The organism is Streptomyces sp. NPDC005533 (genome assembly GCF_042871845.1).
GTDB lineage: Bacteria > Actinomycetota > Actinomycetes > Streptomycetales > Streptomycetaceae > Streptomyces.
The window spans coordinates 57,672-155,831 of sequence record NZ_JBIAJH010000008.1; the positions used below are offsets into that span (position 1 = coordinate 57,672).

Genomic DNA, 98,160 nt, shown 5'->3' on the forward strand with positions numbered 1-98,160 from the left:
CCGGCTGCGCGTGGTGGCCTTCGGCCGCCGCCAGGAGCTGGAAGCGGACGAGCTGAACCGGATCCGGCAGAACGTGCTCAGCGGCACCGCCCCGGTCAACCTGCTGCGCCCGCGCGCCCGCAAGCTGCTGCTCGACGCCCTGTACGCGAAGTCCGGCGGCGCCGGCCGGCACAGCGACCCGGAGCTGGCCGCCGAGCTGCGCTCCGCCTTCGACGAGGACATCTCCACCGAGGACGCCTTCATCGGCTTCCTGAACGCCTGGTGGCCCGAGCTGACCCCGCGCGCCGTCCTCGCCGCGCTGGCCGACGAGCGCCACCTGGCCCGCTGGTCACGGCGGGACCTGAACCCGCGCGAGACCCGCCAGCTGGCGCGTTCGCTGCGCCGGGTGGGCCCGGACGGCAAGGGCCCCCTGTCGGTGCACGACGTGGCGCTCCTCGACGAGCTCCAGCAGCTGCTCGGCGCCCCGGCACGGCCGAAGCGGAGGCGGGAGATGGACCCGCTCGACCAGCTCAGCGGGTTGGAGGAGCTGATGCCGGTCCGCGAGGAGACCCAGTGGGAGCGGGCCGAGCGGCTCGCGGCGGAGCGCACCGAGTACGCGCACGTCATCGTGGACGAGGCACAGGACCTGACGCCGATGCAGTGGCGGATGGTGGGCCGCCGGGGCCGGATGGGCACCTGGACGGTGGTCGGCGACCCGGCGCAGTCCTCCTGGACCGATCCGGAGGAGGCGGCCGCGGCCCGCGACGAGGCGCTGGGCAGCCGGCCCCGCCGCCGGTTCACGCTGACGGTCAACTACCGCAACCCCGCGGAGGTCGCCGAGGTGGCCTCCCGGGTGCTGCGGCTGGCGATGCCCGGCATGGAGCCGCCCTCGGCGGTCCGCTCCACGGGCCTGCAGCCCCGGTTCACGGCGGCCCAGGGCGATCTGGGGGCCGCGGTCCGCGAGGAGACCCGGCGGCTGCTGGAGCAGGTGGACGGCACCGTCGGCGTGGTCGTGGCCATGGACCGGCGCGCGGAGGCCGCGGGCTGGCTCGCCGACCTGGGCGCGCGGGCGGTGGCGCTGGGCAGCCTGGAGGCCAAGGGCCTGGAGTACGACGCCACGGTGGTCGTCTCCCCGGCGGAGATCGCGGACGAGTCCCCGGCGGGCCTGCGCGTGCTGTACGTGGCGCTGACGCGGGCGACGCAGCAGCTGACGGTGGTCTCGGCCGACCGGGACAAGCCGGGCGCGGACGGCGTGCCGGAGCTGCTGCTGCCGTAGGGGGCCGCCCCGCGGGGGCGGTTCACGGCGTGGCCGAGGCCCTGCTCAGGGCCTCGTACATCCGTATGGTCCGCGGCCAGGAGCGTGGTGGCGCGAACCGACTGCGAGCAGGGGGATCACATTCGGCGATCCTTTGTTAGCCTGGGTACGGCACCGACTCGATCCAAGCCCCCGGGCCCAACCTTCGTCGCTTAGAGCGACCACTTGCCGCGAGGCGAGCATGGCGGGTCGGTGTCATAGACGTGTGAATCACCAGGTCCGCGCCCTCCACCAGTGGAGGGCGCGGACCTGTTTTGTATGGACCCACCATTCCGAACCCCCCTGCTATCTCGTATGGTGGAAGAGTCTTTCCGAAATTTGTAGCTGGTTACCTTGTACTGGCTGGTAGGTGGGACGATCGGACAACAGGGCCTGCCGCACCTGCCGTGTAGCGGGGCCCTGTGTCAAGCGAACCAGGGACAGAAGAGGAAACACGGTCATGGCAACGGCGCCCAGCGTCTCGTATTCGATGACGGTCCGCCTGGAAGTGCCCGCGAGCGGAACCGCGGTCTCCCAGCTCACCACCGCCGTGGAGTCCTCCGGCGGTTCCGTCACCGGCCTCGACGTGACCGCATCCGGCCACGAGAAGCTCCGGATCGACGTCACCATCGCCGCGACCTCCACCGCCCACGCGGACGAGATCGTCGAGAAACTGCGCGGGATCGAGGGCGTCAGCCTCGGCAAGGTCTCCGACCGAACCTTCCTGATGCACCTCGGCGGCAAGATCGAGATGGCGTCCAAGCACCCCATCCGCAACCGCGACGACCTCTCCATGATCTACACCCCGGGCGTGGCCCGCGTGTGCATGGCGATCGCCGAGAACCCCGAGGACGCGCGCCGCCTCACCATCAAGCGCAACACCGTCGCAGTCGTGACGGACGGCTCCGCCGTGCTCGGCCTCGGCAACATCGGCCCGATGGCCGCCATGCCGGTCATGGAGGGCAAGGCGGCCCTCTTCAAGCGCTTCGCCGACATCGACGCGTGGCCGATCTGCCTGGACACCCAGGACCCCGACGAGATCGTGGCGGCCGTCAAGGCCATCGCCCCCGGCTTCGCGGGCATCAACCTGGAGGACATCTCCGCGCCGCGCTGCTTCGAGATCGAGGCCCGGCTGCGCGAGGCCCTCGACATCCCCGTCTTCCACGACGACCAGCACGGCACCGCCATCGTGGTGCTCGCCGCCCTCACCAACGCACTGCGCGTGGTGGGCAAGGCAGTTGGCGACGTCAAGGTCGTCATGTCGGGCGCCGGCGCGGCCGGCACGGCCATCCTCAAGCTGCTCCTCGCGGCGGGCGTCAAGAACGCGGTGAGCGCCGACATCCACGGCGTCGTGCACGCGGGCCGCCCCGACCTCGTCGACGCCGCCCTCGACTCCCCGCTGCGCTGGATCGCCGACAACACCAACCCCGAGGGCTACACGGGCACTCTGAAGGAGGCCGTGGTCGGCGCCGACATCTTCATCGGCGTCTCGGCCCCGAACGTGCTGTCCGGCGAGGACGTCGCCGCGATGGCGGAAGGCGCCATCGTGTTCGCGCTCGCGAACCCGGACCCCGAGGTGGACCCGGCCGTCGCCCGCCAGACCGCCGCCGTCGTCGCCACCGGCCGCTCCGACTTCCCGAACCAGATCAACAACGTGCTGGTCTTCCCGGGTGTCTTCCGCGGTCTGCTGGACGCCCAGTCCCGCACCGTGAACACGGAGATGATGCTGGCCGCCGCGAGCGCGCTCGCGGACGTGGTCGGCGAGGACGAGCTGAACGCGAACTACATCATCCCGTCGGTGTTCAACGACAAGGTCGCCGGCGCGGTCGCGGGCGCCGTCCGCAAGGCGGCGTCGGGCGCCTGAGGCCCGCTGTGAGAGCGCTCACGGCGGGTCGCCACCGGCGCGTCGCGAGATGCGGGCCCGGTGGGGCGCCTCTAGGGTTGCGGGGATGCCCGCGGGGTCCGCGGTCCGCAGCGGCGTGCGAGCGATGGCATGGACGGAGCGTCACCGCGGCGTGACTGTGGCGCTTTTCGTGTGACCCCGACGGGTGCCGGATTGGCTTTCCCGCCGCTGGTGGGGGCAGGATGCGTAACCGGGCGAGAGGGTCTGACGTTCAGACCCGGGTCCGGGGACTGTCCTAGGGCCCTGGCAGCATCGGCTTCGATCTCACGCCTCTAAGGCAAGTTGAACACGGGAGTACAACATGAACCGCAGTGAGCTGGTGGCCGCTCTGTCCGAGCGCGCCGAGGTGACCCGCAAGGACGCCGACGCCGTTCTGGCCGCGCTCGCCGAGACCGTCGGCGAGATTGTCGCCAAGGGCGACGAGAAGGTCACCATCCCCGGCTTCCTGACCTTCGAGCGCACCCACCGTGCCGCTCGCACCGCGCGCAACCCGCAGACCGGCGACCCCATCCAGATCCCGGCCGGCTACAGCGTGAAGGTCTCCGCGGGCTCCAAGCTCAAGGAAGCCGCCAAGGGCAAGTAAGTCCCGCCCCGGCGCCGAGGGCCCCACAGGCTTTTGGAACGGCAGTGGTACGCAGAACGACGATGGGCGGTCACCCCCGGGCGGGGTGACCGCCCTTCGGCCTGTCCGGGACCGGACGGGACGCGGACGGTACGCGGCGGTACGGGCGACGGGCGGCATGCGGCACGCGGGTGGGCGGGTTGGGCGCGGGGCCCGGGGGAGCCGCGCCGGACCCGGTCCGACCCCGGGGGGTCCGGGGCGGCCCGGCAGGCCCTGTGAGGGCCCGTCAGGGCCCTTGGCGGGCCGCCCCGCCAGACCCGCGGCGTGCCCCGCCCGGCCGCGGGGGCCACGAGCAAGCCCCCCGGCCCTGTGCGGGGGCCGGGGGGCTTGCTGCGTGCGCGAGGCGCGCGGTGCGGATCAGACGAGGTCGCCGCCGGGCAGCTCGACCTTCGCGCCGAGCTCCACGAGCTTCTCCATGAAGTTCTCGTAGCCGCGGTTGATCAGGTCGATGCCGTGCACGCGCGAGGTGCCCTCGGCGGCCAGCGCCGCGATCAGGTACGAGAACCCGCCGCGCAGGTCGGGGATGACCAGGTCGGCGCCCTGCAGCTTGGTCGGGCCGGAGACGACCGCCGAGTGCAGGAAGTTGCGCTGGCCGAAGCGGCAGGCCGAGCCGCCCAGGCACTCGCGGTACAGCTGGATGTGAGCACCCATCTGGTTGAGCGCCGAGGTGAAGCCGAGCCGGGACTCGTAGACCGTCTCGTGGACGATCGACAGGCCGGACGCCTGGGTGAGGGCCACGACGAGCGGCTGCTGCCAGTCGGTCTGGAAACCGGGGTGGACGTCCGTCTCCAGCGCGATGGCGTTCAGCGGACCGCCCGGGTGCCAGAAGCGGATGCCGTCGTCGTCGATCTCGAACGCCCCGCCGACCCGGCGGAAGGTGTTCAGGAACGTCATCATCGAACGCTGCTGGGCACCGCGCACGTAGATGTTGCCGCCGGTGGCCAGGGCCGCGGAAGCCCAGGACGCGGCCTCCAGACGGTCCGGCAGCGCCTTGTGGTTGTAGCCGCCGAGCCGGTCGACACCCGTGATGCGGATGGTCCGGTCGGTGTCGAGGGAGATGATCGCGCCCATCTTCTGCAGGACGCAGATGAGGTCCTCGATCTCCGGCTCGACCGCGGCGTTGCTGAGCTCGGTGACGCCCTCGGCCAGGACGGCCGTCAACAGCACCTGCTCGGTCGAGCCGACGGACGGGTACGGGAGGCGGATCTTGCAGCCGCGCAGGCGCTGCGGGGCTTCCAGGTACTGGCCGCCTTCGCGCTTCTCGATGGTCGCGCCGAACTGGCGGAGCACGTCGAAGTGGAAGTCGATCGGCCGGCCGCCGATGTCGCAGCCGCCGAGGCCCGGGATGAAGGCGTGGCCGAGACGGTGCAGCAGGGGGCCGCAGAACAGGATCGGGATGCGCGACGAACCCGCGTGGGCGTCGATGTCGGCGACGTTGGCGCTCTCGACGTGGGTGGGGTCGAGCACCAGCTCGCCCGGCTCCTCGCCGGGGCGGACCGTCACCCCGTGCAGCTGGAGCAGCCCGCGTACGACACGGACGTCACGGATGTCGGGAACGTTGCGCAGCCGGCTGGGTTCGCTGCCGAGCAGAGCGGCGACCATGGCCTTGGGCACGAGGTTCTTCGCGCCGCGGACACGGATCTCGCCCTCAAGCGGGGTGCCGCCGTGGACAAGCAGGACATCGTCGGTGACGGTCATGAATCTCGCGTTCCGAAGAGGGGGTGGGCAGGGGGGCCAGGGAAAAGGGTAAGGGCCATCACCCCCTTGTTCGTAAGGCCGACGTGGCCGTAGGACTGTCATGAATTCGGTACAACACCCTGCGTATCCACCACATGGCGGAGCGTTGCATTCCGTCTGCTCCGTCCGTGCGCGCTCCTCACTGCTGCGGTGCGCCCTGAGCTGCGGACGATCCGATCGCTCCGCCGGGGCTCCGCAAAGCGCGAATGTGCGGGATCATGGCGGCATGACCGAGGTGTCCTCCCTCACAGGGCGGCTGCTCGTGGCCACCCCCGCCCTCGCGGACCCGAACTTCGACCGCGCGGTGGTGCTGCTGCTCGACCACGACGAGCAGGGCTCCCTCGGCGTGGTCCTCAACCGGCCCACGCCCGTCGGCGTCGGCGACGTGCTGCTCGCGTGGGCGCCCCTGGCCGGCGCGCCCGGCGTGGTCTTCCAGGGCGGGCCGGTGGCGCTGGACTCGGCCCTCGGGCTGGCGGTCATCCCGGGCGAGGAGGGCCCGCTCGGCTGGCGCCGGGTGCACGGGGCCATCGGTCTCGTCGACCTGGAGGCGCCGCCGGAGCTGCTGGCCGCGGCCCTCGGCGGCCTGCGGATCTTCGCCGGGTACTCCGGCTGGGGGCCGGGCCAGCTGGAGGAGGAGCTCGGCGAGGGCGCCTGGTACGTCGTGGAGTCGGAGCCCGGTGACGTGTCCTTCCCCGACCCCGAGCAGCTGTGGCGGGCGGTGCTGCGCCGCCAGCGCAGCGAACTCGCGATGGTCGCCACCTATCCGGACGACCCGTCGCTCAACTGACGGGCGCGGGGTTAAGTACCCTGGTTGCATGAGCACTCTTGAGCCCGAGCGCGGGACTGGCACGGGGACCCTCGTAGAGCCGACGCCGCAGGTGTCGCACGGTGACGGCGACCACGAGCGCTTCGCCCACTACGTCCAGAAGGACAAGATCATGGCGAGCGCGCTCGACGGCACCCCCGTCGTCGCGCTCTGCGGCAAGGTCTGGGTGCCGGGCCGGGACCCGAAGAAGTACCCGGTCTGCCCCATGTGCAAGGAGATCTACGAGTCCATGGGCCCCGGCGGGGACAAGGACAAGGGCGGGAAGGACAAGTAGTCCCACCCCCCTTCCTCCCTCCTTCGCGGGACCGAGGCCCCCGGCGTGCCACAGCGCGCTCGGGGGCCTTTGCCGTGCCCGTGCGGCGCGTTAGGGTCGGCGCCACGAGCACTCTGCGGAACGTGCGTTGCGCAGGGCGCAACACGCTGACGCGAAGGGCCGACGCATGGACCTGCTCCGCACGGACCTCATCCCCGCACCCCGGGTCGCCGACCTCCACCCGGACGGGCGGCGCTTCGCCTTCGGCCCCGAGCCGCTCCTCGACGCCGGGCCCGGGGCCGGGACGGTCGCGCGGTGGCTGCGGCGGGAGCTCGGCGCGGCCACCGGCTGGGAGCTGCCCGCCGCCGGGGCCGGCCGCAGCGCCCAGCTGCGGCTGCGCGTCGACCCCGAGGCCGTCGGGGAGCCCGGGCCGGAGGCGTACCGCATCGACGTCGGCCCGGACGGCGCCGCACTGACGGGGGCGACGGCCGCCGGGCTGTTCTGGGCCGCCCAGACACTGCGTCAGCTCCTCGGCCCCGACGCCTACCGCAAAGCACCGCCGATCGGGCCGGCGCGGGTGTGGAGCCTGCCGCACGGGACGGTCGTGGACGGCCCGCGGTTCGGCTGGCGCGGGATGCTGCTGGACGTGGCCCGGCACTTCACGCCCAAGGAGGGGGTGCTGCGGTACGTCGACCTGCTCGCCGCCCACAAGCTCAACGTGCTGCACCTGCACCTGACGGACGACCAGGGCTGGCGGGTCGAGATCAAGCGGTACCCGCGCCTCACCGAGGTCGGCGGGTGGCGGGCGCGCAGCCGGTGGGGGCACCGGGCGTCGCCGCTGTGGAACGAGACCCCGCACGGCGGCTTCTACACGCAGGACGACATCCGCGAGATCGTCGCGTACGCCGCCGAGCGGCACGTACGGGTGGTCCCGGAGATCGACGTGCCGGGGCATTCGCAGGCCGCGATCGCCGCGTACCCGGAGCTCGGCAACACCGACGTGGTCGACACGGCGGCGCTGCGGGTGTGGGACGACTGGGGGATCAGCGAGCACGTGCTCGCGCCGACCGAGGCCGTGCTGCGGTTCTACGAGGGGGTCTTCGAGGAACTGCTGGAACTGTTCCCGGCGGAGGTCTCGCCCTTCGTGCACGTGGGCGGCGACGAGTGCCCGAAGGCGCAGTGGAAGGCCTCCGGCACCGCGCAGGAGCGGATCCGCGAGCTGGGGGTGGACGGGGAGGACGGCCTGCAGTCCTGGTTCGTCCGGCACTTCGACGGCTGGCTCGCGGAGCGCGGGCGACGGCTGATCGGGTGGGACGAGATCCTGGAGGGCGGCCTCGCGCCGGGGGCGGCCGTGTCCTCGTGGCGCGGCTACGCGGGCGGCATCGCCGCAGCCGAGGCCGGGCACGACGTGGTCATGTGCCCCGAGCAGCAGGTGTACCTGGACCACCGTCAGGCGGGCGGCGGGGACGAGCCGATGCCCATCGGGTACGTGCGCACGCTGGAGGACGTGTACCGCTTCGAACCGGTGCCGCCGAAGCTGTCGGCGCGGGCGGCCGCGCACGTGCTGGGCGCGCAGGCCAACGTGTGGACCGAGGTGACGGAGAACCAGGACCGCGTCGACTACCAGGCGTTCCCGCGGCTGGCTGCCTTCGCGGAGGTGGTGTGGTCGCGGCTGCCGGAGCCGGCGGAGCGGGACTACCCGGACTTCGAGGCGCGGATGGCGGCGCACTACGCGCGACTGGACGTGCTCGGGGTCGGTTACCGGCCACCGGGCGGCCCGTTGCCGTGGCAGCGGCGGCCCGGGGTGCGGGGACGCCCGATCGAGGGCGCGCCCCCGAACGTGTGACACGGGCGCCGGGCGGCGGACCTGAACGGAATGGGAACGGGTCCGGAACTCTGGCTGGATTTCCCGCTATACGGGGAAAACCGGACGTTCTGGGAGGAGCTCCGGCGAAGGCGGCACCGCGGGCGTACGGGACGTCGGGCACCGGCCGGGCCCGGGCCCGGTCCGGCGCGGGCCGCGGGGCGTGCGGCAGCCGGGCACGGGGGCGCACGGGGGGTCGCACGGGGGCGGTGGCACGGGGTGGACCCTCGCGCGGGGCGGGCCGGAAGATGTGCCAGAGTTGCCACGTCCCGGCGGTGAGCACGTACCGTACGGCGGACAGGCGTGAGCGCCGGGACCGGGACATCGGGAAGGGGCAGCTGGGTTGACCACGCACGCACCGCACGCACTGCACGCACCGGATTCACCTCAGGGTCCCCAGGGGCCCCAGGTGGCGCAGTCCGTGACACTGCCGGCCTCGCTCGACGAGGCCGTGGCGGCGCTCACCGCCATGCCCGCGGCCGTGCCCGTCGCGGGCGGCACCGACCTCATGGCCGCCGTCAACGCCGGGCTGCTGCGGCCCGCCGCTCTGGTGGGCCTGGGCCGGATCAACGAGATCCGGGGCTGGCAGTACCAGGACGGCCACGCGCTGCTCGGCGCGGGCCTCACGCACGCGCGGATGGGACGGCCGGATTTCGCCGCTCTGATCCCGGCGCTGGCCGCCGCCGCGCGCGCCGCCGGGCCCCCGCAGATCCGCAACGCGGGCACCCTCGGCGGGAACATCGCCACCGCCGCGCCCACGGGTGACGCACTGCCCGTGCTGGCCGCGCTGGAGGCCGTCCTCGTCATCGTCGGCCCGGGCGGGCAGCGGGAGATCCCGGTGTCGTACCTGCTGGCCGGCCGCGAGATGCTGCGGCCGGGCGAGCTGATCGGTTTCGTCCGGGTGCCGCTGCTGCACGCGCCGCAGGTCTTCCTGAAGGCCACGGGGCGTACCGGGCCGGGGCGGGCGGTGGCGTCCGTGGGTCTCGTACTGGATCCCGCGCGCCGGGGTGTGCGCTGTGCGATCGGTGCGGTGGCCCCGATGCCGCTGCGGCCGCTGGAGGCCGAGCAGTGGGTGGCCTCGTTGATCGACTGGGACGGCGAGCGGAGCCTGGCCCCCGAGGCCCTGGAGGCCTTCGGCGAATACGTCGCGGCCGCCTGTGTGCCCGACCAGGGGGAGCCGGTGGCTCCCGGTGTACTGCATCTGCGGCGGACGGTGGCCGTGCTGGCACGCAGGGCCCTGGGGAGGGCACTGACCTCATGAGCGAGAACGAGAACGAGAACGCGAACGTGACCCAGGGGAACGGCACGGCGGGCTGGGGCTGGGAACCGGTCCCGCAGGGCGGCGAGTACGACTCGGACGCCACGGCCTTCGTGAAACTGCCGCAGGACATGCTGGACGCGCTCGGCACCGGGGAGCCCCTCGCGGCGCCCGGGCACGGCTACGTGCCGCCGCCGATGATCGTGCCGCTCGGCTCGGCCACCACCGACCCGGCGGCCACCGGTACGTGGACGATCCCGGTGCAGTGGCCGGAGGCGGGAGGTTCGGCTCCGGCCGGGCCGGCGCCCGCGGCCGGCTCGGGTCCGGGGGCCGGGTCCGGGTCGATGGGCGGGTCCGGGTCGGTGGGCGGGCCGATCCCCGCGTCGATCCCGATCCCGGCGTCGGTCGCGGCGGCCTTCGCCGAGGCGGAGCCGGAGCAGCAGGCGGATCCGGGTGCGACGGCGGAGTGGCGCTTCCCCGAGGCGGCGCAGGAGCCCGAGACCGCGGCCTCGACGACCGGCCAGTGGGCCGTCCCCGAGTTCTCCGAATTCCCGGGACAGCAGAACGACTTCCGCCAGGGCGGACTGGACGCCGACTGGAGCCAGGCCCCGGCGACGCTGCCGGGCGGCGCCCCGGCGCCCTGGGCGTACCTGACGCAGCAGCCGGCCGCGGACCCGGACGGGCACCTGGACGGGAGCCTGGACGCGGGCGTCCTGCCGGGCACGGACGAGGCCGCGGCCTCGGTCGCCACCGCGACGCCGCACGGCGCCGGGCGGCTGCTCGGCGGGCCCGGGGTGGGCGCCGCCGGGCGCGGGCCGCGCGTGCTGGGCGGCCCGGGCGTGGGCACCCCGCTCCCGGAGGGCGAGCCGGTGCACCCGGCCCCGCACGACATCGACGCCGCCCACGGCCCGGCGGCGGAGCACTCCGAGGGCTCCCGGACCGCGGAACACGCCGAACACGTCGGGTACGCCGAACACGTCGGGTACGCCGGGCACACGGCTCCCGTGGAACCGGGCGAGCACACCGGGCACGGCGGGCCGACGCCGCACGCGGGCACCGACGGGCGCGGTTTCACCGCCTTCGGCGAAGCGCCGGAGCCGGGCGGGGCCGCCGAACCCGCGGCCGCGCCGGCGGTGGCCGCCGGCGGCCTGGACCTCTTCGGCGGAGTACGGGCCGAAGCGCCGGCGGGGGCCGGGCCCGCGCAGTCCGCCGAGCCGGCGCAGCCCGGGGGCACCGACGGGCACGGCTTCGCGGCCTTCGGCCATGCGTCGCCGCCGGAGCCCGAGCCGGCGCCGGAGCCCGAGGCCGAGGCTGTCGCGCCCGAGGCCGTCGCGCACGAGGCCGTGCCCGGGGCGGAGCCCGGCCTGCCGGAGTCCGGCGCCGCGGCCGCCGACCCCGGGTCCCGGGACGAGCCGGCCGCGCCGCAGACACCGGCCGACCACACGCCGGGTGCGGACACCGCCGACAGCGGCGTGGCACTCCCGGACGCGGGGACCGCCCAGGGGATCCCGGGCGAGGTGCCGACGTACGAAGAAGGAACGGCCGACGAGGCCGTCGCCCATCACGAACACCCGCAGGCCTCGTACGTGCTGCGCGTCAACGGCGCCGACCGGCCCGTCACCGGCGCCTGGATCGGCGAGTCCCTGCTGTACGTGCTGCGCGAGCGCCTCGGCCTCGCCGGCGCCAAGGACGGCTGCTCGCAGGGCGAGTGCGGCGCCTGCGCCGTGCAGGTCGACGGCCGGCTGGTCGCCTCCTGCCTGGTCCCGGCCGCGACGGCCGCCGGCAGCGAGGTGCGTACCGTCGAGGGGCTCGCGACCAACGGGGAACTCTCGGACGTGCAGCAGGCGTTGTGCAGGTCGGGTGCGGTGCAGTGCGGGTTCTGCGTGCCCGGCATGGCCATGACCATCCACGACCTGCTGGAGGGCAATCACGCCCCCAGCGAGCTGGAGACCCGTCAGGCGCTGTGCGGCAACCTCTGCCGCTGCTCCGGCTACGCGGGGGTCGTCGACGCCGTGCGCGAGGTCGTGGCCGAGCGCGAGGCGGCCGCGGCGGACCCCACGGGCCAGGGCCAGACCCCGGCGGCGGCGGGCCAGGCTCCGGGCCAGGCTCCGGAAGCGCGCATCCCGCACCAGGCAGCGCCCGGCGAGGGCGGCATCCACCACGGAGGCACGGCGTGAGCGGGCAGGACGCGGCGACCGCGACGACAACGGTGAACACCACGGTGACGGCCCTGGCCGCCCCGTCGGCGGAGGCCTCGGAGCAGCAGGTGCCGCGCGGCATCGGCGCGTCCGTGCCCGCCACCGACGCCCGCGCCAAGACCGAGGGCACCTTCCCCTACGCCGCCGACCTGTGGGCCGAGGGCCTCCTGTGGGCCGCCGTGCTGCGCTCCCCGCACGCCCACGCCCGGATCCTCTCCATCGACACCACGGCCGCCGCCGAGATGCCCGGCGTGCGCGCCGTCGTTACCCACGCCGACGTGCCCGGCGCCACGACGCACGGCCGCCGCATCGCCGACCGGCCCGTGTTCGCCCACGACGTCGTACGCCACCACGGCGAGCCCATCGCCGCCGTCGCCGCCGACCACCCGGACACCGCGCGGCTCGCCGCGGCGGCCATCGCCGTCGAGTACGAGCTGCTCGACCCGGTCACCGACCCCGAGCAGTCGTTCGGCGCGCCCCCCCTGCACCCCGACGGCAACCTGATCCGGCACATCCCGCTGCGCTACGGCGATCCGGAGGTGACCGGCGACGTGGTCGTCGAGGGCCTGTACCGGATCGGCCGCCAGGACCCCGCCCCCATCGGCGCCGAGGCCGGACTGGCCGTGCCGCGCCCCGACGGCGGCGTGGAGCTCTACACCGCCTCCACCGACCCGCACAGCGACCGCGCGCTGGCCGCCGCCTGCTTCGGACTGGAACCCGACCGCGTACGGGTGGTCGTCACGGGGGTGCCGGGCGCCACGGCGGACCGCGAGGACGCCGCCTTCCAGCTCCCGCTCGGCTTGCTCGCCCTGCGCACGGGCTGCCCCGTGAAACTGGCCGCCACCCGCGAGGAGTCCTTCCTCGGCCACACGCACCGACACCCGACCCTGCTGCGCTACCGCCACCACGCGGACGCGGAGGGCCGCCTGGTCAAGGTCGAGGCGCAGATCCTGATGGACGCCGGCGCGTACGCCGACGCCTCCGCGGAATCCCTGGCGGCGGCGGTGGCCTTCGCCTGCGGCCCGTACGTCGTCCCGCACGCCTTCGTGGAGGGCTGGGCGGTCCGCACCAACAACCCGCCCTCCGGCCACGTCCGCGGCGAGGGCGCCATGCAGGTGTGCGCGGCGTACGAGGGCCAGATGGACAAGCTCGCGGCCGCGCTCGGCATGGACGGCGCGGAGCTGCGCATGCGCAACGTCCTGGCGACGGGAGACCTCCTCCCCACCGGCCAGACGGTGACCTGCCCGGCCCCGGTGGCGGAACTGCTGCGCGCGGTCCGCGACTTCGAGCTGCCCGGCCTCCCGAAGGACACCCCGGAGGACGAGTGGCTGCTGCCCGGCGGCCCGGAGGGCGCGGGCGAGCCGGGCGCGGTGCGCCGCGGCGTCGGCTACGGCGTCGGCATGGTGCACATGCTCGGCGCGGAGGGCACCGACGAGGTCTCGACGGCCACCGTCAAGGTCGTGGGCGGCGTGGCCACGGTCATCTGCGCGGCGGTCGACACCGGCCAGGGCTTCGGCACGCTGGCCCGCCAGATCGTCCAGGAGGTGCTGGGCGTCGACGAGGTGGCGGTCGCCCCCGTGGACACCGACCAGCCGCCGGCCGGCCCGTCGGCGCACGGCCGCCACACGTGGGTGTCGGGCGGCGCGGTGGAACGCGCGGCCAAGATGGTCCGCACCCAACTCCTGCAGCCCATGGCCCACAAGCTGGGCATGTCGACGGAGCTCCTGCAGATCGCGGACGGCCGGATCACGTCGTACGACGGCGCCTTCTCGATGAGCGTCACCGAGGCGATGGAGGGCAAGGAACTCTGGGCGACGGCCCAGTGCCGCCCCCACCCGACGGAACCCCTGGACGGGGACGGTCAGGGCGACGCCTTCGTGGGCCTCGCCTTCTGCGCGATCCGCGCGGTGGTGGACGTGGACATCGAACTCGGTTCGGTACGGGTCGTGGAACTCGCGGTCGCCCAGGACGTCGGCCGCGTCCTCAACCCCCGCCAGCTGGAAGCCCGTATCGAAGCGGGCGTCACGCAGGGCGTCGGCGCGGCCCTGACGGAGAACCTCCGCACGGTCGCCGGACTGGTCCGCCACCCCGACCTGACGGGCTACGCGCTGCCGACGTCGCTGGACGCCCCGGCCGTGCGCATCGTCAAACTGGTCGAGGAACGCGACGTGGTGGCCCCGTTCGGCGCCAAGGCGGCGAGCGCCGTCCCGGTGGTCACGACCCCGGCGGCGATCGCCTCGGCGGTGCGGGCGGCCACGGGCCGTCCGGTCAACAGGCTCCCGATCAGGCCATCGGCTGCGGTGGCCACGTCCAACTCGTGACCGTGTGACCCACATTGCACGTGCAACCCCGGACTTGGGGCTGTCGGTGCCTGTCGCTAGAGTGATCGGTACACGTGTGCACGTGTGCGTGGACACGGGTGCGAACGGGGACGGGGAGCGGCGCCGGCGCCACTCCCACGGGGAGACGGGGAGGCCAACGTGGCAGACGACAACGGGGCAGGCGCGGTCCAAGCCGCCCTCAGTCTGGGGTTTTTGGGCCCGCTGGGCGTGGCCGCAGGTGTGGCTTACGGGGCGACGGCTGCGGCGCTGCAGATCCAGTACGACGAGTTGAAGGACTATCAGAAGCTGGTTGACGACCTTCTGAAGACGCTCAAGGAGTCCCCGGCCGATCACGGGAAGCTGGAAGACGGCACCCTGCCGGCGGGAGCTCTGGGCAAGAACTTCACTCAGGCCGAGAAGCTCTACAAGGCGTACAACACGGTCCACTCGGAGCTGAAGAACCTGTCGAAGGGGCTGGCGGTCCAGATCGAGGCTCTCGGCATCGCCATCCAGACCGCGGGCAAGGGCTACGCCGACGTCGACGAGGAGACGAAGCGGCGCATGGCCCTCCTCGCCAAGCAGGCCCATGACCAGTACGACGCGAAGCGCGACCCGTATGCGGGCAAGACGGCCGACGGCGGTCAGGCTGCGACGCCGACGAAGAAGGGCGGTGCTCTCGGATGAGCGAGTTTGAGGGCTACACGCACGCACAGCTGTACGCCATGGTCGCGGCGATGAACCCGGACAAGGCGTATGACTGCGCGAATCAGCTCACGACTGCCGCGGTCACGATCAGGAAAATCGGGGAGCTGCTCAAGAAGCACCAGGTCAAGGGCTGGGAGGGCGAAGCGGCCACCAAGTTCCAGAACTGGGTGAACCAGACGGGCAGCGCCACGCTGGTACTGGCCGACTACAGCGCCGACGGCGGCACGTACATGGCCGAGGCCGTCCAGATCATGCGCGAGGTCATGCCGACCGACTACGGCGCGGGTGACATGCCCAAGTACAACGCGACCGCGGAGGCGACCCTCAAGGAGAACCTCGCGACGTCCCGCGAGTACCACAACGACCCCGACGCGGTGAAGATGGGCCAGGAGGCCTGGTCGAAGCTGAGCGGGGACCACGCGCGGGCCGTGGACGCGATGACCAAGTTGGCCGGGGCGTACGACAAGACGGCCACCAACATGGAGAACGCGACGATCCCGACGTTCCCGCCGCCGCCGGACGTGTTCGTGCCGCCGGCTCGCGATGGCGAATACGACGTCGCGCGGTCTAGTAGCGGAACTGGCGGCGGGAACGGCTCGACGGGCTCCGGATACACCACCTCGAGCTCGTCGCACAGCACGTCCTCGGACGATCCCGGATCGGTCACCAGCCGTCCGCAGCAGCCGGACAGCACGGTTCCATCGGTGCCCGTGCCGACGACTCCGGACCACGAGGTGGACGTCGACCTCGACAACGTCGCCACGCTTCCGGACCGGACCGTGCCGCCGGTGACGACGACGCCCGGCCCGCTGCCCACGGGCCCCGTGAGCCCCACCCCCGGCCCCGTTCTCCCGCCCATGGGCTTCCCGCCTGTCAGAGGCGTGAAGACGCCCGGCCTCACCGGTCCTCCGGGCCTCGGCCCGTACCCGGGATTGGGCGGTCCCACGACTCCCCCTCCCAGAGGCAAGTCCCTCGGCATGCCGGGAATGCCCCCGCGTGACAGCGGTATCACGGGCGGCCGACAGGTGACGTCCACCGGCCCCAACTCGGGCATCCCGCGTGGCAACGTCATCGGCGAAGGCAATCACGCCGGCCGTGGCATGGGTGGCGGAATGGGTCCCGGCGGTGGCCACGGAGGCGGGCAGAACGGATTCGCGGCAGGTCGGCGACTTGCCTCGGAGCCGGGAGGCATCGTCGGAGGTAAGCCCGGTGCGGGCGCTCGCCCGATCGCGAGCGGTCAGCCGTTCACCCAGGGCGGTTCGGGCCTCGTGCGCAATGGCGCGGGTGGCGCGAGCGCGGGTGCCAGGGGGCAAGCGGGTGCCCGTGCGCAGACTCCGGGCAAGCGGCGGGACGACCAGAAGGGCGAGCGTCCCGACTACCTGGCCGAGGACGAAGAGACCTGGCAGGCCAACCGCCGTGTTGTCCCGCCCGTGGTCGACTGAGCAGAACGGACGTTGCACGGGATGCGCATGCGTAAGGCGACCTCGGCCCTGGTGGGTCTGCTGCTGGCCGGGGTCGCCGCGACCCCGGCCCACGCGGCCACTATTCGATCGCAGCAATGGCATCTCGACGCCATGAAGGCGGACGAGATCTGGAAAATCAGTACGGGGAAGGGCGTCACCGTCGCGGTAATCGACGACGGGGTCAGGGAGATTCCCGAACTGCAAGGCCAGCTCCTCCCCGGCAAGCGATTCACCCCGGACGGCGCCGACGGACCCACCGACCAGGGCGGCCATGGCACGACCATGGCCGCCTTGATCGCCGGAACGGGAAAGCACCCGAGCGGCGACGGCGGCTACGGTCTTGCTCCCGGCGCCAAGATTCTTCCCATCCTCGTTGCGGATACTGAAAGCGCGACGCCCACCTGGGTTGCGGCGATTCGGTACGCGGCAGACTCGGACGCCAAGATCATCAATATGTCCCTGGGGATGGGCGGCACGCCGGAAGATGATCTGGCGCGGGCCGACGCGGTGAAGTATGCCCTTGCGAAGGGAAAGCTGATCTTCGCCGCTGTCGGTAACACTGGCGATTCGACGAACCGGATTGAGTACCCGGGTGCGACCCCTGGGGTGGTCGGCGTGGGCGCGGTAGACACCGGTGGTGAGCCGACCAAGGAATCGCAGCACGGTCCCCAAGTAGAGCTGGCCGCACCTGGCATGGACATCTTTACGGCATGCTCGGGCAAGACGGGGGTCTGTAAGAACCACGGCACCAGTGACGCGACCGCCCTCGCCTCCGCCTCAGCCGCCCTTCTCTGGTCCGCGCACCCCGACTGGACCAACAACCAAGTCCTCCGTGTTCTGTTGAACAACGCCGGCAAGCCCGTCGACGGCTCCGGGCGCAACGACTACGTCGGCTACGGCGTGGTCCGGCCCAGTGTCGCGCTGAAGAATCCCGGCGACCCCGGTCCCGCCGACGTGTACCCGCTGCCCGACCTGGCGGCGGCCGCAGCCGCGGGTAAGTCCGCCGCGCCCTCCGCGCCCGCCGAGGGCAAGGCGCCCGCCGCCGCGTCGAAGGCCGAGGAGAAGAAGAGCGGCAGCTCGCTGCCCTGGATCGCGCTCGGTCTGGGAGCCTGCGTGCTCATCGGTGGCGCCGTGACCGTGGTCGTCGTACGCCGCAACCGCTGAGCTCTGAAGCAACCTGACCCTGATCTACCGGCTCTGACTCGGGAGTTCGCTCGATGTCGTTCGACAAGGAATGGTCGGCGGCTCGTGCCACCGCCACCGCCAACGTGTCCATGCGGCTCAACCAGGTGCCCGCCGATCCAGGCGGTGGCGGTGGTGGCGGTGGTGGTGGTGACCTGGAGCTCAACCAGGACCACATCGGTGCCGTCGGCTCCGACGCGTACAAGCTGCACAACCGTCTCCAGACGGACGGCAAGCACGCCGCCACCGCCACCACCGAGGCCGCCGGGGCCCTCACCAAAGAGGGCTTCGCGAGCGGGGCGGCGCTGCTCAAGGCCCACGGCCTCTGGGAGGGCCAGGTCAAGACGCTCGTGGCCGCCTGCGCCACCATCTCCAACGGCCTGAACTACTCGCTCGCCTCCCACGCCAAGGACGAGCAGCAGCTCCACGCAGACTTCACGGCGTCCGCGATCGACAAATTCCTGAAGTAGAAGAAGCAGAAGGGGACGGGGCGCCTGCATGCTGACGTACGAGAACGTGATGAGCACACCGCTGGACAAGCTCCAGACGGCGGTCACCGACTGGACCGCGATGGCCGGCAAGCTGGACGAGATGGCCGAGGCCGCGCGTACGGGCATGAAGGCGAAGGCCGACAAGGCCGACTGGAGCGGGGTCACCGCCGGGGTGGCGCGGGGGTTCGTCGACAAGACGGCCAAGGAGTTCGAGGACGCGGCCAAGGCCGCCAAGGGCATGCACCGGGTCCTCGCCGACGCGCACGCGACCTTCAAGGCCGCCCAGGACGAACTGAAGAAGCTCGCCGCCGAGGCCCCCGCGGCCGGTTTCCGGATCGACGCCACCGGGCGGGTCTCGGCGATCCCGCTGCCCACCGAGGCGGAGCGGAACGCGGCCCGCCACGACCCCGACTACCAGCAGACCCTGAACACGAACCGCAACGCCTGGCAGTCCCGCGTCAACCGCGCGGTGGAGGACGCCCAGGACGCCGACGACTCCCTGGTCCGCGCCCTCCAGGCGAACGTCACCGACGAACACGACTTCAGCGGGCCGACGTTCGAGACCCTCGACGCCGAACAGGCGGCCCGGGCCGCCGACCTGCTGAAGAGGGTCACCGGCGAGGGTGGCACGGCGCGCAACGTCGAGGCGCTGCGCGAGCTGGAGGAACTGCTCGACGACAACCGCGAGGACCCCGAGTTCTCGACGGGCTTCTACCGGACGCTCGGCGCCGAGGGCACCCTGGACATGTACTCCAAGCTCTCCCTCGACGCGACGAGCCTCGGGGCGCCGGGCAAGGACCGCGCGCTGATGGTCGCGAACATCCAGAGCGACATGGGCGCCATGCTCGGCCTCGCCACGCACAAGGACGTCCCCCACCACCTCGACGCCGCCTGGACGACCCAACTGATGAAGGCGGGCCGCAAGGAGATGGACGTCTTCGGCGGCGTCCGGCAGATCTACGGCTACCAGGCTCTCGGCGCGCTGCTTCGTGAGGGCCGGTACGACACGGAGTTCCTGACGTCGGTCGGCCGGGACATGGTCGCCATGGACCGCAAGGATCCGAACGCGTGGGAGTTCCACACCCCGTACGGCATGGAGTCGGTGCTCAGCCAGGGCGGGGACGGTCGCGGGTTCTACCCGCTGACCGGACTCATGGAGGCACTGGGCAACAACCCGGACGCGGCGACGGCCTTCTTCAACGAGCCGGTCCGCGAGGACAGCAACAAGGACGGCATCGTCACGAAGGACGACAAGCCGGTCGGCGGCCAGCACGGCAAGGACCGAGGCATGGTCGACTACATGCTCGACAAGAAGCCGTACATGGACAGCTTCGACATCACGCGGACCGGCGAACTCCACCCGGCGCAGCAGGCGCTCGGCGACGCCCTCATGGCGGCGGTCTCCCACCGGAGCCCGGGCGACGAGGACTCCCCGCCCGTCGCCCACACCAAGGAGATGGCGGCCGTCATGGAACGCGTCGTCGAGAAGATCGGCGGTGACCCGGACCTCGTCGTCAAGGCGCCCGACAGCGAGACCGACGCTTCGCTGGCGGCCCTGTCCGGGCACTTCGGCCAGATGGCCGCCGAGTACATTCCCGACTTGCAGGCCTCCGCCGAGAACGGCGGCGGTCAGATCAAGGTGTCCGGTGAGATGGCCGAGTTCAACAAGTCGGACATGGCCCGCTTCCTGGGCGCCGTGGGCCAGGATCCGGAGGCCTACGGCGCGATCACCAATGCCAACCAGGCCTTCACCGGGGTCCTCGTCAGCGACCTCATCGTGCATCGCGGCGACAACGGGCTCGTGGACGCGGCGATCGGCAACGCCGTCCATCCGGGCGGCGAGATCGCCGGAATGCTCACGGAGGCCAGAGCCCAGAACATGCACTCCGAAGCCGCCCACAAGGCGGAGGAGTACGTCAAGGGCGTCGAGGACAACGCCAAGTGGATCAACCGCGGCATCACCGCGGCCGGCGGCAAATACCTCGAGCTGGTGCCGCTGGCCGGCGACATCGTCGAGTGGGTGCAGGAGGACGTCACCGAGCACTTCGTCGACGAGGCCAAGAAGGACGGCCAGAAGCTGACGGGTGACATGGAGAACGACGTGTCCAGGATGTACGCCGACGCCCAGACGAGGGCGAGTGATGCCGCGAGAAGCGCTGTGATCAACGCGGCGACCGGGACGGGTATGTCGCGGACGGACGTCGACGTACTGGCCGGAGCCGCCTCCCGGGAGACCACCAACGGCCATTCGGCCGGACGCGACCAGGTGGCATCGGCGGCCGGGACGTCGTGAACGGCGCGGCAGCCCGACACATCGGAGCGGAGAAGGGGCGACGAATGGCTTGGACGAGGACACGGGCGATGCGGCTCTCGGGGCTCGTGGCGGGTGCGCTCCTGCTCGCGGGATGCGGCTCCGACACCGAGGCGAAGCAGCCTCCCGTGAAGGACCCCGTCGCGGCGACGGGCGACGCCTGTCCCGGGCTGCTCGACGCGGCGGCCGGGGATGCGTTGCAGCGCGTGCTCCAGGCCCAGTACCTGGTGCCGGACGACGACCAGGCCGTGAGCGCGGCGGTCATGGCCAAGGCTGTGGAGGACGCACGCCCCGTACCGGTGTGTCTGGCGACCGGGCAGGTCGGATCGGGCAGCCGGGTCGGGGAGATCCGGCTGCGGCCGGGCCCCCAGGGGGAGCGGGGCACGGGCGTGCGCGTGATGAGCAGGGAGAACGCGCGGGCGATCGCCTTCGACTGCCAGAGCTCCCGGGTCGGGACCGTGGGGACCCTGAGAGTCACCGCCACCTTCGAGAACCAGTGGGAACAGGGCACCTGGAAGGCGGAGCTGGGGAACGACTACCTGGTCATCGCACACTCCGCCGCCCGCGCCCTGGCCAAGGAGCTGGGCTGCCGGGACGGCGGTGATCTGCCCGAGCAGGCTTCGGGGCTGCCTGCCGCGGCGGCGTGATCGGCATGAGTGCCACGTCCCGTACGCGCGCCACGCCGGCGGTGGTGGCGGCTGCCCTCGCAGTCGGCGTCGCCCTGCTTTCCGGCTGCGCGGAGGCGGAGAAGCCGTCGGCTGCCTCGAAGGTGCGGCCCGAGACGTGCTTCGGGGTCTTCACGCCGGACGAGTTGGCGCCCCTGCTGGGCAGGGGAGACGAGGTCACGGTCGACTCCCCCTACGAGCTCGAACTGAACGCCCGACGCCGCGGGGTGACCTGCAACATCTACGTCGACGGCAAGAGTGGACTGCTCGCCACCGCGACCTGGCAGCCTCTCGGGCGCGGCTTCCAGCCGCTACCGGAGACGGCGAAGGCCGATTCGATTCCCGCCGTGGAGAACGGCAAGGTGTGGGACGCGGGGGCCGTCGCCGGGATCTCCTGCAAGAGGGCAAGGACTCCTTCGAGCTGGCCCTGGGGCTGTCCGGGAGCGTCGACGGCAAGGCCGAGGAGACGCGCCGGTTGCTCGCCGAGCTGATGAAGAAGTACGTCGACCGGGCGAAGCAGCAGAACCAGTGCGCCGGCTAGAGCCGGAAAAGGCGAAAGCCGCTCGGGGGTGCGCCTGCCCCCGAGCGGCTCGCCGCGAAGCCGTGACCGGAATCGAACCGGCGTAACTCGCTTTGCAGGCGAGTCCCTCAACCACTCGGGCACACGGCTGTGAGGTGGTGATGTGCACGACCGTACGGGGGCCGCGGGGGAGCGGGAAGGGTTCCGGGGCGGCCGCAACACGACTGCCATGCCGCGTTCACAGTGACCCGGCGGCCTAGGTCTCCGGGAGGAGGCGGGATCCGTCGAATAGACAGGGTCGAGATGGGGCTACGCACCTTACGCTGGGGCGATGAGTGCCCTTGAGCCCCGCGTGCCCCAGCGAACCGTACCGATCCCGCCCCTGCCACAGGGCGGGGTCCTCGGGCCCGCGTACCGGACGCTCAGCATCGGCATCATCTCCGTCGTCTTCCTGATCGCCTTCGAGGCCACCGCCGTGGGGACGGCCATGCCCGTCGCCGCGCGCGAGCTGGAGGGGATCGCGCTCTACGCCTTCGCCTTCTCCGCCTACTTCACGACCAGCCTCTTCGGCATGGTCCTGTCCGGGCAGTGGGCCGACCGGCAGGGACCGCTGCGGCCGCTGACCATCGGCATCGCCTCGTTCGCCTCCGGGCTCGTGGTGTCCGGTACCGCCGGGGCCATGTGGGTGTTCGTGCTCGGCCGTGCCGTGCAGGGCTTCGGCGGCGGGCTGGTCATCGTCGCCCTGTACGTGGTGGTCAGCCGGGCCTACGAGGAGCGGCTGCGGCCCGCCATCATGGCCGCCTTCGCCGCGAGCTGGGTGGTCCCCTCGATCGTCGGGCCGCTGGCCTCGGGGACGGTCACCGAGCACCTCGGCTGGCGGTGGGTGTTCCTCGGGATACCGGCCCTCGTCGTCGTGCCGCTGGCGGTGGCCCTGCCGGCGATACGCCGGACCGCGTCCGGGCCCGTCGACCCGGACGCGCCGCCCGTGGCCTTCGACCGGCGGCGGATCCGGCTGGCCCTCGGGATCTCGCTGGGCGCGGGGCTGCTCCAGTACGCCGCCCAGGACCTGCGGTGGCTGTCGCTGCTGCCGGGCCTCGCCGGCGCGGCGCTGCTCGTGCCCGCCGTGCTCGGGCTGCTGCCGCGCGGGACGTACCTGGCGCGGCGCGGACTGCCGTCCGTGGTGCTGCTGCGCGGGGTGGCCGCGGGATCGTTCATCGCGGCGGAGAGCTTCGTACCGCTGATGCTGGTGACGCAGCGGGGGCTGAGCCCGACCCTGGCCGGGTTCTCGCTCGCGCTGGGCGGCGTGACCTGGGCGGGCGGCTCGTGGGTGCAGTCGAAGGGGCGGATGGACCCGTACCGGGAGCGGCTGATGGTGGCCGGCATGGTCATGGTGGCCCTGGCCATCGCGGCGGCGCCCGCCGTGCTCATCGAGTCCGTGCCGGTGTGGACGCTGGCGCTGGCCTGGGCGGTCGGCTGCCTGGGCATGGGGCTGGTGATCGGCTCCACGAGCGTGCTGCTGCTGAAGCTGTCGGCGCCGGAGGAGGCGGGGGCGAACTCCGCCGCGCTGCAGATCTCGGACGCGCTGGCCAACGTGGTGCTGCTGGCGGGCGGCGGCGCCGCCTTCGCCGCGCTGGGCGGCGGAACCGTCGGCGCCTCCCACGCCCTGGCGGACGGGGCGTCGGCCTCGCACCCCGCCGCCTTCGTGGTGGTGTTCCTGCCGATGGCCTGCGTGGCCCTGGTGGGCGCCTGGGTCGCGACCCGCCTGGACGGCCCGCCGGGAAAGTAGTACCACAGTGGCCCCATCGGGGTGGTACCGTTTTGGTATGGCGATGAACCTGCGTCTCCGCGACGACCAGCAAGAAGCCCTGAAGCTCCGCGCCGAGGAGGAGGGCCGCAGCATGCACGCCATAGTGCTCCAGGCGATCGACCGCTACCTCGAACAGGAGGCGGACCGCGATACGGTGCGCCGACTGGGTGCGAAGTACGCGAAGAGCCACGCCGACCTGCTGCGCCGCCTGGGGGAGTAAGTGAAGTACCTGACCGTCCAGGAAGCCTTGGACCTGGCGGAGTTCGCCATGGGGGGACAGCAGGTCGCGGTACGCGATCTCGGCCTGCTCAGCTCCGCCGTGCACCGGCCGCAGTCCCAGATGTTCGGGATCGAGGCGTACACGGACCTGTTCGAGAAGGCCGGTGCGCTGCTCCAGTCCCTCGCGGTGAACCATCCGCTGGTGGACGGCAACAAGCGCATGGCCTGGATGTGCACGGTCGTGTTCCTCGACTTCAACGGGACCGAAATGGTCGACGTCGATCAGGACGAGTCGTACAAGCTGGTGATCGAGGTGGCCACCGGCACCCTGGAAGACGTGGCGCAGATCGCCCGGAGGCTGCGGGCGTTGCACGAAGCGATGTGACGCTCGCCGCACCGCGCGAGGTCACGGGCCTGTCCCTCCGCGAGGGGCGGGCCCGTCCCGGTAGGGTGGCCCGGTTGTCCTACGTACGACTGCCGAGAGCGACGAACCGGAGACCGTGACTACTACCGCCTCCCACCACCTCTCACCCGCCTTCCCCGGCCGCGCCCCTTGGGGTACGGCGGGCAAACTGCGTGCCTGGCAGCAGGGAGCGCTGGACCGGTACATCGAGAAGCAGCCGCGGGACTTCCTCGCGGTCGCCACCCCCGGCGCAGGCAAGACCACCTTCGCGCTGACCCTCGCCTCCTGGCTGCTGCACCACCACGTGGTCCAGCAGGTGACCGTGGTCGCGCCGACCGAGCACCTGAAGAAGCAGTGGGCGGAAGCCGCGGCGCGGATAGGCATCCGGCTGGACCCCGAGTACTCCGCCGGACCGCTCAGCAAGGACTACCACGGGGTCGCCGTCACCTACGCCGGTGTCGGCGTGCGCCCGATGCTGCACCGCAACCGCTGCGAGCAGCGCAAGACCCTCGTCATCCTCGACGAGATCCACCACGCCGGTGACTCGAAGTCCTGGGGCGAGGCCTGCCTGGAGGCCTTCGACCCGGCGACCCGGCGCCTGGCCCTGACCGGTACGCCCTTCCGGTCCGACACGAACCCGATCCCCTTCGTCTCGTACGAAGAGGGCAACGACGGGATCCGCCGCTCGTCCGCCGACTACACCTACGGCTACGGGAACGCGCTCGGCGACGGCGTCGTCCGCCCCGTCATCTTCCTCTCCTACAGCGGCAACATGCGCTGGCGCACCAAGGCGGGCGACGAGATCGCCGCCAAGCTCGGCGAGCCGATGACGAAGGACGCCATCTCGCAGGCCTGGCGCACCGCGCTGGACCCGCGCGGCGACTGGATGCCGAACGTGCTGCGCGCTGCCGACCAGCGGCTCACGGAGGTCAGGAAGGGCATCCCCGACGCGGGCGGCCTCGTCATCGCCTCCGACCAGGACTCGGCGCGCGCCTACGCCAAGCTGCTGCGGGAGATCACGGGCAGCAAGGCGACCGTGGTGCTCTCCGACGACACCGGCGCGTCGAAGCGGATCGACGAGTTCAGCGAGGACGGCAGCCGCTGGATGGTCGCGGTCCGGATGGTGTCCGAGGGCGTCGACGTACCGCGCCTCGCGGTGGGCGTGTACGCGACGACGATCTCGACCCCGCTGTTCTTCGCCCAGGCCGTCGGACGCTTCGTGCGCTCGCGCAGGCGCGGCGAGACCGCGTCCGTGTTCCTGCCGACCATTCCCTACCTCCTCGGCTTCGCCAACGAGATGGAGGTCGAGCGCGACCACGTCCTCGACAAGCCGAAGAAGCAGGGCGAGGAAGACCCGTACGCCGAGTCCGAGAAGGAGATGGACGAGGCGAACAAGCAGGAGGACGAGGACACCGGCGAGGACGAGCAGATGTCCTTCGAGGCGCTGGAGTCCGACGCGGTCTTCGACCGGGTGCTGTACGACGGCGCCGAGTTCGGCATGCAGGCGCACCCGGGCAGCGAGGAGGAGCAGGACTACCTCGGCATCCCCGGACTGCTGGAGCCGGACCAGGTGCAGATGCTGCTGCAGAAGCGGCAGTCGCGGCAGATCGCGCACAGCCGCCGCAAGCCGGACTCCGAGGCGGACCTGCTGGAGCTGCCGGCGGAGCGGCGGCCGGTGGTCTCGCACAAGGAGCTGCTGGAACTGCGGAAGTCGCTGAACACGATGGTCGGCGCGTACGTCCACCAGAGCGGCAAGCCCCATGGGGTGATCCACACCGAGCTGCGCCGGGTGTGCGGCGGGCCGCCGAGCGCGGAGGCGACGGCGGGGCAGCTGCGCGAGCGGATCAAGAAGGTGCAGGAGTGGGCCACCCGCATGCGGTGAGTCCACGGGAACGGTTCACACAGAACAGGGGACGGGGTCCGTGCGGAGCATCGCACGGACCCCGTCCGCCGTTGACCGCCCCGGACCGGTACGGGACACGGTCCGCGGTGCCGCCGTTGGCGCTCGTGGGGCGGTGAGGGTCTCCTGTGCAAAACGAGGTTACGAAACGACACCGTTGGCGATCAGGAATCGGCATAAACGGGTAGTGTGCGCCCGGATTCTGGACGAGCCCTTCCGCTGAGCGGACCTGCTCGCTACTGTCCCCGCATCGAACGCACCGTGGCAGCGCCGCCGCGGGAGCGCAGCCGGTGCCATGGCCGCTACCGGCGGCCTCTCCGTGCGCCGCCGCGGGACCGGCGGCGTTCCACCCCGAGAGTCACCGCCGCTCACCGAAAGAGGGAGAGGCGTCGTGACCGCGGAAACCTCCCAGACTCTCGACAGAGGGCTCAGAGTCCTCAAACTGCTCGCCGACACCGACCACGGTCTGACCGTCACCGAGCTCTCCAACCGCCTCGGTGTGAACCGCACCGTGGTCTACCGACTCCTCGCCACGCTCGAACAGCACGCCCTGGTCCGCCGCGACCTCGGCGGGCGGGCCCGCGTCGGTCTCGGGGTGCTGCGGCTGGGTCGCCAGGTGCATCCCCTCGTACGCGAGGCGGCGCTGCCCGCGCTGCGCTCCCTCGCCGAGGACATAGGGGCCACCGCCCACCTGACCCTCGTCGACGGCACCGAGGCGCTCGCCGTCGCCGTCGTGGAGCCGACCTGGACGGACTACCACGTGGCCTACCGGGCCGGCTTCCGCCACCCGCTGGACCGCGGGGCCGCCGGGCGGGCCATCCTGGCCGCCCGTCAGGGCTCCCTGATCGAACCCGGGTACACGCTGACGCACGGCGAGCTCGAAGCGGGCGCGAGTGGCGCCGCCGCGCCGCTCGTGGGGATCACCGGGCTGGAGGGCAGCGTCGGCGTCGTCATGCTCGCGGACGCGGTGCCGGAGCGGGTGGGGCCGCGGGTGGTGGACGCGGCGCGCGAGGTCGCCGACGCGCTGCGCTGACGCTGCGCCGTCGCTGCGCCGTCGCTGCGCCGTCGCTGCGCTGGGCTCGACTGGTTTGCGCCGGGTGCGGTGCGGGGGCGGGTGCGGCGCCGTTGCCGGGGGCGCTGCCCCCGGACCCCCGCGCCTCAAACGCCGGCGGGGCTGAGGGGGTGCCTCAAACGCCGGCGGGGCTGAAGGGTGCTGGCGGGGCTGGAGTGGTGTGGGGCCGGATAGATTGGGCGGGTGCTCTCAGCCCTCTCCCGTTTGTCGCGTCCCGTTGCCCTGGCCGTCTGTGCCGTGCCCGTGGTCGGGTTGTTCGTCGCCGCGGCCTTCGCGCCGCTGCCCTACGTGGTCGCCGTGCCCGGGCCGACGGCCGACGTGCTCGGATCCGACCAGGGCAAGCCGGTCATCACCGTCACCGGGGCGCCCGTCCGGGACACCGAGGGCCAGCTGCGGATGACCACCATTCGGGCCACCGGGCCGTCCTCGACCATGCGGCTGCACGAGCTCGTCGACCACTGGTTCAAGACCGATCAGGCGGTCATGCCCAGGGAGGCCGTCTACTCCTCGGGCGGAAGCGACGAGGAGATCGAGAAGCACAACCTGGAGGAAATGGCCAAGTCGCAGTCGGCCGCCGCCGAGGCCGCGCTCGGCTACCTCCACAAGGACCCCAAGAACGTGAAGGTCGACCTCAACCTCGCCGACGTCGGGGGCCCCAGCGCCGGCCTCCTCTTCTCCCTCGGCGTCGTCGACAAGCTCGACGGTGACGGCAGCGGCGGCGACCTCACCGGTGGACGCAGCATCGCCGGTACGGGAACCATCACCGCCGACGGCACGGTCGGCGCCGTCGGCGGCGTGGCCCTGAAGACCCAGGCCGCGCGCCGCGACGGGGCGAGCGTGTTCCTCGTACCGAAGGCCGAGTGCGCGGACGCGCGGTCGGAACTCCCCGAGGGGCTGCGACTGGTCCCCGTCACCTCGCTCACGGACGCGGTGAACTCCCTGCGTGCGCTGAAGCGGGGAGAGGACGTTCCGTCCTGCTGACGGCCGGCTTGCGCTCCAGGCCGCGCCAGGCGGGGAAGACCAGCGGCGCGAGCGTCGTCAGCAGGTAGGTGCCGCCGAACAGCAGCAGCGCCCGGCCGACCCCGAACCCGTCGACCAGCAGACCCGCCGCCAGCCCGCCCAGCGGCATGGTCAGCTCACAGCCCGCCATGGTCACCCCCGAGACGCGGCTGCGCAGCTCCTCCGGCACCTGCTCGTACATGACCGTCGTCAGGATCGGGTTGAGCACGCCCGCGCCCAGGCCGGCCAGGGCCATCGTCACCGCGAGCGGCAGCGGCGTGTCGGTGACGGCGGCCACCACGTACCGGGTCGCCCCGGACAGCAGGAAGGCCCCCGCGAACACCGCCCGGCGCGGGAACCGCTCGCCCCACATCCCGTAGAGCAGGGCGCCCAGCAGCGCGAAGCCGCCGAAGAGGGAGATCATCAGGCCGAGCGTGGTGGCGCCGCCGAGGTCGTCCCGGCCGTGCACGGGCAGCAGGACCGCCGACCAGCCCTGGTCCAGGCCGTTGGTCATCATGACCATCACCGTGATGCCCGTCAGCAGCCGGGAGCGGGTCAGGAAGGCCCAGCCCTCGGCCAGTTCGGTGCGGTACGCCGCGAAGGACGCCTTCCCGGCGGCCCGTTGCGGCTCGGCGGCCGGGACCCCGCGCAGGAACGCGGCGACCAGCAGCGCCGACGCGCCGTACGTCGCCGCGTCCAGCAGCAGGACGGTCTCGGCGCCGAACGCCGCGATCAGTACGCCGGCTACGGCGGCCCCGATCATCCGGGCGCCGCGCGAGACCGCGTCGTAGAGGCCGGCCGCCCGGCTGACGGTGGTGCCGGCGTGCTGGGCCAGGTTCGGCAGGAGCACGCCCCGGGCGGTCAGGCCCGGGGTGTGCACGAGGCCGCCGACGGCCATCAGCGCGCACAGCATCCAGAACTCCAGCACGCCCGAGTAGTGCAGCAGCGGGATCGCGCCGACCGCCAGACCGCTGATCAGGTCGGAGGCGACGGAGACCCGGCGGCGGCCGATCCGGTCGATGACCGGGCCGCCGACCAGGGCCGCCACGACCACGGGCAGGGTGGCGCAGAAGGCGACGACCCCGGCCCGGCCGGCGCTGCCGGTGGTCTGCAGCACGAACCACGGGACGCCGATGAGGGTCAGCGAACTCCCGGCTATGGAAATGGTGTTGGCGGCCAAGACGGCGATCAGCGGGCGCTTGTCCGTACGGCGCTCCGCGCGCGGCGACCCGTCGGGGAGTAAGGCGTGCACGGCAGGACTCCTGGGTGAGTGGGGGAGGGGTTGGGGGGCTCCCGGGGCTCCCGGGGGCTCCTGGGGGTGACGGGGGCGGCGAGCCGCTAGTCGGCCGTCTCGCGCGGGAAGGCGTGCGTGTGGAAGCGGACCGCCTTCGTGCCCTCCGAGGCCGGCAGGTCGCGATAGCTGTTGATCAGGTCGTGCATCTTGTGGATCAGCTCGTGGCTCTGCTCGGGAGTCAGGTGCAGGGTGAAGTCGCTCATGTCCGCGCCGCGCCGCCACTCCGTGGGCCAGTCGCCCGCGTTGCCGAGCCAGGTGCTCAGCTCCTGCGTGTGGATCGTCGCGATCTCGTGCAGGAAGAGGTTCGCCGCGCCGCGCACGGCCGGGTCCTCGTCGAGCGTCAGCGTCTCGTCGAAGGCCGTGCCGTCGTACGCGGCCCGCCACCAGCGTTCGCGGCCCTTGCCGCGCTCGGGCGCGTCCTCGACGAACCCGTGCGCCGCGAGCTGGCGCAGGTGGTAGCTGGTGGCGCCGCTCGACTCCCCGAGCCGGTCGGCCAGCTGGGAGGCGGTCGCGGGGCCGTCGTGGCGCAGGGCGCCCAGCAGACGGATGCGCAGGGGATGGGCGAGGCCGCGCAGTGAACGGGCGTCGAGCGTACGGATGTCGGGCTGTGCGGGTGCCGCAGGCGCTGCGGGTTCCACCGGCTTCTCGGGCATGACGCGACGATAGAGTTGCAAAGAGTCCTGTGCAAGGATTTCTTTGCAACGTCTTCTTTGGATGTCAGGCCCGGGTGTCGTCCTCGGCCGCCTGCTCGACCAGCGGGATGATCCGCAGGGGCACCGGGTTCTCCATCACGATCGCCGTAGAGGCCCGGACGATCCCCTCGAACCCGACGACGCGGTCGATCACCCGTTGCAGGTCGGCGTTGGACCGCGCCACCAGCCGGCACAGCATGTCACCGTGCCCGGTGGTGGTGTGCAGCTCCAGCACCTCCGGCACCCCGTCCAGGTGGGCCCGTACGTCGGCCCCCTGCCCCTGCTTGATCTCCAGCGTCGCGAAGGCGGTCACCGGATACCCGAGGGCCGTCGGATCGACCTGCGGGCCGAACCCGCGGATGACCCCGTTCGACTGGAGCCGGTCGAGGCGGGCCTGCACCGTCCCGCGGGCCACGCCGAGGCGGCGCGAGGCCTCCAGGACCCCGATCCGGGGCTCGCGGGCGAGCAGGACGATGAGCCGGCCGTCGAGTTCGTCGATGCCCATGGACGCCTCCGGATGCCCACGCGTGCCCGCGGGTGGTCATAGTGCACAGATGTTTCAGCCATCCTCCGCCCAGACTGGTCAGTTTGTACAGCCAAACAGGAAACTATTGCGCAGCTTGTGGATCGGCGGGACTCTGCGCTCATGACTGAGTCTCTGGCGAACCTCGAAACCACCCCGCACACCGCGCGTGAGGCAGATCCCTTCCCGGTGAAGGGCATGGACGCGGTCGTCTTCGCCGTCGGCAACGCCAAGCAGGCCGCGCACTACTACTCGACCGCCTTCGGCATGAAGCTCGTGGCCTACTCCGGACCGGAGAACGGCAGCCGCGAGACGGCCAGCTACGTCCTGACCAACGGCTCCGCGCGCTTCGTGCTGACCTCGGTCATCAAGCCGGCGACCGACCACGGCCGCTTCCTCGCCGAGCACGTCGCCGAGCACGGCGACGGCGTCATCGACCTCGCCATCGAGGTCCCGGACGTCCGCGCGGCCTACGCGTACGCCGTCGAGCAGGGCGCCCGCGGCCTGGACGAGCCCTACGAGGTCAAGGACGAGCACGGCACCGTCGTCCTCGCCGCGATCGCGACGTACGGCCAGACCCGCCACACGCTGGTCGAGCGCGCCGACTACACCGGCCCGTACCTCCCCGGCTACGTGGCCGTCGACCCGATGGTCGCGCCCCCGGCCAAGCGGACCTTCCAGGCCATCGACCACTGCGTCGGCAACGTCGAGCTCGGCCGGATGAACGAGTGGGTCGCCTTCTACAACAAGGTCATGGGCTTCACGAACATGAAGGAGTTCGTGGGCGACGACATCGCGACCGAGTACTCGGCGCTGATGTCCAAGGTCGTCGCGGACGGCACCAAGAAGGTCAAGTTCCCGATCAACGAGCCGGCGATCGCGAAGAAGAAGTCGCAGATCGACGAGTACCTGGAGTTCTACGGCGGCCCCGGCGTCCAGCACATCGCGCTGGCCTCGAACGACATCGTCGCGACGGTCCGCACGATGCGCGCGGCCGGCGTCCAGTTCCTCTCCGTCCCGGACAGCTACTACGACACGCTCGGCGAGTGGGTCGGCGACACCCGGGTGCCGATCGACGAGCTGCGCGAGCTGAAGATCCTCGCCGACCGCGACGAGGACGGCTACCTGCTGCAGATCTTCACCAAGCCGGTGCAGGACCGCCCGACCGTCTTCTTCGAGATCATCGAGCGCCACGGCTCCATGGGCTTCGGCAAGGGCAACTTCAAGGCCCTGTTCGAGGCGATCGAGCGCGAGCAGGAGAAGCGCGGCAACCTCTAGCCGTTCCCACGGCTTCGGGCCCCCCGGCCGGCGCCGGGGGGCCCGCCCGTGTCCCGGCCGACGGCGTCGCGACCCCGTGAGGGGAGGGCCGCGGCGCCGTCGGCCGGTCAGCCGGGCGGCCGGTGGGCCGGTGGGCCGGTCAGCGGCCGGACGAAGAGGGAGCCGCCTTCGGCTCCTGGGACCCCTTCGGCTTCGGCTTGGGATTCGGCTTGGGCAGCTCCGGCTCCACCCACGGAGTGGCCGGCTGGAGGTGCTCCGGGCCGCCCGGCGGCGGCTGGCCGATCGCCGTCAGGGCCTCCTTGGCCACCGGCCCGCGCAGCGGCGAGAAGTGCGGGTTCGTCCGCGCGGTCTCCTGGAGGTGGCGGCGGGCCGCCGCCACATCGCCGAGGCCGCGCTCGATCATCGCCCGATGGTACGAGAAGTCGGCGCTGCGCAGGCCCTGTTCCGTCGCCTTCTTCGCGTACTCCAACGCCGCCGCGTCCTCGCCCGCCTGGTGCAGGGCCCACCCCAGCGCGTCCGCCACCTGCACGCTCCGGTGCCGCAACCACTCCTCCGACAGCCGTCGCACCGCCGCCGCCGGATCGCCGTGGTCCGCCTCGTACAGGCCGAGGACCACGTCGTCGTCGACGCCGTTGCGCGCGTCCCGCGCCGCCAGCGAGCCGATCATGTCGTAGGCGACGCGCGCCTCTTCCGTCCGGCCCAGCGACTCCAACAGCTCGCCCAGTTCCCTGGCCAGCTGCGGCACCGGGGTCCGCCCCAGCGCCAGCCGGTAGTCCCGCACCGCCTCCCCGGAGCGGTCCAGCGCGGCCAGCGCACGCGCCCGGCCGCCCAGGGCCTCCGCCTGCGCCGGATCCGTCCGCAGCGCACCCTCGTACTGCCGCAGCGCCTCCGCCGCGTCGCCCCGCTCCCACGCCAGCTCCCCGAGCCGGAACAGCGCGTACGCCTTCTCCGCCGGGGCCTTCGCCGCGCCGGCCGCCTCCTCCATCGACACCACCGCGTCCTCGCGCCAGCCGCGGTCCCGGTAGACCTGCGAGGCCCGCACGTACGCCGCCAGGCCCGGCCGCAGCTCCAGCAGCAGCTCCATCGCCTTCTGCGCGCCCTTGTAGTCGCCGAGCCCCGTGTACGCGTCCACGAGGACCGGGTACGCCGTCCACCGCTTCGGCGCCTGCGCCCGTACGAGCTCACCCCACTTCCGGGCGGTCCCGAAGTCCCGGCGGGCATTGGCCAGCGCGCCCATGCCCGTCATCGCGTCGAAGTTGCCCTTCTCCGCCGGGCGGACCTCCAGCGAGCGCTTCAGCGCCTTCTCCGCCTTCGGGAACCAGCCCGAGTCCGCGGTGCGCCGGGCCTGTTCGATGTACGCGGAGCCGAGAACCGCCCACGAGGCGTCGTCGTCCGCGTGCCGCGCGACCCACTTCTCCCGGTCCGCCACCAGCGCCGTCACGTCCACCGCCGCCGCGGGAGCACCCATGCCCACCGCCGACGCGGCGCGTTCGCTCGGCCCCGGCGGGCGGGCGTCGTCACCGGTCCGGGCGGGGCGGATCAGCAGGGCCCCGGCGATCAGGACCACGGCGACCGCGGCGGGGACGAGCGTCTTGCGGCCGGTGAAGGTCACGGGCGGCGCCGGCGTCTGTGATTCCTCGTCGATACGGTCCATGGGGTCACTGTGCGTCAATATGAAGAGTTCACGGAGGTGCCCGAAGAGGGGCGCGGGCGTGTTCACACCGATGGTCCCGCGACGACCTCTGGGAGGGGCCCCACCGGGGTGCCACGCTGGTCCCATGGATGACGATCTCTCCGCACGTCTGCGAGCGAACCTCCTCGAAGGGCTCCCGGCCGACGCCCTGCTCACCGACCCCCAGGTGACGGCCTCCTACGCCACCGACATGGCCGGCTTCTGCGCCGCCGGGACCCCGGCCGTCGTCGTACTGCCCCGGACCGTGGAGCAGGTCCGGCACGTCATGCGCACCGCCACCGCCCTACGGATCCCCGTCGTCCCCCAAGGCGCCCGTACGGGCCTGTCGGGCGGCGCCAACGCCTCCGACGACTGCATCGTGCTGTCCCTGGTGAAGATGGACCGCATCCTGGAGATCAGCGCCGTCGACCGGATCGCCGTCGTCGAACCGGGCGTGGTGAACGCCGTGCTCTCGCGGGCCGTCGCCGAACAGGGCCTGTACTACCCGCCCGACCCCTCCAGCTGGGAGCAGTGCACCATCGGCGGCAACATCGGCACCGCCTCGGGAGGCCTGTGCTGCGTCAAGTACGGGGTCACCGCCGAGTACGTGCTCGGCCTCGACGTGGTCCTGGCCGACGGACGGCTGCTGCGCACGGGCCGGCGCACCGCCAAGGGCGTCGCCGGGTACGACCTCACCCGGCTCTTCGTCGGCTCCGAGGGCAGCCTCGGCGTCGTCGTCCAGGCCGTCCTCGCCCTCAAGCCCGCGCCGCCCCGGCAGCTCGCGCTGGCCGCCGAGTTCCCCTCCGTCGCGGCGGCCTGCGAAGCCGTCTGCGCCGTCATGGAGGCGGGCCTGACCCCCTCGCTGCTGGAACTGATGGACCGTACGACCGTCCGCGCCGTCAACGCCCTCGGCAGGATGGGTCTGCCGGAGGCCACCGAGGCCCTGCTCCTGGCCGCCTTCGACACCCCGCACGCCCCCGACGACCTCGCGGCCGTGGGGGAGCTGTGCACCGCCGCCGGGGCCACCGCCGTCGTGCCCGCCGAGGACCAGGCGGAGTCGGAACTGCTGCTGCAGGCCCGCCGGATGGCCTTCCCCGCGCTGGAGACCCTGCGGCCCGCGACGATGATCGACGACGTCTGCGTACCGCGCTCGCGGCTCGCCGAGATGCTCGACGGGACGGCCGCCATCGCCCGCGCCCACGACCTGCTCATCGGGGTCTGCGCGCACGCCGGAGACGGCAACACCCACCCGATCGTCTGCTTCGACCCCGCCGACGAGGACGAGACGCGGCGGGCCCGCGAGTCCTTCGGCGCGATCATGGCGCTGGGGCTGGAACTGGGCGGGACCATCACCGGCGAACACGGGGTCGGCATCCTGAAGAAGGAGTGGCTGGCCCGCGAACTCGGTCCGGTGGGGCTGGAGATGCAGCGCGCCGTCAAGCAGGCCTTCGACCCGCTCGGGCTGCTCAACCCGGGCAAGCTCTTCTGACACCTGCTCCCCGGCCGGCCGGCCGGCCTCACAGGTCCCCGTCCGCCGACTCGTCCGACGGCCACGGGTCGCGCAGCCACAGGTCGTCGGCGGGGGTCGGCGTGAGCAGCACGGCCAGGGCCGCCTCCAGGCCGAGCCGCTCGGCCTCGGTGCCGGGCGGCACCGCGCGCAGGGTGCGCTCCAGCCAGGCCGACACGGCACCGGCGGGGGCCTCCAGGAGGGCGTCGCCGTCGGGGGAACTGAGGGCCATGCAGAGCACGGACTTGTTGTCGACCTTGGTGGGCCAGATCCGGACGTCGCCGTGGCCGCAGGGGCGGAACACCCCCTCAACGAGCAGCTCGCGGGCGAAGGTCCAGTTGACGGGGGTGCTGGAGCCCGTGTGGAAGGTGATGTGGACGGCGTACGGGTCCTCGGTGAGGTAGAGGAGCCGCGCCGGGACGGGGATGCTGCGCTCGGGGGACAGGACCAGCTTCAGTTCCAGCTCGCGCTCGATGACGGGGTGGTGCATGACGGCCTCACTTCGGTTCGGTGCGCAGGGCCTGATGGCGCCCCACATCCCGAGAGAGCGCCGATGCGTCCGGGTATGACGCGAGTTCCGGCGACGAACCGCAGATTGGCCGAATTCTGTCAGCTGACCGAAATCCGCCGTGGGGGGTGAGGTTCGCTCAATGGCTTGGATTCTCCCGTTACCGGACCTGTCGGGCCGAGGTTCTTGGCTATGGTCCTCCCTTGCACAAGCCTCAAGCCACGATCGGAGTTGGGGACATGACGGCCTCCCCTGGTGACGGCGAGCACGCGGCCCGCGAGGGCTACTACCCCGATCCGTCCATCCCCGGGTACATCCGGTACTGGAACGGCGCGGCCTGGGTACCGGGCACGAGCCGCCCCGCCCCCGCCCAGGAGACGGGCCCGGTGTTCCTGGACGAGACCTCCGTGACCGAGGCACTGCCCGAGCCCGAACCGGAACGCGCACGCGAGCCGGAGCCGGTGGTGTGGCAGGCCGACCCCGTGCACCAGGCCGGCTTCGGCGGGCCCCGCGACCACCGGGTCTCGTGGGGCAGCCCGGCCGAACCCGAACCCGTCGCCGAGGCCGGCCCGGGCGCCGGGCGGCCGGCGGGCATCTCCCTGGCCCGTACGCCGGCCGCGGCGGCGGCGCCCGCGGCGCCCGCGGCCTCCCTGGGCATCCTGTCGGCGCGCTCCCCGGCCGCGCAGGCCCCGGCGCCCGCCCCGGCCCCGGCATGGCCCGACGCACCCGCAGCCGGCGTGTCCGGAGCCACCACCTCCTGGCCCGGAGCCGCCGCCGCGCCGGCCCCCGCACCCGCGCCCTCCTGTCCGGCCGCACCGGCCGACCCCGGCCCGGAAGCCGGGCTCCCCGCCGCGCCCCGCCCCGGCACCGCGCAGCCCGCCGAGGCGCCCCGGCCCGAGGTGTGGGCGCCCCGGCCCGCGGGCGTCCGCCCGAGGGTGCCGGCTCCCGAGGCGGCGGCCCCGGCGGAGCCCAGCGCCAAGGGCTGGGAGCCGCGCGGGTCCGAGGGGGACCGCCCGGCCGATTCCGGCCGCCCGGCGGCCGCCGGTACGCCCCGGGCGGTCTTCGAGCGGATGGCCGAACGGGCCGTGCGCCCCGCCGGGCTGCCCCGCAGGATCGTGGCCCGCGCGCTGGACTCCCTCGTCCTCACCGTCGTCGCGGCCGCCGTCGCCCGGCCGCTCCTCCCCGAGGCCACCGCCCACGTGCAGGCCAAGGTGGACGCCGCCCGCGCGAGCGGACGCACCACCACCGTCTGGCTGTTCGACACCACCATCGCCGGACACGTAGGCCTGGTCCTCGGCGCGGTCCTCCTCTTCGGGGTGCTGTACGAGGCGCTGCCCACCGCCGTCTGGGGCCGCACCGCGGGCAAGAAGCTGCTCGGCGTGCGGGTGCTGGCCGTCGCCACCCTCCGCCCGCCCACCTTCGGCGCGGCCCTGCGCCGCTGGCTCGTCTACGCCCTCCTCGGCCTCCCCGGCAGCCTCTGGTGCCTGGTGGACCGCCCCCGCCGCCAGGCCTGGCACGACAAGGCCGCCAGGACCTACGTAGCCCGCTAGCCCCCCAAGGCGGGCCCCGCGCCTCAAACGCCGGCGGGGCTGGATTTGTGCGGCGGAGCCGGATGGTGCGGCGCACCTGGAGGGTGCGGCTTACAGATCGGGGCTCCGCCCCGCACCCCGCGCCTCAAACGCCGGCGGGGCTGAGTTTGTGCGGCGTAGCCGGATGGGTGGGGCTGGGCTGGATGGTGTGTCGGGGCTGGGGAGCAGGCGGGTCGGTTGGGGTGGGGGTGGGTGTGTGTCGGGGTGATCCCCGCAGGGTGCCGAACGCACTGCCGCCGAGGTGTCCGACCTCCCGTCACGTTCGGCGCCCGAGGAGACGCCCCGGCGCGCGGCCCCGCCCCCCCCCCCCCCCCCCCCCCCCCCCCCCCCCCCCCCCCCCCCCACCCCGCCGACCCCGCCCGAGCGGCGCAGCCAACGGGCGCCCGCCCCCACCCCAACCGGCCCCCACCCCGACCCCGCAAGCGCGGCGCAGCCAACGGGCGCCCGCCCCCACCCCGACCCCGCCCAAGCGGCGCAGCCGACCCGCCCGCTCCCCCGAACGGACGCCGTCCCGTTGCGGGGGTGACGGTGGCGGGGTCGACTCGGGCCATGAGTACCGACCAGCCGCCGCCGGGCGAGTCGCCCGAGGACGACCCGTTCCTCAAGAAGCCCCAGGAACCGACGCCTCCGTCGGGCGGTTCGCCGTACGGCTCGCCGCCACCGCCCCCCGGCAGCGGCGGCCCCCCGCCACCCCCGGGAGGACCGGGCGGCGGATACCCGCCCCCGCCGCCCCCGTACGGCGGCGGTGACCCCTACGGCGGCGGCCACGGCATGCCCGATCCGCTCGCCGGGATGCCTCCGCTCGCCGACTTCGGCCGGCGGCTCGCCGCCCGCATCATCGACGTGCTGATCGTCGCCGTGCCGCTGTTCCTCATCCAGCTGGCCTTCGGCACGAACCGCTACACGGTCCAGACCGACCAGGGCGAGGACGTCAGCGAGGTCATCACCAAGTCGTACAGCGGCAGCGGTCTGGTGATGACACTGATCTCGATCGTCGCGTACGTCGGCTACGACTGGTGGTTCACCAGGAAGAGCGGCCAGACGGTCGGCAAGAAGGCCCTGGGCCTGCGCGTCGCGATGCTCAACGACGGCAGCGTGCCGAGCTCCAACGCGGCCCTGAGTCGCGCCGCGGTGCTCTGGCTGCCGACGCTGATCTGCTGCTTCTGCCTGTGGCCGATCGCCCTGGTGGTCTCGGTCCTCGTCGACAAGCCGTACAAGCAGGGCCTGCACGACAAGGTCGCCAAGACGGTCGTGGTCCAGGCCACCACCTAGCGCGGGCAGTACGACACAGCGGGCGGTCTCCCTCCGGGAGGCCGCCCGCGCCGCGTCGTGAAGTCTCAGTGGTGGACGGAGTGTTCGGCCTCGACGGTCCGGGGGTCGGGCACCCGGGCGGCCGGGGTCGCTCCGTCGTGCGTGGCGGGCTCCGCGGCGCGCGCCGGGGCCGCGGAGGCCCCCGTACGGGCCGCGTGACGGCCGCGGCGCCGTGGCACGGGGACGGTGAGGGCGACGAGCAGACCCAGGGCGAGCGCGGCTGCGGAAATGACCGCGACCCCGAGCCCGGTACTCGTCTGCGACAGCAACAGCATGGCGATCGTCGACACGATGACCGTGGCGGACCCGTAGGCGAGCTGTGCGGCAGTCGGACGCGGCATGGCGGTATCCGTCCTCGGGAGGGGAGGGGGAGTCGGCTCAACTCGGTCGCGCGTCAAGTGACTCTACGACGGGAGATGCCCGAGAGGAACCGCCGGTAAGCGTGACCTAACACACGGTGCCGGAGCACGGGGGGCGCACGGCATCATTTTCCGTGCCACGCCGGAGGGGGAAATGGGGACGGGACGGACCTTCGACGGGGTCGGGAAGGGCCCTTCGCCCCGTATGGCAGGGGAACGTCCGGATAGCGGAACTGCCTGACCGCATAGTGCAGTTGTAAGGCTCAAGTCAAGGTCTGTCTTTTCTTGCTTCTCTCCGGTCAAATGTCGTCACTTGAGACGCGCGCCGCGCGGAACCCCCCGCTCCTATGGAGAAGTTCCGACCTACGTCGCGGCCGCGGGAGGGGAACGACATCAAGTGACCAGCAATTCCGCCAGACGGCGTGCAATCCGTGCTGCCGCCGTCACCGTGACCATGGCTGCTTGTGCGACAAGCGCCACCTTCTTCACCGTTACCGCGGCCCAGGCCGACATCAAGGGGCCGGGCGCCCCCGCGGTCGACCGGCAGGACCCGACCGCTCCCGCCAAGGTCGTCGAGCACGACCTGAAGGGCCCCTTCAGCGAGCAGCAGGCCCAGCAGCGCAAGGCCGCTCTGGACCAGGTGCTCCAGGGCAAGAAGGACATCGAGCAGCGCGGCGCCTCGAAGGTCGTCAAGCTCGACGACAAGAAGTACGTCGAGCTCGGCCGCGAGCGGACCGACAAGATCTTCACGATCCTCGTCGAGTTCGGCGACCAGGTCGACAACACGACCATGTACGACCCGGACGGCCCCGGCCCGCAGCCGGCGGTCCCGAAGTACGGCGGCACCCCCGGTCCGCTGCACAACACGATCGCCCAGCCGGACCGTGCGAAGGACAACAGCACCGCCTGGCGCAAGGACTTCAGCCGCGAGTACTTCCAGGACCTGTACTTCGCGTCGGGTGAGGGCAAGGACTCGCTGAAGACCTACTACGAGAAGACCTCCTCGGGCCGTTACTCGGTCGAGGGCGAGGTCGCCGACTGGGTCAAGGTCCCGTACAACGAGGGGCGTTACGGCTCCAACTACTGCGGCCAGACCAACTGCTCCAACGTGTGGGACACCGTCAAGGACGGCGTCACCGCGTGGACGGCGGCCCAGAAGAAGGCCGGGAAGACCGACGCGCAGATCAAGGCGCAGCTGGCCCAGTACGACCAGTGGGACCGCTACGACTTCGACGGCGACGGCAACTTCAACGAGCCCGACGGCTACATCGACCACTTCCAGATCGTCCACGCGGGCGAGGACGAGTCGGCCGGCGGCGGCGTGCAGGGCACGACCGCGCTGTGGGCGCACCGCTGGTACGCCTACGGCACCGCGGCGGGCAAGACCGGCCCGGAGAACAACAAGGCCGGCGGCACCCAGATCGGCGACACCGGCATCTGGGTCGGCGACTACACGATGCAGCCGGAGAACGGCGGCCTCGGCGTCTTCGCGCACGAGTACGGCCACGACCTCGGCCTGCCCGACCTCTACGACACCACCGGTGGCGGCGAGAACAGCGTCGGCTTCTGGTCCCTGATGTCGGCCGGCTCCTGGCTCGGCACCGGCAAGGACTCCATAGGCGACCTCCCGGGCGACATGAACGCCTGGGACAAGCTCCAGCTGGGCTGGCTGAACTACGACACGGCGAAGGCCGCGACGAAGTCCACCCACAAGCTGGGCGTGGCGGAGTTCAACACCAAGGACAAGCAGGCCCTGGTCGTCGAGCTGCCGAAGAAGAAGGTCCAGACGGACGTCGTCGCGCCCGCCGAGGGCTCCGCCCAGTGGTGGAGCGGCATGGGTGACGACCTCAAGAACACCCTCACCCGCTCCGTGGACCTGACCGGCAAGAAGTCCGCCGCGCTGTCCCTCAAGGGCTGGTGGGACATCGAGGCCGACTACGACTACCTCTACACCGAGGTGTCCACGGACGGCGGCGCCACCTGGACCGCCCTCGCCGGCACCGCCGACGGCACGGCCATCCCGGCCGACGCCTCCGGCAGCCCGTCGCTCACCGGTGTCTCGGGCGCCTGGAAGAACCTGAACTTCCCGCTCGACGCCTACGCGGGCAAGAAGGTCGACCTCCGCTTCCGCTACCAGACGGACGGCGGCGCGGGCGGCAAGGGCTTCACCGCCGACGCCGTGACCCTCACCGCGGACGGCTCCGCGCTGTTCACCGACGGCGCCGAGAACGGCGACAACGGCTGGACCGGCAAGGGCTTCTCGCGCATCGGCGCCAACTTCACCAAGGAGTACGCGCAGTACTACCTGGCCGAGAACCGCCGCTACGTCTCGTACGACAAGACCCTCAAGGTCGGCCCGTACAACTTCGGCTTCGGCAACACCAAGCCCGACTGGGTCGAGCACTACCCGTACCAGGACGGCCTGCTCATCTGGCAGTGGGACACCAGCCAGAAGGACAACAACACCAGCGTCCACCCGGGCCAGGGTCTGATCCTGCCGATCGACGCCAACGCCAAGCCCATGAAGTGGGCCGACGGCACCCTGCTGCGGAACAAGATCCAGCCGTACGACGCGACCTTCAGCGCCTACTCGACGGACGCGTTCACGCTGCACAAGAACGGCGAGTCGCTCTTCCTGAAGCCCAAGCCCGCGAACCTCGTCTTCGACGACCACAAGGGCAAGTACTTCTACGACGAGAACCCGACCGGATCGGTGAAGGTCACTGACACCAACACCAAGATCAAGATCCTGAAGGAGACCTACGACGGTGAGGTCATGACCGTCGAGGTGGGTCCCTCCTCCAAGTAATTCGTTAAAACCGCAGGTCAAAGCATGATCGGCCGTCGCCCTCTAGCGGGCGGCGGCCGATCGCGTTTAGATGCCCGGTACGAGTTTCTTATTGACGGGGGAGATGACAGCCATGCCCGGTGGAGGTTTCGTCAGATTGCCAGGCGGCAGCGTGGTCGTTGCGCTCACGCTGCCGAGGCCCTGCGGTGAAGGTGGAAATGTCCGCGTGCTGGTGCACGCCGCGAACCGGGCCCGCGCCCTGACCAGGCTGCGGAACCTCGGGATGCGTGCGGTGTACCTGCGGGGCAACGCGCACCCGCCGACGCCGGACGAGGTCACGGCCGTCCTGCACCACCCGGACGGCCTGCTGTGGCGCGGCGCCCCCGACCGCGCACAGGAGCTCTGGCACCCCATCCGGGCCCTGCTGGGGACCTAGGGCAGCTCCTGGCCGGCCTCGGAGTCCTCCCGGCCGTCCCGGTCCGGCTTGTGGCTCACCAGGGTCACGCCCGCCGCACGGAGCTCCTCCAGGGCCCGTGCGGTGGTGTGCGGGGCGACGGCGGCCGTCAGGTCCAGCAGGACCCGGGTGTCGAAGCCCGCGCGGGCGGCGTCGAGGGCGGTCGCCCGGACGCAGTGATCGGTGGCGATCCCGACCACGTCCACCTCGGTGACGTGCCGGTCCCGCAGCCACTGGTCGAGCGTCGCCCCGTTCTCGTCGGCGCCCTCGAAACCGCTGTAGGCGGCCTCGTACGCGCCCTTGTCGAAGACGGCCGCGACCGCGCCGGAGGCGACGGCGGGAGCGAAGTTCGGGTGGAAGCCCACCCCCTCGGTCCCCGCGACGCAGTGGACGGGCCAGGAGTCCTCGAAGTCCGGCTCGGCGGGCGGGTGCGCGAAGTGCGACCCGGGGTCGATGTGGTGGTCGCGGGTGGCGACCACGTGCCGGTACGCGGGCGTGGCCTGGCCGATGTACTCGGTGACGGCGGCGGCGACGTCGGCTCCGCCGGTGACCGCGAGGCTGCCGCCTTCGCAGAAGTCGTTCTGTACGTCGACGACGATCAGTGCGCGGTGCATGACGTTGTCCTTCGGCTCGATGTCTCTGTGCGGCGGCGGCGCCCTGCGGGGGCTCTTCCCCCACCCCGCCCCTACCCGAAACGGGGACGGCGCCCCAGACCCCACGGCGCTTCCGCGCCCGCGCCCCAAACCCCGGCGGGGCCGAAAAGATCCGGCCCCGCCGGTGTCCGGGCCACGGCTACGCGTACTCCGTCGGGAGCACGGCCTCGCCGCGCGACAGCTGCGTCGCGGACAGCGGCAGCCGCGCGAGGGCGGCGCGGTGGCGCTCGCGCGCGGCCTCCAGCGGCTCGCGGGCGACCACCTCACCCGCCTTGACCAGCTGGGTGAGGAGCTGGTGGTCGGCGAGGGCCGAGGGGACCGGCCCGGTCCCGACGACCTCCGCCTCGGCGATCCCGTCCGCGTCCACCCGCCGCGCCGCCCACTTGCGGCCGCCGATGGAGGTCTTGCCGCCCGAGGACTTCTTCGCCACCGGCGCCAGCGGCGCCTTCGGGTCGGCCGAGGTGGCCCGCGCCACCAGCTTGTAGACCATGGAGCACGTCGGGTGCCCGCTGCCCGTCACCAGCTGGGTGCCCACCCCGTACGCGTCCACCGGCGCCGCCGCCAGCGAGGCGATGGCGTACTCGTCCAGGTCCGAGGTGACCACGATCTTCGTGGCCGTCGCCCCCAGCTCGTCCAGCTGCTGCCGCACCCGGTGGGCGACCAGCAGCAGGTCACCGGAGTCGATGCGGACCGCGCCCAGGTCGGTGCCCGCCACCTCGACGGCGGTGCGGACGGCCTCGGCCACGTCGTACGTGTCCACCAGGAGGGTGGTGCCCCGGCCCAGCGAGGCCACCTGCGCGGTGAAGGCGTCCCGCTCGCTGTCGTGGACCAGCGTGAAGGCGTGCGCGCTCGTGCCGACCGTCGGGATCCCGTACCGGAAGCCGGCCGCCAGGTCCGAGGTGGAGGCGAAGCCGCCCACGTACGCGGCCCGCGACGCGGCCACCGCCGCCAGCTCGTGCGTGCGCCGCGCGCCCATCTCGATCAGCGGGCGGTCGCCCGCCGCCGAGGACATCCGGGAGGCGGCCGCGGCGATCGCGGAGTCGTGGTTCAGGATCGACAGGATCACCGTCTCCAGCAGCACGCACTCGGCGAAGCTGCCCTCGACGCGCAGGACCGGCGAGCCGGGGAAGTAGACCTCGCCCTCCGGGTAGCCCCAGATGTCGCCGGAGAAGCGGTACGAGGCCAGCCAGTCCAGGGTGCGCATGTCGACGACGGCCCGCTCGCGCAGGAACTCCAGCACCGCGCCGTCGAAGCGGAAGTTCTCCACCGCGTCCAGCACCCGCCCGGTTCCCGCGACCACCCCGTAGCGGCGCCCCTCGGGCAGCCGTCGCGTGAAGACCTCGAAGACCGAGCGGCGGTCGGCGGTGCCGTTGGCCAGCGCGGCCTGCAGCATCGTGAGCTCGTAATGGTCCGTGAAGAGCGCTGTCGACGGCACGTCCACCGGCAGGCCCAGGTCCGCAGGGTTCATGTCACGGATGCTAGCGCACATCTCGTCAAAGTGACGAGATGTAGGACCCGTTTGTGCGACGGGCCCTTCGCGGTGGCAGCATGGGACAAGTGAGTGTTGCTCCTGTAGAGATCGAACGCACCGAATCGGCCGAAGAGACCTTCGCGGTCCCCGAACCCGACGTCCCCTGGGTGACCCTGGTGCACAACGACCCGGTCAACCTCATGAGCTACGTGGCGTACGTGTTCCAGGCGTACTTCGGCTATTCCAAGGACGTGGCGCACAAGCTGATGCTCGACGTCCACCACAAGGGGCGGGCGGTCGTGTCCAGCGGCACCCGCGAGGAAATGGAGCGCGACGTGCAGGCCATGCACGGCTACGGCCTGTGGGCGACCCTCTCCCAGGACCGCAACTGATGGGCGGCACGTTCCAGCCCCTGCAGAGCGGCGGCGCCGCCATCGCGCTCGACGAGATCGAGATCTCCATCCTGCGCTCCCTGGCCGTCCAGATGCTCGAACTGATCGGCCCCGGCGAGCCCGAGCCCGCCGAGGACGCCGACCCGCTCGCCGCGCTGTTCGCCGAGGGCCCCTCCGAGCCCCCGTCCGACCCGGCGCTGGCCCGGCTCTTCCCCGACGCCTACGGCGGCCCGGACGGGCCGGGGCCGAAGGAGGACCCGGAGGAGCTGCGCGCCCACTCGGCGGAGTTCCGCCGCTTCACCGAGAACGACCTGCGCACCCGCAAGCGGGAGGACGCGCTGGCCGTCGTACGCAGCCTGGACGGGCTCACGCCGGCCGGCGACGGGGCGGCGGTGCTGGAGCTGACCGGGGAGCTGCCCCTGCGCTGGCTCGGCGCGCTCAACGACCTGCGGCTGACCCTCGCGGCCCGCCTCGACATCACCGAGGACGACGAGAGCGCGGCGCTGTTCCGACTGCCGGACGACGACCCGCGCAAGCCGATGGTGATGGCGTACCTCTGGCTCGGCGGTCTCCAGGAAACCTTGATCGAAACCCTCTGAGAATCCTCAAGAGGGAACAGCGTTCGCTCAGCGGACGCTCAAATCCGGATAACGATCAGATCACCGCCATGCGGTGATCTGATCCTTTCTTTTGCCTTTGTCCAGATTTTTTAGCGCCCTCCGCCACATTTCTCCCCCTCCGGCAGTCGTAAGCCCGTGATAAATCTTCACGACTGCCGAAGGGACGCCACCCATGTCCCCCGGCTCGCTTGGACCGGCGGACCGCCGGCGTGCAACTCCATCCGTATCCGGGGGGATCGAGGACCCGATCCGCAGCCAGTCGAGGCGCGGGTCGGCGTGGAGAAAGGCGCACCAGACATGACCTCTGTGCAGGTCGAGCAGCACGGCAACACGCCCGGCGAGGGCACTCAGGGCGAGGGCGGCGAGGGTTACCACCGCACGCTCGGCGCCCGCCAGATCCAGATGATCGCGATCGGCGGAGCCATCGGCACCGGCCTGTTCCTGGGCGCCGGCAAGGCGATCTCCAAGGCCGGACCGAGCCTGATCCTGGCCTACGCGATCGCGGGCCTGGTCATCTTCTTCATCATGCGGGCCCTGGGCGAGCTGCTCATGTACCGCCCCGTCTCCGGCTCCTTCTCGGACTACGCCCGCGAGTTCCTGGGCCCGTTCTGGGGATACGTCACCGGCTGGACGTACTGGCTGTTCTGGGTGGTCACCGGCATCACCGAGGTGACGGCCGCCGCGCAGTACATGGCGTACTGGACCCACGACAGCTTCCCGCAATGGGCCTACGCGCTGATCTTCACGGTCGTCCTCTACGCCGCCAACCTGATCTCCGTGAAGCTCTTCGGCGAGCTGGAGTTCTGGTTCTCCATGGTCAAGGTCACCGCCATCGTCGGCATGATCCTGATCTGCGCCGGCATCCTCACCATCGGCTTCTCCGACGCGGCCGACACCGCCACCGTCACCAACCTGTGGAACGACGGCGGCTTCTTCCCCAAGGGCATCGGCGGCACGCTGATGACCCTGCAGATCGTCATGTTCGCCTTCCTCGCGGTCGAGCTGGTCGGCGTCACCGCCGGCGAGTCCAAGGACCCCGAGAAGACCCTGCCCAAGGCCATCAACACCGTGCCGTGGCGCATCGCCGTCTTCTACGTCGGCGCACTGATCATGATCCTGTCGGTCGTCCCGTGGACGCACTTCCAGCCGGGCGTCTCGCCCTTCGTCGCCGCCTTCGAGCGCATGGGCCTCGGCATCGGCGCGGCCATCGTCAACTTCGTCGTGCTGACCGCCGCCCTGTCCTCCTGCAACTCGGGCATGTACTCCACCGGCCGCATGCTGCGCGACCTCGCGCTCAACGGCCAGGGCCCTAAGTTCTTCGCCACGCTCACCAAGAGCGGCACCCCGCTGGTCGGCACCACCTTCTCCGCCGCGCTGATGCTGGTGGGCGTCTGGATCAACTACGTCGCCCCGGGCAAGGCCTTCGACTACGTCGTCTCCTTCGCCACCATCTCCGGCATGTGGGCCTGGATCATGATCCTCGTCTGCCAGATCCGCTACCGCGCCAAGTCGGACCGCGGCGAGCTGCCCGCCTCCCCGTTCAAGGCGCCGGGCGCCCCCTACACGAGCTGGTTCGCCCTGCTCTTCATCGGCATGGTCATCGTGATGATGGGCGCCGACAAGGACTCCCGCGTCTCGCTGTACTGCGCCCCGCTGTGGGGCCTGATCCTGGGCGTCTCCTACCTGGTGATGAAGTCCCGCGACCCGCGCGGCGCCGCCTTCACCAAGGCCTCGTAGCACCCGAAGACCGTGAGTCCCGGCCGCCTGCCACGGCCGGGAACCGCGCTCCCACGGACCTTGTGTCCACCATGCGGGCCCTTCCGTACCACTCCTCGGTACGGAAGGGCCCGTCTGCTTATCCTGTCGCTCATGCTGACCCTCACCCAGGCCCTGTACGACCAGATCGTCGAGCACGCCCGCCAGGACCACCCCGACGAGGCGTGCGGCGTCGTGGCCGGCCCGGCGGGCACCGGCCGCCCCGAGCGGTTCATCCCGATGCTCAACGCGGCCCGCTCGCCCACCTTCTACGAGTTCGACTCGAAGGACCTGCTCAAGCTCTACCGCGAGCTGGACGACCGGGACGAGGAGCCGGTGATCGTCTACCACTCGCACACCGCCACCGAGGCCTACCCCTCGCGCACCGACGTCACGTACGCGAACGAGCCGGGCGCGCACTACGTCCTCGTCTCGACCGCGGACAAGGACGGCCTCGGAGAGTTCCAGTTCCGCTCGTACCGGATCGTCGACGGCGTGATCACCGAGGAAGAAGTGCAGGTCGTCGAGGCCTACTGACCACCATGTGAGCGCTTGGCGTCCACGATGCGGGATCACACTCCAAACCGGGGACCGGGAATCGTTAACATGACCGCATGGTTTCCCACGACGTGAGCATCGAGACGCCCGGCAGGCTGCTGCTCGTGGCGCGGCTGCACGTCGACCTGTGCCGCCTCGCCAGTGCCATCTGTCCTGCCGTCTGAGCACCAGAGCCCCTCTGCGCGGGGGGCCGACGAACCGCGCGCCGCACGTTCCTCACGCCCCTGCTTACGCCCTGACGACTGGAGACAGCCATGGCCATCGAGGTCCGCATCCCCACCATCCTCCGCACCTACACCGAAGGCGAGAAGGCCGTCTCCGGTGAGGGCGCGACCCTCGCCGACCTCTTCGCCGACCTGGAGACCCGTCACAAGGGCATCCAGGAGCGCATCGTCGACGAGTCCAAGGGCGGCGAGCTGCGCCGCTTCGTGAACGTCTACCTCAACGACGAGGACGTCCGCTTCCTCGCCGGCATCTCCACCGAGCTCAAGGACGGCGACAGCGTCACCATCCTCCCGGCCGTGGCCGGCGGATCGAAGTAATGCGCTACGACTCCCCGCTGGCCGCGGTCGGCAACACGCCGCTGGTCCGGCTGCCCCGGCTGTCGCCCTCGGACGACGTCCGCATCTGGGCCAAGCTGGAGGACCGCAACCCGACCGGCTCGATCAAGGACCGCCCCGCGCTCCACATGGTCGAGCAGGCCGAGAAGGACGGCCGGCTGTACCCCGGCTGCACGATCCTGGAGCCGACCTCGGGCAACACCGGCATCTCCCTGGCGATGGCGGCCAAGCTCAAGGGCTACCGCATCGTGTGCGTGATGCCGGAGAACACCAGTCAGGAGCGGCGCGACCTGCTGGCCATGTGGGGAGCCGAGATCATCTCGTCGCCGGCCGCCGGCGGCTCGAACACCGCGGTCCGCGTGGCCAAGGAACTCGCCGCGGAGCACCCGGACTGGGTGATGCTCTACCAGTACGGCAACCCGGACAACGCCGGCGCGCACTACGCCACCACGGGCCCGGAGATCCTCGCCGACCTCCCGTCGATCACCCACTTCGTGGCGGGCCTCGGCACCACGGGCACCCTGATGGGCGTCGGCCGCTACCTGCGAGAGAACGTGCCCGGAGTGAAGATCGTCGCGGCGGAGCCGAGGTACGACGACCTCGTCTACGGGCTGCGCAACCTCGACGAGGGCTTCGTCCCCGAGCTGTACGACGCCTCCGTGCTCACCACCCGCTTCTCGGTGGGCTCGGCGGACGCGGTCACCCGCACGCGGGAGCTGCTGCAGCAGGAGGGGATCTTCGCGGGCGTCTCCACGGGAGCCGCCCTGCACGCGGCGATCGGCGTCGGCCGCAAGGCGGTGGCCGCGGGCGAGACCGCCGACATCGTCTTCGTCGTGGCCGACGGCGGCTGGAAGTACCTCTCGACCGGCGTCTACACGGCCGCGACCACCGAAGAGGCCATCGAGGTCCTCCAGGGCCAGCTCTGGGCGTAGCCCTTACGGGGTGGCCGGCCGTCTCGGCTGCGCCACCGCTTCCCGGGGCTCCGCTCCGGACCCCGCGCCTCGAACTCCACCGTTCGAGGCGCGGGCGCGACGCGCCGTGCAGTGACCGGTCCGGGCGGGCCCGGCCAGGTCGTCTCTTCCGGATCTTGCCTCGCCCGCGAGAGACGACCTAGGCGGACAGCAGGTCGGCGAGCACCGCCGCGTGGCTCGTGGCCGGGTCCTTGACCGCGGTCAGCAGGGTGAGCGGCCCGGCCTCGGCGAGCAGCCGCAGACGGTCCAGTTCCGCCACCGCCCCCGGTCCCGCCAGCTCCGCCTCGTACCGTTCCCGGAACTCCCCGGCGGAGCCACCCGCGTGGAACCACTTGCGCAGCTCCGCCGACGGCGTGACCGCCCTCGGCCACTCGTCGACCGCCGCCGCCTCCTTCGCCAGGCCCCGCGGCCACAGCCGGTCCACCAGGACCCGCACCCCGTCCGCGCCCGGCTCCGGCGGGTCGTACACGCGCCGCAAGCGGATCACCGGCTTCACCGGCCGCCTCCCAGTCCCTTGACCTCGTCCCACACCGCCGGATCCAGCATCCCCATCCGCGTCCGGAACTCCCACAGCGACACCTCCGCCGGCCGGTCCGCCTCCAGGAAGCCCGCCCGGCCCTGCGCCCCCACCGTCCCCGGGGGCAGCGGGATCACCCCGGCCCGCCGGTCGTCGTACTTCCCGGTGATCCACGCGACCCGCGCGCGGTGACCCCGTACCGTCCCGACCGCGAGGACCAGACACCTACGGCCGTCCACCAGGGACCACAGCTCGCCCGCGTGCGGATGCGGCGGCGGACCGGACCCGTGCGCGGGCGGGGCCCGGCGGGGGAGACCCGGCCGCGCCCCGACCACCAGCGCCACCAGCGCCACGGCCACGACCGCAGCCACGGCGGGCCACCAGGACGTGTCCATGTTTCGACCGTAGCCGCGCCACCCGCACCCGGCACCCGGCGCGCCCGCACGGCGGGATGGGCACGGCGCATCTAGGCCCGTACACCTGACCGCTTGCCATTACTGGGTATGAGTGGTGCAGGCGGTGACTTCCCCCACAACGGCCCGCCGCGGAGGAGCGACCGGCCGTTTCGCGCCTTACGCTCGACGCACGCACGGCCCGCATTCCGTCCACGGACCGTCCACGGAGGTTCACGCTCCATGAAGCTCACCGTCGTCGGCTGTTCGGGGTCGTTCCCGTCCGCGGAATCGGCCTGTTCGAGCTACCTCGTCGAGGCCGACGGCTTCCGGCTGCTCCTCGACATGGGCAACGGCGCCCTCGGGGACCTCCAGCGCCACTGCGGTCTCTACGACCTCGACGCGATCTTCCTGAGCCATCTGCACGCCGACCACTGCATCGACATGTGCGCGTACTTCGTCGCCCGTTTCTACCGGCACGAGGGCGGCCGCTGCGGCACCATCCCCGTCTACGGACCCGAGGGCACCGAGCGCCGTCTGACCACCGCCTACGACGACGTCCCCGACGAGCGCTCGATGAGCGAGGTCTTCGACTTCCGCACCCTGAAGTCCGGAAGCTTCGAGATCGGGCCGTTCCAGATCCGCACCGAGCGCGTCGCCCACCCCGTCGAGTCCTACGGCATCCGCATCGAGCACGGCGGCCGCTCGCTCGCGTACTCCGGGGACACCGGTGCCTGCCCCGAGCTGGGGCTGCTCGCCGACGGCGCCGACCTCTTCCTCTGCGAGGCCTCCTTCACGCACGGCAAGGAGGACATCCCGGACCTCCACCTCAACGGCCGCGAGGCCGGCGAGTACGCGCGCGGCGGTGACGTCGGCCGGCTCGTCCTCACGCACATCCCGCCGTGGACGGACGCGGCGCAGAACCTCGCCGACGCCCGCGCGGTCTACGCGGGCCGGGTCGACCTGGCGTACGCGGGCGCGGTCTACGAGATCTGAGCACGGCCCTCGGCCGTACGCACGAGGAAGCCCCCGCCCTCCCTTCCGGGAGAGCGGGGGCTTCGACGTGCGGGCGAGCGGGCTTACTTGGCCTCGGCCTTCAGCAGCTCGGCGAGCTCCTCGTCGGACTCGCGGCCCGGCGTCGGGAGGTTCCACTTGACGATCGCGAAGCGGAAGACGACGTAGTAGACCGCCGCGAAGCAGAGGCCGACCAGCGCCAGGCCGAACGGGTTCGTCGCCTTGCCGAGGTTCAGCAGGTAGTCGATGGCGCCGGCGGAGAAGCCGAACCCGTCCTTCATGCCGAGGGACCAGGTCAGGGCCATGGACACACCGGTCAGGACCGCGTGGACCGCGTACAGCACCGGGGCGATGAACATGAAGGTGAACTCGATCGGCTCGGTCACACCGGTGACGAAGGAGGTGAGCGCGAGGGAGAACATCATGCCGCCGACGACCTTGCGGCGCTCGGGGCGGGCGCAGTGCACGATCGCGAGGCAGGCCGCCGGGAGGGCGAACATCATGATCGGGAAGAAGCCGGTCATGAACTGTCCGGCGGTCGGGTCACCGGCGAGGAAGCGGGAGATGTCGCCGCTCTTGCCCTGGTACTCGCCGGCCTGGAACCACGGGAAGGAGTTGAGCAGGTGGTGCATGCCGACGGGGATCAGAGCGCGGTTGGCGACACCGAAGATGCCCGCACCGACCGCGCCGGAGCCGACCAGCCACTCGCCCAGGTTGTGCAGACCGGTGCCGAGCACCGGCCAGATCAGACCGAAGGCGATGCCGATCACCAGGCCGGCGAAGGCCGAGAGGATCGGGACCAGGCGGCGGCCGCCGAAGAAGCCCGCCCACTCGGGCAGCTTGGTCCGGTAGAACTTCTGGTACAGCAGGGCGACCACGATGCCCATGACGACACCGCCGAGGACCTTGGCGTCGACAGGGGCGTCCACGAGGGCGACCTTGTGGTCGACGACGACCTCGACCTGCGGCAGGCTCGGGTCCGTGAAGGTCGCGAGGACCTTGGAGAAGACCAGGTAGCCGGTCACGGCCGCGAGCGCGGTCGAACCGTCGGACTTCTTGGCGAAGCCGATCGCGATGCCGACGGCGAACAGCAGCGCCATGTTGGCGAGGATCGCGCCGCCACCGGCGGCCATGTAGCCGGCGATCTTGTTGATGAACTCCGGCATCGACGCCGAGCCCAGCATGTCCTTGTCGCCGAGGCGAACCAGGAGTGCGGCTGCAGGCAGCACGGCCACGGGGAGCATGAGGCTCCGGCCGATGCGCTGCATGACGGCCATCACGCCAGCGCCCTTCTTCTTCTCCGCCGCGGGAGCGGCAGCCGTGGTCACAAGGTCCTCCAGTGGGCAAGGCGCCGCCAGGGGAAACGGGGACGGCGGCGTCTTCGAAAGGGGGGATACACGGGGGCTCGAACGCGCCTCGTGGTCTACACCAATTGTGGTGTAGACCAGTTGTAACACGGTGAGGGATAGATAAGGAACCTTCGATTTCCTGTGGCCTGGATCACATGGTCCGGGGTATGCCGAAGGGCCCCCGGATCGTGATCCGAGGGCCCTTGACGGACCGGTTCCCACTCCTGCCGGGAGGCTCAGGCCTTGATGGTCTCCGCCTGCATCGCCTCGATCTCCTCGTCCGACTCGCGCCCCGGAGTCGGGATGTCGAACCTGGTGATCGCGAAACGGAACACGACGTAGTACACCACCGCGAAACACAGGCCGATCGGGATGATCAGCAACGGCTTCGTCGCCAGGCCGAAGTTGATGAGGTAGTCGATCAGACCCGCCGAGAAGCTGAAGCCGTCGTGGACGCCCAGCGCCCAGGTCACCGCCATGGAGACACCCGTCAGCACCGCGTGCACCGCGTACAGGACGGGCGCGACGAACAGGAAGGAGTACTCCAGCGGCTCCGTGATCCCGGTGACGAACGAGGTCAAGGCCACCGACAGCATCAGGCCGCCGACCTCCTTGCGCCGCTGCGGCTTCGCGCAGTGCGTGATCGCCAGCGCCGCCGCCGGAAGCGCGAACATCATGATCGGGAAGAAGCCGGTCAGGAACAGCCCCGCGTTCGGGTCGCCCGCCAGGAACATGTTGATGTCGCCGTGCACCGTCTGTCCGTCCGGCTTGGTGTAGCTGCCGAACTGGAACCACACCGGAACGTTCAGGAACTGGTGCAGGCCGATCACCAGCAGCGCGCGGTTGGCGACGCCGAAGATCCCGGCACCCCAGGAGCCCAGCCCCACCAGCCAGTCGGAGAAGCTCTCCAGCGCGCTGCCCACGGGCGGCCAGATCCACAGGCAGAGCGCCGCGAACCCGATCGCCACGAACGACATGATGATCGGGACCAGCCGGCGGCCGTTGAAGAAGCCCAGCCAGTCGACCAGCTTGACCCGGTGGAAGCGCTGCCAGAACCAGGCGGCGAGCAGGCCCATGACGATGCCGCCGAACACTCCGGGGTTCTGGTACGTGAACTCCACGAAGGTGTTGTTCGGCCCCAGGCAGCCTCCGCCGATGTCCGTGGTGCCGACCGGGCACGTCTTGGGGAAGGCGTGCAGCACGCCCCGGTAGACGAGGAAGCCCGCCACCGCCGCGAGGGCCGTCGAGCCGTCGGCCTTCTTGGCCATGCCGATCGCGACGCCGATGCAGAAGAGCAGTGGTAGGCCGAGGTCCGCGTTCAGCAGGGCGCCGCCCGCCGCCACCATCACCCTGGACACGATGGTCCAGTTCAGGCCCTCCTCGCCGAAGACGCCGGGCTGCCCGAGCCCGTTGAGGAGTCCGGCCGCGGGCAGCACCGCGATCGGCAGCTGCAGGCTCCGCCCCATCTTCTGCAGCCCCGGGTACAAGCCGCTCCACCACTTCTGCTGCCGCGGTGCTGCCGCGGCGCTGCTCGCACTCATCGGAGTCCCTCCTGAACGGCCCGTTTTGGCAGCGGCAGCACGTGCGGCACACTGGTGTAGACCAGTCACGGGGCAGGCTGCTGCTGATCGTCATGATTCGGCAGACCCGGGTCATGCGCTCGCGTAGATGGGCCAACCGTGCGTTACCGTGACAAAGCGGATCGTGCAGGTCGTTCTTCGTAGAACTCAGGGAGAAACACATGGCCACCAAGGCTGAGAAGATCGTCGCCGGGCTCGGCGGCATCGAGAACATCGAAGAGGTCGAGGGCTGCATCACCCGCCTGCGCACCGAGGTCGTCAACCCCGACCTCGTCGACGAGGCCGCGCTCAAGGCCGCCGGCGCCCACGGCGTCGTCCGGATGGGCACCGCCGTCCAGGTCGTCATCGGCACCGACGCCGACCCGATCGCCGCCGACATCGAGGACATGATGTGATCCGGACCCCCTAGGGCCCTTCACACAGCGGACCCCGTCCCGGAACCACCCGGACGGGGTCCTTGCGTTCCCCCGCAGGGACTAGGCTCGGAGCCATGTCTCGCATCGACGGCCGTACGCCCGAACAGCTCCGCCCGGTCACCATCGAACGCGGATGGAGCAAGCACGCCGAGGGCTCCGTCCTCATCTCCTTCGGAGACACCAAGGTCTTCTGCACCGCCTCCTTCACCGAAGGCGTCCCGCGCTGGCGCAAGGGCAGCGGCGAAGGCTGGGTCACCTCCGAGTACTCGATGCTGCCCCGCTCCACCAACACCCGCGGCGACCGCGAATCCGTACGCGGCAAGATCGGCGGCCGCACCCACGAGATCTCCCGCCTCATCGGCCGCTCGCTGCGCGCCGTCATCGACTACAAGGCCCTCGGCGAGAACACCATCGTCCTGGACTGCGACGTCCTCCAGGCCGACGGCGGCACCCGCACCGCCGCCATCACCGGCGCCTACGTCGCCCTCGCCGACGCCGTCGCGTGGGGCCAGCAGAAGAAGCTCATCAAGGCCGGCCGCAAGCCGCTCACCGGCACCGTCGCCGCCGTCAGCGTCGGCATCGTCGACGGCGTCCCGCTCCTCGACCTCTGCTACGAGGAGGACGTGCGCGCCGAGACCGACATGAACGTGGTCTGCACCGGCGACGGCCGCTTCGTCGAGGTCCAGGGCACCGCCGAGGGCGAGCCCTTCGACCGCAAGGAGCTCAACGCCCTCCTCGACCTCGCCGCCGGCGGCTGCGCGGACCTGGAGGCCATCCAGCTGGGCGCGCTCGCACTGTAGGCGGGCGTCCGCTCCCCGGGGCGGCAACCGCCGGGCCCGGCCCGGCGTCTAGCACCACACGGGCGCACGGTGTCACAGCCGTGCGCCCGTCCACGCATCCGAACACTGCTCCCGGGGGAGAACCGCATGAAGCTCCGCATCGCGGCCATAGCCGTGGCCGCCGTACTGACCGTCCCGGCCCTGTCCGCCTGCGACGCGATCTCCACGGCCATGGACTGCGCGAACACGGCGGTGGCCATCACCGACGGCGCCAACGACCTCCAGCAGGCGGTCTCCCAGGCGGGCAACAGCCCCCAGGACGCCCAGAACGCGCTCAACCAGATCGAGGCGAACCTCAAGAAGATCGGCGACCAGACGGACAACGCCGACCTGGGCAAGGCCATCGACTCGATGAGCACGGCGGTCAAGAACGTCCGCGCCTCCATCGAGAGCGGCAACACCGTCCCGGACATCCAGCCCGTCGCGGACGCGGCCGGCGAGATCTCCAAGGTCTGCACCCCGGGATAATGGACGCATGACCTCGACGCCCAGCCGCCTGATCCTGGCCACCCGCAACGCGGGCAAAGTCTCCGAACTCCGCGCCATCCTGTCCGACGCCGGCCTGCCGCACGAGCTGGTCGGCGCGGACGCGTACCCGGAGATCCCGGACGTCAAGGAGACCGGGGTCACCTTCGCCGAGAACGCCCTCCTCAAGGCCCACGCCCTCGCGCAGGCCACCGGGCTCCCGGCCGTCGCCGACGACTCCGGCCTCTGCGTGGACGTCCTGAACGGCGCCCCCGGCATCTTCTCCGCCCGCTGGGCCGGCACGCACGGCGACGACAAGGCCAACCTCGACCTGCTGCTGGCCCAGCTCGGCGACATCGCCGACGAGCACCGCGGCGCCCACTTCTTCTGCGCGGCCGCCCTCGCCCTGCCCGACGGCACGGAGCGCGTGGTCGAGGGCCGCCTGCTCGGCACCCTCCGCCACACCCCGTCCGGCACGGGCGGCTTCGGCTACGACCCGGTTCTCCAGCCCCTGGGGGAGACGCGGACGTGCGCGGAGATGACGGCCGCGGAGAAGAACGCCATCTCCCACCGGGGACAGGCGTTCCGCGCCCTGGTCCCCTTCGTCCGCGCCCTCCTGAGCTGAGCCCGGGTACGAGAACGGCCTGCGAATCAATCCTTCGATTCGCAGGCCGTTTGTGTGCGGCGGAAGGGATTCGAACCCTCAAGCCGTTTCACGGGCCACAGATCCTAAGTCTGCTGCGTCGCCGTTGCGCCACCGCCGCTAGCCGCCTGCCATGATAGCCGCAGGCGGCCAGGGCGGTTGATGAAGATCGGTTATGTCGAGGGGCGGCTGCCTCCTCGACACCAGGTGCCGGTGATGGCATGGCAGTTGGGGCAGAGCAGTCGCAGGTTCTCCCGACGGTCGTCGCTCCGGTCGCCGTTGATGTGGTCCACTTCCAGCGTCATGGGACGCCCCCGCCACTCGGGAGGTGTGCCGCATCGTGCGCAGCGGTCCGGGGTGCCGATGTCCCGAAGGGCTCGCCGCAGGAGGTCGGTGCGTGTTCGCTGTTTTCCGTTTCGGGTGACGAGGATTTCCTCTGCGGCCTTGAGCGGCCTGGTCCCGGCCTTACCGCGTTGATGCCCTTGGCCGAGGAAGTGCGACGTGTCGTGTCCCTCCTCTGCGATCCATTTGCGCAAGTGGGCACGCTGCCCGCCGTGGTCGGGGAATCCCAGTGCCCGGAGCGTTCCGGCGATACCGGCCGACTTGGTGATGGCCTGCGCCAGTTCTTCTCGTGAGGGCCGATCGTGGCGGTGGCTTTTCATACCCGCCCCTTGCCCCGGCCGCGGTACGAGTCTGTCGTGGAGTGGCAGTTGGGGCACAGCAGCCGCAGGTTTTCCCGACGGTTGTCGCGCCAGTCGCCGTTGATGTGGTCGACCTCCAAGGGGAGGGGTTCAGCCATCCAGACTGCGGAGATACCGCAATCGGCGCAACGCTCCTCGATGCCGAGCTCAAGCAGAGAGCGCCGGAGCATCGTGTTCGGAGTGCGCCTGGCATGCGGAGTGTGGTCCTCACGGAGGATCTCGTCGGCTGCGCGCCGTCGGTTGTTGTCTCGCATCCGGTCCGTTCGGGACGGGCCGGTGAAATGCGACGTGTCGATGCCCAGCGCGCGGACCCGGCGGCTGATGTGGGCATGGTGCCCTCCCACCGCGTCGAGTCCTAGGCGTCGCAGCACCTCGTACATGTTGCTGGAGGCGTTGACCGCCTCCTCCAGAACGGCGCGTGTCCAGCGGTTTCCGTCCCGCTCGAAGTGAGAGACGTCCACTCCGAGCTGGTTCATGCGCCTGCGTATGTATGCGCGCGAGCTGCTCTTCGGATCGACTCCCAGTTGCTTCAGCGCCTCCTCCAGCGTCCGTGACGTACGTGCCGCCTCCGCCAGGCGTTCCCGCGTGTACGGGCTGATCGGCATCCCGGCCCCTCCGTTCCAGGTCGCACGTGCGACCCTCGTACGGAGTAACGGACCGATAGTCGGACGGTTACGAGCAGTCTCGTCCGATAGGCACTCCGGCCCGCACCCGAGCGGGTGCGGGCCGGTGCGGCAGGGGCCGGGTCAGATGCCCAGGTCCTTGATGATCTTGGCTACGTGGCCCGTGGCCTTGACGTTGTAGAAGGCGTGCTCGACCTTGCCCTCCTCGTCGACGACCACCGTGGAGCGGATGACCCCGGTGACCGTCTTGCCGTACAGCTTCTTCTCGCCGTACGCGCCGTACGCCGTCAGGGTCTCCTTCTCCGGGTCGCCGACCAGGGTGACCTTCAGGTGCTCCTTCTCGCGGAACTTCGCCAGCTTCTCCGGCTTGTCCGGGGAGACCCCGATGACGTCGTAGCCCGCCGTCGCCAGGACGTCCAGATTGTCCGTGAAGTCGCAGGCCTGCTTGGTGCAGCCCGGGGTCAGGGCGGCCGGGTAGAAGTAGACGATCACCTTGCGGCCCTTGTGCTCGGCGAGCGAGACCTCGTTGCCGTCCGCGTCGGGCAGGGTGAAGGCGGGGGCGGTGTCGCCCGGCTGAAGTCGCTCGCTCATCTGGACAGTCTCCTCAAGAGGGGATCGGTACGTCCCGAGACTAAGCTGACAGACTGTTCACCGGGGACTACCCCCACCGGACCACGACGACGGAGGCAGCGCGGTGCCCGAAGCCAGGACCCCCGCACAGATCGAGGCGGACATCGTCCGCCGCCGCGAGCAGCTCGCCGAGACGCTCGACGAGATCGGCGTGCGCGTGCACCCGAAGACGATCATCGGGGATGCGCGGGCCAAGGTCGTCTCGACCGTCGACCACACGGCCGGGCGGGCCTTCGCCGCGGTGAACCGTGTCGTGACGGACCTGCGGGACGGCCTGCGCCACGAAGACGGGACTCCGCGTCCCGAGCGGATCGTGCCGGTCGCCCTCCTCGCGGTCGGCGTGGTCGGTGTGGTTGTCCTGTCGGGACGACGCAGGCGCGCGTGACCCTGAGCGGCACGGGGCGGGCGCGGACAGGTAGGTTCGGGGCGTGAGCGAGAACACCACCCACGACAAGCTGCCCATCCGCATGCTGCACGACCGCGTGCTCGTGAAGTCCGACCTGCCGGAGGGCGAGCGGCGCTCGGGCGGCGGCATCCTGATTCCGGCGACGGCCGCGGTGGGCAAGCGGCTGGCCTGGGCCGAGGTGGTCGCGGTCGGGCAGAACGTACGGACGGTCGAGCCCGGGGACCGGGTCCTGTACGACCCCGAGGACCGCGCCGAGGTCGAGGTGCGGGGCGCGACGTACGTGCTGATGCGCGAGCGGGACCTGCACGCGGTGGCCGCGGAGCGGCTGGAGGGGTCGGAGGACTCCACCGGTCTGTACCTGTGAGCGCGCCTCACTGAGCCGAAAGGGCTGGTGGCCTTGGTCACCGGCCCTTTTCGCCGCCCTTTGCTACGGTGGAGGAGAACCCGACGAGACGCGCCGTACCGGGTACGACAAGACGACGCACCCCGTATCGCTCGATGTCTCGGAGGTGCCGTCATGGCCTGGGTTCTTCTCGTTGTCGCCGGTGTGGTCGAAGTCGGCTGGTCGATCGGCATGAAGTTCACCGACGGCTTCACCCGGCTCTGGCCGAGCGTGTTCACGGGCGCCGGCATCGTCACCAGCATGGTGCTGCTGTCCTACGCCGCGCGGACCCTGCCCATCGGTACCGCGTACGGGGTGTGGGTGGGCATCGGCGCCGCCGGTGCGGCCGTGCTCGGCATGGCGGTGCTGGGCGAGCCCGTCACCGCCTCCCGGATCTTCTTCATCGGTCTGCTGCTGGTCGCCGTGGTCGGGCTGAAGGTGACCTCCGGTCACTGACCGCCCGCGCCGGCCGTCATTCCAGGAACGCCGACGGTGGCGGGCGCAGGCCCTCGGCCGGGCCGCCGTCGGCGCCCTGGGTGCCCGTCGTCCCCTGGGTTCCCTGGGTTCCCTGGGTGGCGCCGCCGTTGTCCTGCCCGCCCTGCGTCCGGCCGCCGTTGTCCTGACCCCCGTTGTCCTGCCCGCCCTGGGCCTGGCCTCCGTTGTTCTGGCCCCCGTTGTTCTGTCCTCCCTGGTCCTGGCCGCCCTGCGTCCGGCCGCCGTTGTCCTGACCCCCTTGGTTCTGGCCGCCGTTGTCCCGTCCGCCCGTCGGCGGTGACGGCCGGCGCGGAGGCGTGGGCGTGAGTTCGTCGTCCGGCGTCTCCTGCGGGGGGTTGGACTCCGGGGAGGGCGGCGGCGGGGGCTGCGCCGCGCCCGGCTGAAGGTCCAGGTCGAAGTCGACGGGGTCGGTGCCCTCCAGCGCGGTCTTCGTGTACGCGGCCCAGATCCGGGCCGGGTAGCCGCCACCGCCGATCCGGGGTTCGCCCAGGGCTCCGTAGAGCGACTGCAGGGTTCCGGTGTCGGGGTCCTGGCCCATCATCGAGACGACCGTGACCAGGTTCGGGGTGTAGGCCGCGAACCAGGCCGAGCGGTCCAGTTCGCCGGTGCCGGTCTTGCCGGCGGCCGGGTGTCCGGCGGCGAGGGCCGCCGTACCGGTGCCGTTGTCCACGACGCTGACCAGCATGGAGGTGGTGGTGTCGGCGGCCTCGCGGCTGATGGCCTGCGTGGGGGTGCGCTCGGGCAGGCCGATCGTGTCGCCGCCCTTGGTGATCTTCTCCAGGAAGGTGTACGGGGTGCGTCGGCCGTGGTCGGCGAGGGTCGCGTAGGCCTGGGTCATGTCCAGGACGCTGGCCTGCATCGTGCCGAGTGCCATGGCGGGGCCCGTGACGAAGTTCGGGGTGTCCTCGGGGATGCCGAGGTCGATGGCGGTCTTCTTGACCTTGCCGGTGCCGACGTCGACGACCATCTGTGCGTACACGGCGTTGACGGAGAGGTCGGTGGCGGTGTTGACGGTGATGTTCCCGTACGAGACCTGGCCCTCGTTCTCGGGGTTGAAGCGGATCCGGCCGCCGATGACGGGGCGCCTGTTGTCGCCGTTGTAGACGGTGTTCGGGGTGATCCGGCGGCCGTCCTGGGTGCGGGAGCCGTTCTCGACGGCGGACGCGAAGACGAACGGTTTGAAGGTGGAGGCGACCTGGTAGTCGTGCCGGGTCGCGTTGTTGACGTACTGCTTGGTGTAGTCGATGCCGCCGTACATGGCGACGACCTTGCCGGTGGCCGGGTCGATGGAGACCCCGCCGGCCCGCACCAGCCGGTCCGCCTTGCGCGTCTCCGGATCGAGTTTGCCGATCATCTGGTCGTCGACGGCCTCGACGAAGGCGCTCTGGCGGCGCTTGTCGATGGTGGAGGTGATCCGGTAGCCGCCCTCGGCGAGGGTCTTGTCGTCGAGGATCTTGTTCTCGACGATGTAGTCCTTGATCGCTTCCACGAGGTAGCCGCGCTGGCCGGACAGGCCCGCGGCCGCGCGGACCTTGCCGGGCTCGGGGAACTGCGTCGTGGCGCGTTCGGTCTCGGACAGCCAGCCCTTCTTGACCATGCCGTCGAGTACGTAGTTCCAGCGGGCGAGGGCGCGGGCGCGGCTCTGGGGGTGGGCGACCACGTCGAAGGCGCTGGGGGAGTTGAGCAGGGTGGCGAGGTAGGCGCCCTCGGCGGTGGTGAGGTTGCTGACGTCCTTGCCGTAGTAGGCCTGGGCGGCGGCCTGGATGCCGTAGGCGTTGCGGCCGAAGTAGCTGGTGTTCAGGTAGCCCTCGAGGATGTAGTCCTTCGACTTCTCGCGGCCGAGTTTGATCGCGATGAAGAACTCTTTGACCTTGCGTTTGATCGTCTGTTCCTGGCCCAGGTAGTAGTTCTTGACGTACTGCTGGGTGATGGTGGAGCCGGACTGGGTGCCCTTGCCGGTCGCGGTGTTCCAGGCGGCGCGGAGCATCGCCTTGGGGTCCACCGCCCGTTCGGAGTAGAAGTCCCGGTCCTCGGCGGCCAGTACGGCTTCCTGCACGGTCCGCGGGATCTGGGAGAGCGGCACGTTGACGCGGTTGACCTCGCCGTCGCGGGCGATCTGCGAGCCGTCGGAATAGAGGTAGACGTTGGACTGGGCGGTGGCGGCGGCGTTGGCCGGCGGGATGTCGACCAGCAGGTAGCCGGCCACGAGGGCGCCGCCGATCAGCAGGGCCAGCAGCAGGACGGCGCCCAGGACCATGCGCCAGGTGGGGATGAGGCGGCGCCAGCCGGTGCGCTGACGGTGGCGCTTCTTCCCCGGTGCGGGCGGCCCGGGTTGCGGCCCGGGCTGCGGCTGGGGCTGCGGTTGGGCCTGGGGCGGCGTGGCCCCCGCTTGCCGGTCCGCCGGTTGCTGCCGGGGCCGCTGGTTCGCCCGGGGTCGGCGTGCTTCGGGCGGGGTGTCCGGGTCACGAGGGGTCCAGCCCGGGGGTGGTGACTGGTCGCTCATCTCCAGGACTCCTCGACGCCGTTCGAAATATCCACTTCTGTACCTCATGGTGTCTACCCGATGGCCGGTGATTCCGCTCCGGACGGGCGTAAATCGGTCGCGTGGATCGCCCCTCCGCACTAAGCTCGCGCGCTTTGGCCGACGTAGGAACGACGTGGAAAACGGAGGGATACGGTGCGCCGGAGAGTGCGTCTCTACCTGGCGGTCGCGGCAGGCGGATTCAGGCGGTACGCCACCTACGGAACGGCGACGGCGGCCGGGGTCTTCACCAACACCACCTTCGGTTTCATCGTGGCGTACACGTACATCGCGCTGTGGGACGAGCGCCCCGGGCTCGGCGGCTACGACCAGGCGCAGGCCCTCACCTTCGTGTGGGTGAGCCAGTCGCTGCTCGCCGCAGGGGCGTTGATCGGGGGCGGCTTCCAGGAGGAGATCCAGGAGCGGGTGCGCACGGGCGACATCGCCGTCGACCTGTACCGGCCGGCGGACCTCCAGATGTGGTGGCTCGCCGCCGACATGGGGCGGGCCGCCTTCCAGCTGCTGGGGCGCGGGCTGGTCCCGTTGGCGGCGGGGGCGCTGGTGTTCCGGCTGGCGCTGCCCACCGATCCGCTGCGCTGGCTGCTGTTCCTGGTCTCGGTCGCGCTCGGGCTCGTGGTGAGCTTCGCGCTGCGCTACCTGCTGGGGCTGCTGGCCTTCTGGCTGATGGACGGGTCCGGCATCAACATGATGGCGACCGTCGTCTCGATCTTCTTCTCCGGGATGCTGCTGCCGCTGACCGTCTTCCCGGGCGGCTTCGGCGAGTTCGTGCGCGCCCTGCCGTGGTCGGCGATGCTCCAGGTGCCCCTGGACGTCCTGCTCGACAAGCACGCGGGGGCCGGGGGCGCGGCCGGGGCGCTGGGGTTCCAGGCCGGGTGGGCGCTCGTACTGCTGGGGGCGGGGCGGCTGCTGCAGTCGGCCGCGACGCGGAAGGTGGTGGTCCAGGGTGGCTGAGGCGGAGGCAGTGGGTGCCGGAGCCGGAGCCGGAGCCGGAGCCGGGGTCGGGACCGGGACCGGTGAGGCCGTGAAAGCCGTGAAGGCCGTCGAGGCCTCGCCGGCGCCGGAGTTGACGGCCCCGGGGACCGTGCCGGGGGCGGCGTCCGGGGTGGGCCCGCTCGGCGGGTCCGCCCGCGTACGGCAGGTCCGCGAGGGGCTGCGCGGCTACGGCCTGATCGTGGCGATGTGGATCCGCTCGACGATGACGTACCGGGCGTCCTTCGCGCTGTCCGCCTTCGGGAACGCCGCGATCACCCTCCTCGACTTCGTCACGATCTTCATCATGTTCTCCCACGTGGACGTCCTCGGCGGCTTCACGCTGCCCGAGACCGCCCTCCTGTACGGATCCTGCTCGGCCTCCCTGGGCCTCGCGGACCTGCTGATGGGGAACACCGACCGGATCGGCGCCCGGATCCGGGACGGCTCGCTGGACACGATGCTGGTGCGTCCCGTCCCGGTGCTCGCGCAGGTGGCGGCGGACCGGTTCGCGCTGCGCCGGCTGGGCCGGGTCGTGCAGGGGCTCGGGGTGCTGGGCTGGGCGCTCTGGTCCCTGGACGTGGACTGGACGGCCGGGAGGGCGCTGATGGTGCCTGTGATGGTGGTGGCCGGGGCGGCGATCTTCGCGGCGGTGATGGTGACGGGGGCGGCCTTCCAGTTCATCGCCGGGGACGCGGCCGAGGTGCAGAACTCCTTCACCTACGGCGGCTGCACGATGCTCCAGTACCCGCCGACGATCTTCGCCAAGGACCTGCTGCGCGGGGTCACCTTCATCGTGCCGCTCGCCTTCGTCAACTGGCTGCCCGCGCTGTACGTGCTGGGGCGGCCGGATCCGCTGGGACTGCCCGGGTGGGTCGCGTACCTGAGCCCGCTGGTGGCCTTCGTGGTGTTCCTGCCCGCGTCGCTGGCGTGGCGCGCGGGAGTCCGTTCGTACCGAAGCACGGGGAGCTAGTCGTGGCTGACACGGATGCGCTGATCTCGCTGGACGGGGTCGAGAAGGTCTTCGACGTACGGCGCCGGGTGGGCCTGATGCGCCGGGAGAAACGCCGGGTGCGGGCGGTGGACGGGATCAGCTTCGAGGTCGCGCGGGGCGAGATGGTCGGCTACATCGGGCCCAACGGCGCCGGGAAGTCGACCACCATCAAGATGCTGACGGGCATCCTGACCCCGAGCGGCGGCCGGCTGCGGGTCGCGGGCATCGACCCGTCGCGGGAGCGGATGCGCCTCGCGCACCGGATCGGGGTGGTCTTCGGGCAGCGCACCACGCTGTGGTGGGACCTGCCGCTGAAGGACTCGTACGGGCTGATGCGGCGGATGTACCGGATCCCGGCGGCGCGGTTCGCGGAGAACCTGGAACGCTGCGTGGACCGGCTGGACCTGGCCGAGCTGCTCGACGTACCGGTACGGCAGCTGTCGCTCGGGCAGCGGATGCGCGGGGACATCGCGGCGGCGCTGCTGCACGATCCGGAGGTGCTGTACCTGGACGAGCCGACGATCGGGCTCGACGTGGTGAGCAAGGCGAAGGTACGGGGCTTCCTGCGGCAGTTGAACGAGGAGCTCGGGACGACGGTGCTGCTGACCACGCACGACCTCCAGGACATCGAGCAGTTGTGCGAGCGGGTGATGGTGATCGACCACGGGCGGCTGATGTACGACGGGGTGCTGGACGGTCTGCACGCGGCGGGTTCGGAGGGCTCGGAGGGCTCGGCGGGGGCGAGCGAGCGGACGTTGGTGGTGGACCTGGAGCGGGAGCTCGCGCCGATCGAGGTGGCGGGTGCGCGGGTGGTGAAGGTGGAGGGGCCGCGGCAGTGGCTGGCGTTCCCGGCGGGGACGTCGGCGGCCCCGCTGGTGGCGGCGGTGGCGGCGGAGTACCCGCTGGTGGACCTGTCGGTGCGGGAGCCGGACATCGAGGACGTGATCGCGCGCATGTACGCGGGCCGCGGCTGAGCCCCCGCCCGGAGCGGGCCGGTCGACCGACCGGGTCAGGGGAAAACCGGGGTCGATCTCAGGGACGTGCCCAGGTCCTGCCCGTACAACTCCCGGGAAACCGTGCATAGTCTGGTCCGCATGAGTGACGATCGGCCGGAGAAGCCGTTGCCGGAGCTGAGGGCGTCGGATGCGGACCGGGACCGGGTGGCGGAGCGTCTGCGGGACGCCGTCGCCGAGGGCCGGCTCGACATGGAGGAATTCGAGGAGCGGCTGGAGGCGGCGTACAAGTCCCGGACGTACGCGGAACTGGAACCGCTGACGCGTGACCTGCCGGCGGCGGCGGGGCCGACCGCGCAGCCGGTCCCGGCTGCCGGGTCGGCGGCAGCGCCGTGGCCGGGGCGGATCGGCGGGGCGGGGACCTCCACGCTCGCAGTCGCGGTCATGTCGGGGTTCCAGCGCAAGGGCCGGTGGACGGTGCCCGCGCGGTTCGACGCGGTGGCGTTCTGGGGCGGCGGCGAGCTGGACCTGCGCGAGGCGGACTTCGCACAGCGCGAGGTGGTGATCAACTGCGTCGCGATCATGGGCGGCATCGAGATCACGGTGCCGCCGGGGGTGGAGCTCGACGTACGGGGCTTCGGCTTCATGGGCGCCTTCGATCAGCGCCACAGCCCGGGCCCGTCCGTGCCGGGCGCCCCACGGGTCGTCGTCACGGGCTTCGCCTTCTGGGGCGGCGTGGAGATCAAGGTCAAGCCCCCCAAAACCCCGGTAACGGGCCCACCCCTCCGCAAGGAGCTGTAACGCCGGTCCGACGACTGCCTGCGGTGCGCGGGGGCCGGCCCTGCTGCCGTGCGGGGTGGTGCCGGGCCCGCTGCCTGGGCCCGCTGCCTACGCCTGCTGCCCGGGCGCGTTGCCCGGGCCGGCTGTCGGGCGCGGTGACGGACCGGCTGCCCAGGCCCGCTGCCGGGCGTGTTGCGGTGCGCGGTGCCGGGCCCGTGCCCGGGCCTGCTGCGGGGCGTGCTGCCCGGGCCTGTTGCCGGGGCCGGCTGTCGGGCGCGGTGTGCCAGGGCGTGCTGCCCGGGCCCTGCCCGGATCGGGCAGGGCTCGGCCCGTCGACCGGGGCGCTTCGCAGCGGGCCGGGCGGTGCGCGGGACCGGGTGGGCGGGTCGTCGCGCCGCCGCCAGGGCCTGCGGCCGGCCGTTGCTCCGGGCCCGACAGCGGGCCCGGACCATGGCTTTGGCCCGCCGACGGGGCGCCCTGCCGCTGGCCAGCTGCCGTCGCCATGGGGGGAGCCCAAGCCCCCGGGCTTCAGGCGCCGGCTGGCCGGCGGTTCGGCGCTCCGGCTCGCGGCAGCGGCACGTGCCGCTGCCGGGTGTTGCCCTTGCCGGGCAGGGAACGGATCGGTCGGCCCACGCCGCGCGGGCGGCGGTACGAGCGGCTCATGCCGCTGATGCGACGGGCCGACACCCTCGCTCGGCCCACAGACCGACACGGTGCGGGAGCGAGTCGGCGGCGGCCGCCGTACGGGCCCCCGCGGAGCGGCATGCCGGGCGCGGGTCGCCCGTGCGACGGCCCGCGCGGGAGCGAGACGGCGCGGGAGCGAGAGGTACGGCCCCCCCCCGCGGAGCGGCATGCTGGGCGCGGGCCCTCCGTACCGCGGCCCGCGCGGGAGCGAGACGGCGCGGGGTCTCGCGTACGGGCCCGCGCGGGAGCGAGACGAACGGCCCCCGCGGAGCGGCAGGCCAGGCGTGGGTCTCCCGTACGGCGGCCCGCGCGGGACCGAGACGGCGCGGGGTCTCGCGTACGGGCCCGCGCGGGAGCGAGACGAACGGCCCCCGCGGAGCGGCAGGCCAGGCGTGGGTCTCCCGTACGGCGGCCCGCGCGGGACCGAGACGGCGCGGAAGCGTGACGTACGGCCCCCCCGCGGAGCGGCATGCTGGGTGCGGGCCCTTCGTACGGCGGCCCGCGCGGGAGCCAGACGGCGCGGGGGCGTCCACACCGCAGCCCCCGCGGGAGCGAAAGGGTGTGGCGGGAACTCCTCGGGCCTCCCAGGAGTCGGATGCTATGCAGACAAAACCGGCGCCCCCGGGGGAAGGCAGGAGCACGTGGAGAACCGCAGCACAGCCGGAGGCACCGCCCCGCCGCCGGAGCCCCGACCCGTCGCGCCCCCCGCCCGCGGAGCGTTCGTGTTCAACGCGGCGGACGAGGAGCGCCGGCGCGGTGTCCGGCGGATGAAGACCATCGCGACGGGCCTGCTTCTCCTGGTCGCGCTGGTCTACGTACTGGCCACGTACGCCCAGCACGCGTGGGGCGCCGGCGGCTGGGCCGCGTACGTGGCCGCCGCGGCCGAGGCCGGCATGGTCGGCGCGCTCGCGGACTGGTTCGCCGTCACCGCCCTCTTCAAGCGGCCCCTCGGCCTGCCCATCCCGCACACCGCGATCATCCCGACCAAGAAGGACCAGCTCGGCGTCACCCTCGGTGAGTTCGTCGGCGAGAACTTCCTCTCGTCCGACGTGGTCCGCGCCCGCCTCCACGCCCTCGGCATCGGCGGCCGCCTCGGTGCCTGGCTGGCCGATCCCGCCCACGCGGACCGGGTCACGGCCGAGCTGGCGGCAGCCCTGCGCGGGGCGCTGACCGTCCTGCGCGACTCCGACGTGCAGGCCGTCGTCGGCGAGGCGATCACCCGGCGCGCGGAGGCCGTCGAGATCGCGCCGGGCCTCGGCAAGACCCTGGAGCGGGTCGTCGCGGACGGCGGCCACCGCCGGGCCGTCGACCTGATCTGCGCCAAGGCCTACGACTGGCTGGTCACGCACGGGGACTCGATCACGGACGCGGTCCAGGGCGGTGCCCCCGGCTGGACCCCGCGGTTCGTGGACCGCAAGGTGGGCGAGCGCGTCTACAAGGAGCTGCTCCGGTTCGTCACGGAGATGCGGGACATGCCCGAGCACCCGGCGCGCGGGGCGGTGGACCGCTTCCTGCGGGACTTCGCCGCCGACCTCCAGGCGGACTCGGAGACGCGTGCGAGGGTGGAGCGCCTCAAGTCCGAGATCCTGGCCCGCGACGAGGTCCAGGACGTCATCGCCTCGGCCTGGTCGGCGATCCGCTCGATGATCATCTCGACGGCGGAGGACGAGCAGAGCGAGCTGCGCCTGCGGGTCCGTGCCTCGCTGATCTCGCTGGGCGCGCGGCTGGCCACCGACGGCCGGCTGCAGGCGAAGCTGGAGGGCTGGATCGAGGGCGCGGTCGTCTACGTCGTCACCACTTACCGGACCGAGATCACCTCGCTGATCACGGACACGGTGGCGGGCTGGGACGCCGAGCACACCTCCCGCAAGATCGAGGCGCACATCGGCCGTGACCTGCAGTTCATCCGGATCAACGGCACGGTGGTCGGCGCCTTGGCGGGCCTGCTGATCTACGCGGTGTCCCGCGCCTTCGGGGCGTAGCCGGGCCCGGGCCCCCTGCCCCGGCCCCCAGCCCCCGGCCCCGGCTACGGCCTCGGGAGCGGCAGCTCCAGCTGGGCGTGCCCGCGGGCGGTGACGCCCGGCGGCGCGGGGCGGGCCGCCCCCAGGGCGAGGAGGGAGCGCAGGGCGCCGATCACGTCCGCCGGCCGGTCCCGGAGGATCGCCGGGGTCGTACTGGCGACCAGGACGCCGTGGGCCTCCAGGCGCAGCCGGCGGTGCAGCGTGGCCTGCCAGGCGTCGCGCGTGTAGTGGTACTCCGCGGAGTCGACCTCCAGTGCCACGCCCTCCTCGGGCCAGTACGCGTCCGGTGTGGCGAGGAAGGCGCCGTCGGGCGCGTAGAGGCGGGCGTTCCACAGGGGTGCGGGCAGGTCGGTGGCCGACAGGGTGTCGCGGGCGCGGCCCTCGGCGATCGAGCGGACCCCGGCGAGCAGTTCCGCGGCGGCGGCGCGGACGGCGGGGCGGTGCCGGACGCGGCCGGCGCGCAGTTCGGCGTGCAGGTCGTGCGGGTGGCACCAGCCGCCCTGGACGACGTTGGCGAGGACGGAGCGCACCAGGTCGGGGTCGTCCGTGCGGGCCGCGAAGTCGGCGGCGGCCCGGACCGGGCGGGCGCTGGGGACGCCGTGGATGTGGATGGTCGCGGGCCAGCGGGCGGTCGCGGCGGGCCGGACGCGGCCGGTGGCCGTCACCGTGCGCGGGGAGCGTACGAGGACGTGGAGCGGGTCGGGCGGCGCGCCGCGGATGCCGAGGAGCGCGAGGGCGGCGCCGCCGGTGAGGGCGGCGCTCGCCCCGGACATCGGGTCGGCGGCGGGCTCGGCGGCGTACAGGACAGCCGACAGCGCGTGCTGCCGGGCGTCCGGCGGGCCGGTCTGCAGGAGGTACACGCGGGGCAGGAGCCGTTGCCAGGGTCCGGCGCGGCGGCTGCGGCCGCTGATGGTGGCGGCCGGGATGCCGGCCTGCCTGAGCTGGTGGTGGGTGGCCAGGTTGAGCTGGCGCTGGGCGACGGCGACGCGTGTGATCATGCCCGGGATATGCCCGGTGGGGTGCGGGCGATGCTCAGGCCGAGGGGTGGTTCGGGGCGAGGAAGACGACGACGCCGTTCTCCGTGCCGGGCAGCGGGGCGACCTCGTGCCAGCCGAGCCGGCGGTAGGTGGCGACGGTGTCGGTGGCCATGCGTGCGGTGAGGAGCCAGGCGCGGGCGTCCGGGGCGTCGGCGGTGATCTCGGCGAGGAGGGCGCGGCCGGTGCCGTGGCCGCGCGCGTGCGGGCGTACGGCGAGCTCGTCGATCTCCAGGGCGCCGATGAGGAGTTCCCGTACGCGCGAGCGGCCGAGCTGCGCGGTGACCTGTCCGTAGGCCCGGTCGGTGGGGAAGGCCTTGGGGGTCAGCCAGGCGGTGGCGAATCCGTCGATGCCGACCGCCGACTGGGCGAAGGCGGTACGGAATCCCGTGCGGCGGCTGTCGGCCTGGAGCCGGGCGGCGAACTGGCGAATGGTTTCTTCGTCCTCGTTCCACGGCGGAGCGGAGAAGACCTCGCTGTAGGTGTCGGCGAGTTCGTCCGACAGGTCCAGCACGGCTGGTCCATAACAGATCACGTTTGCAGCTCCTAGGGCCGACTTGGGCGGCTTCGGTCGTATCGCCCCTCTCGGAGAGTGAATCTACGCCGGGAAGGTTCCCTGGCGGGCAGGTGCACGGATCCGGAGGGTGTGCGACAAATCCGACTTCCGTACGGTGTCGCGGACGGCCCGTATCGGCGGCGTACGGGCGGACGTTGAACGGGTGGAGCGCGAAGCCGAACGCATCGCACGACGCGCAGGAACCACAGAAGCCAAAGAAGCCACAGGACACCCCGGAGCCCAGCGTGCCGACCAACACCCTCATCACCCGCGTCCTGGTCGCTCTCGGGGGCTGCGCCGTGGCGTTCTTCATCATCCTGGGCGTGATGGCGGTGCTTCCCCGCGCCGTTCAGGACTCCCTCCCGCCCGGTGTCCTCGGCGGAGCCGTCGTGGTGCTGGGGGTGGTGGCCGCGCGCCGCTTCACCCGGCGGGCGCGTTAGCCTCGACCGATGACGTCCGAACGGCCGGAGGCCCCCACCATGGCGCAGCTCCCCACCTCACTCGTGGCCGCAGCCGGCCTCGTCGGCGGCTACGCCGCCGCCCGCTGGACCGGCAAGCGCCCCCTCGGCGGCGTGGTCCTCGCGGCCGCCGGCGCCGTCGCGGCCCGCGAATGGCACCGCCGCACGACCCCGACGACGACGGCCCTCCTCGGCGCGGCCTACATCGCCGCCTTCGCGGCCTCCCACCCCCTGGCCAAGAAGATCGGCCCCTGGCCCGCGGTCTTCACGGCCGCCACCACGATGGCCGCAGCCGCCCACACCACGGCCGACCGCTAACCACCAACCGCTAGCCCACCTTTGATCCTTTGGCATGATGCGCGCATGACTGCGCCTTCGAGATCCGTTGCGTTCGGTACCCCTGACGGTGTGGCTGAGGGGGACTGGTTTAAGGGGCACGCAGAGCTCCACGCCCACGGCGTCCATCGCTTCAGCGGCCGCGGAATTGCCGGCACCGAGAAGACGGGCGCCGACTCCATCGTGCTCTCCGGTGGGTACGTAGACGATCGCGATGAAGGCGACGTGATCATCTATACCGGTGAAGGGGGCCGCGACCGGGACTCGGGGCGGATGGTCGCCGATCAGTCCCTCGGGGAGCGGGGCAACGCTGCGCTGGTCGTCTCGCAGGCCATGGGACATCCCGTGCGAGTGATCGAAGGCCTCGGGGTCACCCGTGGCAAGCGCCGTCGAGCGACCAAGGGATACCGCTATCGCGGGCTCTTCAGGGTGGCCGACCATTGGTTGACGGTCGGACAGGAGGGCTTTGGCATCTGCCAGTTCCAGCTGCTCAAGATCGAGCCCGGGCAGCTGGTGACCCCTCAACCAGTGGACCCGTTGGCCGGCGCTGAGACGCCTTTCGAGGAGCAGGCTCGGCGCTACATCTCGCAGGACCGCTTGGTGCGGGACTCCGCGGTCGTGCGTGCGGTGAAGAAGATGTACGACAACACCTGCCAGATATGTCGCGCGCGGCTGATCGTTTCCCTGGAGGGTGCGGCGTATAGCGAAGCAGCGCACATACAGGCCGTTGGCAAGCCTCACTTGGGCCAGGACCGGATCGAAAACGTGCTGTGCCTGTGCCCCAACTGCCACGCCTTGTTCGACCGAGGCGCACTGCAGCTGACGGACGAACTCGACGTGATCGACGGAATCACCGGTCGGTTCCGTGCGGCGCTTGCGCAAGCCAAGGGGCACAACCTGGGCGTCGAGTTTGCGCGCAAGCACCGCGAGCGGTGGGCGACCCGGCTCCCCTAGGGGGTGGCAGCGTGGTGGCTACCACCCCCTGGGGCCTTCAGCCCCCGTGGCATTCCGCGTACGGCTTGCCCGAGGTGCACCAGCAGGGGTTGGTGGGGGTGGGGGGCCAGGGGGTGGCTTTGCCGCGGGCGGCGAGGGTGGTGGCGTATTCGGCCAGGAGGGACGGGGAGGCCGGGGAGGTCTTCTCGGAGGCCGCGAAGGCCTCGTAGGAGGGGACGCTCGCGGTGACGATGCCGAGGTTCGTGGTGCCCGAGGCGGCCAGGGCGCGCAGCGAGGTCTCGATCTCCCTCAGGTGGGCCTCGTGCGAGGCGTACTCCGTGGCCAGGGTGGGGTACGAGGTGAGCAGCTCGGCCAGTTCCCGTGCGGGCCAGTGGAGGATCGCCACCGGGAACGGGCGGGAGAGGGCCGCGCGACGGTCGCCCAGTTCCGCGCGCAGGCGGGCGATCTCCGCGCGCAGTTCCGCCGGGTCGTCGGAGCCGAGCGCCCAGATGCGCTTCGGGTCGTGGAGCTCGTCCAGGGGGATCGGGCCGACGTGACGGGTGTCGGCGACCATGTCCCAGTCGTCGTGCGGGCGCCCGAGGAGGCGGCGTACCCGGTGGCGGCCCGTCAGGAGGGCGGTGGTGGCCCGGGTGAGCGGGTCGTCCTCCGTGATGAGGAGGGTCGCCGCTTCGGTGAAGCACTCGTGCGAGGCCTCCAACTCGTCGTGTGCCTCCAGGGCTTCCGCGATGACCTCCCACGGCGCCGGGTCCTTGGGCGAGGCGGCGCGGATGCCCGAGATGAGGGCGCGGGCCTCCGGCTCGTGGCCGTACTCCCAGAGGTTCGCCGCCTGCAGGGCCTTGATCAGGTAGGGGTCGGAAGGTGAGGAGGACAGGAGTTGGTCGTAGAGGGCGCTCGCCCGGTCGCGTGCGTCGGCCAGTTCGAGGTGGGCCGCGGCCTGGAGGAGCAAGGGCTCCTGGTCCTCGGGGTAGCGGGTCGCCGTGCGGATGAGGCGCTCGGCTTCGGCGATGTGCTCGGCAGGCGTGTCGGGGCGCATGGTTCACACCGTACTGCCGCTGGTCAGTTGACGGGGGAGGACTTAAGGTGCCGCCCGTGCGGGATCACATACCTGTGGTGGTTCAGGGGAGTGGCCGGCGGATGCGCCGGGCCGGTCTCGCGGGGGTGCTGTGGGCGGCCGCCGAGCTGACCGTCACCGTGGGCGTGGTGGTGTTGTTGCTGGTGGTGCACCAGGTGTGGTGGACCAACCGGCAGGCCGCGGCCGTCGCGCAGGACCGGGTCCAGGCCCTGGAGCGGGCCTGGGGGCAGGATCCCGCACCTGACCCATCTGACCCACCTGACCCATCTGCCCCAGCTGATCTTCCGGAGCCGGCCGCGACCGCATCCGCACCCGCCACCGTTCCCGCACCCGTGGCCGCACCCGGCCGCCCCGCCCGTCCGGCGACGGCGGCGCAGCAGGACCGGGCGTACGCCGTCCTGCGCATCCCGCGCCTGGGGCTCGTCGCCCCCATCTCGCAGGGGATCGACAAGCGGGCCGTCCTCGACAAGGGCTACGTCGGGCAGTACCCCGGGACCGCCGGGCCCGGGGAGCGGGGGAACTTCGCGCTGGCCGGCCACCGCAACACCCACGGCGAGCCGTTCCGCTACATCAACCGGCTGCGGGCGGGCGACGAGCTGATCGTCGACGTACGGGGGCGCAGGTTCACGTACGTGGTCGGGAAGACGCTGGGCGAGACGACCGAGCGGGACACCGGGGTGATCGCGCCCGTGCCGCGGAGCGTGGTGAAGCCGGACCAGGGGTATACCGAGCCCGGCGCGTACATCACCCTCACCACCTGCACGCCCGAGTACAGCTCCAAGTACCGGCTGGTGGTCTGGGGGACCCTGAAGCCCTCCTGACGCTCGGGTGGGCGCTGCACGTTCCGTTGTCAGCGGGGCCCGTTACCATCGAACGCGTACGTGAACGCACGTGCGTCCGGAGTCCGGAGTGGAGAGGGGGAGGTCCGTATGGCCCACGTGTTCGCCCGGGCCTCGCGCGCCCTCGCCGTGCTGCTCCCGCTCGTGCTGCTCGGGGGAGTCCTCGGGCTGTTCGCCGGGGAGAGCGGGCTGGGCGCCGTCGTGGTCGCCCTCGCCGCCACCGTCGCCGTGGGCACCGAGGCCCTGGCCGCGGCCACACGGCTCGTGCGGCCCGTGCCGCCGCACCGCATACGCACCGCGATACGTGATCGCGAGCAGCGCACGGCGTTTCTGCCGCAGCGCGATCCCGACGCCTCGGGCCGGTCCCGGCCCAGGGCACCCGGCCGCGTCCTCCCGACGGCCGCGTAGGGGCGCGCAGTACATCCTGCTTCCGTGCTTGTTCTCGCCTTCTGCTGACTGATCACTGTTGTCGCCCCTCGCGGGTCGTCACGCCGAAACGCATCTCTTTCGACGTTCGACGAGACCCTTCGGAGGGCCCACGTGTCCGTTTTCACCCATCTTGTTGCTGAGCTGGGCCGGCTGCTGGAGCCGGTGCTGGCCCAGTCCGCGACCGCTGCCGCGATCGTGCTGTTCACCGTGCTCGTTCGGCTCGCCCTGCATCCGCTCAGCCGGGCCGCCTTCCGCGGGGCGACCCCGGCGGCGGGGTGTCTGCCGCTGCTGCTCCAGCTGCCCGTGTTCTTCGTGATGTACCGGGCGTTCTCCTCCTCGAAGGTCGGCGGCGAGGCGAACGAGCTGCTCGGGCACCGGCTCTTCGCCGCGCCGCTGGGCTCCCGGTGGACCGAGGCGCTGGGGGAGGGCGGCCCGTTCGGTGCGCAGGGGCTGGTGTTCCTCGGGCTGTTCGCGGCGATCGCGGTGGTCGCCGCCTGGAGCGCGGTACGGGGCCGCAAGGCGGCGGCCGCTGCTGCTGCCGCGGCCGCTGCTGCTGCCGCCTCCGCCGCGACGCCGTCCGGCCGCGGCAAGGCCGAGGCGGCCCCGGCGAAGACCAAGGCGGGAGCCAAGGCGGGCGCCACGGCCGGGGTCGTGGCCGAGGTGACCGCCGAGCAGCAGGAGGTCATGCGCAAGCTGGGCGGCGTACTGCCCCTGCTCTCGTTCGGGACGCTGATCACGGCCGCCGTGGTGCCGCTGGCCGCCGGGCTGTACCTGCTGACCACCACCGCGTGGTCGGTGGCGGAGCGGATCTGGCTGCAGCACCGCAAGGAGCAGGCCGAGCGCGCCGAGCAGGCCGGGCGGGCTGAGCAGGTGGAACAGATGGCGTAAGTGGAGCAGGTGGGGCGGGTGGCGCCGGCCGGTGGAGGGATGCGTTCCAGTCCGTGAACAGGGTCTTGCGGATGGGGCGCACTTCTTGGAGGATCAACCAATCCTCCGATGGCCGCAACCCATCGGCCGGCCTGTGGCACGCCCATGGGCCGACCACCCACGACCACGGGAGAATGCCCATGAAGCTGCTGCGTGTCGGACCCGTCGGGTCGGAACGCCCCGCGCTGCTCGACCAGGACGGGACCCTGCGTGACCTGTCCGGCCTGATCACGGATGTGGACGGCGGCCTCCTGGCCGACGACTCCGTGCTGTCCCGGGTGCGGGACGCGGCGCAGTCCGGTGAGCTCCCGGTCCTGGGCGCCGAAGGGCTCCGGATCGGTGCGCCGGTCGGCCGCATCGGCAAGGTCGTGGGCATCGGCCTGAACTACTTCGGGCACGCGGCCGAGATCGGCGCGGAGCCGCCGGCCGAGCCGATCCTCTTCCTGAAGGCCGCGGACACCGTGGTCGGCCCCGACGACACCGTGCTGATCCCGCGCGGCAGCGTGAAGACCGACTGGGAGGCCGAGCTCGGCGTCGTCATCGGCAGCACCGCCCGCTACCTGTCCTCCGCCGAGGAGGGCCTGGCCCACGTGGGCGGCTACGTGCTGGTCAACGACGTCTCGGAGCGCGAGTTCCAGATCGAGCGCGGCGGCACCTGGGACAAGGGCAAGAACTGCGAGACCTTCACCCCCCTCGGCCCCTGGCTGGTCACGGCCGACGAGGTCCCGGACCCACAGGTCCTGGACGTGAAGCTGTGGGTCAACGGTGAGCTGAAGCAGGACGGCAACACCTCGGACCAGATCTTCCCGGTCGGCGAGGTCGTCCGGTACCTGAGCCAGTTCATGACCCTCTACCCCGGCGACGTCATCGTCACGGGTACGCCGGGCGGCGTGGCCATGGGCCAGCCGGAGCCGAAGCCGTACCTGCGGGCCGGGGACGTCGTGGAGGTGGCGATCCAGGGCCTGGGGCGTCAGCGCCAGGAGTTCAAGAGCGCCTAGGAACATCAAGAGCACCTGGGAACACCCGACAGGGGGCGGGCCCGCCATCGGCGGTCCCGTCCCCTGTCGTTCGCGCGTGGTCCTTCACTCCGAACCGGACGACGGTGCGGCGGGAAGCTCCACCACCACACCCTCCTGGGACGACTTGCGCGCCGCCTCCAGTACGTCGAGGCACTGTGCGGCCTCGTGCGCGGTGACCGGGGCCGGACCGCCCGTGCGCAGGGCGACCTCCACCGCCGCGTAGTACGCCGGGTAGTTCCCCGGCTCGGTCGGCAGCGGGGTCCCGCCGCCGGTCAGCGGGGACTCCCCGGAACCCACCCGCCCCCACAGGTGCGGGGGCTCCTCGCCCCAGGGCGTCTCGCCGTCCGGCCGCAGCCCCTCGCGCAGGGCGCCCTCCTGCGGGTCGAGTCCGTACTTCACGTAGCCGGCCCGCGAACCCAGCACCCGGAACCGCGGGCCCAGCTGGGCGGTGGTCGCGCTGACGTAGAAGTGGGAGCGGACCCCGTTCGCGTGCGTGACGGCGATGAAGGTGTCGTCGTCGGTCTCGGCTCCCGGACGGCGCGCGTCGGCCTCCGCGTACACCCGTACGGCCGGCCCGAAGAGCACGAGCGCCTGGTCCACGACGTGGCTGCCGAGGTCGTACAGCAGGCCGCCGATCTCCTCCGGGGCGCCCGACTCGCGCCATCCGCCCTTCAGCTGCGGGCGCCAGCGCTCGAAACGGGACTCGAAGCGCTGGACCTCGCCGAGTTCGCCCTCCGCGAGGAGGCGCTGCAGGGTGAGGAAGTCGTTGTCCCAGCGGCGGTTCTGGAAGACGGAGAGGAAGGTACCGCTGCGGTCCGCGAGGGCGGCCAGCGCGCGGGCCTCGGCGGCGGTGGCCGCGAGCGGCTTGTCCACGACCACCGGGATCCCGGCTTCGAGGGCGGTGGTGGCGAGCGGGACGTGCGTCCGGTTGGGGGAGGCGACCACGACGAGGTCGAGGTCGCGGTCCCACAGCTCGTCGGCGGTGGCGGCGATGCGGACGTCGGGGAACTCCGCGCGGGCCTGGGCCTGGCGGGCCGGGTCGGAGGTGACGACGGTGTCGAGGGCGAGTCCGTCCGTGGCGGCCACGAGGGGGCCGTGGAAGACGGAACCGGCGAGTCCGTAGCCGATGAGGCCGACGCGGAGGGGGGTGGTGGGGGTGGCGGGGGCGGAGGTGCTCATGGTGACCACTTTGGCAACAGTGTTGTCGAAGTGCAAGGAAGGTGGACAATGGGCCGGTGAACAGGGGTAGTGGCCACAATGACGTACGCGGCTGGCGCGGCGGGGTGAACCTGCCGGCGCTCCGCGGGCACAACGAGGCGCTGATGCTGGACCTGCTGCGCGGGGCCGGCCCGGCGGGACTGGGCCGCGCGGAACTCGCGGCGCGCACGGGGCTCACCCCGCAGGCCGTCAGCAAGATCACGGCGCGGCTCGGCACGGACGGGCTGGTCGCGGAGGCCGGACGCGCGGCGTCCACCGGCGGCAAGCCGCGCACCCTGCTCCGGCTGGTACCGGAGGCGCGGCACGCGGTCGGGGTGCACCTGGACCGCGACGAGCTCCGGGCGGTACGGGTGGACCTGGCGGGCCGCGTCGTCGCCGAGAGCGGCGGCCCGCTGGACTTCGGGGCCGGCCCGGACGCAGTGGTGGAGGAGACCGTACGCACGCTCGCGCGGGTCTGCGAACCGCCCGGGCCGCCGCTGCTGGGCGTCGGCGTCGCCGCGCCGGGACCGCTCGACCACCGGGCCGGGGTGATGGGGCGGGTGACGGGTTTCCCCGAGTGGGAGGGCTTCGGGCTGCGGGAGGTGCTGGAGGGGCGGCTGGGGGTGCCGGTCCGGGTGGACAAGGACACGAACGCGGGGGCGGCGGGCGTGGCGCCGGCCGTCGCCTTGGCGCAGGCGCGGCAGGCGCAGGCGCAGGCCGGGGCGCGGGCCGGGGTGGCGGGCTCCGGGGGCGGAGCCGGTGCCTCCGTGTACCTGCACTTCGGGACCGGGCTCGGAGCGGGGCTACTGCTCGGCGGTGAGGTCTACCGGGGGGCGCGCTCGGCGGCCGGGGAGTTCGGCCACCAGGTGCTCCGGCTGGACGGGCCGCCGTGCGCGTGCGGGGCGCGGGGGTGCGCGGAGGTGCTGTGCCTGGGGGCGGTGGCCCGGGGTGATCTGCCCGAGGCGGCGCGGATCCTGGGGGAGGGGGCGGCGAACCTGGTCGCCCTGTTGGACGTCGAGCAGGTGCTGCTCGGGGGGCGGGTGGTGGCGGGGGCGCCGGGGGTGTTCCTGGACGGGATCCGGTCGGTGCTGGCCCTCCGGGGGTGGGGGGCGGGGGTTCTCGTCGCGCTCGCGGAGGTGGGGGTGGCGGAGGGGGCCGCGGAGCTGGTGCTGGGGCGGGTGTTCGGCCGCGGCTAGCGGCTCCGCCGGTGGTGGCCGTCAAAGATCGGGGCTCCGCCCCGGACCCCGCGCCTCAAGCGCCGGCGGGGCTGGGTTGGTGCGCTCGGCCCCGTGCCGCGCGCCTCAAGCGCCGGCGGGGCTGGATTGGTGCGGCGGGGCCGAGGCGTTGGAGGGGGGCGGGTCCGGCGGGGCCGGGCGCGCGCCGGGACGTCTCCTCGGACGCCGAACGTGTCGGGGGGTCGGAGAGCTGGGCGGAAGTGCGTTCGGCGCCCTGCGGGGAGCGCCCCGACACACACCCGACCCCGCCGGATCCGCCCTGGACGGTCGGGCAGCCGGGGTCAGAGATCGGGGCCCCGTGCCCCGCGCCTCAAGCTCCGGCGGGGCCGGGCGCGCGCCGGGACGTCTCCTCGGACGCCGAACGTGGCGGGGGGTCGGAGAGCGGGGCGGAAGTGCGTTCGGCGCCCTGCGGGGAGCGCCCCGACACACACCCGACCCCGCCGGATCCGCCCCGGACGGTCGGGCAGCCGGGATCGGTGATCGGGGCCCCGTGCCGCGCGCCTCAAGCTCCGGCGGGGCCGGGGCGTCTCCTCGGGCGGCGAACGTGGCGGGGGGTCGGAGAGCGGGGCGGAAGTGTGTTCGGCGCCCTGCGGGGAGCGGCCCGACACACACCCGACCCCGCCGGCTCCGCCTGGACGGTCGGGGGTTGACCCGTCCGGCGATCGGGCGTAAACCGGAACGGCTCAGGCGTGGCGCGCGGGGTGGGGGTCCGCGGGCGTGGCACGGTGCGGGCAGGCCGGGGTGATTGTCACCTGGTCCGATCATCATCCCGTCCGGCGAGCAGCGAAGGCCTTCCATGCGACTACGCAAAGCCCTTGCCCTCACCGCCGTACTCGTAGCCACCACCGCCCCCACCGCGGCCGCGGACATCGGGGCCGGCGGCGGGGCCCGACCCGCACCCGCGCTGCCCTCCCGCACCCAGGCCACCTGCGGCAACGGGAAGAGCACCGCCTTCCCCATCGGTGCGCGCATCCGCGGCGGCCCGGCCGTGTACCGCACCGGCGGCGACCCGCAGACCTGGTACCTGGACCTGACCAACACCACCGACTCCGAGTGCACGGCCATCCACCCCGTCGTCGTCTTCACCGACAAGGCCCGCGCCCTGCGCCCCGCCCACCTGCGGATGGAGTTCGACGCGCCCGGCGGCACCTTCCCCACGAGCCTGGAGCGCAGCGACCGCGACGAGATCATCGCCGTCTTCGACGGCGGCGACGCCTTCCCCGGCTTCACCGTCGGCCCCCGCGGCTCCCTGACCGTCAAGGTCGGCCTCGCCTTCGCCCCCGACGCCCCCACCGGCGAGGTCCTCGCCGATGCCGCCCTGGTCCAGCGCAAGGGCGACGACGGTGACTGGGTCGGCGAGGCCGGCGGCTACCGCTTCTCCGTCGAGAGCCCGGAGGATTCCGGCGAAGCGGGCTCCCTCGCCCACACCGGCCCGCGCGAGTGGGCGTACGGAGCGGGCGCCGTGGCCGCGCTGGCCACCGGCGGCAGCCTCCTCCTGGGCGCGCGCCGCCTCCGTTCCTCCGACGCCCGCCGCTGATCCGCCCCCCCCGGCTGCCCGACCGTCCAGGGCGGATCCGGCGGGGTCGGGTGTGTGTCGGGGCGCTCCCCGCAGGGCGCCGAACGCACTTCCGCCCAGCTCTCCGACCCCCCGACACGTTCGGCGTCCGAGGAGACGTCCCGGCGCGCGCCCGGCCCCGCCCGAGCCGCCCCCTTCCAACGCCTCGGCCCCGCCGTACCGAACCCAGCCCCGCCGGCGTTTGAGGCGCGCGGCACGGGGCCGAACCCCGCCCCCCGACCCCGACCGCCCCCGTACGGCCCCCCCCGGGCCACCCCGCATAGAGTCCCCCCGTGGAAGAACAGACCCCGCGCCACCGCCCCGGCTCACCCGTGCGTTCCGGCATTCCCGAGCACGGCCGCATCCCCAAGTACTACGCCGTCAAGGCCCGCATCTCCGGGCTCATCGACGAGCTCGGCGAGGGCGGCGCGCTGCCCACCGAGCGGGATCTCGCCGAGCAGTACGAGGTGTCGCGCGAGACCGTCCGCCAGGCCCTGCGCGAGCTGCTGCTGGAGGGCCGGCTGCGCCGCCACGGCCGCGGGACGGTCGTCGCCGGCCCGAAGCTGGAGCAGCCGCTCTCCCTCGCCAGTTACACCGAGGGCGTGCGCCGCCAGGGTCGCCGCCCGGGCCGGCACCTCATCGGGCTGGAGCAGTTCCCCTGCCCGCCCGACCTCGCCCCCGGCATCGGCGCCGAGCCCGGCGAGCCCGTCTGGCACCTGGAGCGGGTCCTGCTGGCCGATGACGAGCGCGTCGGCCTGGAGAGCACGTACATCCGGGTGGCCCGCGCCCCTCGCCTCGACAGCGATTTCCAGCCGGACTCGTCCTTCTACGGGTACCTCCGCGACAGCCTCGACATCGCCTTCGGCGAGGCCGACGAGAAGCTGGAGACGGTCCTCGCGACCCCCCGCGAGGCCCTGCTGATCGGCACCCCGCCCGCCCTCCCCATGCTGCTCATCCACCGTTTCTCGCGGGATCAGGACGGCCTGCCGCTGGAACGGGTCCGTTCGCTCTACCGTGGTGACCGGTTCAGCTTCACGACCCGCCTGCGAGCCGAATAGCCCCAGGTCGATCCACGCACACCCGCCGTAAAGGGATATATGAACACCGCACTCTGGTCACAGAAAGATAACGGGTCTAGTCCAAGTGTCGAGGGCCGTTCACCGACGCGTTGCCGGACGGATCCTTCCGGGCCACGGTCCGCGCCCACCGTTGGCGGCGTGAGAGTCATAGTCGTCGGAGGCGGCGTGGTCGGCACCATGCACGCCTGGCAAGCAGTCCAACGCGGCCACGAGGTCGTCCAGATCGAGCGAGAGGCGGAGGCCCGCGGCGCGTCACTGCGCAATTTCGGCCAGATCTGGGTCAGCGGACGGGCCGGGGGAGAGGAGCTCGACACCGCCCTGCGGGCCCGCGAGCTCTGGGAGCGCATCGGCGCGCAGGTGCCCGGCCTGGGCTTCCGCGCCAACGGCTCCCTCACCCCCGTCCGCACCGACCGCGAGTACGCCGTCGCCGAGGCGGCTCTGGCCCGGCCCGACGCCGCCGCCCGCGGCTACCAGCTGGTCACCGCCGACGAGGCGCGGCAGATCAACCCCGCCCTGCGCGGCGTCTTCGAGGCCGCCCTGTGGTGCGAGCGCGACGCCGCCGTCGAGCCGCGCACCGCGCAGCTCCACCTGCGGGAGGCGCTCGGGGCCACCGGCCGGTACGCCTTCCTGCCCGGCCGGGAGGTGCGCGAGGTCGTCGGCCCCGGCGCCGTCCGCGACGACCACGGTGACGTGCACCGCGGCGACGCGGTCGTCCTCGCCACCGGCGCCTGGCTGTCCGGCCTGGTGCGGGAGCTGGTCCCGGACCTGCCCGTGCGCCGCGTCCGCCTCCAGATGATGCAGACCGCCCCGCTCGGCGAGGCGCTTACCACCTCCGTCGCGGACGCGGACAGCTTCCGCTACTACCCCGCCTACGCGTCCCCCGCGCTCGACGCCCTCAACGCCGGGCAGGACCAGGAACCCGTCGCCGCCGCGCACAAGATGCAGCTGCTGATGGTCCAGCGCCAGGACGGCGGACTGACCATCGGCGACACCCACGAGTACGAGCACCCCTTCGCCTTCGACACCCTCGAAGACCCCTACGAGCACCTCACCGGCGTGGTCGAGGGCTTCCTGGGCCGGCCGCTGCCGAAGCTCCGGCGCCGCTGGGCGGGCGTGTACGCGCAGTGCACCGACACCACCCGCGTCGTCCACCGCCAGCAGGTGGCCGACGGCGTCTGGCTGGTGACCGGACCGGGCGGGCGCGGCATGACCTGCTCGCCCGCCATAGCCGAGACCACCGCGAACGAACTGGGCTGGTAAGTCAGATGACCGAGAACCGCACGCAGAACCTGATCGTCCTCGACATGGCCGGTACCACCGTCGCCGACGGCGGCCTCGTCGAGCGCGCCTTCGAGCGCGCCGCCGAACGCCTGGGCGTGGAGCCGGGCACCGCCGACCACGCCGCGAAGCTCCAGTACGTCCGCGACACCATGGGCGAGTCCAAGATCACCGTCTTCCGGCAGCTCTTCGGTACGGAGGAACTCGCCCGGCGCGCCAACTCCGCCTTCGAGGAGGCGTACGCGGAGCTCGTCGACGGCGGCCTGATCGCCCCGCTTCCCGGCGCCCGCGCCGCCGTCGAGGAGCTCCGCGCCGACGGCCGCACCGTCGTCCTGACCACCGGCTTCGCCCGCGTCACCCAGGACGCCATCCTCGACGCCCTCGGCTGGCGGGACCTCGCCGACCTCACCCTCTGCCCGGCCGACGCGGGCGGCCGCGGCCGGCCCTTCCCGGACATGGTGCTGACCGCGTTCCTGCGCACCGGCGCCGTGACCGACGTACGCGACACCGTGGTCGCCGGCGACACCGCGTACGACATGCTCAGCGGCCGCCGCGCCGGCGCCGGGATCGTCGCGGGCGTCCTCACCGGCGCCCACGACCGCGCGGCGCTCACGGCGAACGGCGCGACCCACGTCCTGGGCTGCGTCGCCGAACTCCCGGACCTCCTGCGGGAGTCGGCGTGAGCGGCATCCGCTTCGACGGGGTCAGCGTCGCCTACGGCGCCGCGACCGTCCTGGACTCCCTCGACCTGACCGTCGAACCGGGCGAGGTGATGGCGCTCCTCGGCCCCTCCGGTTCGGGCAAGACCACGGCGCTGCGCGCGGTCGCCGGTTTCGTGCGGCCCGCCGCGGGCCGGGTGCTGATCGGCGGCAGGGACGTCACCGCGCTCCCGCCGCACCGGCGTGGCATCGGCATGGTCGTCCAGCAGTACGCGCTCTTCCCGCACATGCGCGTCGAGGACAACGTCGCCTTCGGCCTGCGGGCCCGGAAGGCACCGAAGGCCGAGATACCCGGCCGGGTCGCCGAGGCCCTGGAACTGACCGGCATGGGCGCCTACGCGCGGCGCTACCCCCGCGAGCTCTCGGGCGGCCAGCAGCAGCGCGTCGCCATCGCCCGCGCCCTCGCCATCCGCCCCGGGGTGCTCCTGCTGGACGAGCCGCTCTCGGCACTCGACGCGCAGCTGCGCTCCGGGATGCTCGCCGAACTGGCCCGCCTGCACCGCGAGCTGCCCGACGTCTCCATCCTGTACGTCACCCACGACCAGGTCGAGGCGCTCACCCTGGCCGACCGGATCGCCGTCATGGACAAGGCCCGCCTCCAGGACTGCGGGACGCCGCAGCAGCTGTACCGGGCCCCGCGCACCGAGTTCACCGCCTCCTTCGTCGGCAACGCCAACCTGCTGCCGGTGACGGTCGCCGAGTCCGGGGCGGTCTTCGAGGGCCGCACCCTGACCCTCGACCGAGGCCGCGCGGCGCCGGGCTCCACGGCGACGCTGTGCGTGCGACCGCACCTGCTCGGGCTCGGGGCCGGGCCCAACGCCCTGACCGGGACGATCGCCGAGGTCCAGTGGCGCGGCTCCACGCACCGGCTGTACGTCGACGTCGACGGCCACCGCGTCAAGGCGGACCTCCCCGAGCTGCGGGAGACGCCCGCGCTGGGGGACAGGGTCACGCTGAGCTTCGAGCCGCGCGACGCCGTGCTGCTCGCCGCAGGGGTCTGCGATGGCTGAGGCCACGCGCGGCGCGCCCGCGACGCGGCTCACCCGGCTGCCGCGCGGCGTATGGGCGCTGCCGCCCGTCGCCGTGCTCGCGCTCGTGTTCCTGTATCCGCTCGCGCTGGTCGTCCAGCAGTCGCTGAGCCCCGGGAACGGCGGCGGCGCCTTCGACGCGTACGCCTCCGTCTTCGCCTCGCGGGGCTTCCGCGAGGCGCTCGGGACCACCGTCTGGCTGGCCGTCGGGGCGACCGTCGGATGCCTCGTCCTCGGCTTCGTCCTAGCGCTGATCATCGCCTTCGTGCCCTTCCCCGGGGCACGGGCCGTCGCGAAGTTCATCGACGTGTTCCTCTCCTTCCCCTCCTTCCTCGTCACCCTCGCCCTCCTCTTCGTCTACGGGACGGTGGGCATGGCCAACGGAGCCTGGACGGGCCTCACCGGCGCCGCCGAGGGGCCCTTCCACTTCCTGACCACCCCCTGGGGCGTCCTCCTCGCGGAGATCACGTACTTCACGCCCTTCGTGATGCGCCCGCTGCTCGCGGCCTTCTCCCAGCTGGAGACCGCCCAGCTGGAGGTCGCCGCCGGCCTCGGCGCCCGACCCGCCCGCATCGTCCGGCAGGTGATCCTCCCCGAGGCCCTTCCGGCGCTCGCCGCGGGCGGCAGCCTCGTCCTGGTCATGTGCCTCAACGAGTTCGGGATCGTCCTGTTCACCGGAGCCAAGGACGTCACGACCCTGCCGATGCTCATCTACGGCAAGGCCATCCTCGAATCCGACTACCCGGCCGCCTGCGTGGTCGCCGTCGTCAACATCGCGATCTCCGTCGGCCTGTTCGGCCTCTACCGGGTGGTGGGCAAGCGTGCTGGTGCATAGCAAGACCGGCCGCTGGGCGGCCTGGGGCCTCTTCGGCCTCCTCTTCCTGCCGCTGTTCGCCCTGCCGCTGCTCGTCGTGGTGGCCGCGTCCTTCTCGACCCACTGGTCCGGGGCCTTCCCCTCCGGCCCGACCACCGCGAACTACGCCTCCGCCGTGCGCGGCGAATCCCTCCAGGCCCTCACCACCAGCCTGGTCACCGCCCTCGCCGCCGGCCTCCTCGCCCTGACCCTCGGCACCTGGGCCGCGCTGGCCGCCGCCCCGCTGCAGAAGCGCGGGAAGCGGTCCCTGGACGCGCTGTTCATGCTGCCCGTGGCCGTCCCGTCCGTGGTCGTCGGCCTGGCCGTGCTCGTCGCCTTCAGCCGGCCGCCGGTCCTGCTCAACGGCACCGGCTCGATCGTCATCCTGGCGCACACGATCCTTGTCACGGCGTTCGCCTACCAGTCGGTCTCGGCCGCGATCGTACGGCTCGACCCCGCGTACGAGCAGGCGGCGGCCTCCCTCGGCGCCCGCCCCGCGTACGTCCTGTGGCGGGTCAAGCTGCCCCTCCTGCTGCCGTCCCTCACGGCCGCGGCCGGCCTCTGCTTCGCCCTGTCCATGGGCGAGCTGAGCGCCACGATGATGCTCTACCCGCCGGACTGGATGCCCCTCCCCGTCCGCGTCTTCACCGCCACCGACCGCGGTTCGCTCTTCGGCGGCTCCGCCGTCGCCGTGGTCCTGATGGCCGCCACCCTGCTGGTCCTCCTGGCGGTCTCCCGTGTCCGCACCAAGGCCTCGTACCGCTGACACTCCCGCCGACCCCGCCGAACCCAGCCGCATCCCGCTGAATCCCGCCGTGTCCCCGCTGACTCCCTTTCCCCGTAAGGAAGTTCCATGCCCCGCAAGATCCTGCTCCGCAGTGCCGCCGTCGTCGCCGGCCTCGCCCTCACCGCCTCCCTCACCGCCTGCGGCGGCTCCTCCTCCGCCGACGCCAAGGGCGAGGAGAAGGTCGTCACCGTCTACAGCGCCGACGGCCTCAAGAGCGAGAAGGGCGACGGCTGGTACGACAAGGTCTTCGCCGACTTCACCAAGAAGACCGGCATCGAGGTCAAGTACGTCGAGGGCGGCTCGGGCGAGATGGTGCAGCGCGCCGTCCGCGAGAGGACCAACACCCAGGCCGACGTGCTGATCACCCTGCCGCCCTTCATCCAGCAGGCCGACGGAAAGGGCCTGCTCCAGGCCTACGCGCCGCAGGGCTCCGACAAGGTCAACGGCGCCGACAAGGCCGCCGACGGCAAGTGGACCTCCGTCGTCAAGAACTACTTCGGCTTCGTCCACAACAAGAAGGAGCTCCCCGAGCCCCCCAGGACCTGGGAGGAGCTGCTCGACGCCAAGTACAAGGGCAAGGTGCAGTACTCCACCCCGGGCGTCGCGGGCGACGGCACGGCCGTCCTCGTCAAGTCGATGCACGACTTCGGCGGCAAGGAGCCGGCGATGGAGTACCTGAAGAAGCTCCAGGCCAACAACGTCGGCCCGTCCTCCTCCACCAGCAAGCTCGCGCCGAAGACGGACAAGGGCGAGCTGCTCGTGGCCAACGGCGACGTCCAGATGAACTTCGCGCAGTCCAAGTCCATGCCGAACCTGGGCATCTGGTTCCCGGCGAAGGACGGCGGCAGGCCCACCAGCTTCGCCCTGCCCTACGCGGCCGGCCTGGTCGACAAGGCCCCGCACTCCGAGAACGGCAGGAAGCTCCTCGACCACCTCCTCGGCGAGGAGGCGCAGAAGCTGGTCAGCGAGGTCGGCGGCGGCTTCCCGGCGCGCACCGACGTCAAGCCGACCGACACCAACGCCGTCGAGCTCACCAAGATCATGGCGGGCGTGGAGATCTTCGAGCCGGACTGGGCCGACATCGACAAGAACCTCACCGACTACGTCGACGCGTGGAAGTCGGCGACCGGAAGCTGACCGGTTGCCTCCTGGTCACCCACGACCAGCAGAGTGACCGTTGCATAACAGGTCTGGACCCAAGACCGCACCCTCGGTCCGGACCCGGCGCACGTCCCCGCGCCTTCCCACGACCACTCCCGGAGGAGTTCGTGCCCACTGCTGTCCCCGCCGGACGCACCCTCGCCGTGGCCGCCACCGCCACCGCCCTGCTCGCCGCCACGGTCGCGGCCACCCCGGCCGGCGTCGCCGAGGCCGCCGCCACCACCGACAAGGTCCTCGTCATCGGGATCGACGGCACGGTCCTGGACCGCGTCAAGGCCGCCAACGCGCCGAACCTGAAAGGCCTGATGGCCCAGGGCCTGACCGCCCGCAGCACCCTCTACGCCAACCCGATGGCCGCCACCTCCTCGGGCCCCGGCTGGTCCACCATCGCCACCGGAGTCTGGCCCGACAAGCACGGCGTGAAGGACAACTCCTTCACGGGCAAGAACTACACGGCCTACCCGGACTTCCTCACCCGCATCGAGAACGCCAAGCCGGCGCTCAACACGTACGCGGCCGCCGACTGGGAGCCCATCACCTCCACCGACCAGAACGGCCCGATCTTCTCCGCCAAGGTCGACAAGCGACTCTCCCTCAAGGGCGACCGCGACGGCTACCGCAACGAGGACCCGAAGATCGCCGCCGCGGCCGCCGCCGAGCTGCGCGACCAGAACCCGGACGCCGCCTTCGTCTACCTCGGCGAGATCGACGCGGCCGGCCACTCCTACGGAGCCGCCAGCCAGCAGTACCTCGACACCATCGCCCGCGTCGACGCCCTGGTCGGCCAGCTGCTCACCGCCGTCCAGAACCGCCCCACCTACGCCCAGGAGAACTGGAAGGTCCTCGTCACCACCGACCACGGCCACACCGACGCCGGTGGCCACGGCGGCTCGACCATCCAGGAGCGCGGCACCTTCGTCATCGCCAAGGGCGCGGGCATCCTGGCCGGTTCGGTCCGCGACGACGTCAAGCTGGTCGACGTGGCCGCGACCGCCCTCGCCCAAGTCGGCGTGAGCGCCCCCGGCATCGACGGGGTCCCGCTGAACGCCCCGGACGACGACCCCTTCGACACCCTGCGCCCGAACCTCCAGGCGCGCGTGGACGAGACGGGCATCCCGGCGGGCGTGAAGGGCTTCACGCACACCCCGCCCGCCGGCTGGTCCGTGGACAACTCCAAGATGGGCACCGGCGGTGTCACCGAGTGGGCCGGCTGGGCCTTCGCCACCGACGAGTTCTGGAGCCAGGCGCAGCGCGACCAGTGGCGCGAGCTGAACGTCCGCTCCCGTGGCGTCTTCGCCGTCGCCGACTCCGACGAGTGGGACGACAAGAGCCACACGGGCACCTTCGACTCCACCCTCGTCACCCCCAAGTGGGCGGTCACCGGCGGCAGCACGCGCACTCTCACCTTCCGGACCCACTACCGGCAGGAGGCAGGCCAGAGCGCCCAGGTCCTGGTCTCCTACAACGGCGGTGCCCCGACCGTCGTGAAGTCCTACACCGCCGACGCCGTCGCCAAGGCCGAGTCCCTCGCGCTCCAGGTCCCGGCCGGTGCGACCGACGTCCAGATCCGCTTCCGCTACAGCGGCGACAACAACTGGTACTGGACCGTCGACGACGTCCGCCTGAGCTGATCCGAGCCCCCGCGGTCCGGGCCGTGGACGCCCAGGACGTCCACGGCCCGGCCCCGCTAGGGTGGTAGAGACCAGAGGCCAAAGGTCATGGGCCACCGAGAGCGGAGAACAGTCCAGTGGCAGAGCGCAAGCCGATCGAATCCTGGCTCACCGACATGGACGGGGTCCTCATCCACGAGGGCACCCCGATCCCCGGCGCCGATGCCTTCATCAAGCGGCTGCGCGAGTCCGGCAAGCCCTTCCTGGTCCTGACCAACAACTCGATCTACACCCCCCGCGACCTCCAGGCCCGCCTGTCCCGCATGGGTCTGGACGTCCCCGTCGAGAACATCTGGACCTCCGCGCTGGCCACCGCGAAGTTCCTCGACGACCAGCGCCCGGGCGGCACCGCGTACGTGATCGGCGAGGCCGGTCTGACCACCGCCCTGCACGACATCGGCTACATCCTGACCGACCACGAGCCCGACTACGTGGTCCTCGGAGAGACCCGGACGTACAGCTTCGAGGCCATGACCAAGGCCGTCCGTCTGATCAACGCGGGCGCCCGCTTCATCTGCACCAACCCCGACGAGACCGGCCCGTCCACCGAGGGCCCGCTCCCGGCCACCGGTGCGGTCGCCGCGCTGATCACCAAGGCGACCGGCAAGCAGCCGTACTTCGCCGGCAAGCCCAACCCGCTGATGATGCGCACCGGCCTGAACGCCATCGGCGCGCACTCCGAGACCAGCGCGATGATCGGCGACCGGATGGACACGGACGTACTGGCCGGGCTGGAGGCGGGCATGCAGACCTTCCTCGTCCTCACCGGCCTGACCTCGGTCGCGGACACCGAGAGGTTCCCGTACCGCCCGACCAGGACGGTCGACTCGATCGCGGACCTGGTCGACCTCGTCTGACGCGCACGGCCGTACGGCGCGTACGGAGTGTTCGGCGCGGGCGGCGCGTGCGGTGTGCAGGGCGCGTACGGCCGACAGGGCGTCCCCCGTTCGAGGCGTACGGCTGACACGTACGGCGCCGTTCGGGATGCGGAGCGGCGCGTCGCGCGTGAATCTCCTTGACGAGGAGGTTCACCATGCGCAGTGTCCCGATCGCTGTCCGTGCCGCCGCCGTGTCCGTCGCCCTGGCGGCGTTCTCCGCGGTGTCCGCGCCCGTCGCCCTGGCGGGCGAGGAGGACCGCGGCGACCGCGGCAGCATCACGGTCGACCCGGATCCGGCCCACCCCGGAGCGCAGGTCAAGCTGCGCGTCCACGGGTGCGACGGCACCAGGGGGTCGGCCAAGTCCGCCGTCTTCGTCGCGGACGTCGACCTCTACGGCCGTGACGGCGGCCGCAGCCCGCTCTACGGCGAGGCGATGATCAGCTCGCACGCCTCACCCGGCTGGCACTCCGTCCGGGTGACGTGCGACGGCCACGACAAGGTCACCGGCTCCGTCCAGATCTCGGAGTACCGCCACCCCACCCACCACGCCTCGCCGGTCTGGCCGGTCCACGCGGGCGGCGGCGGCATGTCCGCCGAACTCGCCGAGGCGGGCAAGCCGCTCGTCGCGGCGGCCAAGAAGGACCACGGCGACGACGGCCCGAGCCTGCCGCACACGGTGATCGGCGCCGTCCTGGCCGCCGTCGCCACCCTGGCCGTCGCGGGCCGGGCGCTGGCCCTGCGCCGCCGCCGCAGCGGCGGATGAGGCGGTCGGCGGATGAGCGGGAGCCGGACGGTGGACGAACGGGGGCCCGATGAGTGAGGCCAGGGCTTCCGGGGGCGGCCGGCTGCTGACCCTCGCCGCCTGGTCCGTGCTGGTGCTCGGCCTGTGGCTGTGGGGCCGCCAGCTCACCGTGGCGCCCGCCCCGACGGCGGGCCAGGCCGGCGGGGCGGTGGGCCCGGGCCTGCCGGCCGCGCACGCCCCGCTGGCCGCGGCCCTGCCCCAGCGCCTCGACGTGCCCTCCATAGGCATCCAGGCCCCGGTGATCTCCCGGGGCCTGGACAAGGACGGCGCGCTCGAACCGCCCCCGTACGAGAGCCCGGGGACGGTGGGCTGGTGGGGGCGGGGCGCCCAGCCGGGGACGGCCGGGGCGGCGCTGATGGTCGGGCACGTGGACACCCGCTCCAAGCCGGCGGTGTTCTACGGCCTGAGCACGGTCCAGCCGGGTGACAAGGTGCGGGTGGTGCGGGCGGACGGATCGGTCGCCGAGTTCACGGTCGAGGACGTACGGGTCTACGAGCGCGCGGACTTCGACGCCCACAAGGCGTACGGCCCGCGGGTCCGGGGCCGGGCGGAACTGAGGCTGGTGACCTGCGGCGGCACCTACGACAAGGCGGCCAAGGAGTACACGGCGAACGTGGTGGTCTCCGCCTACCTGACGGGCGTGGGAGCCCGCCCGGGCACGGCGGCCTGACGGCGGTCCGACGGCGGTCCGACGTAGTGGTAAACGAAGAAGCCCCCCGCAGCTTTCGCTGCGAGGGGCTTCCTCCGTCTGTGCGCCGCCAGGGACTCGAACCCCGGACCCGCTGATTAAGAGTCAGCTGCTCTAACCAACTGAGCTAGCGGCGCTTGCTGACAGGGAAAACTCTACCCCACCTCCGCAGGTGCTCGTGACCAGCCACGCCCGCCTTGTCCGATTAACCCATGTTTGAGGGGTTTATCGTGCACGATATGTCTGCGCCGCACGCATCTGATGCTTTATCAGATGCGAGCCCGGCCGACCAGTGGACGAGCAGGGGACGAGCAGGGGAGTGGACGGATCCGCATGACGACGCAGCCTCCGACGCATGTGCAGATGCCGATGCCCGTTTTCGAGGAGTACGAGCCCGCGGGCGACTGTGTGTGCCGGGGATGCGCCCAGCGCCGCCGCTCCCTCGCCCGCGCGCGGGCCATACCGCTGCGTGACGGGGGCCACCCCGCGGCCCGGGGCGCCCGGCGGGTGCTGGTCCTCGCCACGGCCGCGGGAGTGGTCCTCGGCGGTGGGAGCACGGCCGCGGTGGCCGTGACCGCCCCCGCCACCGGCCCGGTGGCCCTGGACGACCCCGGCTCCCCGCAGGGTGGCCGCACCCCGCTGCACGGTCCGAAGGGCGGCCCGGTCGGCCGGCCCGGCGCCCCCGCCAAGCCCGGCACGATCAAGCGCATCGACCGCACGACGATCATCACCCGGGCGAAGCTGTGGCTGGACGCACAGGTCCCGTACAGCATGTCCACGTACTTCACGGACGGCTACCGGCAGGACTGCTCGGGCTACGTCTCCATGGCCTGGAACCTCGGCTCGAACGAGTGGACCGGCAGCCTCGACAAGTTCGCCACCAAGATCACCAAGGATGAGCTGCTGCCGGGGGACATGCTGCTCTTCCACAACCCGGCGGACCCCAACAACGGCTCGCACGTGGTCCTCTTCGGCGGCTGGGTCGACGAGACGCGCACGCACTACGTCGCCTACGAGCAGACGCGCCCCAACACGCGGAAGCTGGCCACGCCCTACGGGTACTGGAGCAACGCGGCCAAGTACGTCCCGTACCGGTTCAACGGGGTGACGGGCGGGCTCGTCCCGGAGGCCCCGGGCGCCGTCCCCGAACCTCCGCCGGCGGGCCCGAAGCCGGGCGACGCCAAGACCTTCCCGGGCGTGGACAAGTTCGCCCCGGGTGCCACGAACGACTTCGTGGCGCAGCTGGGCCGGATGCTGATCGAGCGCGGCGCGTACCGCTTCTACCCCAAGGGGGTGGCGGACCGGAAGTGGAGCGACCACGACAAGCTCGCCACCCAGGCCTTCCAGCGCGCCCAGGGCTGGTCGGGCGCCGACGCCGACGGCATCCCCGGCGCGCACACCTGGCGCCTGCTCGTCGAGAAGCAGGGCGCCGACATCCCGCCGCTGGTGGGCGCGGCGCCGGGACCGGGTGGGGTACGCGCCTACCCGGGGGCCGCGCTGTTCCGCCCGGGCCGCTCGAACGCGGCCGTCGAGGCCCTCGGCCGGCAGCTGGTCAAGAAGGGCTTCGGCAAGTACTACACATCCGGCCCGGGCCCCCGCTGGGGTGAGGCCGACCGCCGCAACGTCGAGGCCTTCCAGCGCGCACAGGGCTGGCGCGGCGCCTCGGCCAACGGCTACCCGGGCCCGGAAACCTGGCGCCGGCTGTTCGCATGACGGAGGTAATGATGTTCCCCACGCGCACCACCTCGACGACGGGCACCCTCCGCGTACCGCCGACGGCGCGGTCGGCGCAGCCGCAGCCCGCCGCGGTCGCCCCGGCCGGACCGGACCGGGACGCCCCGCACCCCCACCCGGCGGCCGCGGCCGCGGCCGCATCCGCATCCGCGGCCGCGGAGCCGGAGCCCGCCCGTGCGGCGATGGCCGCGGCGGGTGCGGTCGCGGAGCAGACCGCCGCCCCCCAAGCTGGGTCCGGCCGGGGCACGCCGGCCGGGCCCGCATCCCACCCGGCACCGGAAGGGCCGCGCTCCCACCCGGCGTGGGCGGCCCCGGAGCCGGCGTCCGCACTCGCTGCCGTGTCCGCGCCCCGCGCGGAGCGCGCGCTCCCGGATTCGGCCACCGCCGCCCACGGCGGGCCCGCGCCCGTCGCACGGACGGCATCGGAAGGGCCGCGCTCCCACCCGGGGTGGGCGACCGAGCTCCGGCCCGCGTCCGAGGGCCAGGTCCGCGCGGAACGGCCGGCCGAGCCGGAGCCCGGTCCCGGCCCGGACCCCCGTACGCCGTCCGCACCCCTCTCCCCGGCGGCACCGGAAGGGCTCCGCTCCCACCCGGCGTGGGCGACCGCGGAGCCGGCGCCCCTTCGTGCGGCCGCGCCCGCACTCGCCACCCCGTCCCGCCCGGCGTGGACGGCGGCCGAGCCGGAGCCGGTCCCCGGCCCGGACCTCGCGCAGGTCGCCGTCGCCCACGGCCCGGCCGTGGCCGTGGCCGTACCGCGCCCGGACACCGGCGCGGCAGCGGAGGCGCCGCGTGAGCACCCGGTGTGGGAGGCGGAGGCTTTGGCCCTGGCCTCCGCCTCTTCCGGTCCGGCCGCGGCCGCGGCCGTGGGCGCTCCGCGCGAGGAGGCCGGGGCGGGCGCCCCCGCCGAGACCTCGGTCGACTGGGCGGCGGCCCCGTCGGCCCGCTCGGCGCGGGCCGACGAACCGGTGTCGGCGTACGGTCCGGAGGTGCCGGCGGCTCGGACGCAGTCCGAGTCCGAGTCCGAGCCGGCCGCCGCCGAGGGCCCGGAGATCCCGCACCCGCAGGACGCGCAGGACCAGACCGCCGGGGTGGCCACCCTGAGCCTGCGGACCATCGAGCCCGCATCCGACTCCGAGTCCGGCCCCGACGCCGAGCCCGGCCCCGAGTCCGGCTCCGAGCCCGTGGCGGCGTCCCGCGGGGTGCCCGGCCCCGGTGCGGCCGAGATCGTCGCCCAGGCCGTGTCGCGCGGCCTGGGCAAACCGCCGGTGGAGGGCGACGCCGAGGACGTCCCCCGCTCCGTGCGGCAACGCGGCACCTCCGTCACCGAGGTGCCGGTGCACCTCCCCTTCCGCGGCGACCCGAAGCCGATGCCCGCGCCCGCCCCCCGGCCCGACCGGTCCCGAACGACCCCGCGGCCCGCCCCCGGCCGCCGGGTCCCCCGCGGCGACGACCGGCTGCGGGAGCACCGCGGCCCGGTGCTGCCCGGCTGGGTCGGCGTGGCCGTCGGCGGCCTCGCCCTCGCCGGCTGCACGGCCGTGCTCTGGCGGGCCGGGGTCGTCCCCGCCCCCTTCGTGGCGGCCTTCGGCGCGACCCCGCGCGCCTACCACGGCCTGCGCGTCACCCACTGGCCCCCGCTCGCCTTCCTCGGCGTCGTCGCCCTCGTCGCGCTCGGCGGACTCGGCCGGGCCCGCACCGGCCACGCCTGGGTGCTCACCCTCTTCGGCCGCTACCGCGGCACGGTCCGCCGTACCGGCCTGACCTGGGTCAGCCCCCTCCTGCTGCGCCGCCGGGTCGACGTACGGCTGCGGCACTGGCGTAGCGACCCCATGCCCGCCGTGGACTCCGGCGGCCTCGCCCTCCAGGTGGTCGTGCAGGTCGTCTGGCAGGTCAAGGACACGGCCCGGGCCGCGCTCGCCGTCGAGGACCACACGGAGTACCTCGCCGAGCAGGTCGAATCGGCCATGGCGCGCGTACTGTCCCAGCTCCCCGCCGACGCCTTCCACGAGGACGCGCCGACCCTGCGCGACGCCGAGGCCGTCGGCGACGCGCTGACCCGGATGCTGGCGGCCGAGACCGAGGCCGTCGGGATCGAGGTGTTCTCGGCGCAGCCGACCCGGATCGAGTACGCCGCCGAGGTCGCCGAGGCCATGCGTCGCCGCCGGGTCGCGGCGATCGACGCCAAGCACCGGGACACCGTGCTGACTTCGGTCGTGGACGCGGTCGACGACACCGTGCACCGGCTGACCTCGCGCGGGCTGGTCGAGCTCGACGACTACGAGCGCAAGGCCCTGGTGAGGGACCTCACGGTCGCCTTCTACACGGGACGCCCGGAGTAGTACCCCGGGCAACGGGACGAGCGGGACGAGAACGGGTGGCCGGAAGCAACCGGACCACCCGTTCTCCCATTGGTATGGACATGGCCAACTCTCGTCAATAATCTGGGACTTGGTCTAGACCTGAAATCCCCACACGTGCACTTCGCACACACCAGCGCGCGCGCTCTCGTCGAACTCCCCCCACGTTCAAGGAGCATCATGCGTAACGTCCGCATGCCCGGACGGGCCGGCGTCGCCGCGCTCGGCCTCGGCCTCGTCGCCGGCATCACCCTCATCGGCGCCCCCAGCGCCAGCAGCCACGGCTACACCGACACCCCCATCAGCCGCCAGAAGCTCTGCGCCAACAAGACCGTCTCCGACTGCGGCGCGATCCAGTGGGAGCCGCAGAGCGTCGAGGGCTTCAAGGGCTTCCCGGCCGCCGGCCCCGCCGACGGCAAGATATGTTCCGGCGGGCTCTCGCAGTTCGCCGAGCTCGACAACCCGCGCGGCGGCGCCTGGCCCACCACCAAGGTGACCAGCGGGCAGAGCTACGCCTTCCGGTGGCAGTTCACCGCCAACCACTCCACCACCGACTTCAAGTACTACGTCACCAAGAACGGCTGGACCGGCACCAAGGCCCTCACCCGCGCCGACCTCGAACCCCAGCCCTTCCTCACCGTCGCCTACAACGGCGCCCGCCCCGCCATGACCACCGTCCACCAGGGGGCGATGCCGAGCGGCAAGTCGGGCCGGCACCTGATCCTGGCCGTCTGGACCGTCAACGACACCCCGATGGCCTTCTACGCCTGCTCCGACGTTCAGTTCTGACGTAACGTCAGCTACCCTCCGGCGGCATGCGGACGACGACTGCACCGGAAACCGTCGCGGAGCTCATAGCGCGCCAATGGGGCGACCACCGGCCCGGGCTGAAACACGAGGGCGGTGTCCTCACCCACCACCGGACCGCCCAGGAGGCCGCCGCGCGCGCCGCGCTCCTCGTCGACCTCATGCCCGCGGGGGCCGAACCGCACCTCGGCGTGCTGCTCGACAACACCCCCGAGTTCCCGTTCTGGCTCGGCGCGGCGGCCCTGGCCGGGGCCGCCGTCGCCGGGATCAACCCCACCCGGCGCGGCCCCGAACTGGCGCGCGACATCCTGCACACCGACTGCCGGATCCTGATCACCGAGCGCGCCCACCTGCCGCTGCTGCGCGGGCTGGACCTGCCGGGCGTACGCCTCCTGGTCACCGGCACCGAGGAGTACGAGGCCCTGCTCGCGCCCTACGCCGCGGCCAAGCCCGGCGCGGCCGCCCTGCGCACCCCCGCGCCCGACGCGCGCCTCCTCCTCTACTTCACCTCCGGCTCCACCGGCGCCCCCAAGGCCGCCATCTGCACCCAGGGCCGGCTCGCGGCCGCCGGCGCCGCCCTCGCCCGCCGGTTCACCGTCACCCCGGACGACGTCCACTACGTCTGCATGCCGCTCTTCCACGGCAACGCCGTCATCGCGGACTGGCTCCCCGCGCTCGTCGGCGGGGCCGCGGTGGCGCTGCGCCGGCGCTTCTCGGCCTCGGCGTTCCTGGACGACGTACGGGCGTACGGGGCCACCTACTTCACCTACGTCGGGCGGGCGATCCAGTACCTCCTGGCCACCGATCCCCGCCCCGACGACCGCGAACACAGCCTGCGGCTCGGCTTCGGCACCGAGGCCGGGGCGGTGGACGCGGCGCGCTTCGCCGAGCGGTTCGGGGTCCCGCTGGTGGAGGGCTACGGCGCCACCGAGGGCGGCGCCTCCGTCCAGACCACCCCCGACACCCCGCCGGGCGCGCTGGGCCGGGCGGCCGCCGGCGACGACCTGGCGGTGATCGACCCGGAGACGGGCACGGAATGCCCGGCCGCGGTGCTGGACCGGGACGGCCGCCTGCTCAACGGCTCCGAGGCCATCGGCGAACTCGTCAACCGGGGCCGCAGCCTGTTCGAGGGCTACTGGCGCAACCCGGCGGCGGAGGCCGACCGCACCCGGGACGGCTGGTACTGGACCGGAGACCTCTTCTTCCGCGACGCCGCGGGCTTCCTCTACTTCGCGGGCCGCACGGACGACCGACTGCGGGTCGATGGCGAGAACCTCGCCGCGGCGGTGATCGAGAACATCCTGGCCCGCTGGGCCGACGCGGCGGCGGTCGCGGTGTACGCCGTCCCGGACGAGGTGTCCGGGGACCAGGTCATGGCCGCGCTCACCCTCCGGGAGGGCGCGAGGTTCTCGCCGGACGCCTTCGCCGCCTTCCTGGCGACCCAGCCGGACCTGGGCACGAAGATGTCCCCGCGCTACGTCCGCATCCTCCCGGCCATGCCGGTCACGGCCACGAACAAGATCCACCGGGTCTCCCTCCGCCGGGCCGCCTTCCGCTGCGCCGACCCGGTCTGGCACCGCACCCCCACCGGGAGCTACGCCCTGTTGACCGAGGCCGACACGACCACCCTCCTCGCCACATACGAGTCCCACGCCCGAGCCCACCTCCTACACCCCTAGGCCGCCCCGCCGCGACCGGGGCTCCGCCCCGAACCCCGCGCCTCAAACGCCGGCGGGGCTGGAATCCGGCCCCGCCACCATTCGAGGCGCACGGCCCGGGGCGAAACCCCGATGAAAGGGCGTGGCGGGGACACCCTCGGCGCACCGCCACCCGCTTGGGCGGCGGCACCGGTTCCCCCGCGGCGGGACTTGCCCCGCTGGGGCACCCGCACCGCGTCGGGGTCCCGCCGTGCGGCGGTACTCGCTTCCGTGGCGGTACCGGCTCCCGCGCGGCGGGACTTGCCCCGCTGGGGCACCTGCACCGCGTCGGGGTCCCGCCGTGCGGCGGTACTCGCTTCCGTGGCGGTACCGGCTCCCGCGCGGCGGGACCTGCCCCGCCGGGGCACCTGCACCGCGTCGGGGTCCCGCGCCGTGCGGGGGTATGAGCACTGGGGGGCGGTACCGGCGCCGTGCGTTGGTACCCGCTTCCGCACAGCGGGACCTGCACCGCGCCGGGGCCCCGCGCCGTGCGGCGGTACCCGCGCCGTGCGGCGGTACCCGCGCCGCACAGCGGGACCTGCACCGCGCCGGGGCCCCGCGCCGTGCGGCGGTACCCGCGCCGTGCGGCGGTACCCGCGCCGTGCGGCGGTACCCGCGCCGTGCGGCGGTACCCGCGCCGTGCGGCGGTACCCGCGCCGTGCGGCGGTACC

General features: G+C 72.4%; 92 protein-coding genes, 3 tRNA genes, 1 pseudogene and 1 riboswitch (1 of these 97 cut by a window edge). Of the genes and pseudogenes, 72 read left to right on the forward strand and 24 right to left on the reverse strand.

Going from position 1 to position 98,160, the window contains the following annotated elements; translation table 11 throughout:
- From ACFYP3_RS10370 to ACFYP3_RS10380, 3 genes are all read left to right on the forward strand, one after another.
- Positions 1-1,255: the 3' portion of a HelD family protein gene (locus tag ACFYP3_RS10370; protein WP_388829794.1), read on the forward strand. It extends 1,052 nt beyond the left edge of the window; 1,255 of the gene's 2,307 nt are visible here — the last part of the coding sequence; its start codon lies off the left edge, out of view; it ends in the stop codon at positions 1,253-1,255.
- A 478-nt stretch (positions 1,256-1,733) separates the two neighbouring features.
- Positions 1,734-3,137 carry an NAD-dependent malic enzyme gene (locus ACFYP3_RS10375; RefSeq protein WP_388829796.1) on the forward strand — a complete coding sequence of 468 codons (1,404 nt, stop codon included), beginning with the start codon at positions 1,734-1,736 and terminating at the stop codon, positions 3,135-3,137.
- 340 nt (positions 3,138-3,477) lie between these two features.
- A complete protein-coding gene (locus ACFYP3_RS10380) occupies positions 3,478-3,759 on the forward strand; it encodes an HU family DNA-binding protein (RefSeq protein WP_007264399.1) in 282 nt (93 codons plus the stop codon).
- Positions 3,760-4,155: 396 nt separating this feature from the next.
- Here ACFYP3_RS10380 and murA read toward each other — a convergent pair whose 3' ends face one another.
- Positions 4,156-5,496, reverse strand: a complete 1,341-nt coding sequence (gene murA / locus ACFYP3_RS10385) for a UDP-N-acetylglucosamine 1-carboxyvinyltransferase (RefSeq protein ID WP_319721912.1) — start codon at positions 5,494-5,496, stop codon at positions 4,156-4,158.
- A gap of 265 nt (positions 5,497-5,761) precedes the next feature.
- Here murA and ACFYP3_RS10390 point away from each other — a divergent pair, with 265 nt between their 5' ends.
- The 13 genes from ACFYP3_RS10390 (at position 5,762) to ACFYP3_RS10450 (ending at position 21,613) form a co-directional block, all read left to right on the forward strand.
- The gene (locus ACFYP3_RS10390; protein ID WP_388829800.1) at positions 5,762-6,322 is read left to right on the forward strand and encodes a YqgE/AlgH family protein; all 561 of its coding nucleotides are present in this window, start codon (positions 5,762-5,764) and stop codon (positions 6,320-6,322) included.
- A gap of 28 nt (positions 6,323-6,350) precedes the next feature.
- Positions 6,351-6,635 (forward strand): DUF3039 domain-containing protein, encoded by a 285-nt coding sequence (locus ACFYP3_RS10395; RefSeq protein WP_030010729.1) that lies wholly within the window; start codon positions 6,351-6,353, stop codon positions 6,633-6,635.
- A 166-nt stretch (positions 6,636-6,801) separates the two neighbouring features.
- A complete protein-coding gene (locus tag ACFYP3_RS10400; RefSeq protein ID WP_388829804.1) occupies positions 6,802-8,460 on the forward strand; it encodes a beta-N-acetylhexosaminidase in 1,659 nt (552 codons plus the stop codon).
- 361 nt (positions 8,461-8,821) lie between these two features.
- The gene (locus ACFYP3_RS10405; protein ID WP_388829807.1) at positions 8,822-9,739 is read left to right on the forward strand and encodes an FAD binding domain-containing protein; all 918 of its coding nucleotides are present in this window, start codon (positions 8,822-8,824) and stop codon (positions 9,737-9,739) included.
- Positions 9,736-11,913, forward strand: a complete 2,178-nt coding sequence (locus ACFYP3_RS10410; protein ID WP_388829809.1) for a 2Fe-2S iron-sulfur cluster-binding protein — start codon at positions 9,736-9,738, stop codon at positions 11,911-11,913. Before ACFYP3_RS10405 ends, ACFYP3_RS10410 begins: the two co-directional genes overlap by 4 nt.
- A 44-nt stretch (positions 11,914-11,957) precedes the next feature.
- The gene (locus ACFYP3_RS10415) at positions 11,958-14,255 is read left to right on the forward strand and encodes a xanthine dehydrogenase family protein molybdopterin-binding subunit (RefSeq protein ID WP_388830230.1); all 2,298 of its coding nucleotides are present in this window, start codon (positions 11,958-11,960) and stop codon (positions 14,253-14,255) included.
- Between the two features lie 159 nt (positions 14,256-14,414).
- On the forward strand, positions 14,415-14,939 hold the full coding sequence (locus ACFYP3_RS10420; RefSeq protein ID WP_388829811.1) for a hypothetical protein: 525 nt from the start codon (positions 14,415-14,417) through the stop codon (positions 14,937-14,939).
- Between the two features lie 38 nt (positions 14,940-14,977).
- On the forward strand, positions 14,978-16,402 hold the full coding sequence (locus tag ACFYP3_RS10425) for a WXG100 family type VII secretion target (protein WP_388829813.1): 1,425 nt from the start codon (positions 14,978-14,980) through the stop codon (positions 16,400-16,402).
- Positions 16,403-16,423: 21 nt separating this feature from the next.
- Entirely contained in the window at positions 16,424-17,587 is a 1,164-nt protein-coding gene (mycP, locus tag ACFYP3_RS10430; RefSeq protein ID WP_388829816.1) for a type VII secretion-associated serine protease mycosin, read from the forward strand.
- Between the two features lie 53 nt (positions 17,588-17,640).
- Entirely contained in the window at positions 17,641-18,075 is a 435-nt protein-coding gene (locus ACFYP3_RS10435) for a hypothetical protein (protein WP_388829819.1), read from the forward strand.
- A gap of 28 nt (positions 18,076-18,103) precedes the next feature.
- Positions 18,104-20,389: a hypothetical protein gene (locus ACFYP3_RS10440; protein ID WP_388829822.1), complete on the forward strand. Its 2,286-nt coding sequence runs from the start codon at positions 18,104-18,106 to the stop codon at positions 20,387-20,389.
- A 44-nt stretch (positions 20,390-20,433) separates the two neighbouring features.
- Positions 20,434-21,054 carry a hypothetical protein gene (locus ACFYP3_RS10445; RefSeq protein WP_388829825.1) on the forward strand — a complete coding sequence of 207 codons (621 nt, stop codon included), beginning with the start codon at positions 20,434-20,436 and terminating at the stop codon, positions 21,052-21,054.
- A gap of 382 nt (positions 21,055-21,436) precedes the next feature.
- On the forward strand, positions 21,437-21,613 hold the full coding sequence (locus tag ACFYP3_RS10450; RefSeq protein ID WP_388829828.1) for a hypothetical protein: 177 nt from the start codon (positions 21,437-21,439) through the stop codon (positions 21,611-21,613).
- Between the two features lie 57 nt (positions 21,614-21,670).
- Here the strand turns inward: ACFYP3_RS10450 and ACFYP3_RS10455 are convergent.
- Positions 21,671-21,742: transfer RNA gene (locus ACFYP3_RS10455), tRNA-Cys, on the reverse strand.
- A 181-nt stretch (positions 21,743-21,923) separates the two neighbouring features.
- On the opposite strand from ACFYP3_RS10455, the gene ACFYP3_RS10460 reads away from it, so the two are divergent.
- The 6 genes from ACFYP3_RS10460 to ACFYP3_RS10485 all read left to right on the forward strand — a co-directional run bounded on the left by ACFYP3_RS10460 (position 21,924) and on the right by ACFYP3_RS10485 (position 27,974).
- Positions 21,924-23,378 (forward strand): MFS transporter, encoded by a 1,455-nt coding sequence (locus ACFYP3_RS10460; RefSeq protein WP_388829831.1) that lies wholly within the window; start codon positions 21,924-21,926, stop codon positions 23,376-23,378.
- Positions 23,379-23,421: 43 nt separating this feature from the next.
- Positions 23,422-23,619: an Arc family DNA-binding protein gene (locus tag ACFYP3_RS10465; protein ID WP_388830233.1), complete on the forward strand. Its 198-nt coding sequence runs from the start codon at positions 23,422-23,424 to the stop codon at positions 23,617-23,619.
- A complete protein-coding gene (locus ACFYP3_RS10470; protein ID WP_388829834.1) occupies positions 23,620-24,003 on the forward strand; it encodes a type II toxin-antitoxin system death-on-curing family toxin in 384 nt (127 codons plus the stop codon).
- A 115-nt stretch (positions 24,004-24,118) separates the two neighbouring features.
- On the forward strand, positions 24,119-25,903 hold the full coding sequence (locus tag ACFYP3_RS10475) for a DEAD/DEAH box helicase (protein WP_030717885.1): 1,785 nt from the start codon (positions 24,119-24,121) through the stop codon (positions 25,901-25,903).
- A gap of 409 nt (positions 25,904-26,312) precedes the next feature.
- Complete coding sequence (locus ACFYP3_RS10480) at positions 26,313-26,954, forward strand: IclR family transcriptional regulator (RefSeq protein ID WP_007264382.1); 642 nt, start codon at positions 26,313-26,315, stop codon at positions 26,952-26,954.
- Positions 26,955-27,197: 243 nt separating this feature from the next.
- Positions 27,198-27,974: a PDZ domain-containing protein gene (locus tag ACFYP3_RS10485; RefSeq protein ID WP_388829838.1), complete on the forward strand. Its 777-nt coding sequence runs from the start codon at positions 27,198-27,200 to the stop codon at positions 27,972-27,974.
- Here the strand turns inward: ACFYP3_RS10485 and ACFYP3_RS10490 are convergent.
- From ACFYP3_RS10490 to ACFYP3_RS10500, 3 genes are all read right to left on the reverse strand, one after another.
- Positions 27,913-29,244: an MFS transporter gene (locus ACFYP3_RS10490; protein ID WP_388829841.1), complete on the reverse strand. Its 1,332-nt coding sequence runs from the start codon at positions 29,242-29,244 to the stop codon at positions 27,913-27,915. The genes ACFYP3_RS10485 and ACFYP3_RS10490 overlap by 62 nt on opposite strands.
- Positions 29,245-29,330: 86 nt before the next feature.
- Entirely contained in the window at positions 29,331-29,939 is a 609-nt protein-coding gene (locus tag ACFYP3_RS10495; protein ID WP_388829844.1) for an ArsR/SmtB family transcription factor, read from the reverse strand.
- Between the two features lie 64 nt (positions 29,940-30,003).
- On the reverse strand, positions 30,004-30,483 hold the full coding sequence (locus ACFYP3_RS10500; RefSeq protein WP_189737417.1) for an Lrp/AsnC family transcriptional regulator: 480 nt from the start codon (positions 30,481-30,483) through the stop codon (positions 30,004-30,006).
- A 141-nt stretch (positions 30,484-30,624) separates the two neighbouring features.
- Here ACFYP3_RS10500 and hppD point away from each other — a divergent pair, with 141 nt between their 5' ends.
- The gene (hppD, locus tag ACFYP3_RS10505; RefSeq protein WP_388829847.1) at positions 30,625-31,779 is read left to right on the forward strand and encodes a 4-hydroxyphenylpyruvate dioxygenase; all 1,155 of its coding nucleotides are present in this window, start codon (positions 30,625-30,627) and stop codon (positions 31,777-31,779) included.
- 139 nt (positions 31,780-31,918) lie between these two features.
- On the opposite strand, the gene ACFYP3_RS10510 is transcribed toward hppD, so the two are convergent.
- On the reverse strand, positions 31,919-33,433 hold the full coding sequence (locus tag ACFYP3_RS10510) for a tetratricopeptide repeat protein (protein WP_388829850.1): 1,515 nt from the start codon (positions 33,431-33,433) through the stop codon (positions 31,919-31,921).
- Positions 33,434-33,557: 124 nt separating this feature from the next.
- Between ACFYP3_RS10510 and ACFYP3_RS10515 the strand changes: the two genes are divergently transcribed.
- Positions 33,558-34,940: an FAD-binding oxidoreductase gene (locus ACFYP3_RS10515; RefSeq protein ID WP_388829853.1), complete on the forward strand. Its 1,383-nt coding sequence runs from the start codon at positions 33,558-33,560 to the stop codon at positions 34,938-34,940.
- A gap of 28 nt (positions 34,941-34,968) precedes the next feature.
- Here ACFYP3_RS10515 and ACFYP3_RS10520 read toward each other — a convergent pair whose 3' ends face one another.
- Positions 34,969-35,448 (reverse strand): SsgA family sporulation/cell division regulator, encoded by a 480-nt coding sequence (locus ACFYP3_RS10520; RefSeq protein ID WP_388829856.1) that lies wholly within the window; start codon positions 35,446-35,448, stop codon positions 34,969-34,971.
- A 257-nt stretch (positions 35,449-35,705) separates the two neighbouring features.
- On the opposite strand from ACFYP3_RS10520, the gene ACFYP3_RS10525 reads away from it, so the two are divergent.
- Both ACFYP3_RS10525 and ACFYP3_RS10530 read left to right on the forward strand, forming a co-directional pair.
- On the forward strand, positions 35,706-37,016 hold the full coding sequence (locus tag ACFYP3_RS10525) for an RDD family protein (RefSeq protein WP_388829859.1): 1,311 nt from the start codon (positions 35,706-35,708) through the stop codon (positions 37,014-37,016).
- A gap of 588 nt (positions 37,017-37,604) precedes the next feature.
- A complete protein-coding gene (locus ACFYP3_RS10530) occupies positions 37,605-38,327 on the forward strand; it encodes an RDD family protein (RefSeq protein ID WP_388829862.1) in 723 nt (240 codons plus the stop codon).
- Positions 38,328-38,392: 65 nt separating this feature from the next.
- Here ACFYP3_RS10530 and ACFYP3_RS10535 read toward each other — a convergent pair whose 3' ends face one another.
- Entirely contained in the window at positions 38,393-38,707 is a 315-nt protein-coding gene (locus tag ACFYP3_RS10535; protein ID WP_388829865.1) for a hypothetical protein, read from the reverse strand.
- Positions 38,708-39,179: 472 nt separating this feature from the next.
- On the opposite strand from ACFYP3_RS10535, the gene ACFYP3_RS10540 reads away from it, so the two are divergent.
- Together ACFYP3_RS10540 and ACFYP3_RS10545 are read left to right on the forward strand one after the other, a co-directional pair.
- Positions 39,180-41,534 carry an immune inhibitor A domain-containing protein gene (locus tag ACFYP3_RS10540; RefSeq protein ID WP_388829868.1) on the forward strand — a complete coding sequence of 785 codons (2,355 nt, stop codon included), beginning with the start codon at positions 39,180-39,182 and terminating at the stop codon, positions 41,532-41,534.
- A 112-nt stretch (positions 41,535-41,646) separates the two neighbouring features.
- A complete protein-coding gene (locus ACFYP3_RS10545; protein WP_037807208.1) occupies positions 41,647-41,949 on the forward strand; it encodes a hypothetical protein in 303 nt (100 codons plus the stop codon).
- On the opposite strand, the gene ACFYP3_RS10550 is transcribed toward ACFYP3_RS10545, so the two are convergent.
- Both ACFYP3_RS10550 and ACFYP3_RS10555 read right to left on the reverse strand, forming a co-directional pair.
- A complete protein-coding gene (locus tag ACFYP3_RS10550; protein WP_388829873.1) occupies positions 41,946-42,581 on the reverse strand; it encodes an isochorismatase family protein in 636 nt (211 codons plus the stop codon). The two genes, ACFYP3_RS10545 and ACFYP3_RS10550, sit on opposite strands and share 4 nt — an antisense overlap.
- Positions 42,582-42,759: 178 nt before the next feature.
- Positions 42,760-44,088 (reverse strand): nicotinate phosphoribosyltransferase, encoded by a 1,329-nt coding sequence (locus tag ACFYP3_RS10555; RefSeq protein WP_388829876.1) that lies wholly within the window; start codon positions 44,086-44,088, stop codon positions 42,760-42,762.
- An 80-nt stretch (positions 44,089-44,168) separates the two neighbouring features.
- On the opposite strand from ACFYP3_RS10555, the gene clpS reads away from it, so the two are divergent.
- From clpS to ACFYP3_RS10590, 7 genes are all read left to right on the forward strand, one after another.
- Positions 44,169-44,483 (forward strand): ATP-dependent Clp protease adapter ClpS, encoded by a 315-nt coding sequence (gene clpS, locus ACFYP3_RS10560; RefSeq protein ID WP_030717942.1) that lies wholly within the window; start codon positions 44,169-44,171, stop codon positions 44,481-44,483.
- Entirely contained in the window at positions 44,483-45,082 is a 600-nt protein-coding gene (locus ACFYP3_RS10565) for a DUF2017 domain-containing protein (protein ID WP_388829879.1), read from the forward strand. Before clpS ends, ACFYP3_RS10565 begins: the two co-directional genes overlap by 1 nt.
- Positions 45,083-45,400: 318 nt before the next feature.
- Entirely contained in the window at positions 45,401-46,840 is a 1,440-nt protein-coding gene (locus tag ACFYP3_RS10570) for an amino acid permease (protein ID WP_388829882.1), read from the forward strand.
- A 132-nt stretch (positions 46,841-46,972) separates the two neighbouring features.
- On the forward strand, positions 46,973-47,395 hold the full coding sequence (locus ACFYP3_RS10575; RefSeq protein ID WP_328925924.1) for a M67 family metallopeptidase: 423 nt from the start codon (positions 46,973-46,975) through the stop codon (positions 47,393-47,395).
- 77 nt (positions 47,396-47,472) lie between these two features.
- Positions 47,473-47,580: a putative leader peptide gene (locus ACFYP3_RS10580; protein ID WP_312847437.1), complete on the forward strand. Its 108-nt coding sequence runs from the start codon at positions 47,473-47,475 to the stop codon at positions 47,578-47,580.
- Positions 47,581-47,670: 90 nt separating this feature from the next.
- Positions 47,671-47,958 (forward strand): MoaD/ThiS family protein, encoded by a 288-nt coding sequence (locus ACFYP3_RS10585; protein ID WP_030717953.1) that lies wholly within the window; start codon positions 47,671-47,673, stop codon positions 47,956-47,958.
- The gene (locus ACFYP3_RS10590; RefSeq protein WP_361770606.1) at positions 47,958-48,908 is read left to right on the forward strand and encodes a cysteine synthase; all 951 of its coding nucleotides are present in this window, start codon (positions 47,958-47,960) and stop codon (positions 48,906-48,908) included. Before ACFYP3_RS10585 ends, ACFYP3_RS10590 begins: the two co-directional genes overlap by 1 nt.
- A gap of 178 nt (positions 48,909-49,086) precedes the next feature.
- Here the strand turns inward: ACFYP3_RS10590 and ACFYP3_RS10595 are convergent, their stop codons facing one another.
- A complete protein-coding gene (locus tag ACFYP3_RS10595; protein ID WP_388830236.1) occupies positions 49,087-49,434 on the reverse strand; it encodes a DUF488 domain-containing protein in 348 nt (115 codons plus the stop codon).
- Positions 49,435-49,439: 5 nt separating this feature from the next.
- A complete protein-coding gene (locus tag ACFYP3_RS10600; RefSeq protein ID WP_388829887.1) occupies positions 49,440-49,859 on the reverse strand; it encodes a hypothetical protein in 420 nt (139 codons plus the stop codon).
- Between the two features lie 240 nt (positions 49,860-50,099).
- Between ACFYP3_RS10600 and ACFYP3_RS10605 the strand changes: the two genes are divergently transcribed.
- Positions 50,100-50,852 carry an MBL fold metallo-hydrolase gene (locus ACFYP3_RS10605; protein ID WP_388829890.1) on the forward strand — a complete coding sequence of 251 codons (753 nt, stop codon included), beginning with the start codon at positions 50,100-50,102 and terminating at the stop codon, positions 50,850-50,852.
- Positions 50,853-50,935: 83 nt separating this feature from the next.
- Here ACFYP3_RS10605 and ACFYP3_RS10610 read toward each other — a convergent pair whose 3' ends face one another.
- Positions 50,936-52,147, reverse strand: coding sequence for a PTS transporter subunit EIIC (locus ACFYP3_RS10610; protein WP_388830239.1), 1,212 nt, complete (start codon positions 52,145-52,147; stop codon positions 50,936-50,938).
- A gap of 308 nt (positions 52,148-52,455) precedes the next feature.
- On the reverse strand, positions 52,456-53,760 hold the full coding sequence (locus ACFYP3_RS10615) for a PTS transporter subunit EIIC (RefSeq protein ID WP_388829893.1): 1,305 nt from the start codon (positions 53,758-53,760) through the stop codon (positions 52,456-52,458).
- Positions 53,761-53,960: 200 nt separating this feature from the next.
- On the opposite strand from ACFYP3_RS10615, the gene ACFYP3_RS10620 reads away from it, so the two are divergent.
- The 4 genes from ACFYP3_RS10620 to rdgB all read left to right on the forward strand — a co-directional run bounded on the left by ACFYP3_RS10620 (position 53,961) and on the right by rdgB (position 56,144).
- A complete protein-coding gene (locus tag ACFYP3_RS10620) occupies positions 53,961-54,194 on the forward strand; it encodes a glucose PTS transporter subunit EIIB (RefSeq protein WP_030026567.1) in 234 nt (77 codons plus the stop codon).
- A 95-nt stretch (positions 54,195-54,289) separates the two neighbouring features.
- A complete protein-coding gene (gene rph / locus ACFYP3_RS10625; protein WP_388829895.1) occupies positions 54,290-55,015 on the forward strand; it encodes a ribonuclease PH in 726 nt (241 codons plus the stop codon).
- 126 nt (positions 55,016-55,141) lie between these two features.
- Entirely contained in the window at positions 55,142-55,522 is a 381-nt protein-coding gene (locus tag ACFYP3_RS10630; protein WP_388829897.1) for a hypothetical protein, read from the forward strand.
- Positions 55,523-55,529: 7 nt separating this feature from the next.
- Positions 55,530-56,144, forward strand: a complete 615-nt coding sequence (gene rdgB / locus ACFYP3_RS10635) for an RdgB/HAM1 family non-canonical purine NTP pyrophosphatase (RefSeq protein WP_388829899.1) — start codon at positions 55,530-55,532, stop codon at positions 56,142-56,144.
- A 55-nt stretch (positions 56,145-56,199) separates the two neighbouring features.
- Here rdgB and ACFYP3_RS10640 read toward each other — a convergent pair.
- The 4 genes from ACFYP3_RS10640 to bcp all read right to left on the reverse strand — a co-directional run bounded on the left by ACFYP3_RS10640 (position 56,200) and on the right by bcp (position 58,077).
- A tRNA-Leu gene (locus ACFYP3_RS10640) sits at positions 56,200-56,283 on the reverse strand.
- 52 nt (positions 56,284-56,335) lie between these two features.
- Positions 56,336-56,824 carry an HNH endonuclease gene (locus tag ACFYP3_RS10645; RefSeq protein WP_388829902.1) on the reverse strand — a complete coding sequence of 163 codons (489 nt, stop codon included), beginning with the start codon at positions 56,822-56,824 and terminating at the stop codon, positions 56,336-56,338.
- Complete coding sequence (locus tag ACFYP3_RS10650) at positions 56,821-57,468, reverse strand: HNH endonuclease (RefSeq protein WP_388829905.1); 648 nt, start codon at positions 57,466-57,468, stop codon at positions 56,821-56,823. The genes ACFYP3_RS10645 and ACFYP3_RS10650 overlap by 4 nt, the downstream gene beginning before the upstream one ends.
- Before the next feature lie 141 nt (positions 57,469-57,609).
- On the reverse strand, positions 57,610-58,077 hold the full coding sequence (gene bcp / locus ACFYP3_RS10655; protein WP_388829908.1) for a thioredoxin-dependent thiol peroxidase: 468 nt from the start codon (positions 58,075-58,077) through the stop codon (positions 57,610-57,612).
- A 103-nt stretch (positions 58,078-58,180) separates the two neighbouring features.
- On the opposite strand from bcp, the gene ACFYP3_RS10660 reads away from it, so the two are divergent.
- From ACFYP3_RS10660 to ACFYP3_RS10670, 3 genes are all read left to right on the forward strand, one after another.
- Positions 58,181-58,501, forward strand: coding sequence for a DUF3618 domain-containing protein (locus ACFYP3_RS10660; protein WP_388829911.1), 321 nt, complete (start codon positions 58,181-58,183; stop codon positions 58,499-58,501).
- 43 nt (positions 58,502-58,544) lie between these two features.
- A complete protein-coding gene (locus ACFYP3_RS10665) occupies positions 58,545-58,886 on the forward strand; it encodes a co-chaperone GroES (RefSeq protein ID WP_030009035.1) in 342 nt (113 codons plus the stop codon).
- A 52-nt stretch (positions 58,887-58,938) separates the two neighbouring features.
- A riboswitch (guanidine-III (ykkC-III) riboswitch) is annotated at positions 58,939-59,008 on the forward strand.
- Between the two features lie 31 nt (positions 59,009-59,039).
- Complete coding sequence (locus tag ACFYP3_RS10670) at positions 59,040-59,360, forward strand: DMT family transporter (protein WP_388829914.1); 321 nt, start codon at positions 59,040-59,042, stop codon at positions 59,358-59,360.
- A 16-nt stretch (positions 59,361-59,376) separates the two neighbouring features.
- Here ACFYP3_RS10670 and ACFYP3_RS10675 read toward each other — a convergent pair whose 3' ends face one another.
- A complete protein-coding gene (locus ACFYP3_RS10675) occupies positions 59,377-61,902 on the reverse strand; it encodes a transglycosylase domain-containing protein (protein ID WP_388829917.1) in 2,526 nt (841 codons plus the stop codon).
- Positions 61,903-62,088: 186 nt separating this feature from the next.
- On the opposite strand from ACFYP3_RS10675, the gene ACFYP3_RS10680 reads away from it, so the two are divergent.
- The 5 genes and pseudogenes from ACFYP3_RS10680 (at position 62,089) to ACFYP3_RS10700 (ending at position 68,303) form a co-directional block, all read left to right on the forward strand.
- Complete coding sequence (locus tag ACFYP3_RS10680) at positions 62,089-62,892, forward strand: ABC transporter permease (protein WP_388829920.1); 804 nt, start codon at positions 62,089-62,091, stop codon at positions 62,890-62,892.
- On the forward strand, positions 62,885-63,883 hold the full coding sequence (locus ACFYP3_RS10685) for an ABC transporter permease (RefSeq protein ID WP_388829923.1): 999 nt from the start codon (positions 62,885-62,887) through the stop codon (positions 63,881-63,883). Before ACFYP3_RS10680 ends, ACFYP3_RS10685 begins: the two co-directional genes overlap by 8 nt.
- A gap of 2 nt (positions 63,884-63,885) precedes the next feature.
- Positions 63,886-64,878, forward strand: coding sequence for an ATP-binding cassette domain-containing protein (locus ACFYP3_RS10690; protein ID WP_388829926.1), 993 nt, complete (start codon positions 63,886-63,888; stop codon positions 64,876-64,878).
- Between the two features lie 120 nt (positions 64,879-64,998).
- Positions 64,999-65,619, forward strand: a pseudogene (locus ACFYP3_RS10695) (DUF1707 domain-containing protein); the annotation flags it as partial.
- 1,343 nt (positions 65,620-66,962) lie between these two features.
- The gene (locus ACFYP3_RS10700; RefSeq protein WP_388829929.1) at positions 66,963-68,303 is read left to right on the forward strand and encodes a DUF445 domain-containing protein; all 1,341 of its coding nucleotides are present in this window, start codon (positions 66,963-66,965) and stop codon (positions 68,301-68,303) included.
- Between the two features lie 44 nt (positions 68,304-68,347).
- Here ACFYP3_RS10700 and ACFYP3_RS10705 read toward each other — a convergent pair whose 3' ends face one another.
- Together ACFYP3_RS10705 and ACFYP3_RS10710 are read right to left on the reverse strand one after the other, a co-directional pair.
- Positions 68,348-69,340: a hypothetical protein gene (locus tag ACFYP3_RS10705; RefSeq protein WP_388829932.1), complete on the reverse strand. Its 993-nt coding sequence runs from the start codon at positions 69,338-69,340 to the stop codon at positions 68,348-68,350.
- 34 nt (positions 69,341-69,374) lie between these two features.
- Entirely contained in the window at positions 69,375-69,911 is a 537-nt protein-coding gene (locus ACFYP3_RS10710; protein ID WP_388829935.1) for a GNAT family N-acetyltransferase, read from the reverse strand.
- A gap of 266 nt (positions 69,912-70,177) precedes the next feature.
- On the opposite strand from ACFYP3_RS10710, the gene ACFYP3_RS10715 reads away from it, so the two are divergent.
- Genes ACFYP3_RS10715 through ACFYP3_RS10725 form a run of 3 tightly spaced genes read left to right on the forward strand, consistent with a single transcriptional unit; the run spans position 70,178 to position 71,680 of the window.
- Positions 70,178-70,372 (forward strand): hypothetical protein, encoded by a 195-nt coding sequence (locus tag ACFYP3_RS10715; RefSeq protein WP_388829938.1) that lies wholly within the window; start codon positions 70,178-70,180, stop codon positions 70,370-70,372.
- Positions 70,373-70,381: 9 nt separating this feature from the next.
- Positions 70,382-70,708, forward strand: coding sequence for a hypothetical protein (locus tag ACFYP3_RS10720; protein ID WP_388829941.1), 327 nt, complete (start codon positions 70,382-70,384; stop codon positions 70,706-70,708).
- Positions 70,709-70,753: 45 nt separating this feature from the next.
- Positions 70,754-71,680 carry a YDG/SRA domain-containing protein gene (locus ACFYP3_RS10725; RefSeq protein ID WP_388829944.1) on the forward strand — a complete coding sequence of 309 codons (927 nt, stop codon included), beginning with the start codon at positions 70,754-70,756 and terminating at the stop codon, positions 71,678-71,680.
- 37 nt (positions 71,681-71,717) lie between these two features.
- Here ACFYP3_RS10725 and ACFYP3_RS10730 read toward each other — a convergent pair whose 3' ends face one another.
- Positions 71,718-72,713, reverse strand: coding sequence for an SEC-C metal-binding domain-containing protein (locus ACFYP3_RS10730; protein WP_388829947.1), 996 nt, complete (start codon positions 72,711-72,713; stop codon positions 71,718-71,720).
- Positions 72,714-72,814: 101 nt separating this feature from the next.
- On the opposite strand from ACFYP3_RS10730, the gene ACFYP3_RS10735 reads away from it, so the two are divergent.
- The 4 genes from ACFYP3_RS10735 to ACFYP3_RS10750 all read left to right on the forward strand — a co-directional run bounded on the left by ACFYP3_RS10735 (position 72,815) and on the right by ACFYP3_RS10750 (position 75,945).
- A complete protein-coding gene (locus tag ACFYP3_RS10735) occupies positions 72,815-73,573 on the forward strand; it encodes a class E sortase (RefSeq protein WP_388829950.1) in 759 nt (252 codons plus the stop codon).
- 108 nt (positions 73,574-73,681) lie between these two features.
- Positions 73,682-73,999: a DUF6412 domain-containing protein gene (locus ACFYP3_RS10740; RefSeq protein ID WP_388829953.1), complete on the forward strand. Its 318-nt coding sequence runs from the start codon at positions 73,682-73,684 to the stop codon at positions 73,997-73,999.
- Between the two features lie 132 nt (positions 74,000-74,131).
- Positions 74,132-74,908: a YidC/Oxa1 family membrane protein insertase gene (locus tag ACFYP3_RS10745; protein WP_388829956.1), complete on the forward strand. Its 777-nt coding sequence runs from the start codon at positions 74,132-74,134 to the stop codon at positions 74,906-74,908.
- 179 nt (positions 74,909-75,087) lie between these two features.
- Positions 75,088-75,945: a fumarylacetoacetate hydrolase family protein gene (locus ACFYP3_RS10750; RefSeq protein ID WP_388829958.1), complete on the forward strand. Its 858-nt coding sequence runs from the start codon at positions 75,088-75,090 to the stop codon at positions 75,943-75,945.
- An 84-nt stretch (positions 75,946-76,029) separates the two neighbouring features.
- Here the strand turns inward: ACFYP3_RS10750 and ACFYP3_RS10755 are convergent, their stop codons facing one another.
- A complete protein-coding gene (locus ACFYP3_RS10755) occupies positions 76,030-77,145 on the reverse strand; it encodes a Gfo/Idh/MocA family oxidoreductase (protein WP_388829961.1) in 1,116 nt (371 codons plus the stop codon).
- A gap of 143 nt (positions 77,146-77,288) precedes the next feature.
- Between ACFYP3_RS10755 and ACFYP3_RS10760 the strand changes: the two genes are divergently transcribed.
- The 13 genes from ACFYP3_RS10760 to ACFYP3_RS10820 all read left to right on the forward strand — a co-directional run bounded on the left by ACFYP3_RS10760 (position 77,289) and on the right by ACFYP3_RS10820 (position 90,879).
- Positions 77,289-78,359: an ROK family protein gene (locus tag ACFYP3_RS10760; protein WP_388830242.1), complete on the forward strand. Its 1,071-nt coding sequence runs from the start codon at positions 77,289-77,291 to the stop codon at positions 78,357-78,359.
- 835 nt (positions 78,360-79,194) lie between these two features.
- Positions 79,195-79,935, forward strand: a complete 741-nt coding sequence (locus ACFYP3_RS10765) for a hypothetical protein (RefSeq protein WP_388829964.1) — start codon at positions 79,195-79,197, stop codon at positions 79,933-79,935.
- 311 nt (positions 79,936-80,246) lie between these two features.
- Positions 80,247-81,011 (forward strand): GntR family transcriptional regulator, encoded by a 765-nt coding sequence (locus ACFYP3_RS10770; protein WP_388829967.1) that lies wholly within the window; start codon positions 80,247-80,249, stop codon positions 81,009-81,011.
- A gap of 159 nt (positions 81,012-81,170) precedes the next feature.
- On the forward strand, positions 81,171-82,292 hold the full coding sequence (locus tag ACFYP3_RS10775; RefSeq protein WP_388829970.1) for a TIGR03364 family FAD-dependent oxidoreductase: 1,122 nt from the start codon (positions 81,171-81,173) through the stop codon (positions 82,290-82,292).
- 5 nt (positions 82,293-82,297) lie between these two features.
- On the forward strand, positions 82,298-82,993 hold the full coding sequence (locus tag ACFYP3_RS10780; RefSeq protein ID WP_388829973.1) for a phosphonatase-like hydrolase: 696 nt from the start codon (positions 82,298-82,300) through the stop codon (positions 82,991-82,993).
- On the forward strand, positions 82,990-84,039 hold the full coding sequence (locus ACFYP3_RS10785) for an ABC transporter ATP-binding protein (protein WP_388829976.1): 1,050 nt from the start codon (positions 82,990-82,992) through the stop codon (positions 84,037-84,039). The genes ACFYP3_RS10780 and ACFYP3_RS10785 overlap by 4 nt, the downstream gene beginning before the upstream one ends.
- Entirely contained in the window at positions 84,032-84,892 is an 861-nt protein-coding gene (locus tag ACFYP3_RS10790; RefSeq protein ID WP_388829979.1) for a 2-aminoethylphosphonate ABC transporter permease subunit, read from the forward strand. The genes ACFYP3_RS10785 and ACFYP3_RS10790 overlap by 8 nt, the downstream gene beginning before the upstream one ends.
- Positions 84,879-85,676 carry an ABC transporter permease gene (locus tag ACFYP3_RS10795; protein ID WP_388829982.1) on the forward strand — a complete coding sequence of 266 codons (798 nt, stop codon included), beginning with the start codon at positions 84,879-84,881 and terminating at the stop codon, positions 85,674-85,676. Before ACFYP3_RS10790 ends, ACFYP3_RS10795 begins: the two co-directional genes overlap by 14 nt.
- Before the next feature lie 87 nt (positions 85,677-85,763).
- Entirely contained in the window at positions 85,764-86,834 is a 1,071-nt protein-coding gene (locus ACFYP3_RS10800) for a 2-aminoethylphosphonate ABC transporter substrate-binding protein (RefSeq protein WP_388829985.1), read from the forward strand.
- A 131-nt stretch (positions 86,835-86,965) separates the two neighbouring features.
- A complete protein-coding gene (locus ACFYP3_RS10805) occupies positions 86,966-88,489 on the forward strand; it encodes an alkaline phosphatase family protein (RefSeq protein WP_388829988.1) in 1,524 nt (507 codons plus the stop codon).
- Between the two features lie 116 nt (positions 88,490-88,605).
- Entirely contained in the window at positions 88,606-89,385 is a 780-nt protein-coding gene (locus tag ACFYP3_RS10810; RefSeq protein ID WP_388829991.1) for an HAD-IIA family hydrolase, read from the forward strand.
- Between the two features lie 176 nt (positions 89,386-89,561).
- Entirely contained in the window at positions 89,562-90,170 is a 609-nt protein-coding gene (locus tag ACFYP3_RS10815) for a hypothetical protein (RefSeq protein WP_388829994.1), read from the forward strand.
- 49 nt (positions 90,171-90,219) lie between these two features.
- The gene (locus tag ACFYP3_RS10820; RefSeq protein ID WP_388829997.1) at positions 90,220-90,879 is read left to right on the forward strand and encodes a class F sortase; all 660 of its coding nucleotides are present in this window, start codon (positions 90,220-90,222) and stop codon (positions 90,877-90,879) included.
- 81 nt (positions 90,880-90,960) lie between these two features.
- Here the strand turns inward: ACFYP3_RS10820 and ACFYP3_RS10825 are convergent.
- Positions 90,961-91,034: transfer RNA gene (locus ACFYP3_RS10825), tRNA-Lys, on the reverse strand.
- A gap of 226 nt (positions 91,035-91,260) precedes the next feature.
- Here ACFYP3_RS10825 and ACFYP3_RS10830 point away from each other — a divergent pair.
- The 4 genes from ACFYP3_RS10830 (at position 91,261) to ACFYP3_RS10845 (ending at position 97,471) form a co-directional block, all read left to right on the forward strand.
- Positions 91,261-92,610: a peptidoglycan-binding protein gene (locus ACFYP3_RS10830; RefSeq protein ID WP_388830000.1), complete on the forward strand. Its 1,350-nt coding sequence runs from the start codon at positions 91,261-91,263 to the stop codon at positions 92,608-92,610.
- Entirely contained in the window at positions 92,607-94,967 is a 2,361-nt protein-coding gene (locus ACFYP3_RS10835) for an SPFH domain-containing protein (protein WP_388830003.1), read from the forward strand. The genes ACFYP3_RS10830 and ACFYP3_RS10835 overlap by 4 nt, the downstream gene beginning before the upstream one ends.
- Positions 94,968-95,180: 213 nt before the next feature.
- Positions 95,181-95,774: a lytic polysaccharide monooxygenase gene (locus ACFYP3_RS10840; protein ID WP_030718064.1), complete on the forward strand. Its 594-nt coding sequence runs from the start codon at positions 95,181-95,183 to the stop codon at positions 95,772-95,774.
- Positions 95,775-95,800: 26 nt separating this feature from the next.
- Positions 95,801-97,471, forward strand: a complete 1,671-nt coding sequence (locus ACFYP3_RS10845) for an AMP-binding protein (RefSeq protein ID WP_388830006.1) — start codon at positions 95,801-95,803, stop codon at positions 97,469-97,471.
- The last annotated feature ends 689 nt before the right edge of the window (positions 97,472-98,160 follow it).

Coding starts and splice junctions, on each gene's coding strand:
- ACFYP3_RS10375 (WP_388829796.1), top strand. CDS start 1,734: ATGGCAACGGCGCCCAGCGTCTCGTATTCGATGACGGTCCGCCTGGAA.
- ACFYP3_RS10380 (WP_007264399.1), top strand. CDS start 3,478: ATGAACCGCAGTGAGCTGGTGGCCGCTCTGTCCGAGCGCGCCGAGGTG.
- murA (WP_319721912.1), bottom strand. CDS start 5,496: ATGACCGTCACCGACGATGTCCTGCTTGTCCACGGCGGCACCCCGCTT.
- ACFYP3_RS10390 (WP_388829800.1), top strand. CDS start 5,762: ATGACCGAGGTGTCCTCCCTCACAGGGCGGCTGCTCGTGGCCACCCCC.
- ACFYP3_RS10395 (WP_030010729.1), top strand. CDS start 6,351: ATGAGCACTCTTGAGCCCGAGCGCGGGACTGGCACGGGGACCCTCGTA.
- ACFYP3_RS10400 (WP_388829804.1), top strand. CDS start 6,802: ATGGACCTGCTCCGCACGGACCTCATCCCCGCACCCCGGGTCGCCGAC.
- ACFYP3_RS10410 (WP_388829809.1), top strand. CDS start 9,736: ATGAGCGAGAACGAGAACGAGAACGCGAACGTGACCCAGGGGAACGGC.
- ACFYP3_RS10425 (WP_388829813.1), top strand. CDS start 14,978: ATGGTCGCGGCGATGAACCCGGACAAGGCGTATGACTGCGCGAATCAG.
- mycP (WP_388829816.1), top strand. CDS start 16,424: ATGCGCATGCGTAAGGCGACCTCGGCCCTGGTGGGTCTGCTGCTGGCC.
- ACFYP3_RS10435 (WP_388829819.1), top strand. CDS start 17,641: ATGTCGTTCGACAAGGAATGGTCGGCGGCTCGTGCCACCGCCACCGCC.
- ACFYP3_RS10440 (WP_388829822.1), top strand. CDS start 18,104: ATGCTGACGTACGAGAACGTGATGAGCACACCGCTGGACAAGCTCCAG.
- ACFYP3_RS10445 (WP_388829825.1), top strand. CDS start 20,434: ATGGCTTGGACGAGGACACGGGCGATGCGGCTCTCGGGGCTCGTGGCG.
- ACFYP3_RS10460 (WP_388829831.1), top strand. CDS start 21,924: ATGAGTGCCCTTGAGCCCCGCGTGCCCCAGCGAACCGTACCGATCCCG.
- ACFYP3_RS10465 (WP_388830233.1), top strand. CDS start 23,422: ATGAACCTGCGTCTCCGCGACGACCAGCAAGAAGCCCTGAAGCTCCGC.
- ACFYP3_RS10495 (WP_388829844.1), bottom strand. CDS start 29,939: ATGCCCGAGAAGCCGGTGGAACCCGCAGCGCCTGCGGCACCCGCACAG.
- ACFYP3_RS10500 (WP_189737417.1), bottom strand. CDS start 30,483: ATGGGCATCGACGAACTCGACGGCCGGCTCATCGTCCTGCTCGCCCGC.
- hppD (WP_388829847.1), top strand. CDS start 30,625: ATGACTGAGTCTCTGGCGAACCTCGAAACCACCCCGCACACCGCGCGT.
- ACFYP3_RS10510 (WP_388829850.1), bottom strand. CDS start 33,433: ATGGACCGTATCGACGAGGAATCACAGACGCCGGCGCCGCCCGTGACC.
- ACFYP3_RS10515 (WP_388829853.1), top strand. CDS start 33,558: ATGGATGACGATCTCTCCGCACGTCTGCGAGCGAACCTCCTCGAAGGG.
- ACFYP3_RS10520 (WP_388829856.1), bottom strand. CDS start 35,448: ATGCACCACCCCGTCATCGAGCGCGAGCTGGAACTGAAGCTGGTCCTG.
- ACFYP3_RS10525 (WP_388829859.1), top strand. CDS start 35,706: ATGACGGCCTCCCCTGGTGACGGCGAGCACGCGGCCCGCGAGGGCTAC.
- ACFYP3_RS10530 (WP_388829862.1), top strand. CDS start 37,605: ATGAGTACCGACCAGCCGCCGCCGGGCGAGTCGCCCGAGGACGACCCG.
- ACFYP3_RS10535 (WP_388829865.1), bottom strand. CDS start 38,707: ATGCCGCGTCCGACTGCCGCACAGCTCGCCTACGGGTCCGCCACGGTC.
- ACFYP3_RS10540 (WP_388829868.1), top strand. CDS start 39,180: ATGGCTGCTTGTGCGACAAGCGCCACCTTCTTCACCGTTACCGCGGCC.
- ACFYP3_RS10545 (WP_037807208.1), top strand. CDS start 41,647: ATGCCCGGTGGAGGTTTCGTCAGATTGCCAGGCGGCAGCGTGGTCGTT.
- ACFYP3_RS10550 (WP_388829873.1), bottom strand. CDS start 42,581: ATGCACCGCGCACTGATCGTCGTCGACGTACAGAACGACTTCTGCGAA.
- ACFYP3_RS10555 (WP_388829876.1), bottom strand. CDS start 44,088: ATGAACCCTGCGGACCTGGGCCTGCCGGTGGACGTGCCGTCGACAGCG.
- clpS (WP_030717942.1), top strand. CDS start 44,169: ATGGGACAAGTGAGTGTTGCTCCTGTAGAGATCGAACGCACCGAATCG.
- ACFYP3_RS10565 (WP_388829879.1), top strand. CDS start 44,483: ATGGGCGGCACGTTCCAGCCCCTGCAGAGCGGCGGCGCCGCCATCGCG.
- ACFYP3_RS10570 (WP_388829882.1), top strand. CDS start 45,401: ATGACCTCTGTGCAGGTCGAGCAGCACGGCAACACGCCCGGCGAGGGC.
- ACFYP3_RS10575 (WP_328925924.1), top strand. CDS start 46,973: ATGCTGACCCTCACCCAGGCCCTGTACGACCAGATCGTCGAGCACGCC.
- ACFYP3_RS10580 (WP_312847437.1), top strand. CDS start 47,473: ATGGTTTCCCACGACGTGAGCATCGAGACGCCCGGCAGGCTGCTGCTC.
- ACFYP3_RS10585 (WP_030717953.1), top strand. CDS start 47,671: ATGGCCATCGAGGTCCGCATCCCCACCATCCTCCGCACCTACACCGAA.
- ACFYP3_RS10590 (WP_361770606.1), top strand. CDS start 47,958: ATGCGCTACGACTCCCCGCTGGCCGCGGTCGGCAACACGCCGCTGGTC.
- ACFYP3_RS10600 (WP_388829887.1), bottom strand. CDS start 49,859: ATGGACACGTCCTGGTGGCCCGCCGTGGCTGCGGTCGTGGCCGTGGCG.
- ACFYP3_RS10605 (WP_388829890.1), top strand. CDS start 50,100: ATGAAGCTCACCGTCGTCGGCTGTTCGGGGTCGTTCCCGTCCGCGGAA.
- ACFYP3_RS10610 (WP_388830239.1), bottom strand. CDS start 52,147: ATGGCCGTCATGCAGCGCATCGGCCGGAGCCTCATGCTCCCCGTGGCC.
- ACFYP3_RS10615 (WP_388829893.1), bottom strand. CDS start 53,760: ATGAGTGCGAGCAGCGCCGCGGCAGCACCGCGGCAGCAGAAGTGGTGG.
- ACFYP3_RS10620 (WP_030026567.1), top strand. CDS start 53,961: ATGGCCACCAAGGCTGAGAAGATCGTCGCCGGGCTCGGCGGCATCGAG.
- rph (WP_388829895.1), top strand. CDS start 54,290: ATGTCTCGCATCGACGGCCGTACGCCCGAACAGCTCCGCCCGGTCACC.
- ACFYP3_RS10630 (WP_388829897.1), top strand. CDS start 55,142: ATGAAGCTCCGCATCGCGGCCATAGCCGTGGCCGCCGTACTGACCGTC.
- rdgB (WP_388829899.1), top strand. CDS start 55,530: ATGACCTCGACGCCCAGCCGCCTGATCCTGGCCACCCGCAACGCGGGC.
- ACFYP3_RS10645 (WP_388829902.1), bottom strand. CDS start 56,824: ATGAAAAGCCACCGCCACGATCGGCCCTCACGAGAAGAACTGGCGCAG.
- ACFYP3_RS10650 (WP_388829905.1), bottom strand. CDS start 57,468: ATGCCGATCAGCCCGTACACGCGGGAACGCCTGGCGGAGGCGGCACGT.
- bcp (WP_388829908.1), bottom strand. CDS start 58,077: ATGAGCGAGCGACTTCAGCCGGGCGACACCGCCCCCGCCTTCACCCTG.
- ACFYP3_RS10670 (WP_388829914.1), top strand. CDS start 59,040: ATGGCCTGGGTTCTTCTCGTTGTCGCCGGTGTGGTCGAAGTCGGCTGG.
- ACFYP3_RS10675 (WP_388829917.1), bottom strand. CDS start 61,902: ATGAGCGACCAGTCACCACCCCCGGGCTGGACCCCTCGTGACCCGGAC.
- ACFYP3_RS10705 (WP_388829932.1), bottom strand. CDS start 69,340: ATGATCACACGCGTCGCCGTCGCCCAGCGCCAGCTCAACCTGGCCACC.
- ACFYP3_RS10720 (WP_388829941.1), top strand. CDS start 70,382: ATGACGTCCGAACGGCCGGAGGCCCCCACCATGGCGCAGCTCCCCACC.
- ACFYP3_RS10725 (WP_388829944.1), top strand. CDS start 70,754: ATGACTGCGCCTTCGAGATCCGTTGCGTTCGGTACCCCTGACGGTGTG.
- ACFYP3_RS10730 (WP_388829947.1), bottom strand. CDS start 72,713: ATGCGCCCCGACACGCCTGCCGAGCACATCGCCGAAGCCGAGCGCCTC.
- ACFYP3_RS10735 (WP_388829950.1), top strand. CDS start 72,815: ATGCGCCGGGCCGGTCTCGCGGGGGTGCTGTGGGCGGCCGCCGAGCTG.
- ACFYP3_RS10740 (WP_388829953.1), top strand. CDS start 73,682: ATGGCCCACGTGTTCGCCCGGGCCTCGCGCGCCCTCGCCGTGCTGCTC.
- ACFYP3_RS10750 (WP_388829958.1), top strand. CDS start 75,088: ATGAAGCTGCTGCGTGTCGGACCCGTCGGGTCGGAACGCCCCGCGCTG.
- ACFYP3_RS10755 (WP_388829961.1), bottom strand. CDS start 77,145: ATGAGCACCTCCGCCCCCGCCACCCCCACCACCCCCCTCCGCGTCGGC.
- ACFYP3_RS10760 (WP_388830242.1), top strand. CDS start 77,289: ATGCTGGACCTGCTGCGCGGGGCCGGCCCGGCGGGACTGGGCCGCGCG.
- ACFYP3_RS10765 (WP_388829964.1), top strand. CDS start 79,195: ATGCGACTACGCAAAGCCCTTGCCCTCACCGCCGTACTCGTAGCCACC.
- ACFYP3_RS10780 (WP_388829973.1), top strand. CDS start 82,298: ATGACCGAGAACCGCACGCAGAACCTGATCGTCCTCGACATGGCCGGT.
- ACFYP3_RS10790 (WP_388829979.1), top strand. CDS start 84,032: ATGGCTGAGGCCACGCGCGGCGCGCCCGCGACGCGGCTCACCCGGCTG.
- ACFYP3_RS10800 (WP_388829985.1), top strand. CDS start 85,764: ATGCCCCGCAAGATCCTGCTCCGCAGTGCCGCCGTCGTCGCCGGCCTC.
- ACFYP3_RS10815 (WP_388829994.1), top strand. CDS start 89,562: ATGCGCAGTGTCCCGATCGCTGTCCGTGCCGCCGCCGTGTCCGTCGCC.
- ACFYP3_RS10820 (WP_388829997.1), top strand. CDS start 90,220: ATGAGTGAGGCCAGGGCTTCCGGGGGCGGCCGGCTGCTGACCCTCGCC.
- ACFYP3_RS10830 (WP_388830000.1), top strand. CDS start 91,261: ATGCCGATGCCCGTTTTCGAGGAGTACGAGCCCGCGGGCGACTGTGTG.
- ACFYP3_RS10835 (WP_388830003.1), top strand. CDS start 92,607: ATGACGGAGGTAATGATGTTCCCCACGCGCACCACCTCGACGACGGGC.
- ACFYP3_RS10840 (WP_030718064.1), top strand. CDS start 95,181: ATGCCCGGACGGGCCGGCGTCGCCGCGCTCGGCCTCGGCCTCGTCGCC.
- ACFYP3_RS10845 (WP_388830006.1), top strand. CDS start 95,801: ATGCGGACGACGACTGCACCGGAAACCGTCGCGGAGCTCATAGCGCGC.